General features: G+C 67.6%; 135 protein-coding genes, 1 tRNA gene and 3 other RNA genes (1 of these 139 running past the window's edge). 121 read left to right on the forward strand and 18 right to left on the reverse strand.

The window, feature by feature from the left end:
• The 25 genes from ACFZAM_RS31435 to ACFZAM_RS31555 all read left to right on the forward strand — a co-directional run.
• A protein-coding gene (locus tag ACFZAM_RS31435; protein WP_391050859.1) for a DnaB-like helicase C-terminal domain-containing protein crosses the window boundary here: on the forward strand, positions 1 to 921 show its 3' portion. It extends 384 nt beyond the left edge of the window; 921 of the gene's 1,305 nt are visible here — the last part of the coding sequence; its start codon lies off the left edge, out of view; the stop codon is at positions 919 to 921.
• Complete coding sequence (locus tag ACFZAM_RS31440; protein ID WP_391050861.1) at positions 918 to 1,496, forward strand: WhiB family transcriptional regulator; 579 nt, start codon at positions 918 to 920, stop codon at positions 1,494 to 1,496. The genes ACFZAM_RS31435 and ACFZAM_RS31440 overlap by 4 nt, the downstream gene beginning before the upstream one ends.
• Positions 1,493 to 1,783 (forward strand): hypothetical protein, encoded by a 291-nt coding sequence (locus ACFZAM_RS31445; protein ID WP_391050863.1) that lies wholly within the window; start codon positions 1,493 to 1,495, stop codon positions 1,781 to 1,783. The genes ACFZAM_RS31440 and ACFZAM_RS31445 overlap by 4 nt, the downstream gene beginning before the upstream one ends.
• Positions 1,770 to 2,933 (forward strand): hypothetical protein, encoded by a 1,164-nt coding sequence (locus tag ACFZAM_RS31450; RefSeq protein WP_391050865.1) that lies wholly within the window; start codon positions 1,770 to 1,772, stop codon positions 2,931 to 2,933. Before ACFZAM_RS31445 ends, ACFZAM_RS31450 begins: the two co-directional genes overlap by 14 nt.
• A 74-nt stretch (positions 2,934 to 3,007) precedes the next feature.
• A complete protein-coding gene (locus tag ACFZAM_RS31455) occupies positions 3,008 to 3,157 on the forward strand; it encodes a hypothetical protein (protein ID WP_391050867.1) in 150 nt (49 codons plus the stop codon).
• Positions 3,158 to 3,160: 3 nt separating this feature from the next.
• Positions 3,161 to 3,925: a hypothetical protein gene (locus tag ACFZAM_RS31460; RefSeq protein WP_391050869.1), complete on the forward strand. Its 765-nt coding sequence runs from the start codon at positions 3,161 to 3,163 to the stop codon at positions 3,923 to 3,925.
• A gap of 32 nt (positions 3,926 to 3,957) precedes the next feature.
• Positions 3,958 to 4,917: a hypothetical protein gene (locus ACFZAM_RS31465; protein ID WP_391050871.1), complete on the forward strand. Its 960-nt coding sequence runs from the start codon at positions 3,958 to 3,960 to the stop codon at positions 4,915 to 4,917.
• Between the two features lie 110 nt (positions 4,918 to 5,027).
• Positions 5,028 to 8,768 carry a DNA polymerase III subunit alpha gene (dnaE, locus tag ACFZAM_RS31470; protein WP_391050873.1) on the forward strand — a complete coding sequence of 1,247 codons (3,741 nt, stop codon included), beginning with the start codon at positions 5,028 to 5,030 and terminating at the stop codon, positions 8,766 to 8,768.
• A 9-nt stretch (positions 8,769 to 8,777) separates the two neighbouring features.
• Positions 8,778 to 9,227, forward strand: a complete 450-nt coding sequence (locus tag ACFZAM_RS31475; RefSeq protein ID WP_391050875.1) for a hypothetical protein — start codon at positions 8,778 to 8,780, stop codon at positions 9,225 to 9,227.
• Positions 9,228 to 9,240: 13 nt separating this feature from the next.
• Positions 9,241 to 9,939 (forward strand): helix-turn-helix domain-containing protein, encoded by a 699-nt coding sequence (locus ACFZAM_RS31480; RefSeq protein WP_391050877.1) that lies wholly within the window; start codon positions 9,241 to 9,243, stop codon positions 9,937 to 9,939.
• A 55-nt stretch (positions 9,940 to 9,994) separates the two neighbouring features.
• Entirely contained in the window at positions 9,995 to 11,110 is a 1,116-nt protein-coding gene (locus ACFZAM_RS31485; RefSeq protein ID WP_391050879.1) for a hypothetical protein, read from the forward strand.
• A 7-nt stretch (positions 11,111 to 11,117) separates the two neighbouring features.
• Entirely contained in the window at positions 11,118 to 11,492 is a 375-nt protein-coding gene (locus ACFZAM_RS31490; RefSeq protein WP_391050881.1) for a hypothetical protein, read from the forward strand.
• A 77-nt stretch (positions 11,493 to 11,569) separates the two neighbouring features.
• Positions 11,570 to 11,740, forward strand: a complete 171-nt coding sequence (locus ACFZAM_RS31495; protein ID WP_391050883.1) for a hypothetical protein — start codon at positions 11,570 to 11,572, stop codon at positions 11,738 to 11,740.
• Positions 11,737 to 12,195: a hypothetical protein gene (locus tag ACFZAM_RS31500; RefSeq protein ID WP_391050885.1), complete on the forward strand. Its 459-nt coding sequence runs from the start codon at positions 11,737 to 11,739 to the stop codon at positions 12,193 to 12,195. Before ACFZAM_RS31495 ends, ACFZAM_RS31500 begins: the two co-directional genes overlap by 4 nt.
• Entirely contained in the window at positions 12,192 to 13,034 is an 843-nt protein-coding gene (locus ACFZAM_RS31505) for a hypothetical protein (RefSeq protein ID WP_391050887.1), read from the forward strand. The genes ACFZAM_RS31500 and ACFZAM_RS31505 overlap by 4 nt, the downstream gene beginning before the upstream one ends.
• Positions 13,031 to 13,429: a hypothetical protein gene (locus ACFZAM_RS31510; protein ID WP_391050888.1), complete on the forward strand. Its 399-nt coding sequence runs from the start codon at positions 13,031 to 13,033 to the stop codon at positions 13,427 to 13,429. Before ACFZAM_RS31505 ends, ACFZAM_RS31510 begins: the two co-directional genes overlap by 4 nt.
• The gene (locus ACFZAM_RS31515; protein ID WP_391050890.1) at positions 13,426 to 14,073 is read left to right on the forward strand and encodes a hypothetical protein; all 648 of its coding nucleotides are present in this window, start codon (positions 13,426 to 13,428) and stop codon (positions 14,071 to 14,073) included. The genes ACFZAM_RS31510 and ACFZAM_RS31515 overlap by 4 nt, the downstream gene beginning before the upstream one ends.
• Positions 14,070 to 14,762: a hypothetical protein gene (locus ACFZAM_RS31520; RefSeq protein WP_391050891.1), complete on the forward strand. Its 693-nt coding sequence runs from the start codon at positions 14,070 to 14,072 to the stop codon at positions 14,760 to 14,762. Before ACFZAM_RS31515 ends, ACFZAM_RS31520 begins: the two co-directional genes overlap by 4 nt.
• Before the next feature lie 136 nt (positions 14,763 to 14,898).
• On the forward strand, positions 14,899 to 15,258 hold the full coding sequence (locus ACFZAM_RS31525) for a sigma factor-like helix-turn-helix DNA-binding protein (RefSeq protein ID WP_391050893.1): 360 nt from the start codon (positions 14,899 to 14,901) through the stop codon (positions 15,256 to 15,258).
• A complete protein-coding gene (locus tag ACFZAM_RS31530; protein WP_391050895.1) occupies positions 15,255 to 15,554 on the forward strand; it encodes a hypothetical protein in 300 nt (99 codons plus the stop codon). The genes ACFZAM_RS31525 and ACFZAM_RS31530 overlap by 4 nt, the downstream gene beginning before the upstream one ends.
• Positions 15,551 to 16,186 carry a hypothetical protein gene (locus tag ACFZAM_RS31535; protein WP_391050897.1) on the forward strand — a complete coding sequence of 212 codons (636 nt, stop codon included), beginning with the start codon at positions 15,551 to 15,553 and terminating at the stop codon, positions 16,184 to 16,186. Before ACFZAM_RS31530 ends, ACFZAM_RS31535 begins: the two co-directional genes overlap by 4 nt.
• A 52-nt stretch (positions 16,187 to 16,238) precedes the next feature.
• The gene (locus ACFZAM_RS31540) at positions 16,239 to 17,222 is read left to right on the forward strand and encodes a hypothetical protein (protein ID WP_391050899.1); all 984 of its coding nucleotides are present in this window, start codon (positions 16,239 to 16,241) and stop codon (positions 17,220 to 17,222) included.
• Between the two features lie 16 nt (positions 17,223 to 17,238).
• Positions 17,239 to 17,673, forward strand: a complete 435-nt coding sequence (locus ACFZAM_RS31545) for a hypothetical protein (RefSeq protein ID WP_391050901.1) — start codon at positions 17,239 to 17,241, stop codon at positions 17,671 to 17,673.
• A complete protein-coding gene (locus tag ACFZAM_RS31550) occupies positions 17,673 to 18,092 on the forward strand; it encodes a hypothetical protein (RefSeq protein WP_391050902.1) in 420 nt (139 codons plus the stop codon). The genes ACFZAM_RS31545 and ACFZAM_RS31550 overlap by 1 nt, the downstream gene beginning before the upstream one ends.
• A 12-nt stretch (positions 18,093 to 18,104) precedes the next feature.
• Positions 18,105 to 18,581, forward strand: coding sequence for a hypothetical protein (locus tag ACFZAM_RS31555; RefSeq protein ID WP_391050904.1), 477 nt, complete (start codon positions 18,105 to 18,107; stop codon positions 18,579 to 18,581).
• A 173-nt stretch (positions 18,582 to 18,754) separates the two neighbouring features.
• Here ACFZAM_RS31555 and ACFZAM_RS31560 read toward each other — a convergent pair whose 3' ends face one another.
• Positions 18,755 to 18,961 carry a hypothetical protein gene (locus ACFZAM_RS31560; RefSeq protein WP_391050906.1) on the reverse strand — a complete coding sequence of 69 codons (207 nt, stop codon included), beginning with the start codon at positions 18,959 to 18,961 and terminating at the stop codon, positions 18,755 to 18,757.
• 311 nt (positions 18,962 to 19,272) lie between these two features.
• Between ACFZAM_RS31560 and ACFZAM_RS31565 the strand changes: the two genes are divergently transcribed.
• The 9 genes from ACFZAM_RS31565 to ACFZAM_RS31605 all read left to right on the forward strand — a co-directional run bounded on the left by ACFZAM_RS31565 (position 19,273) and on the right by ACFZAM_RS31605 (position 32,275).
• Entirely contained in the window at positions 19,273 to 21,402 is a 2,130-nt protein-coding gene (locus tag ACFZAM_RS31565; RefSeq protein WP_391050908.1) for a hypothetical protein, read from the forward strand.
• 279 nt (positions 21,403 to 21,681) lie between these two features.
• Positions 21,682 to 24,780 carry a GNAT family N-acetyltransferase gene (locus tag ACFZAM_RS31570; protein WP_391050909.1) on the forward strand — a complete coding sequence of 1,033 codons (3,099 nt, stop codon included), beginning with the start codon at positions 21,682 to 21,684 and terminating at the stop codon, positions 24,778 to 24,780.
• Positions 24,777 to 26,945, forward strand: coding sequence for an NAD(+)--rifampin ADP-ribosyltransferase (locus ACFZAM_RS31575; RefSeq protein ID WP_391050911.1), 2,169 nt, complete (start codon positions 24,777 to 24,779; stop codon positions 26,943 to 26,945). Before ACFZAM_RS31570 ends, ACFZAM_RS31575 begins: the two co-directional genes overlap by 4 nt.
• 72 nt (positions 26,946 to 27,017) lie before the next feature.
• The gene (locus tag ACFZAM_RS31580; RefSeq protein ID WP_391050912.1) at positions 27,018 to 27,773 is read left to right on the forward strand and encodes a hypothetical protein; all 756 of its coding nucleotides are present in this window, start codon (positions 27,018 to 27,020) and stop codon (positions 27,771 to 27,773) included.
• 92 nt (positions 27,774 to 27,865) lie between these two features.
• Positions 27,866 to 28,648: a hypothetical protein gene (locus tag ACFZAM_RS31585; protein WP_391050914.1), complete on the forward strand. Its 783-nt coding sequence runs from the start codon at positions 27,866 to 27,868 to the stop codon at positions 28,646 to 28,648.
• A gap of 99 nt (positions 28,649 to 28,747) precedes the next feature.
• Positions 28,748 to 29,716, forward strand: coding sequence for a DUF2637 domain-containing protein (locus tag ACFZAM_RS31590; RefSeq protein WP_391050916.1), 969 nt, complete (start codon positions 28,748 to 28,750; stop codon positions 29,714 to 29,716).
• 45 nt (positions 29,717 to 29,761) lie between these two features.
• The gene (locus ACFZAM_RS31595) at positions 29,762 to 30,349 is read left to right on the forward strand and encodes a hypothetical protein (protein ID WP_391050918.1); all 588 of its coding nucleotides are present in this window, start codon (positions 29,762 to 29,764) and stop codon (positions 30,347 to 30,349) included.
• Between the two features lie 319 nt (positions 30,350 to 30,668).
• Positions 30,669 to 30,845, forward strand: a complete 177-nt coding sequence (locus ACFZAM_RS31600) for a hypothetical protein (RefSeq protein ID WP_391050920.1) — start codon at positions 30,669 to 30,671, stop codon at positions 30,843 to 30,845.
• Positions 30,842 to 32,275, forward strand: coding sequence for a glycosyltransferase (locus ACFZAM_RS31605; protein WP_391050922.1), 1,434 nt, complete (start codon positions 30,842 to 30,844; stop codon positions 32,273 to 32,275). Before ACFZAM_RS31600 ends, ACFZAM_RS31605 begins: the two co-directional genes overlap by 4 nt.
• A gap of 86 nt (positions 32,276 to 32,361) precedes the next feature.
• Here the strand turns inward: ACFZAM_RS31605 and ACFZAM_RS31610 are convergent, their stop codons facing one another.
• From ACFZAM_RS31610 to ACFZAM_RS31630, 5 genes are all read right to left on the reverse strand, one after another.
• On the reverse strand, positions 32,362 to 32,697 hold the full coding sequence (locus ACFZAM_RS31610; protein WP_391050924.1) for a hypothetical protein: 336 nt from the start codon (positions 32,695 to 32,697) through the stop codon (positions 32,362 to 32,364).
• The gene (locus ACFZAM_RS31615; RefSeq protein WP_391050926.1) at positions 32,694 to 32,987 is read right to left on the reverse strand and encodes a hypothetical protein; all 294 of its coding nucleotides are present in this window, start codon (positions 32,985 to 32,987) and stop codon (positions 32,694 to 32,696) included. The genes ACFZAM_RS31610 and ACFZAM_RS31615 overlap by 4 nt, the downstream gene beginning before the upstream one ends.
• A gap of 75 nt (positions 32,988 to 33,062) precedes the next feature.
• The gene (locus tag ACFZAM_RS31620) at positions 33,063 to 33,866 is read right to left on the reverse strand and encodes a site-specific integrase (RefSeq protein ID WP_391050927.1); all 804 of its coding nucleotides are present in this window, start codon (positions 33,864 to 33,866) and stop codon (positions 33,063 to 33,065) included.
• Positions 33,867 to 34,032: 166 nt separating this feature from the next.
• Positions 34,033 to 34,308, reverse strand: a complete 276-nt coding sequence (locus tag ACFZAM_RS31625; protein ID WP_391050929.1) for a hypothetical protein — start codon at positions 34,306 to 34,308, stop codon at positions 34,033 to 34,035.
• Positions 34,308 to 34,538, reverse strand: coding sequence for a hypothetical protein (locus tag ACFZAM_RS31630; protein ID WP_391050931.1), 231 nt, complete (start codon positions 34,536 to 34,538; stop codon positions 34,308 to 34,310). The genes ACFZAM_RS31625 and ACFZAM_RS31630 overlap by 1 nt, the downstream gene beginning before the upstream one ends.
• 370 nt (positions 34,539 to 34,908) lie before the next feature.
• On the opposite strand from ACFZAM_RS31630, the gene ACFZAM_RS31635 reads away from it, so the two are divergent.
• From ACFZAM_RS31635 to ACFZAM_RS31665, 7 genes are all read left to right on the forward strand, one after another.
• The gene (locus tag ACFZAM_RS31635; protein ID WP_391050933.1) at positions 34,909 to 35,127 is read left to right on the forward strand and encodes a hypothetical protein; all 219 of its coding nucleotides are present in this window, start codon (positions 34,909 to 34,911) and stop codon (positions 35,125 to 35,127) included.
• 382 nt (positions 35,128 to 35,509) lie between these two features.
• Positions 35,510 to 35,809 (forward strand): hypothetical protein, encoded by a 300-nt coding sequence (locus tag ACFZAM_RS31640; protein WP_391050935.1) that lies wholly within the window; start codon positions 35,510 to 35,512, stop codon positions 35,807 to 35,809.
• Entirely contained in the window at positions 35,806 to 36,024 is a 219-nt protein-coding gene (locus ACFZAM_RS31645) for a hypothetical protein (RefSeq protein WP_391050937.1), read from the forward strand. Before ACFZAM_RS31640 ends, ACFZAM_RS31645 begins: the two co-directional genes overlap by 4 nt.
• A gap of 103 nt (positions 36,025 to 36,127) precedes the next feature.
• Positions 36,128 to 36,637: a glycine-rich domain-containing protein gene (locus ACFZAM_RS31650; RefSeq protein WP_391050939.1), complete on the forward strand. Its 510-nt coding sequence runs from the start codon at positions 36,128 to 36,130 to the stop codon at positions 36,635 to 36,637.
• A 12-nt stretch (positions 36,638 to 36,649) separates the two neighbouring features.
• Complete coding sequence (locus ACFZAM_RS31655) at positions 36,650 to 37,159, forward strand: glycine-rich domain-containing protein (protein ID WP_391050941.1); 510 nt, start codon at positions 36,650 to 36,652, stop codon at positions 37,157 to 37,159.
• Between the two features lie 495 nt (positions 37,160 to 37,654).
• A tRNA-OTHER gene (locus ACFZAM_RS31660) sits at positions 37,655 to 37,739 on the forward strand.
• A gap of 176 nt (positions 37,740 to 37,915) precedes the next feature.
• Positions 37,916 to 38,113: a hypothetical protein gene (locus ACFZAM_RS31665; protein WP_391050943.1), complete on the forward strand. Its 198-nt coding sequence runs from the start codon at positions 37,916 to 37,918 to the stop codon at positions 38,111 to 38,113.
• A 145-nt stretch (positions 38,114 to 38,258) separates the two neighbouring features.
• Here ACFZAM_RS31665 and ACFZAM_RS31670 read toward each other — a convergent pair whose 3' ends face one another.
• The 9 genes from ACFZAM_RS31670 to ACFZAM_RS31710 all read right to left on the reverse strand — a co-directional run bounded on the left by ACFZAM_RS31670 (position 38,259) and on the right by ACFZAM_RS31710 (position 43,781).
• A complete protein-coding gene (locus ACFZAM_RS31670; RefSeq protein ID WP_391050945.1) occupies positions 38,259 to 38,678 on the reverse strand; it encodes a hypothetical protein in 420 nt (139 codons plus the stop codon).
• A gap of 144 nt (positions 38,679 to 38,822) precedes the next feature.
• Positions 38,823 to 39,479: a hypothetical protein gene (locus tag ACFZAM_RS31675; protein WP_391050947.1), complete on the reverse strand. Its 657-nt coding sequence runs from the start codon at positions 39,477 to 39,479 to the stop codon at positions 38,823 to 38,825.
• Between the two features lie 76 nt (positions 39,480 to 39,555).
• Positions 39,556 to 40,398, reverse strand: a complete 843-nt coding sequence (locus ACFZAM_RS31680) for a tyrosine-type recombinase/integrase (RefSeq protein WP_391050948.1) — start codon at positions 40,396 to 40,398, stop codon at positions 39,556 to 39,558.
• Between the two features lie 50 nt (positions 40,399 to 40,448).
• The gene (locus ACFZAM_RS31685) at positions 40,449 to 40,880 is read right to left on the reverse strand and encodes a hypothetical protein (protein ID WP_391050950.1); all 432 of its coding nucleotides are present in this window, start codon (positions 40,878 to 40,880) and stop codon (positions 40,449 to 40,451) included.
• Positions 40,881 to 41,165 carry a DUF6247 family protein gene (locus ACFZAM_RS31690; protein WP_391050952.1) on the reverse strand — a complete coding sequence of 95 codons (285 nt, stop codon included), beginning with the start codon at positions 41,163 to 41,165 and terminating at the stop codon, positions 40,881 to 40,883.
• Between the two features lie 104 nt (positions 41,166 to 41,269).
• A complete protein-coding gene (locus ACFZAM_RS31695) occupies positions 41,270 to 41,605 on the reverse strand; it encodes a hypothetical protein (RefSeq protein ID WP_391050954.1) in 336 nt (111 codons plus the stop codon).
• Between the two features lie 41 nt (positions 41,606 to 41,646).
• A complete protein-coding gene (locus ACFZAM_RS31700; protein WP_391050956.1) occupies positions 41,647 to 42,033 on the reverse strand; it encodes a hypothetical protein in 387 nt (128 codons plus the stop codon).
• A gap of 47 nt (positions 42,034 to 42,080) precedes the next feature.
• On the reverse strand, positions 42,081 to 43,064 hold the full coding sequence (locus ACFZAM_RS31705) for a hypothetical protein (RefSeq protein WP_391050958.1): 984 nt from the start codon (positions 43,062 to 43,064) through the stop codon (positions 42,081 to 42,083).
• Positions 43,065 to 43,304: 240 nt separating this feature from the next.
• Positions 43,305 to 43,781: a hypothetical protein gene (locus ACFZAM_RS31710; RefSeq protein WP_391050960.1), complete on the reverse strand. Its 477-nt coding sequence runs from the start codon at positions 43,779 to 43,781 to the stop codon at positions 43,305 to 43,307.
• Positions 43,782 to 43,988: 207 nt separating this feature from the next.
• On the opposite strand from ACFZAM_RS31710, the gene ACFZAM_RS31715 reads away from it, so the two are divergent.
• The 3 genes from ACFZAM_RS31715 (at position 43,989) to ACFZAM_RS31725 (ending at position 46,059) form a co-directional block, all read left to right on the forward strand.
• Positions 43,989 to 44,492, forward strand: a complete 504-nt coding sequence (locus ACFZAM_RS31715; RefSeq protein ID WP_391050961.1) for a hypothetical protein — start codon at positions 43,989 to 43,991, stop codon at positions 44,490 to 44,492.
• 266 nt (positions 44,493 to 44,758) lie between these two features.
• On the forward strand, positions 44,759 to 45,196 hold the full coding sequence (locus ACFZAM_RS31720; RefSeq protein ID WP_391050963.1) for a hypothetical protein: 438 nt from the start codon (positions 44,759 to 44,761) through the stop codon (positions 45,194 to 45,196).
• 338 nt (positions 45,197 to 45,534) lie between these two features.
• A complete protein-coding gene (locus ACFZAM_RS31725; protein ID WP_391050965.1) occupies positions 45,535 to 46,059 on the forward strand; it encodes a hypothetical protein in 525 nt (174 codons plus the stop codon).
• 99 nt (positions 46,060 to 46,158) lie between these two features.
• On the opposite strand, the gene ACFZAM_RS31730 is transcribed toward ACFZAM_RS31725, so the two are convergent.
• A complete protein-coding gene (locus tag ACFZAM_RS31730; RefSeq protein ID WP_391050967.1) occupies positions 46,159 to 46,380 on the reverse strand; it encodes a DUF397 domain-containing protein in 222 nt (73 codons plus the stop codon).
• A 22-nt stretch (positions 46,381 to 46,402) separates the two neighbouring features.
• Positions 46,403 to 47,284 carry a Scr1 family TA system antitoxin-like transcriptional regulator gene (locus tag ACFZAM_RS31735; RefSeq protein WP_391050969.1) on the reverse strand — a complete coding sequence of 294 codons (882 nt, stop codon included), beginning with the start codon at positions 47,282 to 47,284 and terminating at the stop codon, positions 46,403 to 46,405.
• A 211-nt stretch (positions 47,285 to 47,495) separates the two neighbouring features.
• On the opposite strand from ACFZAM_RS31735, the gene ACFZAM_RS31740 reads away from it, so the two are divergent.
• The 73 genes from ACFZAM_RS31740 to ACFZAM_RS32100 all read left to right on the forward strand — a co-directional run bounded on the left by ACFZAM_RS31740 (position 47,496) and on the right by ACFZAM_RS32100 (position 88,793).
• Complete coding sequence (locus tag ACFZAM_RS31740) at positions 47,496 to 47,978, forward strand: ATP-binding protein (RefSeq protein WP_391050971.1); 483 nt, start codon at positions 47,496 to 47,498, stop codon at positions 47,976 to 47,978.
• A 138-nt stretch (positions 47,979 to 48,116) separates the two neighbouring features.
• Positions 48,117 to 49,127 (forward strand): hypothetical protein, encoded by a 1,011-nt coding sequence (locus ACFZAM_RS31745; protein ID WP_391050973.1) that lies wholly within the window; start codon positions 48,117 to 48,119, stop codon positions 49,125 to 49,127.
• A 132-nt stretch (positions 49,128 to 49,259) separates the two neighbouring features.
• Complete coding sequence (locus tag ACFZAM_RS31750) at positions 49,260 to 49,712, forward strand: DUF6283 family protein (RefSeq protein ID WP_391050975.1); 453 nt, start codon at positions 49,260 to 49,262, stop codon at positions 49,710 to 49,712.
• Entirely contained in the window at positions 49,713 to 50,006 is a 294-nt protein-coding gene (locus ACFZAM_RS31755; RefSeq protein WP_391050977.1) for a hypothetical protein, read from the forward strand. It abuts the gene before it with no gap.
• 291 nt (positions 50,007 to 50,297) lie between these two features.
• A complete protein-coding gene (locus ACFZAM_RS31760) occupies positions 50,298 to 50,849 on the forward strand; it encodes a hypothetical protein (protein WP_391050979.1) in 552 nt (183 codons plus the stop codon).
• Positions 50,846 to 51,064, forward strand: a complete 219-nt coding sequence (locus tag ACFZAM_RS31765; protein WP_391050981.1) for a hypothetical protein — start codon at positions 50,846 to 50,848, stop codon at positions 51,062 to 51,064. The genes ACFZAM_RS31760 and ACFZAM_RS31765 overlap by 4 nt, the downstream gene beginning before the upstream one ends.
• 130 nt (positions 51,065 to 51,194) lie before the next feature.
• On the forward strand, positions 51,195 to 52,682 hold the full coding sequence (locus tag ACFZAM_RS31770; RefSeq protein ID WP_391050983.1) for a hypothetical protein: 1,488 nt from the start codon (positions 51,195 to 51,197) through the stop codon (positions 52,680 to 52,682).
• 116 nt (positions 52,683 to 52,798) lie between these two features.
• Complete coding sequence (locus tag ACFZAM_RS31775) at positions 52,799 to 53,572, forward strand: hypothetical protein (protein WP_391050985.1); 774 nt, start codon at positions 52,799 to 52,801, stop codon at positions 53,570 to 53,572.
• Positions 53,569 to 53,886 (forward strand): hypothetical protein, encoded by a 318-nt coding sequence (locus ACFZAM_RS31780; protein WP_391050987.1) that lies wholly within the window; start codon positions 53,569 to 53,571, stop codon positions 53,884 to 53,886. Before ACFZAM_RS31775 ends, ACFZAM_RS31780 begins: the two co-directional genes overlap by 4 nt.
• A gap of 5 nt (positions 53,887 to 53,891) precedes the next feature.
• Positions 53,892 to 54,398: a hypothetical protein gene (locus ACFZAM_RS31785; protein ID WP_391050988.1), complete on the forward strand. Its 507-nt coding sequence runs from the start codon at positions 53,892 to 53,894 to the stop codon at positions 54,396 to 54,398.
• Positions 54,399 to 54,480: 82 nt separating this feature from the next.
• Positions 54,481 to 54,822 (forward strand): hypothetical protein, encoded by a 342-nt coding sequence (locus ACFZAM_RS31790; protein ID WP_391050990.1) that lies wholly within the window; start codon positions 54,481 to 54,483, stop codon positions 54,820 to 54,822.
• 97 nt (positions 54,823 to 54,919) lie between these two features.
• Positions 54,920 to 55,237 carry a hypothetical protein gene (locus ACFZAM_RS31795; protein ID WP_391050991.1) on the forward strand — a complete coding sequence of 106 codons (318 nt, stop codon included), beginning with the start codon at positions 54,920 to 54,922 and terminating at the stop codon, positions 55,235 to 55,237.
• An 82-nt stretch (positions 55,238 to 55,319) separates the two neighbouring features.
• Entirely contained in the window at positions 55,320 to 55,652 is a 333-nt protein-coding gene (locus ACFZAM_RS31800) for a hypothetical protein (protein ID WP_391050993.1), read from the forward strand.
• A 92-nt stretch (positions 55,653 to 55,744) separates the two neighbouring features.
• Positions 55,745 to 56,032: a hypothetical protein gene (locus ACFZAM_RS31805; protein WP_391050995.1), complete on the forward strand. Its 288-nt coding sequence runs from the start codon at positions 55,745 to 55,747 to the stop codon at positions 56,030 to 56,032.
• 13 nt (positions 56,033 to 56,045) lie between these two features.
• Complete coding sequence (locus tag ACFZAM_RS31810) at positions 56,046 to 56,306, forward strand: hypothetical protein (RefSeq protein ID WP_391050997.1); 261 nt, start codon at positions 56,046 to 56,048, stop codon at positions 56,304 to 56,306.
• Positions 56,307 to 56,308: 2 nt separating this feature from the next.
• Complete coding sequence (locus ACFZAM_RS31815) at positions 56,309 to 56,887, forward strand: hypothetical protein (RefSeq protein ID WP_391050999.1); 579 nt, start codon at positions 56,309 to 56,311, stop codon at positions 56,885 to 56,887.
• A 48-nt stretch (positions 56,888 to 56,935) separates the two neighbouring features.
• Positions 56,936 to 57,304 carry a hypothetical protein gene (locus ACFZAM_RS31820; RefSeq protein ID WP_391051000.1) on the forward strand — a complete coding sequence of 123 codons (369 nt, stop codon included), beginning with the start codon at positions 56,936 to 56,938 and terminating at the stop codon, positions 57,302 to 57,304.
• 14 nt (positions 57,305 to 57,318) lie between these two features.
• Positions 57,319 to 57,633, forward strand: coding sequence for a hypothetical protein (locus ACFZAM_RS31825; protein ID WP_391051002.1), 315 nt, complete (start codon positions 57,319 to 57,321; stop codon positions 57,631 to 57,633).
• 159 nt (positions 57,634 to 57,792) lie between these two features.
• Positions 57,793 to 58,062, forward strand: coding sequence for a hypothetical protein (locus ACFZAM_RS31830; RefSeq protein ID WP_391051003.1), 270 nt, complete (start codon positions 57,793 to 57,795; stop codon positions 58,060 to 58,062).
• An RNA gene (locus ACFZAM_RS31835) (hammerhead ribozyme type II) lies at positions 58,061 to 58,126 on the forward strand. The genes ACFZAM_RS31830 and ACFZAM_RS31835 overlap by 2 nt, the downstream gene beginning before the upstream one ends.
• A gap of 14 nt (positions 58,127 to 58,140) precedes the next feature.
• On the forward strand, positions 58,141 to 58,680 hold the full coding sequence (locus ACFZAM_RS31840; protein WP_391051004.1) for a hypothetical protein: 540 nt from the start codon (positions 58,141 to 58,143) through the stop codon (positions 58,678 to 58,680).
• Positions 58,681 to 58,794: 114 nt separating this feature from the next.
• On the forward strand, positions 58,795 to 59,109 hold the full coding sequence (locus ACFZAM_RS31845; RefSeq protein WP_391051006.1) for a hypothetical protein: 315 nt from the start codon (positions 58,795 to 58,797) through the stop codon (positions 59,107 to 59,109).
• A 1-nt stretch (position 59,110) separates the two neighbouring features.
• Positions 59,111 to 59,174, forward strand: an RNA gene (locus ACFZAM_RS31850) — hammerhead ribozyme type II.
• Between the two features lie 10 nt (positions 59,175 to 59,184).
• Positions 59,185 to 59,520: a hypothetical protein gene (locus ACFZAM_RS31855; RefSeq protein WP_391051008.1), complete on the forward strand. Its 336-nt coding sequence runs from the start codon at positions 59,185 to 59,187 to the stop codon at positions 59,518 to 59,520.
• A 64-nt stretch (positions 59,521 to 59,584) separates the two neighbouring features.
• Positions 59,585 to 59,869, forward strand: a complete 285-nt coding sequence (locus ACFZAM_RS31860) for a hypothetical protein (protein WP_391051010.1) — start codon at positions 59,585 to 59,587, stop codon at positions 59,867 to 59,869.
• Positions 59,870 to 59,880: 11 nt separating this feature from the next.
• An RNA gene (locus tag ACFZAM_RS31865) (hammerhead ribozyme type II) lies at positions 59,881 to 59,944 on the forward strand.
• Positions 59,945 to 59,954: 10 nt separating this feature from the next.
• Positions 59,955 to 60,287: a hypothetical protein gene (locus ACFZAM_RS31870; RefSeq protein WP_391051012.1), complete on the forward strand. Its 333-nt coding sequence runs from the start codon at positions 59,955 to 59,957 to the stop codon at positions 60,285 to 60,287.
• A 309-nt stretch (positions 60,288 to 60,596) separates the two neighbouring features.
• Positions 60,597 to 62,024, forward strand: a complete 1,428-nt coding sequence (locus ACFZAM_RS31875; protein WP_391051014.1) for a hypothetical protein — start codon at positions 60,597 to 60,599, stop codon at positions 62,022 to 62,024.
• 159 nt (positions 62,025 to 62,183) lie between these two features.
• A complete protein-coding gene (locus ACFZAM_RS31880) occupies positions 62,184 to 63,614 on the forward strand; it encodes a hypothetical protein (RefSeq protein WP_391051016.1) in 1,431 nt (476 codons plus the stop codon).
• Between the two features lie 317 nt (positions 63,615 to 63,931).
• Positions 63,932 to 64,447 (forward strand): hypothetical protein, encoded by a 516-nt coding sequence (locus ACFZAM_RS31885; protein WP_391051017.1) that lies wholly within the window; start codon positions 63,932 to 63,934, stop codon positions 64,445 to 64,447.
• Positions 64,448 to 64,570: 123 nt separating this feature from the next.
• Positions 64,571 to 65,047, forward strand: a complete 477-nt coding sequence (locus tag ACFZAM_RS31890) for a hypothetical protein (RefSeq protein WP_391051019.1) — start codon at positions 64,571 to 64,573, stop codon at positions 65,045 to 65,047.
• A gap of 17 nt (positions 65,048 to 65,064) precedes the next feature.
• Entirely contained in the window at positions 65,065 to 65,229 is a 165-nt protein-coding gene (locus tag ACFZAM_RS31895) for a hypothetical protein (protein ID WP_391051021.1), read from the forward strand.
• A gap of 14 nt (positions 65,230 to 65,243) precedes the next feature.
• On the forward strand, positions 65,244 to 65,501 hold the full coding sequence (locus ACFZAM_RS31900) for a hypothetical protein (protein WP_391051023.1): 258 nt from the start codon (positions 65,244 to 65,246) through the stop codon (positions 65,499 to 65,501).
• Positions 65,502 to 65,596: 95 nt separating this feature from the next.
• Entirely contained in the window at positions 65,597 to 66,070 is a 474-nt protein-coding gene (locus ACFZAM_RS31905; protein ID WP_391051024.1) for a hypothetical protein, read from the forward strand.
• A 42-nt stretch (positions 66,071 to 66,112) separates the two neighbouring features.
• A complete protein-coding gene (locus ACFZAM_RS31910; protein ID WP_391051026.1) occupies positions 66,113 to 66,448 on the forward strand; it encodes a hypothetical protein in 336 nt (111 codons plus the stop codon).
• Positions 66,445 to 66,828: a hypothetical protein gene (locus ACFZAM_RS31915; protein WP_391051028.1), complete on the forward strand. Its 384-nt coding sequence runs from the start codon at positions 66,445 to 66,447 to the stop codon at positions 66,826 to 66,828. Before ACFZAM_RS31910 ends, ACFZAM_RS31915 begins: the two co-directional genes overlap by 4 nt.
• A 3-nt stretch (positions 66,829 to 66,831) precedes the next feature.
• Positions 66,832 to 67,410 (forward strand): hypothetical protein, encoded by a 579-nt coding sequence (locus ACFZAM_RS31920; protein WP_391051030.1) that lies wholly within the window; start codon positions 66,832 to 66,834, stop codon positions 67,408 to 67,410.
• Between the two features lie 158 nt (positions 67,411 to 67,568).
• Complete coding sequence (locus ACFZAM_RS31925) at positions 67,569 to 68,264, forward strand: hypothetical protein (protein ID WP_391051031.1); 696 nt, start codon at positions 67,569 to 67,571, stop codon at positions 68,262 to 68,264.
• Complete coding sequence (locus ACFZAM_RS31930; RefSeq protein WP_391051033.1) at positions 68,261 to 68,545, forward strand: hypothetical protein; 285 nt, start codon at positions 68,261 to 68,263, stop codon at positions 68,543 to 68,545. The genes ACFZAM_RS31925 and ACFZAM_RS31930 overlap by 4 nt, the downstream gene beginning before the upstream one ends.
• Positions 68,546 to 68,592: 47 nt before the next feature.
• Positions 68,593 to 69,006, forward strand: a complete 414-nt coding sequence (locus ACFZAM_RS31935; RefSeq protein WP_391051035.1) for a hypothetical protein — start codon at positions 68,593 to 68,595, stop codon at positions 69,004 to 69,006.
• Positions 69,007 to 69,138: 132 nt separating this feature from the next.
• Complete coding sequence (locus ACFZAM_RS31940; protein WP_391051037.1) at positions 69,139 to 69,486, forward strand: hypothetical protein; 348 nt, start codon at positions 69,139 to 69,141, stop codon at positions 69,484 to 69,486.
• An 11-nt stretch (positions 69,487 to 69,497) separates the two neighbouring features.
• Positions 69,498 to 69,797, forward strand: coding sequence for a hypothetical protein (locus ACFZAM_RS31945; RefSeq protein ID WP_391051039.1), 300 nt, complete (start codon positions 69,498 to 69,500; stop codon positions 69,795 to 69,797).
• An 83-nt stretch (positions 69,798 to 69,880) separates the two neighbouring features.
• Entirely contained in the window at positions 69,881 to 70,558 is a 678-nt protein-coding gene (locus ACFZAM_RS31950) for a hypothetical protein (RefSeq protein WP_391051041.1), read from the forward strand.
• Between the two features lie 18 nt (positions 70,559 to 70,576).
• Complete coding sequence (locus ACFZAM_RS31955) at positions 70,577 to 71,257, forward strand: hypothetical protein (RefSeq protein WP_391051042.1); 681 nt, start codon at positions 70,577 to 70,579, stop codon at positions 71,255 to 71,257.
• A gap of 22 nt (positions 71,258 to 71,279) precedes the next feature.
• Positions 71,280 to 72,017, forward strand: a complete 738-nt coding sequence (locus ACFZAM_RS31960; protein ID WP_391051043.1) for a hypothetical protein — start codon at positions 71,280 to 71,282, stop codon at positions 72,015 to 72,017.
• 2 nt (positions 72,018 to 72,019) lie between these two features.
• Complete coding sequence (locus ACFZAM_RS31965; protein WP_391051045.1) at positions 72,020 to 72,619, forward strand: hypothetical protein; 600 nt, start codon at positions 72,020 to 72,022, stop codon at positions 72,617 to 72,619.
• Between the two features lie 2 nt (positions 72,620 to 72,621).
• Positions 72,622 to 73,134 carry a hypothetical protein gene (locus ACFZAM_RS31970; protein WP_391051047.1) on the forward strand — a complete coding sequence of 171 codons (513 nt, stop codon included), beginning with the start codon at positions 72,622 to 72,624 and terminating at the stop codon, positions 73,132 to 73,134.
• On the forward strand, positions 73,131 to 73,475 hold the full coding sequence (locus tag ACFZAM_RS31975; RefSeq protein ID WP_391051049.1) for a hypothetical protein: 345 nt from the start codon (positions 73,131 to 73,133) through the stop codon (positions 73,473 to 73,475). The genes ACFZAM_RS31970 and ACFZAM_RS31975 overlap by 4 nt, the downstream gene beginning before the upstream one ends.
• Positions 73,472 to 73,699 carry a hypothetical protein gene (locus ACFZAM_RS31980; protein ID WP_391051051.1) on the forward strand — a complete coding sequence of 76 codons (228 nt, stop codon included), beginning with the start codon at positions 73,472 to 73,474 and terminating at the stop codon, positions 73,697 to 73,699. The genes ACFZAM_RS31975 and ACFZAM_RS31980 overlap by 4 nt, the downstream gene beginning before the upstream one ends.
• A gap of 78 nt (positions 73,700 to 73,777) precedes the next feature.
• Positions 73,778 to 74,974 carry a hypothetical protein gene (locus tag ACFZAM_RS31985; RefSeq protein WP_391051053.1) on the forward strand — a complete coding sequence of 399 codons (1,197 nt, stop codon included), beginning with the start codon at positions 73,778 to 73,780 and terminating at the stop codon, positions 74,972 to 74,974.
• Between the two features lie 3 nt (positions 74,975 to 74,977).
• Positions 74,978 to 75,427 (forward strand): hypothetical protein, encoded by a 450-nt coding sequence (locus ACFZAM_RS31990; RefSeq protein ID WP_391051054.1) that lies wholly within the window; start codon positions 74,978 to 74,980, stop codon positions 75,425 to 75,427.
• Positions 75,424 to 75,954 (forward strand): hypothetical protein, encoded by a 531-nt coding sequence (locus ACFZAM_RS31995; protein ID WP_391051056.1) that lies wholly within the window; start codon positions 75,424 to 75,426, stop codon positions 75,952 to 75,954. The genes ACFZAM_RS31990 and ACFZAM_RS31995 overlap by 4 nt, the downstream gene beginning before the upstream one ends.
• A gap of 1 nt (position 75,955) precedes the next feature.
• The gene (locus ACFZAM_RS32000) at positions 75,956 to 76,405 is read left to right on the forward strand and encodes a hypothetical protein (protein ID WP_391051058.1); all 450 of its coding nucleotides are present in this window, start codon (positions 75,956 to 75,958) and stop codon (positions 76,403 to 76,405) included.
• A 32-nt stretch (positions 76,406 to 76,437) separates the two neighbouring features.
• Positions 76,438 to 76,830, forward strand: coding sequence for a hypothetical protein (locus ACFZAM_RS32005; RefSeq protein WP_391051060.1), 393 nt, complete (start codon positions 76,438 to 76,440; stop codon positions 76,828 to 76,830).
• Positions 76,827 to 77,201, forward strand: a complete 375-nt coding sequence (locus ACFZAM_RS32010) for a hypothetical protein (RefSeq protein ID WP_391051062.1) — start codon at positions 76,827 to 76,829, stop codon at positions 77,199 to 77,201. Before ACFZAM_RS32005 ends, ACFZAM_RS32010 begins: the two co-directional genes overlap by 4 nt.
• A 103-nt stretch (positions 77,202 to 77,304) precedes the next feature.
• Positions 77,305 to 77,682 carry a DUF6283 family protein gene (locus ACFZAM_RS32015; RefSeq protein ID WP_391051063.1) on the forward strand — a complete coding sequence of 126 codons (378 nt, stop codon included), beginning with the start codon at positions 77,305 to 77,307 and terminating at the stop codon, positions 77,680 to 77,682.
• A 147-nt stretch (positions 77,683 to 77,829) separates the two neighbouring features.
• Positions 77,830 to 78,075 carry a hypothetical protein gene (locus ACFZAM_RS32020; protein ID WP_391051065.1) on the forward strand — a complete coding sequence of 82 codons (246 nt, stop codon included), beginning with the start codon at positions 77,830 to 77,832 and terminating at the stop codon, positions 78,073 to 78,075.
• A 219-nt stretch (positions 78,076 to 78,294) separates the two neighbouring features.
• A complete protein-coding gene (locus ACFZAM_RS32025) occupies positions 78,295 to 78,735 on the forward strand; it encodes a hypothetical protein (protein WP_391051067.1) in 441 nt (146 codons plus the stop codon).
• A complete protein-coding gene (locus tag ACFZAM_RS32030) occupies positions 78,732 to 78,983 on the forward strand; it encodes a hypothetical protein (protein WP_391051069.1) in 252 nt (83 codons plus the stop codon). The genes ACFZAM_RS32025 and ACFZAM_RS32030 overlap by 4 nt, the downstream gene beginning before the upstream one ends.
• A 38-nt stretch (positions 78,984 to 79,021) precedes the next feature.
• Positions 79,022 to 79,411, forward strand: coding sequence for a hypothetical protein (locus ACFZAM_RS32035; RefSeq protein WP_391051071.1), 390 nt, complete (start codon positions 79,022 to 79,024; stop codon positions 79,409 to 79,411).
• The gene (locus ACFZAM_RS32040; protein WP_391051073.1) at positions 79,408 to 80,052 is read left to right on the forward strand and encodes a hypothetical protein; all 645 of its coding nucleotides are present in this window, start codon (positions 79,408 to 79,410) and stop codon (positions 80,050 to 80,052) included. The genes ACFZAM_RS32035 and ACFZAM_RS32040 overlap by 4 nt, the downstream gene beginning before the upstream one ends.
• A gap of 119 nt (positions 80,053 to 80,171) precedes the next feature.
• The gene (locus ACFZAM_RS32045) at positions 80,172 to 80,582 is read left to right on the forward strand and encodes a hypothetical protein (RefSeq protein WP_391051075.1); all 411 of its coding nucleotides are present in this window, start codon (positions 80,172 to 80,174) and stop codon (positions 80,580 to 80,582) included.
• Positions 80,575 to 81,015, forward strand: a complete 441-nt coding sequence (locus tag ACFZAM_RS32050) for a hypothetical protein (protein WP_391051077.1) — start codon at positions 80,575 to 80,577, stop codon at positions 81,013 to 81,015. The genes ACFZAM_RS32045 and ACFZAM_RS32050 overlap by 8 nt, the downstream gene beginning before the upstream one ends.
• Positions 81,012 to 81,497 carry a hypothetical protein gene (locus tag ACFZAM_RS32055; protein ID WP_391051079.1) on the forward strand — a complete coding sequence of 162 codons (486 nt, stop codon included), beginning with the start codon at positions 81,012 to 81,014 and terminating at the stop codon, positions 81,495 to 81,497. The genes ACFZAM_RS32050 and ACFZAM_RS32055 overlap by 4 nt, the downstream gene beginning before the upstream one ends.
• Positions 81,497 to 81,727: a hypothetical protein gene (locus tag ACFZAM_RS32060; protein WP_391051081.1), complete on the forward strand. Its 231-nt coding sequence runs from the start codon at positions 81,497 to 81,499 to the stop codon at positions 81,725 to 81,727. The genes ACFZAM_RS32055 and ACFZAM_RS32060 overlap by 1 nt, the downstream gene beginning before the upstream one ends.
• A 266-nt stretch (positions 81,728 to 81,993) precedes the next feature.
• Positions 81,994 to 82,410: a hypothetical protein gene (locus tag ACFZAM_RS32065; RefSeq protein ID WP_391051083.1), complete on the forward strand. Its 417-nt coding sequence runs from the start codon at positions 81,994 to 81,996 to the stop codon at positions 82,408 to 82,410.
• Positions 82,407 to 82,871 (forward strand): hypothetical protein, encoded by a 465-nt coding sequence (locus ACFZAM_RS32070; RefSeq protein WP_391051084.1) that lies wholly within the window; start codon positions 82,407 to 82,409, stop codon positions 82,869 to 82,871. The genes ACFZAM_RS32065 and ACFZAM_RS32070 overlap by 4 nt, the downstream gene beginning before the upstream one ends.
• A 31-nt stretch (positions 82,872 to 82,902) precedes the next feature.
• Positions 82,903 to 83,445, forward strand: coding sequence for a dCTP deaminase (gene dcd / locus ACFZAM_RS32075; RefSeq protein WP_391051086.1), 543 nt, complete (start codon positions 82,903 to 82,905; stop codon positions 83,443 to 83,445).
• Positions 83,446 to 83,478: 33 nt separating this feature from the next.
• Entirely contained in the window at positions 83,479 to 85,215 is a 1,737-nt protein-coding gene (locus ACFZAM_RS32080) for a hypothetical protein (protein ID WP_391051088.1), read from the forward strand.
• A 118-nt stretch (positions 85,216 to 85,333) separates the two neighbouring features.
• Complete coding sequence (locus ACFZAM_RS32085) at positions 85,334 to 87,382, forward strand: hypothetical protein (protein WP_391051089.1); 2,049 nt, start codon at positions 85,334 to 85,336, stop codon at positions 87,380 to 87,382.
• A 5-nt stretch (positions 87,383 to 87,387) separates the two neighbouring features.
• Entirely contained in the window at positions 87,388 to 88,137 is a 750-nt protein-coding gene (locus ACFZAM_RS32090) for a hypothetical protein (RefSeq protein ID WP_391051091.1), read from the forward strand.
• Between the two features lie 6 nt (positions 88,138 to 88,143).
• Positions 88,144 to 88,614, forward strand: a complete 471-nt coding sequence (locus ACFZAM_RS32095; RefSeq protein WP_391051093.1) for a hypothetical protein — start codon at positions 88,144 to 88,146, stop codon at positions 88,612 to 88,614.
• A complete protein-coding gene (locus ACFZAM_RS32100) occupies positions 88,611 to 88,793 on the forward strand; it encodes a hypothetical protein (protein WP_391051095.1) in 183 nt (60 codons plus the stop codon). Before ACFZAM_RS32095 ends, ACFZAM_RS32100 begins: the two co-directional genes overlap by 4 nt.
• Here the strand turns inward: ACFZAM_RS32100 and ACFZAM_RS32105 are convergent.
• Positions 88,790 to 89,380, reverse strand: coding sequence for a hypothetical protein (locus ACFZAM_RS32105; protein WP_391051097.1), 591 nt, complete (start codon positions 89,378 to 89,380; stop codon positions 88,790 to 88,792). The two genes, ACFZAM_RS32100 and ACFZAM_RS32105, sit on opposite strands and share 4 nt — an antisense overlap.
• 85 nt (positions 89,381 to 89,465) lie before the next feature.
• Here ACFZAM_RS32105 and ACFZAM_RS32110 point away from each other — a divergent pair, with 85 nt between their 5' ends.
• From ACFZAM_RS32110 to ACFZAM_RS32125, 4 genes are all read left to right on the forward strand, one after another.
• Positions 89,466 to 91,595 (forward strand): hypothetical protein, encoded by a 2,130-nt coding sequence (locus ACFZAM_RS32110; RefSeq protein WP_391051099.1) that lies wholly within the window; start codon positions 89,466 to 89,468, stop codon positions 91,593 to 91,595.
• Between the two features lie 66 nt (positions 91,596 to 91,661).
• Positions 91,662 to 92,972, forward strand: coding sequence for a hypothetical protein (locus ACFZAM_RS32115; RefSeq protein WP_391051101.1), 1,311 nt, complete (start codon positions 91,662 to 91,664; stop codon positions 92,970 to 92,972).
• Positions 92,973 to 93,036: 64 nt separating this feature from the next.
• Complete coding sequence (locus tag ACFZAM_RS32120; RefSeq protein ID WP_391051102.1) at positions 93,037 to 94,452, forward strand: hypothetical protein; 1,416 nt, start codon at positions 93,037 to 93,039, stop codon at positions 94,450 to 94,452.
• A 72-nt stretch (positions 94,453 to 94,524) separates the two neighbouring features.
• Positions 94,525 to 95,008, forward strand: a 484-nt coding sequence (locus tag ACFZAM_RS32125; protein WP_391051104.1) for a hypothetical protein, incomplete at its 3' end; no start/stop codon positions are given.

The following is a 95,008-nucleotide window of genomic DNA, read 5'->3' on the forward strand; positions in this document are numbered from 1 at the left end:
GCCGCTGACGCCTTCTCGGCTCTCTCTCTGCGCGTACGCGACCGCACCAGCGAAGTAGAGGGCATACAGGGGATTCAGGACTCCCTGCACCGGTATGACCAGCGCGCCGCCGCACCCAGGATCGTTACCGGCATGTCGGTGGGCATTCCCGCTGTTGACGGTCACACGCTCGGCGTCCACGGGGGCGAGATTGCGGTGTGGGCGGCACCGCCCAAGGGCGCCAAGTCCTGGTCTGCCACTCACGTCGCACACACCGAGTGGACACGGGGCCGCGAGGTGGTCCTCAACAGCTTGGAAAACTCGGTCCCGATGTCGTACGACCGGCTCGCCTGCCAGATCTGCAGCGTCGACTACCGCCTCTACCAGAAGGGCGACGCCACCGAGGAGGACACCCAGCGCGTCCGTGACTGGCTCACGACGAACCGCGCCGACCTCAAGGACGGATTCCACCTGGTCTCTCCGGAACAAGGCCGCCGAACCCCGGCCGCCATCATCCGTCACGCTCAGGCGCTCGGCGCGAAAACGATCATCATCGACCAGCTCAGCCATATCGAGCACCCCAACCCGTCGCAGCGGCGCCCCCGCAACGAAGTGGTCCGCGACATCATGATGGAACTCGCCGTCCTGATCTCCACCGGCCGTGAGACCGTGCCCCTGCTCCTCACCGCGCAGATCAACCGTGAGGGAGTCGCCGCAGCTCACAGGGCGGGCAAGCTCGAACTCCAGCATCTCGCCGAGTCCGCCGAGATCGAACGTTCCGCATCCTGGGTCTTCGGCCTTATGCGGTCCGAAGCCGAGGTCACAGCGGGGATGGCGACCCTGCAGATGCTCGCCTCCCGCCGGATGGATCTGAAAAACTGGCGGCTGGCCTTCGAACCCTGGTACGGCATTCAGCAGGCCCTCGGCGAGGCGAGTCTGTGATCAGCGACATCCTCGCTGCCGCCAACGCCCTGCGCGTGTCAAACGATGGTGCCTTGTTCCCGTGCAGCAGCGACCCCGAACTTTTCCACGACGTCGAAGGTGAGAGCAGTAAAGAAAAACGGGCGCGCGAGACCGAGGCAAAGAACTTGTGCCTCGACTGCCCGGTAATGATCGCCTGTGCTGCCATCGGCCGGAAACTCTACGAGTCGGGCATTTGGGGAGGTGAGACCGACTCCGAACGTCGTGCGGGAGGATACAAACCGAAACCTCGGTCATGGCGCACGAATAAACCCGCCGTCTGCGGCACAGATGGCGGATACCAGAAGCACCTCAAGAAGAAAACCAAGATCTGTGACGAATGCCGGGCAGCGCGCAATGCCAAGAGGAGAGAAGATCGCCGCCGCAAGGGCGCGAAGCCGAGGAAACCGGCCGATTGCGGCACGAGATCCGGAGCTGTGAGGCATGACCGCCTCAAGGAAGAGCGGTGCGAGCGCTGTATCGCCGCGATGAAAGCATACGAGGCAGCGCGTACCATCAAAAGGCGTGAACTGAGGATGAAGGCAGCAGCCGGATGAGCGTTGAGACCGAGACAGAAAAAGTCGCCGCCTATTCGTGGCTCCGGCCATTCCAGGAAGCCCGCGACGGAATCGAAGTGAAGTGCCCGAAGTGCAAGTCGATAGACCTGCACTGGGACTGGCACGACACCATCCTGATCGGCGGTCACTGCCAGAACGTTTTCGAGAACGCCAAACTCGTAGCACCCGAGGGCGTGGACCTGAACCCGGAGACCGAACATCTGTGCCGGGGATGCATCGCCTGCGGATACGCCTGGTGTGAGAAAACCGCTGATGCCTCGCGATGACCTCGGAGAGCTGACGGCCCTTGCCGACGGCCACAAGGAGCAGGTCGCCCGCGACGTCCTGACAAGCCTTGGGATCGACGTCCTTCAGCAGCAGGGCGACGAACTCATCATCGCCTGCCCCGTGTCCGCATACCACAAGGACCAGCAGCGCAACCCCACCGCTGCACTCAACTACTCCAAACTCCTCTTCAACTGCCTGGGCTGCGGTACCGGCGGCACCATCCTGTGGCTCATTGCCACCCTCCAGGACACCACGGTCGAGCACGCCCGCGACTGGCTCAACGGCGAAGCCGGGCTCAGCCGGGCCATGGATCTGCCCGATCTCCTCGCCATGTTCGACAGCCTCTACACCGAGACCAGACGCACCCCGCTGCCCTACTACAGCGACAAGATGCTCAGCTTGTGGTTCTGGGATCACATTCCCACCTACATCACCGGGACGCGCCGCATCCCCGAGGAGACCGCCCGCCGCATGGGTGTCGCCACCGATGTGGAAGGACTGATCGCGAAAGTCCCCAGGGGCCCGCGAGCGGTCATCCCGCACCGGTGGCAGGGCAAGCTCGTCGGCTGGCAGTCCCGACGCCTTCCCGACGCCGATCCGGGCTCCCCGAAGTATTACTCCACACCCGGCTTCCCGCGCGAGGAGACGCTCTACAACTTCCCCGAAACTTCCGGACTCCGGAGGTACCACCGAGGGCACGGCGTCGAGTCTCCCATGAGCAGCCTGCGCCACATGCACCACGTCGAGCACCTCGTGGCCTCGTTCGGGGATGTCATCACCGACCGTCAGATCCAGCTTATCGGCGACACCTTCGACGAATTCGTCTGGTGGCCCGACCCCGACGAAGGAGGCTGGCGTACTGTCGAGGGCCGCGACGTCAAGGGGCGCCACTTCCCCGGCATGCCGGAGAAACTCTCCGCCCGCTGCCGGGTCTACGTCGTGGAGAGCCCGTACGACGGCGACATCGCCGACCTCGAAGAGGACGTCGTCGAAACGCTCTTCGGGCGCGCTGTGCCTTGGCAGATCTGGCAGCGCCCGCTCGAACTGCGGTGCCACCGATGCCTGCGCCCCAGCCACCCAGGAGAGCGCTGCGCAGGTGCGCAACCGGCGTCCCGGCGCATCGTGCTGTATCCCCCGTCGTCGCATTGAGCTGCACCCCAGCTCGGAGGTACCCCTGTCAGGGCAGCCGTGCCCTGCTGTAAGAGGTGACCGAGGAGGGTCGTATGCTCATCAAGCACGGCACCGGACAGATCACCACCCCGGACGACACCGGCCAGCAGCCCGTCACCCGCACCGCCTCACGCGCGTTCACCGAGGAAGAGCGGGCCGCACTCCTGGCCGAAGGCGAGCCGGAGGACCCCGAAGCGGAGTAGGGCATGGCGGGACAGGCGGCGCCACGCCTGGAACTCGTCGGACGGCCGGACGCCGCCATCATCTCCACCAGCACCGCCCTGGTTCCGCGTGTCGGGGTTCCCGTGGTGATCTGCGACGTCAACAACTACTACGCCGCGCTGGGAGTTCCGCCAACCGCTTCCCGCCGCGAACTGATGCGCGCCTACACCGCACGCGGCGGCCAGGCCAGCCCGTACCTCACGTACGTCTTCAAGCTGCTCCTCAACCGGCGGTTCCGCGACTTCTACGACGCCCGGCCGCCCGGCCGCGCCGTTCTCGATGTCGACGGCGTCGCCGAAATCAGGCGTCTCGCGCATCTCAGGGCACGCCAGCAGACGGCCGCGTCGGGACGTCTTGTCACCGCAGCAGAGATTCTTTTTTCTTTGAATCTGGCGCCGCACGAAGACAGACCTCATTTTCTTGACACCGCTACACCGGCAGGATTTGATGAAGTCGAGCCGGGGCACCGCCAAGACCCCGGCAGTTCCTCGACCCCACCTCAGTACTCCTACCTGCTGTACGGCTCCACCTGCGAAGACACCGCACGGCTGGACCGCTGGCGAGAAGGGGTCGCCCACGCCCTGGCTGACCGTGTTGACGTTCCGCAATTTGCGGTCGGATATCACGGAATACCAGGACGGGAATTCTTCGTCGCAGATATCGGCGGTACGCCCGTTGTATTTCTGCATGAGAATTCCGAGGTGACAGAGGAGCTGATTGCGGCAGCCGCCAATGCCGCAACCTCCTGAGCTTTCACCCCAGAGCCTCATCAGGAGCCTTCGTGACCGCCAACACGACGACCACCGACACCTTCACCTTCCGCAAGGGCGGCAGCGCCGCCGAAGAGGCCGACCAGGCCGCCCGAGACGCCAACCGGGGGCACAACGGCCCCGACTACTTCGGCATCAAGGACGACCAGGGCACCATCGCCATCCGGGTCCTCACCGATCACGACGACTGGATCTTTGCCGAGCAGCACAGCTTCGTGCCGACCAAGGCCGCACCCAAGGACGCCGGGGACAACTGGCCGAAGTCCATGACGGCCGTCTGCCGCCACGACGAAGCGTTCGAAGGGCACTACTCGGACTGCTACATCTGCGACAACAAGCTGAAGAACAACTTCGGCAAGACCGCCGTCCCCCAGGTCCGTGTCTGGGCGCTGGCCATCGAGCGCGAACTGGTACGCGGGGACGGCAGTGACGCCCTCGGCGGCCCGTCCAAGAAAGACATGCTCATCGGCGTCCGCGACAAGATCGAAGAGATCGACGAGCTGAACGCCGACGGCAAGCCGACGGGCACCACCCTGCGCTACCCGAAGGTCCTGATCATCAACCAGCCGATGAAGTCCTTCTTCGGCCCGCTGCGCGCTCTCAACGGCCTCTACGGCACCGTCTGCGACCGCGACATGATCGTCACCCGAGACGGCACCGGCACCGACACGACCTACCGCTTCTCCTCACTCGATCCGATGCCCGACATCAAGCCCGGCACCCCCGAGTGGCAGAAGTACGAACAGGTCCTGGCCGAGCGCGAGATCAACCTGAGCGCCATCGTCGCCGACAAGGCGTCCGACGCCTACTACGCGAGGTTCTTCAACCCCGCCTTCGACGTAGACAAGGACGGCAACGTCCTGACTGCCGGATCCCCGCGTTCCAGTCTCGCCACCGCCGAGAGCAGCGGCAGCTACGACCCCGCGCTCAAGGAGCGCATCCGCGCCCTCAGCCAGCCCACGAACGGCTGACCCGGCCAGCACCCGAACCGCCCCGTCCGGCCTGTCCCGCGCCGGACACACCTCCAGCCACGCACACGCCGGACGGGGCGCACCACCTCTCACGCGCGAGGACCACCACCGTGCTGCGCCTGATCAGCTCCTACGCCCCACCCCGTACCCCGGAAACCACCGTGGACGGCCTGACCGCCGCGCTGCCCGCCGTCGTCGAGCAAGACACAGACGGCAGCCGCTGGCTGCTGACCGGCACCACCGTCCCCGAGTCCGCGCTGAGACGAGCCGTCAAGGACGGCGCCGTCGGCGTCCTTGTCCTTGTTGACGACGGCCTCCGAGCCGCGCCCCCACGGCAGTTCGACGGCAACTGGGGCTCCCTCGGCTCCCTCCCGCTGTTTCCCCACGCAAACGGCGCCCCCACCTACGGGGACGTCCTCTCCAATTTCAGGGCCACACCGTCGAGACCTCCGGCGGGCACGTTCGCCCACCTCCACACCCACAGCGAGTTCTCCGCCCTCGATGGCCTGTCCCGCATGGACGAAGTCGTCCGCGAGGTCGTGCGCCACGGCCAGACGGCTGTCGCGGTCACCGACCACGGCACCTGCGCCGGACACCCCGCGCTGCAACGAGCAGCTGACAGCGCCGGGATCAACCCGGTCTTCGGGATCGAGGCGAACCTCACCGACGACCGTCTCATGCGCGGCGACACCATCCCGGAAGGCGACCCGCGCTTCCACGGCCACACCAAGACCACCATCGACAACGAGGGCGTTGAGAAGGAAGCCCCGATCCCTCCGGCGCGGATGCTGCAAAACCACTACTGGCACCTGTGCCTGTTCGCCGAGAACGACACCGGCCTGCGCAACATCTGGGCGGCCAGCACCGAGTCCCACCGCGACGGCTTCTACGGCCGCGCCCGCATGGACTGGGACACCCTGGCCCGGCACAACGAAGGCGTCATCGCCTCCACCGGCTGCCTGCGCGGCCCCGTCGCCGTGGCCCTCGCCGCCAATGACCTCGATCTCGCCATGAACCGCCTCACCAGGCTCATGGACCTCTTCCCCGGCCGCCTCTATGTCGAACTGCAGCCCAACGGCATGCACGCCCAGATCCGCCTCAACTCGATCCTCGTTGAACTCGCCCGGCAGTTCGACCTGCCGCTGCTCGCCACCGTCGATTCTCACTTCCCGGCGAAGGACGACGCTGACGCCCACCACACGTGGATCTCCTGCCAGACCACCGCCGACGTCGAGGACCAGGGCGACCTGTTCTCCCAGGATCTCAGCCTGTATGTCATGGGCGAGGCCGAGGTCCGCGCCGGGCTCGCCTACCTCGGCCAGGATGTCGTGGACGAGGCCGTCGCCAACACAGTGGCGCTCGCCGACCGCTGCACCGCCCGCATCAACGAGGGGTCCTCCACCCCGTCATTCAGCGGAGACCAGGACGAGGACGAGCGGCTCCTGCGGCAGATGTGCCTCGGCAACTGGAACCGCCTTCCTGCCAGCGCCCAGGATCAGGCCGCCGGTCCTCACCGGATCTACCGTGAGCGGTTCGAGCGGGAGATGGAACTCCTGGTCGACAAGGGGTTCTGCGGCTACTACCTGATGGTCGCTGACTACTGCGGCTGGGCGAAGGACAACGGAATCCTCGTCGGCCCCGGCCGGGGATCCGGCGGCGGCTCCCTCGTCGCCTACCTTGCCCGCATCACCTCCCTGGATCCGGTCCGCCATGACCTGATGTTCGAACGGTTCCTCACTAAGGGCCGCTCTGGTCTGCCCGATTTCGATGTTGATTTTCCGGCGAGCAAGAAGGCCGAGATCCTCGGCTACCTCCGCTCCCGCTGGGGTGAGAAGTACGTCGTCAGCATCGGCACCGAGCTGCGCCTGAAGAACAAGGCCGTCATCAACGAGCTGAGCCGCGCCCTGAAGTCCCGGCTTCCCGACACCGCCTTCACTGATCTCCGCAAGGTCTGCCAGCTCATTGACGATGCCGAGGCCGGAAGCGCCGGGCTCGGCATGTCCTGGGAAGACCTCTGGCTCCAGCACGGTGACGAACTCCAGCCGTACGCCGACCGTTACCCGTACGTCTTCCAGATGGCCGAACGGCTCGTCGGCCGCCTCAAGTCCTACGGCCGCCACGCCGCAGGCGTCGTCATCAGCACTGACCGTCCCCTCACTGACTGGCTGCCCCTGCGCCGCGCGGGCGAAGAGGAGCAGATGGTCACCCAGTTTCCGATGGGTGACGTCGAGGCCCTTGGCCTGGTGAAATTCGACATCCTGACACTTCGCACTCTGGACACCGTCCAGCAGACCCTCGACCTCGTACACCGCGACCGGGGCATCCGGATCGACCCCGAGCAGTGGGAGCACGAGTTCGAGGACCCGCAGGTCTGGGAGGAACTGCGAGCGGCCCACACCGCCGGGATCTTCCAGATCGACACTCCCTCCGGCACCAGGCTGTGCGAACGCATGCACCCCCGCAACCTCGACGAACTCGCCGACATGATCACCATCGTCCGGCCTGGACCCATGAGGTCCGGCCTGACCGACGTCTACCTGCGCCGCCGCGCGGGTGAACAGGCCGTCAGCTTCCCCGACGAGCGACTGCGCCGCGTCCTGGAGCCCACCTGGGGCGCCATGATCTACCAGGAACAGGTCATGGCAGTGACCCGCGTCCTGGCCGGATACGACGAGAACGAGTCCGACGCCGTCCGGAAGATCCTCGGGAAAAAGAAGGTCGCGGCTGTTCACGCCGCCGGGCAGGAGTTCGTCCGCCGGGCCGACATCCCAGCCGAGGACGCCGAGCATCTGTGGGCTCAGATGGCCGAATTCGCGAAATACGGCTTCGGCAAGGCGCACGCCTACGGCTACGCGGTGCTCGCCTACTGGACTGCGTTCCTCAAGGTCAACTACCCCCTCGAATTCCTCGCCGCGCTCATGTCGACGGTCGAGAACGACAAGATACCGGGCTTCGTGAAGGAGTCCCGCCGTGTCGGCGTGGCCGTCCTCCCGCCGGACATCAACATCTCCGGTTCGGGATTCGCCGTCGACCGCCAGGCGTACGCAGTCCGGTACGGCCTCGACTCGGTCAAGGGCATCGGGTCATCCGCAGTCGCTGACCTGCAAGCCGGTCAGCCGTACAAGAGCTGGCAGGACTTTGAGACCCGTAAGGGTCCGAAGGTGAACTCCGGGGTCGTCGCTCTCCTGTCACGTGTGGGTGCACTCGATTCCCTGGTCACCAACCGCCGAGCCCTCGACATCATCCTCCTGGCCCGGAAAACCGGCACGGACAGCGCCTGTGTCCACAAGACGGCCGCACAGTACCCCCGGTGGCATCCTCCGCTCACGCTGCCCCCTGCACACTGCGATTTCGACTGGAAGACCGAGCCCGCACCGGTCAACCCGCGCACAGGCAAGAAGAAGAAGCGTAAACCGCTGCCGGTCCGATGCACCAAGGCGTGCCGCCAGTACACGCCACCGCCGCCGATCAACACCGTTGCCGTGGAGCCCTACACCGAGGCGGACATCCGGGAGATCGAGCAGGAAATGCTCGGTACCTACCTCACCAGCACCCCCTTCGACCTCATCGACCCGGCAGACCGCGCCGCGTGCCGGGACGCCGCCGAGCGCCTGACGGACGGCCCCAACGGCTACTACATCCTCGCCGCGATCATCACATCCGTACGTCCGCACCCCGCGAAGGACATGGGTTTCCTCGGCCTGGAAACCGAAGTCTCCACTGTGTCGGCCGCTGTGTTCAGCGACTCCTGGGCCGCCGAACGCCCCCGCCTGAAGGCCGGACAGCTCTGCTTCGTCGAGGTCCGCAAAACCGACCGGGGGCTGAACCTCAGCGCCTACCTGCCCCAGTGAAGGATGACCATGAACAGTGATGAGACCTTCACCGACGAAGACGAACCGAGCACCGACCTCGCCGGTGAACTCTGGTCCAGCGTCGCTGTCCTCACGCCGGGATCCGAGCGCCGCTACCCCCAGGACTGGGAACGTCTCGGGCGGCTCATCGGCGCCGCCCGTACTCAACAGGGCATGAGCCGCCAGGCGTTCGCCTACGCCATCGGCTCGTCCTCCAAGAGCGTCGGCCGCATCGAGGCGGGCTGGATCTTCACCGATCCGGCGACCGCCCCGGCGGGCGACTACAACAGCGAGAAGTACGTCATGCGCCGGGCAGCCTTCATCGAAATGGCCCTGGAATGGGCGCCCGGCACCGTCAAGGGAATCCTCGACAGCCCCGGCCGCCCCTGCGCACCTGATGCCACCGCGTCCGTGCGCACCCACGAAGACATCCTCCGCCGTACCGCCCGCCGACTCTGATGGGGGACCACTGATGGACCAGGAAAACATCGACCTGAAGCAGATCGAAATGCTCGCAGACGAGTTGGTCCAGGGAGACCGGTACTTCACCTACCCTCCCTACACCACGCAGGCAACTCGTACAGCAGCACAGAAAGCCGCCCTGAGCATGAAAGTCGCACACCAAGCGGCGGTCTACCGGGCCGGATCCGGCTGGCAGGCATTCACGAACTCGGAATACATCCGCCTCGGCAGGGCGATCCGAAGCGCACGGAAGGCCAAGGGGATCGACCGTGGTGAATTCGCGACCCAAAGCGCTGTCCCTTTGGAGATCCTCAGCGCCCTCGAAGAGGGACGCATCGACGGACAGCCCGTTGAGGGTCTGCCGGACACGACACCACCCCGCGAGATCATTCCGTTTCTCACCTGGATCGAGAAGGCCCTGGACTGGGAACCCCGAACCTGCGTCGAACTCCTATGCGGAGCCAACGACAGCGACGCAGGACTGTGGTTCTCCATTCCGGCGCCTGTCGAACCGGCGGTGTCCATCGAAGATGCACAGGCTGACCTGAATGCCCTGCGCGCGGAAAAGATCCAGCGTCTCATCGGTGAGTACCAGCAGTCCTACGGATTTCTCAAGCAGATCGACGACACCTACGGCGGCGTGGAAGACACCGTGGCCGCCGTGAACGCCCTCAACACCGTGTTCTGCGCCGCCATCCGCAGGATCTGACACACCCGGCTGACCGCCACAGCCAGCTCCGCCGCTCCTACCGCCAGGGAGATTTATGGCCGCCGCCAAGGGCCTCGCCAAGCTCAACGCCGAACTCACCAAGACCTATGGGGAACGCCACACCCGCCGCGACCTCATGGTCCCGCCGAAGTTCATCTCCACCGGCAGCATCACCCTCGACTACGCCCTGGGCGGCGGCTGGGCACTCGGCCGCACCCACGAGATCGTCGGCCCCGAGGGGCAGTGCAAGACGTCCCTGACGATCCTCACGATGGCCGCCGCGCAGCGCATGTACCCCGACCGGGGCGTCGCCGTCATCGACATGGAGCAGAGTTTTGACTTCGGGTGGGCCGCATCTCTCGGCCTGGATCTGGACCCCGACCGTTTCGTCCACCTGTACCCCGACCACTCCGAAGACGTCGCCGATCAGGTGAAGATGCTCCTGCGCGGAGGGGACATCTCCGTGGTGACCGTCGACTCCATCGGCGGCATGGAGTCCAAAGCAGCGTTCGACAAGAAGGCCGACGAGAGCGCCATGGGCAAGAACGCCCAGGTCATCTCCCGCATGGTCAAGCAGGTCGCCAAGCTGACCCGTGAGACCCAGTCCGTGGTGCTGATGGTCAACCAGTACCGGGCCGACATCGGCAACCCGCGAGGCGGCCAGAAGTCCGCCGGGCCCAGCGCCCTGAAGTACAGCACCACGACGAAGGTCGCGATGCGCCGTACGGGCGAGCCCTCCCGCAAGGTCATACTCGGTGACTCCGTGTCAGAGACCGTCAAAGAGCTGGAGGTCGGGCGCCAGATACGCGCCAAGGTCGAGCGGAACAAACTCGCCCCGCAGGGCCGCGCCGCCGATTTCTGGTTCTACAACGTCGCACAGCCCGACCAGGGGCTCGGCATCGACTGGGCCGACGAAGCCGTGAACCTCGGCATCGCCACCGGCGCGATCCGTCGCCTCAACGCTGCCAGCTACGAACTCCCCGACGGCGCCAAAGTTGTGGGCCGCGCCAAGGTCAAGGCCGCCTGTCTCGCCAACCCCGACCTGGCCGCGATGGTCCGCCAGCGCGCACTGGACTCCATCGCGGGCGACGTCATGGACCAGCGGGTCGTCTCGTATGACGACATCCCCGACGGAGTCGACCCCGTCACCGGACTGATCACCGAGGACTGACATGGACATGTATGACCTCTTTATGGTCCTCGCCGGAATCGGCCTGTTTCTCCTCGTCGAGGACATCCTGGCCCGGCTGCGCCGCGCCCACCGCAGCCGGGCCCTCAAGAAGTCGGTCAGGAAGTCCCTGTCGGGGAACTGGTGCGCAGGCGTTCTGGAGCCGCCTGCCGTCGTGACGCCACGCAAGGTGTCCGCCGACCGGCCGCCGTACTTCGTCACCCATGTCCGGGCCGCTGATGACCCGCCTACGGTCTGCACCTGCCACGGCAGACAGCTCACCGAGGGAGAGAAGGTTCTCTACTGGCCGACCAGTGACGCCTCCCGGCCGGACGGTGACGAACTGCTGTGCAGGGACAGCTACGAGAGGTGGGGACACCTGTGAGCCCGCGCCGCGTTCACCGGCCCATGGTCCGCCACGGGCGGATCGCCGAACAGTGCAGGGCAGCGGCGGGGGAGTGGATGACAGTGAAGGTCTACGCCGCCAACTACAGTGCCGGAACGCTCGCCGCCAACATCCGTGCGGGCCGGTTGGCCTACGCCCCCCGAGGATTCTTCGAGGCCCGCACGAGAACCGTGGAGGACGGCACCGAAGTGCAGGTCCGCTATGTCGGGACGGCGGTCGCCTCATGAGTCTCAACAAGGACATGGGTGACGCCCATGAGAAGGCTGTCGCCGAGAAGCTCGGCATGCGCCAGAGCCGGGGCAGCGGCAACCAGTGGCGCGACCCGATCGACGCCCGCCATAACCGCCTCGACACTGAGTACGCGTTCGCCGTCGACGGTAAGTCGACGCTCGCCAAGTCGATATCCGTCACCAGGGCGATATGGGAGAAGGCCGTCGAACAAGCCGGGGGAGAGCGCCCCATGCTCGCTCTGCGCTTTTACGACGACGCTTCCCTCTCGCGCGTTGGTCACGATCTAGCGGTGTGTGGTCTGGACGACTTCGCTGAGATGCGTGTTGCCGCTGACGCCTGGTCCCGGATCAGGCCGCACCTCGCTGATATGTACTATGGCCGCCCCGTCAGCGTTGCCGATGGCGTACAGGCCATGAAGGACATCTACCGGCGTGCGGAGAGCCTCAGGTGACGGCGTTCACCCCGGCGTTCCGCCGGACTGTCGACCAGATCTCCAGCGCCAGGCTGCACCTGGTGCCGCTCATACAGCACGCCGTACGCGAATGCGCGTTCCCCGACCCGTTCACCGTGACGTTCGAGGGTTATACCGCCCAGCGGGCGCCTGACGGCTGGTTCCACCCCTCCAGCCATCCCACCCTCGACGAGAGGAAGCTGTACTACTACCTCACCGAGTCGGACTCGTGGGCGGACGACCTGTTCGACTACGGCCCCCGCATGTCCGTCCTCATGGGCTCCGCGACGCACGACATCTTCCAGCACACCATGATCAACATCGGACTGCTCTTGAAACCCAAGGGCATCTGCCGGTGCTGCCTGCGGCCCCACGGCGTCGGGCCGGGGGAGTGCAACGAATGGGGCGTCAGTGACGCCGCCCTGCGCCGCCGGGGTCATATAGACGGCCTCCTCACCCTGCCGGGCTGGGGAGTCGGCGAAGGCGTCTTCGACCTCAAGACCTGCTCCCCGCCCGTGATACGGGGAATCCAGGACCACGACCTCGGCGCATTCAAAAAGAAATGGCCGAAATACTACGGGCAGGCCCAGGAATACCTGGCTCTCACCGGGAAACTCCAAGCCATGGTGCTGTTCCTGGCAATGTCCGAAGGCTGGGAAATGCGCGAGTTCACCATCCCCCGCGACGACGTCTACATCGCCGCCCTGGAACGCAAATACCGCTCCGTCCTCAACCATGTCGAAGCCGGTGTCGCGCCGCCCGTCGCCTGCTGCTCCGGCGGTGCCGCCGCCCGCCGCTGCCCCGCCACCACATGCCCCGTCAAGATCGGAATGCCATGAACGCTATCTTCGTATTTCTGACCATTTTCATCGTCACCGAATACATAGCAGGAGCCGCACAGGAGATCTGGCTCAATTCTAGTTACCTCAAGGGACGGAACGGCTTCCGCAAATTTGTCACCGGCTGGACATTCGTCCTCATCTGGCCGTGGATCGAACCGGTCAACGTCATCAGAGGGAAGAGCCACCACTCGGCCGCTCAGTACACGCGGCTGCACAGGGCGATGACCGACGCCCTGCGCACCATCAGCCCGAAGTACAGCACCGACCGGATCTGGGGCCGCCTTCCGGGAGTCTCCGACGACGTCGGGCAACCGGGCAACGTCTGGGCTGCCGACCCAGAGGACATCGCCGACATCATGATCCGGGTCCTGAAGGACGACAGCCGGTCATGAGCAACGAGCAACTCGCCATCGACCTCGGCCGGTTCAACGCTCTGGCCACCGGCGCCCCCCAGCGGAAGTCCGCCTCCTGGACTCCGCCCGCCCTCACGGCCTTCCGGCCCGGCACCGTCCTCGCCTTCGACCAGACCCTCGCCAACACCGGCTGGGCCCTCCTCCAGCACCTGGGCGAGGACGGCATCCGCCTCCTCGACGCGGGCATGATCCGACCCCCCGTCAACGGCTTGACCTCGCACGAGGACAGCTACGCCAGGGCCAAATTCATCGGCGACTGCGCGCTCAGGGTGATCGACGCCTACTTCCTCCCCGCCGGACCGCGCGAGGTCGTCTACGAGCGGCCGTCAATGGAAGGCCGCCGGACGGAGTCCGCGCTCCTGGCGGGCCTGGAGATCTACCGCGCGTCTAACGCCACCGCCACCGCCGTCTCGAACCGGCACGCCAAAGCCGTCATCGTCGGCCGCGCCGGAACGAACGCCGATCCCGTCACCAAGGCCCACGTCAAGGCGGCAGTCGAGCACTACGTCTCGCCGTCACGGTTCATGGGCCCCGGTGACTTCCCCTGGAACGAACACGTCCGTGACGCCGTGATGCTCGGTCTCACCCGCATGTACGACCAGATGAAGGCGGCGACCTCGTGAGCGACCAGACCCTCGACTCCGTCCAGGCCGTCACCCAGGCCGCGCGCGCCGTCAGCGAACTGGCAGCCGAGGCCGACGAGCCGGTGGCCGTCGACATCGACCCCGACCGCACCCGCGAGACCGCCCAGACAGGGTTCTCCCGGATGCGGACCGACTGGCGGCCCGGCGACGCCCCGGAAGTTCTCGGCATCGTCCAGGCCGCCAGGGGCGTCATCCACCGCGAATTCCCCAACATCTACCTGATCCTCAACGAACTGTGGGGAATCGCCCGCGATCCCGTGTTCGTCCCCGGCACCGGCGAGATCGTCACCGACGTCTTCGGCTGGCCGGAATGGGTCAAGCTCCCCTCCGGCGCCTACAAGGAGGACTACTCCCGCCTCACCGCCCGCGAGAAGGACGACTTCCTCCTGCGCATCACCACCGGCCTCCTGGAATGGCACCAGACAGCCACCGAGAAATGGCTGGAGGCCATGCTCGCCAAGGTGATCTGGGAGGAAGTCATGGCAGAGGGCTTCATCGCCCCGACCGGCCGACTCACCGTGGAGGAACGCACGCAGCGCGGGCGCTCCCACGCCGCCCAGGACCGTTACCGCGCCGTCTTCCGCGCCGCCCTGTCCCGGTCCGCAGAACAGCTCGTCCGCTCCATGGAACTCATCGGCCAGCGGCTGAAGGACTCCCTGACAGCATGACGCCGAAATTTCACGCCGGGAAAAATAGCAATCCACTATCGAACATGCATACGATTCGATAGAGATCACGATCCTGACCGCCACAGGACCGTGCCAAGTGCGCCCGCCAACGCACTGATCGAAGGATCACCGCCAAATGACCATTCCCGTACGCACGTTGCGGGAGCTGCTCCGCCACCTCCAAGCCTGGCAGTCGCTGTACGAGACCGAAGGCAAGGACGTCATCACCGGCCCGGACGGCACCCAGTACTGCATCCACGACATCTGGACTCTCGTACGCGAAGGTGTGCCCCACCTGTCGCCCCGCCAGCGGCAGGCCATCTCGCTCTTCCTGCTCCACAACCTGCCCGAACGGAAAGTTGCCCAGATCATGGGCGTCAGTGAGGACAACCCCGTCGCGTCGTACGCCACCCAGGGCATCGTCCGGCTCAACCAGATGATCTCCCTCGGTCAGATCCCCGGCTACAGCCGTGCCCGCGAACCGGTCGACGCATGAACGCCCGCATCCGCTACGGCGTCGCCGCCGACCTCGAAGCCGAAGCCGACCGGATCCTGCGCGATTCCTTCCTGGAGCACCCCGACCCGGTCGCGAAAGCGCTGATCCTCACCCCGTGGATGCAGATCACCCGCGCCCGCCGCGAGGTCTACACATCCGACGGGGCACCCGACTCCGCCGTCAGGCGCGGCCTGTTCCACCGCGTCCTCAACCCCGTCCACCGCCATCTCAACGGAGTGGAAGGCGTCGCAGCCCGTCCTTCCCGTCTCCAGCACCAGAACGGCCCCGACCAGTGAGCGCCCTCCCCGCCGTGCTCCCCCCCGACGAGGGCCCCGCGAGCATGGTCCTCGTCCGCGTCGGGGGGCAGACGGTCTCCGCCAAGACCAGCGAGAACTGCCGGACCTGCCAGTCACCCGCACGCGCCAAGATCGACGGCTGGATCCTGACCGGCTTCACCCGGCCCACCATCCTGGGCTACCTCGCCGACATGGAACCCGGCCCCCTCGGCCACCCCTCCGAGAAGTCGCTGCGCCACCACACCCAGCATCACCTGCCGCTCGCCGACCGCTCCCGCGCCGCCATCCTCGAACGCCGCGCCGAACAGCTCGGCGATGACGTCGACAAGTTCGGCGGCCGGGTTGCCGACCACCTCACCGCACTCGACATCCTCGTCAGCAAGGGCTTCGACGCCCTCACCAACGGCGAGATCTTCGTCGACGGCCCCACCCTCCTCAAGGCAATCGACCTCAAGCTGAAAGTCGACGCCACCCTCGTCGGCGGCATCGACGCGAACGTCTGGCGCGACGCCCTCATGGAGTACATGCGCATCGCTGTCGACTTCGTCCCCACCGGCCTCCGCGCCGACTTCGCCCGCGCGCTCAGCAAGAGCCCCATCCTCGCAGCTCTGTCCAAGAACGACCCCCAGTAGCCGGTCCCGCCACCCGGCCCACTCCTTACCGCCAAGGGGAGACCCCACCGCCATGCACCGCCGAACCTTCGACACGACCGACCTCGCCGACCTCGCCGAGCGCTGGAACAGCGTCTACCGCACCTGGAACTCCGACGCCTGCGTTCCCACCGTGGACCTCACCACGGACCCCGAAAACCCCAAGCTCATGCTCGGCGACCTCCCCGTCAAGCTCACCGAGGACACCACGGCGCGGCTGTGCGCCTTCTACGGCATCCCCACGGCCTTCTTCAAGCGCCTCCTGCGCGAGGAGCGGCAGTACATCCTCAGCAGCCGCATCCAGTACGCCAGCGGCGACGTCACCGTGGCGTACAACCAGTGGGGGCTGGTCGACATCCGCAGGCCCAGCCAGCCCCGCCTGGACGCAGAGCACTTCCTCACGGCCGCCGAGCAGGTCATGCCCGCCGACGCCCTCGTCACCGACGCGTGGTGGACCCCCGAGGACATGTGTCTCGACGTCTTCCACCCCGGCATCCGCAACAACCTGAGGACCGGCCTGCGCTTCGCCCAGAAGCGTAAGTCCAACCTCTCACCGACCGTGCAGCCCCTGCTGCTGCACGTGCCCACCACCAGCCTCCTGCAGATCCCCGACCCCTCCTGCCGAATCGACGCACGAGGACAGTCGATCGACCGGATCGCCAGCCTCCTCACAGGTGAAGCCCTCCGCGCCAACGCCAGGCTCGACCATGACGCCGAGGCATTTGCCGCGCTCTCTCACGAATCCGTCGAGGGCGACCGCATCACCCGTCTCAACCGGATCGCCGACGAGCACGGACTGCCGGTACGCCCCATGGCAGACATCACGGCCGCCATCTCCCGCGAGGAGTCCCCCACCTTGCAGGACCTCACCCTGGCCATCTCCAACGCCGCGAACGCACCCGCCCTCGCCGACCACAGCAAACGCGGCTCCCGCGCCCGCCTCCAGGCCATCGCAGGAGCCATCGTCAACGACCACTCCAAGCGCTGCGCTTCCTGCTACGCCCTCGTTGCCGCCTGAACCCCGGAAGGACACCATGAACACCCCGATCATCGGCGAAGGCACGCCGCCCATGCCCGACCGGCTGGACCGCGAGTACGGCGGCGTCCACCACCGCTCCGGCATGGCCCAGGGTGAAATCCACGACACCGAGATGGCCTACGCCGACGCCATCCTCAACGCGATGATCCAGCGGTACTCCACGCGCTCCTTCGAACTCACCGAGTTCGAGAAAGAAGCCAAGGACCGCATCCACGATCTCGGACTCGCCATCGAGATCTACTGGAAACCCAACGTCGTCCGGGGCCGCACCGTCGAAGGCAGCCTCTGTCCCGTCATCACCTTCGTCGGCCGCGTGGAGAAGACCCCCTTCGACCACGACCGCCAGGTCCACGAGGTCACCCGCAACGTCATCGGCCTCAAGGGCGTCGGCGAAGGAGTCATCAACACCAAGGGCGGTACAGCCCTCTGATGGTCTGGGTTCTCGGGTACGACGCCGACGGCATCGAAGCACGCATCATCCCCCGCCCCTGCGGAGGCTGCGCCGCGCCGCTGAAATCCGTCTACCTCCACCTGAGCCCCGTCCTCACCGACGACGGCGCACTCAGCGGCATCGAGTCCGTCGCACGGTCCTTCGCCTGCTGCGGCCACGAGATCACCGCCCGCTTCAGCGCCGAGGTCCTCGCCGCCGCCATCGAGCACGTCAACACCTGCCCCCGCCATGGCGACCCCGCCACCACCTACCAGACCTGGATCTGCCACCACCCCCAGGCCACCACCGAACGCCATCTCGACCACTGGATCGCGAGCTGCCCGGACTGCGGGGGCTACGCCCTGTCCTACTTCGCGCCGCCCGTCATCTCACCGCGCCTGGTCAACAGGCGCCCGTAACAGGAGGACACCATGAACATCGACGTCTGCAACGTGGCGGAGACCGAACGTTGGATCGAAGAACGCGTCCAGCAGGGTATCCACCGCTCCTGGACGCGTGACGACCAAGGCTACCTGGTCACCGTCTCCGCGAAGGTGAACATCGACAAGGGCGCGTTCGAGGTGCGCCTGAAAGTCATAGCGGTGCCGCGTGATGCCGGTGCACCCGTTGGCACTCACACCATCTCCACGCTGCACACCCTCGGCGACATCCTCACCGTCGGCGACGGAATGGCCGGTGCTCTTCAGGAGTCCTTCGCCTCCCTGCTGGACCACCCGGACACCCCGGACGGCGACGCAAGGGAAACGGTGGCCGCCGACGAGGCCAACCCGGCTGACACCTCCGACACGGACGACGACGGGGAACTGTACCTGCGCGACCACCACGGTATCCCCGTGCTCAAGGTCACCCTGGGACGCACCGCCCTCAACGCGCTGAACTGCCTCTGACCTCACAGGAGCAAGCGAAAACCCCCTCAGGCGGAACAAACTGAGGGGGTTTTCGACGCTCTGCCTCGGCCTGTATGCCACGAAGGGCGGTGACAGGTGGTCCAGGGCCTACGGGAAGAAACTAGCACACTTGGCACCCTGTGCCCTACCGCTTCCCGCAAAGGATGGGGAGGTCAGTCGGTGGTGGTGACCTCGGCAGACCTGACGTACAGGTGGACGGATGTCTCGTCCTCCTCGTCGGGGGCCTGGAAGTACACCTCGTGCCCCTCCCACTCCTGGGCGAGGTGCGTCGCCAACGGCTCGTAGGACGTGAGGTTCGGGCCGTCGCTGTGCTCCACGACGAAGGTCACCGTCAGGACTGTTTCCTTCTTGCTTTTCACGTCGGGCTCCTCAGCTCGCTTTTCTGCAAGGAGGGTTGGCCAACCCGGTGAGACCACCATAGGGCAGCGAATGGCCAGGTCAAAGGGTGCTCCGGAGGGGCCTGAAACGGCTCCGGTGACACTATCCGGAGACTGTGCGTGCCGCCGCTCTCCGGAACCGGGGCCCGGATCCCATCGGAGACGAATGCGTTCCGGAAAATGAGTGCTGCGCGGAGAAACGGCCGCCCGCAGTTTTTTATAACAGTAAGGTAACGGTTCGTAGTGCTGTGTGGTGCCGCCCTGCGCCCCTCAAGGGGCGAGGAGGCACCACCATGGCAACAGCAGCACACCCGCCGGAGGACCGGTCCCCGCTCGCCGGATTCGACCCTGCGGAGATCGCAGCCCTTTTCCTGGGGCTCGATGTGCCCGATCCGATCACGTTCGTGGTGTCCCCGGAGTACCTGAACCGGCCGGTCCTCTATCCCCGGCAGGCCACCCTCCTCAAGGTCTTCTTCCTGCGCGAGGACCTTTTCACCGACTACGACTACGCCGTCGTCGAGGAGTGGGACACCCAGTACTTCACCGCGAAGACCGTCAACGAGCAGCGCGCCGCCGCGCAGCCGGACGGCGCCGAGCTGCTGGAGGTCAACGAGGACGCCCCGAAGATGCCCATCGGCGGCTCCCCGGACCTGCTGGGCCGGATGCGGGCCGCGAAGGCCCTGGGCTACCCCTGGTTCCGGGAGATCCTCCTGGTGATGGGGCGCCGTGCGGGCAAGGGCCACATCTCCGCGCTGGCCATGGCCTACGTCCTGTGGTGCTACATGGCCAAGGGTGACCCGCAGGAGCACTACGGCGTCGACCGCGACAAGAAGCTCGCCTGCCTGATCTTCGCGGGCAAAAAGGACCAGGCCAAGGCCAACCTGTGGCGCGACCTCGTCAACGTCGTCATCGGCGGCCCCTGCTTCACGAAGTACATCGGGAACAGCCTCGGCGAGCGCCTGACCGTCTACGCCCCCCACGACCTGATCCGCATCGACTCGATGATGAGACGCGGCATCAAAACCGTCATGGACATGGCCACCTTCGAGATCCTCCCCAAGGAGAGCACCCTCATGGCGGGCCGCGGACCCGCCAGCTTCGCCATGGGCTTCGACGAGATGGCCCACGTCGTCGCCTCCGGCGCCAACCGCTCAGCCGAGGACGTCTACAAGTCCGCCACACCGTCCCTGGACCAGTTCCGGCAGGACGGCTTCCTCATCGAGCCCTCCAGCCCCTGGCAGATGACCGGCCAGTACTACGAGAACTACGAGCGCGCCGTCGCCCTCGAACCCGACGGCACCCCCACCTACCCGACGATCATGATGATCCAGCTCGCCTCCTGGGACATCTACATCGACTGGCAGATCGCCCACACCCTCCCGCTGTTCCCCGAGGGCTTCACAGGCGACAACGACGAATACACCGAAGACCCCGCGCCCGGCTTCCGCACCCTCAAGAGCGCCCCCCAGCTCTACGACGAGGGCATGCGCAAACTGGAACAGGCCGACCCCGACACGTTCTCGGTCGAACGCCGCGCCCAGTGGGCCACCGTCATGGACGCCTACCTCGACCCCGCAATGGTCGAACGCGTATTCGCCCAGTGGAACGACCGCCCCGAGCACTACGGCCCCCGCCTGATCGTCCCCCAGGCCCAGGGCATCCTCAGCTACACCTACAAGGGCCACGCCGACCCCTCCAGCGTGAACTGCCGCTTCGGCATCGCCTGCGCCCACGTCGAATACGACGAGCAGGACCGTCCCCACGTCGTCTTTGACAAGATCCACCACTTCGACCCCGCCGACTTCCCCCACCACACCATCGACTACGAAGAAGTCGAGGACTGGATCTTCGACGAGATCATCAGACCGTTCCAGCCCGAGACATTCACCTTCGACCAGTACAACTCCGTCGGAAGCACCCAAACCCTCACAAAGAAGGTCACCAAGGCCCGCTTTCCCAAACGCGTCACCGTCTACATCGAACCAGCCACGGCGACCAGCAACTGGAACGTCGCCGAGTGCTTCAAGGCCGCCATCAACATGGGCCTCGTCCACGCACCCGCCTACCCCGAAGGCATGCTGGAACTGCAGTTCCTCCAGAAAGCCCCGAAATCCAACAGAGTAGACCACCCCACCATCGGCCCCGTCCAGACCAAAGACATCGCCGACGCCATCATGATCACGACTTTCGCCCTCATCGGCGACTGGATCGCCGGATACAAGGAACTCCTGAGCGCCGCACCCACCGCCGCCCTCCAGGGCGGCTTCCACGGCCACTCCATGCGGTCACCCGACCACACCAACGCCGACTTCTCCAGCCAGCAGACCTTCGACGCCCTGCGCAGCTTCGCCCGCACCCGGACCGGTCGCGACGGCTGGGACAACGGCCTGGGCCGCACCCGAACCGGTTATCGGCGCCGCTGACCACCACGACAATCTTGCTGGAGGACGCATCACATGGCACCATGGGCCACGTCTGCCGGTCCCTATTGCATGATCAGTTCCTTTCGCAAGGCTGTTCACACCAGTCATGGTGCGTCTGACTGAAAAGTCGGCTCCAGGCTGGCGGGTGGTTATCTTGGCGGGTTTCCCCCGAGGCGCCGCGTAGACATAGAAGAGGGCCCCTGGACTGCAGCCGGGGGTCCTCTTCACGTTCTCCTGTCACCACCTCAGCCCCTGACTCCAAGGGCTGGAGGTGCAGGGATGACGGACATCACCGCTACAGGGTTTTTCCGCCGGACGGCCGCAAGCGCGGCCCCGCGATTCGAACACGAAGAGACCGAAACCGGCGGCACGAAGCGCCCGACCCGCGTACGACTCCAGGCCCTCCACCCCGAAACCGGCGAGGAGATGGGCCACCTCACCTACGACGTACCGCGCCGCAAGGCCGACAAGATCTACATCAACAAGCTGGAGACTCACCCCGAACACCGGCACAAGGGCGTCGGCTCGGCGCTGATGGACGAAATGCAGCACCGCCACCCCGGCACCCCCATCGAACACGGCGACCGCACCCCCGACGGCGCCGCCTGGTGGAAGAGGTACACCGACGGCAAAAGCGTCTCCAGGGGCCGCACGATCGCCTCCCTCAGCGACTTCTTCCGGTCAGCGACCGCCCACCCCGGCCCCCCGGCGGAATCCTTCGCCCAGCAGGACGGAGAAGACCACTACGACTGGCAGAACAGGGTCCGCCGGGGACTGTCGCTCGGCCACCTCACCCACGAGCAGGCCGAGGCCCACAAGTACTACGGGAAGGGACACGAGAGCAACGGCTGGCAACCCCTCCCGCATACCCTCTACCACACGACCACCGACGTAGCGGGAGTCCAGCAGCACGGCCTCAAGTCAGGAAGCGAACTAGGCCAGAAGAACGGCCACGGTCTCGGCGGCACCCCGGACTACCTGTCCATGACGGACTCCGCCGAACACGCCCACACCATGCTCCACGCCCTTCACGAGTACCACGACGTCCTCAACGGCAAGACCACCATGCACGATCTGAAAGACGCCGCCGACCGGGGAGAAGGCGCCAAGCACCCCTTCGGCAAGGAATACACGGGAATCTTCGGACACGACCCCGATCACGCCCAGGCCACCATGAACGAACACGTCATCGAGCCGGGCTTCCGTACCCACGACGAGGCCGCAGAGCAGGGCCTGACACCACACCCCACCCGCCACATGGACTTCGGCGAAACCAAGGACGGCCGTCGCGCTGGCAGCGGCTGGATCCGTCCCATGACCGACAGGGAGAAGCTCAACAAGCGCCACGAGGCGTACTCCGCTTTCTCCCAGGCCCGTCACTGGGCGGGCGAAGGCAAGCCAGGAGTTCTCTTCCTCGCCAACGACCGCGCCGCCTTTGCCGCAAAGGACCCGTCCAACTTCGGCGTGATCAAGGTCCGGCCCAAACCCGGCGCCCAGGGCCACTACCTTCCCGGAGAGCACGAGTGGCGCACCGGCACCGGCGACGCCGTCGAGACCCACGGCGAGCCCCTGCGCCGCACCAGCGCCCGCATCGGTGCGGCCAAGCACCACAAGACCTGCCCCTGCTGCAACGGCACCGGCGAGCACTACGACACCGGCTTCGAGTGCTACCACTGCGACACCGCAGGCGACGTCCCGGCCGACTCACCCGACGACGCCTCATGCGACGGCGCCCAGGCCGACGGAGGCTCCAGCCACACCGCGACCTTGGATCAGGCGATGCCCCCTTTCCCGGTGACGGCCGCCGAACTGGGCGTGTACGGGCCACCTGACCGCTGGTACCACGCCTCACCCCACAACCTCGAAGAGAGCGGCTTCGAGGAGGGCCACACCAGGAGGGGGCACGACGAGGAAGCCGGGAAGCACTGGAACAGCCACCTCGGCATCCACTTCACCTCCGACCACGGCACCGCCCGCGACCTCGCCGAAGAGATGCACGGCACCGTCCACCACGTCTCCCTGTCGATGGAGAACCCCAAGCACTACCACTCGGAGAACGACCTCACCGACGAAGCCCACGCCTGGACAGCCGCCCACCCCGAATTCAGCCGCGACCTGCCGAAAACCCACGACCCCGACGTCCCGGCAGGAGCGCTCCGCGAAGGCGACCTGCGCCACCACCCCCGTATCGCCGAGGTCGGCCGCGCCTTCCGCGACCACCTCCGTGAGCACGGCCACGACGGCATCACCTACGGCAACGAGTACGAAGGCCCACGGGGCCACCTGTCAGCCATCGCCTTCAGCCCGCACGAAGCGACCATCGACGGCGCTCACTCCTGGGACGAGGACGATGACAAAGACCTCGACGAGCGCCCCGTGAAGTACGCCGCACGCCGACAGATGGCCGCCAGTCCTCCGCAAAAACCGTACTATCCGGGGCACGACCACGGCGAGTCAGACGGCCCCATGTCGTACGGCGGGTGGACGCTCAACGGACGCCCTTGGGATGAGGCGACCCAGCAGCACATCGCCTCTGCCAGCACCCCTGTTCCCGACAACAACGAGCCTTACGAACATAAGCATGACTGGCTGCCCCACGGTCACTTCTTCGCGCCCGCTCACAAGGATCTCGACCCGCGCCTCTTCGACGGTGATCACCTGCGCCCCGAGGTACGCCGCGAGATTCTCGGCCTGATCAACTCGTTCTGGGCACCGAAGTACGGCGACACCTGGCAGTCCTGGGCCCGCGTCTACCTCGCCGGATCCGAGGCCAGCCACTTCTACGGCAACAACGACCTCGACGTCCTCATCGGCATCGACTACGACGCCGCTCGTCACTACGTGGACGCCTTCACCGGCGAGCCCAACGGCGAACTCGACACCAAGCTCACCGACGAACTGCGCGAGCACCTCAACGACGGCCACCGGATGCTCCCCGGTCCCGCAGGCCAGACGGGCCCCTGGGACTCAACGTTCTACTGCAACCCCGGCTCGTACGACATCCGCGCAATCAAGCCGTACGCCGCGTACGACATCACCCGTGACGAATGGGCCGTACGCCCCGTCCAGGTCCCCGACGACTTCGGCCCGACCAAGCTCCCCGAATCCACCTGGGACGTCCTCGACGCCCTCCGTGCACTCGTCAAAGCCGTCGCCGAGCTGCCCCCCGGAACCCGCGAACGCGAAGGCGCCGCTCTGTACGATTACCTCCACAGCGACCGCCACGCTGCATTCGGACCCGAGGGTGACGGCCTCTACGACCCCGCCAACGCGGACTGGAAAGCCCTCGACGCAGCCCCAGGCCACCCACTCCAGCAGCTCATAGACTGGAAGCACTCCCACGACGGTGCCACCACAGACCAGGAGAACGCAGCATGACCGACACCAGCACCACCGCGTTCTTCCGGCAGTCTGAGACCATGGGCCACGCCGACCTGTACCACGGGACATCGTCAGACGCTGCTGACTCGATCGAGCAGGACGGCTTGTACCCGGCAGCACAGGGTCACCCCACCTTGACGACCTCATGGGCCGAAGCGGAGACGCATGCGCGTAACACCTCCTCGCCGACGATCCTGCATTTCCGCGTGCCGCACTACATCACCGAGATGGGGCTGAAGTCTTCTCCCGGTGATGAGCCCGGTGAAACGAAGTACGCCATCGACGGGAAGAGGCTGCACCCGTCCTTCCTGCATAAGCGTCATGACCTGGACACCTCCCACACTGCGACCGCCTTCTTCCGGCGCGCCGTAGACGAGCCCGGCCCCAAGGTCTGGAAGCACAAGCACCTGACCTACGGCCCCGACGGCGGCTATGTCGAGAAGGAGTCCGAGGTCTACGGACCGCTCTACCACGGTGGTGGCAAGCGCCTGCGCGAAGGCGACCAGATCAAGCCCGGCCGCAAGACCAACTCCTGGGGCGACGAGGGTGCGAAATCCACCCACGTGTACTTCACTACCCACAAGGACACCGCCGCCTCGTACGCCCAGCAGTCCGGCGGCCACGTCTACGAGGTCGAACCGACCGGCGACTTCAAGGGCGACTACAACGGCGGCGACTACAAAACGCAGCACCCGCTGAACGTCGTCCGCAAGCTCGACCGGTCCGAATGGGATACCGGCAAAACGGCGGCCGTCACCGCCACCGCGTTCTTCCGACAGTCGAGTGAGCATCCGGGTCCGTTCTTCCACGGTACGAGGTACCCCTTCAAGCCGGGTGACCTCATCGAGCCGGGTCACAAATCGAACCAGGGGTACGGACAGCCCAATCCTCATGTTTTCTTCACTCATCGTCCCGAGATCGCCAAAATCTTCGCCGATTCAGCCGACGACCCTGAGGGGCATGAAGGGGCACGCCCCCGTGTGTACGAGGTAGAGCCCACCGGCCCGCACGAGATGGACACCGACGAGCTGCCCAGGGATGCCAAAGCCGCTGGCTCAAGACAAAGCCGCCACCCCCTCCGCGTGGTCCAGGAGCATCACTCAACCTATGAACCCGGAGATGACGACCCTGACTACGGGGAGTTCGAACATGAGGGCTGTGAGGAATGTGGTGAATCCATGGAGGATGAGCCGCACTGTAAGCACTGCGGCTACGGCCACCACGCCTCCTGCTGCGAGGAAGGTGGCAGTGGAGGACACCACTACGCTTCGACTGCCACGGAGTTCTTCCAGCAGACTGGCGCAGTGAGCCACCTCGATCTGTACCACCGCACGACACCGGAAGCTGCTGACGCGATCTACCGGGAGAAGCGCATGCTCTCCCGCGAGAACGGTCCGGTGTACTTCTCCACGCACCGGGGGCACGAGCCGGACAGCCAGGCCATCGGCTACGGCGAAGGTGTCGTCCACGTCCGAGTCCCCGAGCACCTCGCGCAGATCGACGACGAATTCCCCAGCGGCGAACAGCACTACCAGATCCATCAGCGCGACCTGCGCCCGGAGCACTTCATCGACGACCGGGCCCAGCACACCGCCGCCGCTGACCATCCGGTGCAGGAGATCCGTCTGCTGGGTGCGCTCATCGCGCGGCAGGCCGCTACTGACAGCGAGACCGGCATAATGGTGGCGATCGTGCCGCCGCGTGAGATTGCGGAGCAGCTCGCGCGGGAGGGCGGCGAGCCGGTCGGGGAACTCCACATCACTCTGGCGTATCTGGGGAAGATCAGCGATTACACCCCCGAACTGGTGAAGTGGCTTCCGGAACTCGTCGGGTCGTGGGCGGCGAGGCAGAAAGCTATCCGTGTGCGTATCGGGGGAGTGCTGAAGTTCTCCAATGAGGCGGAGAACCAGCACGTGCTGGCGGCGACTGCTGACATCCCTGGCGGCGCCCAGCTCCATTCCGATCTCGCGGCGTTCCTCACAGGTCACGGATACCGGCTGCCGTCGGAGCACGGGTGGCTGCCGCATCTGACGCTGGCGTACGTCGACCGGCATTTCCGGTTCCTGCCGAAGATGCCCGAGCACGAGTGGATCGCCGACCGCGTGTGGACGTCGGTGGGGCCCACATGGACAGCAGTCATGCTGGACGGTATTCCTCACTGACGCGAAGGCGCCTAGGGTGGCTGGAAGCCGCTACTTCAGTGCATACAGCACCCGCCACTCTGGAGTCCGTTCATGAGCACCTCCGTCAGGCCCGTTCCCGCTCCCGTAGAACACGTCCGGCAGCTCGCCCTGTTGGTGGGCTGGAGAATCGAGGACCGCCCCCGCAGCGTGGTGCTGTTCCCGCCCGTCGGCAGGCCGGTGTCACTCCCCACGCGGGGCACTCCCGACGAGCGGAACATCAACGCGATGGCCGAGGCGGCCGGGCTGTTCAGGGCTGTTGAGGCGCACGAGAAAGCCGAGGTGGACAAGAACGTCAGCATCGGTCTGGAGCAGTACCCCGGCGCCCCGGCCGCCGCCGAGCCCGAGCAGGCGAAGTTCGCGTGCCCAGATGATCCGGCCTGCACGTTCAGCAGCGACAGCGCGCCCGGACTCGGCGCGCACCGTTTCCGCGCCCACGGCGTGAGGAGCGCCAAGCACAAGAGCGCCAGGCGCCCGACCGTCCAGAGTGAGACTCCGGCCGAGGTGTCGGCCGCGTTCGGGCTGCTGGAGCAGGAGGTGATCCGCGCACTGAGGGGTGTCTCCGACCTGGAGGCGAAATGCGAACGGCAGGAGGCCCAGGTCCGCGAACTGCAGGACCGCATGTCGATGATGGTCCCGAAGGCGTCGTTCGACACGGTGGTGCAGACGAACGCGGCCCTGCGGGCGCAGATCAGAGAACTGGAGCGCTTCAAGAGGGGCGTGAAGAAGGTGATCCTGACCAAGCCGTTCCCGCAGATTCCGGTCGCGATTGCCGCTCTGGGCGGGTCGGGGTTCGTCACAGGAAAGTAAAATGCACCCACGTGTGCACGCACCATGTTGTGCGTGCACCATGTTGTGCGTGCACCATGTTGTGCGTTACGGTGGTGTCGTCCGCACAACTTATGGAGGAGATCATGGCCTCGTCGTCACGTACCGCACCTGACAGGCACTCTCGGCACGACGCGACCACCCCGGCGGCCGAGAACCTGGCTATTGTCGGCGAGGTGGTCACGTCGATGGAGCAGGCTCTGGCCTACCTCCAGGGATTCCGGGACGACCTGCTCGCCGCCACCTGGGAAGAGGGGTACAAGGCCGGGACCATCGTCACCCTCGCGGGCAAGCCGCTGAACCAGACGAGCTGGCTCTACAACATCCTCCGGGCGCGCGGCTACGACACCTCCAACGGCCGCCTGCGCCTGCGCCGGAGCCCCGTCCCCATCGAGCTGCCCAAGTCGTTGGAGGACCTCCCCGCTGGCACCGAACAGGTCGGGAGGATCGCCGTCCGGTTCAACAAGGCCCACCCCGACAAATACGTGCAGGGGTTCTTCTCCGGCAAAGAGGGGCTGACGCCCTCCGACCGGGCCCGGATCGTGCTTCTCCACGAAGACGAGAAGGGCGGCACGATGGAGGAAATCGCCCGCAAGGCATCCACTGCCTACGGCATCAACGTCACTCCGGACGGGGTCCGCCGGGTACTGGAGCAGGCAGGCGTCACGCCGAAACGGTCCGGCCAGAGGAAGGTCCAGGTTCCCGTTGAAAACGTCGACGCGCTCCTGGAGCGCCACGAGACCGACAACGTGCCGCTGAGGACACTGGCGCGCGAAGCGGGCGTGAGCGAGTTCGTACTCAAGCGCCGCTTCACCGAGGAGAAGGAGCGCCGCGCCCAGGAGACCGACGGCACCTGAAACAAACGCCAAAGCCCCCCGCGACTAGGAATCGCAAGGGGCCCCTGACGGCACCTATCCCGTTCCCCGCCCGCCAAGGCATAAGGAAGAGAGTTCACGGTGACTACCGCCCATGCTACCGCCACCCGCCGCTTCACGTCTGCATTCACCGAAGAGAAGATCACCGACGCGGCGATCTACCTCCTCGCGCTCGGCGGCTTCTACATCACGTACCAGACCCTGTACCAGGTCGCGCTGACCAACGGGTTCCCCCCGGACCAGGCCGTCGTCGTCGGCGCCCTCGCCGACCTCGCGATCCTCGCGTACTCCCGCAAGGCCGTCCAGGAAGTCCAGCAGGGCCGCTCCGCCTGGGGCATCCGCCTCATCGTGGCAGCCCTGTCCATGGCCACCGTCGCCCTGCAACTGCGCGCGGCATGGCCCCACCCCACCGCGCTCGGCCAGCACGCACTGCCCGCCGTCGTGTGGATCACCGGCCTGGAGATGATGCTGCGCGGCAAGCTCCGAGCCGCGAAGGCCGCCCGCCGCCAGGCCCTCATCGACGCCGGACTGCGCCCGGCGCCGCTGGCCAAGCTCCGCCTCAGCGAGTGGATCCTCTCCCCGTGGCCGACGTTCCTCGTCTGGCGCATCATGAACCTGCGCAGCGCGACCGCCGACACTGCGAAGGCCCACCTGGCCCGCACCTGGACCAAGACCGCGCCGATGCCCGCATCATGGACGGTCACGGTGCCCGCCGTCCTCGCGACCGTCCCGCCCTTCAAGACCCTCGAACGGCCCCGTTTCGCTCTCCCCGCCGCCACGGCCGCCGCCGCGCCCGCGCCCGTGGCGCCGCTGCCGACCATCAAGCACACCGACGGCACCGAGGCCACCCCCCAGGAAGTCACCGCGTTCCTCGGCGCCCTCCCGGCCGCCCCCGGCAAGGGACGCAGCAAGGCCGAGGCCCGCGTCTACCAGGACGCCGTCCAGCAGATCGCCGACGAACACACCATCATGTGCACCGGCACCCTGATCGCACGCCTCCTGGACGTCTCGCCCGGCTACGTCTCCCAGCTCAAGCACGTCACCATCTGACGAACCGTCTGTCCCCCGCCGACCCATGGAGCTACCGTGGACGCCATGACCACCAACGGGGGACACGGACACGACCTCAGCGACATACCGCCCAACTCCTGGGTACGCACCGGCGGCACCTACTACCACTACAAGGGCTACGCACCCGACGGCACGCCCCGCCTCGCGAAGCTCTCCCGCCGCCCCTACGGCCGCACCTACACAGACCTGGACACCATGACCGTCCACCAGGCCCCCGGCGGTGTGCACCCCTCCACGGCGCTGTTCCTGACCGCGACCCTCATCGCGGCCGTGACACTGCCCCTGGCCCTCCACGGCCAGAGCGCCCCCCTGATCTTCGCCGGAACCGCCGTACCCAGCGGCGCGTTCCTGCTCACCGCCGTGATCTGCCACTGGGCGCCGATGAAGCCGCAGGACGCCATCGAGTTCGCCGAAGGACAAGCCGCGCTCGACCAGGCCGCGTGGGAAAGCACCCTCCACGCCGCCGAACGCCGCGTCCAGCACGCCCTCGACGCCCAGGAGGAGGGCATGCGCTGGCAGCGCGCCACCTGGGCCCAGCAGGCTGCGATTAACGCCGCGCTCCACCCCGACGAGGACACCTACCGCCCGTACGGGCAGTCCCCGCCGCTGTAGAACCGCGAGACGCAGACGTACGGCCCCGGCCAAGGGGAACTGCCCGTACGTCCACGCCCCGCCACCCCGCTTCACAGGAGCGACCCCACCCTACGAGGCCGCTGACACCCCGTCACCCCTCAGCCCGGAACCCGGACACCCCCGGACACCGGAGCCTCAACCCCCTGTGCCACAAAGCACATTGAAAAATGTTTGAACGGTCCATAAAGACCGCGTAAGACCGCTACCGTGTTCCACGACTCGCCCGCCTGAGTCACCCAACACAACCGCGCACCGCGCGAAACCCGCCAACGCAGTATCTGTCCCAGGGGGGACCACCATGTCTGACCACTCACAACTCGCCAAGACCGGCGCCGGACTCGGCGGCGTCGTCGTCATCGGCGGCCTCTCGATCCAGGGCTACATACTCCTCGCCATCACCTTCGTCATCGTCGGCATCGGCGCCGTCGCCGCCCGCTTCGCGTTCCGCCCGCACCGCGACCACAGCCAGCGATGAGACGCCACAGCGCGCCCGACGCCTTCCTGCACCGCTCCGTCACCGCACTGGCAGCCGCCCTCACCCTCACCGTCCTCAGCGGCTGGACCGCCGAACACGTCATGCACACCCTTCACACCGACGGCCTCGGCCTCGTCTGGCTCACCACATTCGTCCTGCTGGTCACCCAGACACTCCTCTACCACTTCGAACTCCCCTACAAGATCACCCCCCGCATCCAGAAACAACTCGACGCACTCCACGTATCGATCATCCTGCCCGCCTACAACGAAGACCCCGGCTACCTCCGCATGGGCCTGCAAAGCTTCCTGCGCCAGACCCGCCCGCCCGACAGCGTCCACGTCGTCGACGACGGCTCAAAAACCACCGACTACGCCGACGTCCGCACCTGGTGGCTCGAACAAGCCGCCAAGGCAGGCATCCACACCACCTGGAGCCGCACCCCCAACCAGGGCAAACGCCACGCCCAGGTCCACGGCGTACGCCAGGCCAACGGCGCCGCCGACATCTTCATCACCGTCGACTCCGACTCCTGCCTCGCCCCCGACGCCGTACGCCAGGTACTCATCCCCTTCTCACGCCCCAAAGTCCAGTCCGTCGCCGGAATCGTCATCGCCACCAACCACCGCGTCAACCTCATCACCCGCATCACCGACCTGTGGTTCGTCACCGGCCAGCTCGTCGACCGCTCCGCGATGTCCGCCATGGGATCCGTCCTCGTCAACTCGGGACCCCTGGCCGCCTACCGCGCCGCCGTCATCCAGGACAACCTCGACAGCTACCTCAACGAAACTTTCTTCGGCCGCCCCGTGATGTTCTCCGACGACTCCCTCCTCACCCTCTACGCCCTCCTGCGCGGCCGGACCGTCCAGCAGCCCTCCGCCATCGTCTTCAGCGCGATGCCCGAGAAGACCGGCCACCTCCTGCGCATGTACCTGCGCTGGATGCGCGGCAGCACCATCCGCTCCATCTGGCGACTCCGCTACCTTCCCGTCACCTCCTTCGCCTACTGGGCCCACCTGATGCGGTGGGCCCAGATGATCCTGTCCACCGTCGTCCTCGTCTGGCTCCTGGCCGTCGCCCCCGCCACCACCCACCAGTCCCCGCCGCTGCTGATCCTTGTCATCCCCTTCGTCATCGGATGGGCCCAAGGACTGCGCTACCTCAGCATCTTCCGCAGCGACGAACGCATGCGATCCCGCACCGCGACCTGGTTCATGATGCCCCTGGCCGTCCTGTGGGCCTGGACCGTCCTGCGCGCCATGCGCTGGTACGGCATGGCCACCTGCGCCAGAACCGGCTGGGGAACCCGGCAGAACGGCGCCGAGGTCTCCCTGGACACCGCCGAGCCCCACAAACTCCTCGACCCGCATGCCGAGAACACCCTCACCCTGGAAACGCCGCTGCCCGTCGGCGGCCGGGCGGCCTGACGAACCGGCCCACGCAGACAGCGGAGAACCCCCGGAGGACTAATCCGGGGGTTCTCCGCTGTCTCGCCCGTCGGAGCGCGAGCGGCTCAACTTAGCGCACCAGCACCCGCCGCACCGTCAGACACGGCCGCGCGCTTCAGCACGGCCGCCAGGCGCAGAGCCTCCTCGTCGCTGAGATACAACGTCGCCGCTCCGCCGATCGCACTGCCGCCGTGCGGACGGACACCGATCTCCTGGACAGCCAGCAGCAGCGGGCGCAGGGGCGGAAGACCGAGGATGCCGACGACACCCCTGCACTCCTCGGGCGGGAACCAGACCCGGACGTCACCGGTCTCGAAGCGCTCGGCAGTCGAGACGGTGAGACCGAGCCTGCCGAGCGCACCGGTCAGGGCGACGACCGGTGCGTCCTCCTCGCCGGTCATGCCGGGGGTGCGAGGCGGTAGACCTCGCCGGTGTAGAGGCGGTCCTCCTCGACCTCGGTCCAGGAGGCGACGGCGTCCTTGATGAGATACCGCTCGGGGTTGGGCATGTAACCGTGCTCAATGAGCCGGTGTCCGGCGCTCGCGGGCCGGAAGTCGGTCCAGTGCTCGTACGTCTGCTGCAAGAGCTGCCTGCCGTCGTTGCCGCAGACGGTGACGGTCCAGTGTTCACCCCGGCCGTCCCAGGTGACGGGGAGCATCTCTACGGTCTCGGGTGCGGGAGTGTCGGCCATGTCTCTCCTCTGATGGCGAGTCCGGTGTTCCAGCGTAGTGACCGGGGCCCGCAGGACGCGGCCGTTCAGCGGGAGTCACCCCGCCAGCGGGCTGGGGGAGTGGGCGAGTGCGTCGGGCTTGAGATCGCGAGGCACACGGGCGGCGGTACAGGCGGGGCTGGCGATGACGGCGGCGCGCAGCACGGTGCGGGGGGTGATGTTGGGGTCGAGGGCGTTGCCCCGGTACGTCGTCAGCACCGGGCCGCTCGCCTCGTGGGAGTGCGGCGGCCGGAAGACCCGGTGCGGCAGGTAGACGGTGAGGACGCGGGTGACGGCGGCCGGGAGTTCGGTCAGGCGGGTGCCGCCGCCTTTCTGCCAGACGTCGGCGGTGAGCCGGTGCTGCTCGAAGTGGAGGTCGGAGAGGCCGAGTTCGGTGATCTGGCGGGGGCGGAGCTGGGCGAGCATGAGGTAGATCATGAGGCGGTCTCGGGCTGCCGTGGGGGTGGTGAGGGCGTCGGCGGCGGCGCGTACGGCAGCGGTCTGGGCGGCGGTGAGGAGGTCCAGGCCGGGTTCGTCCTGGGGGCGTCCGCGCAGGGCCGCGTAGGCGGGGGAGTGGCCGCAGTATCCGAAGTGCTGGGCGTAGGCGTAGAACGCGGACAGCGCGGAGACGTGGCGGGCGCGGGAGCGCACGGCGTGGCCGGTGGAGTCGAGCCAGGTCTTGACGTGGGAGCCGTCGGCTTCCCAGGCGTTGATGCGGACGAGGTCGAGGAAGTCCAGCCAGGAGGTGACGTCGTTCTCGTAGCCGTCGGTGCTCTTGTCGGCCAGGACACGGCCGGTCGCGCCCCGGCGGTCGGGGTTGCCGTCGGCGAGCCACTGTTCCAGTGCGGTGCGCGGGTCCATGGGCTCATGGTGCCAGCCGGTGCCGACAACGGGCGAAGTCCCCCGTCTCAACCACATCGACAGGGGACTTCGTGGGCCGGGATCTCTCAGGAGACCACTGTCCGTCGCAGGGACACGCGACCGGCCACCGCGTGGCCGTTTCCGGCTGGGGTCGAGCGTACAGGGGTCAGGCGTCGTCGGCTTGGAGTCCTGAGGATCGCTGTTCGCCGCCGGGGCACATGCTGTCGGTGGGTTTGTCCTGGCGTGATCGGCGCCGGTGGGCGCGCAGGGTGTTGTCCTGGCGGAGCTGGGGATACGCGCCGCATGTGCCGCAGTAGCCGCGCGGTGTGTGTCCGGCGGCTTTCTGCTGGGCGTAGGGCATCACCGTGTAGGAGGGGCCTTCTCCCCAGGGCTTGGTTTCGACGGGTCCCCGTGTGACGCCGGGCGGCAGGTCTCCCGCCATCAGGCGTCGTTGACGGGGAGGATGAAAGCGGTGCCGTCGATGAGTTCGACGGCGATGCCGGGTCGTCCGTTCTCTCCCGCGTCGGGGATGACGGTGACGGAGTCGACGGCGTCCTCTTTGCGGAGGGCTTCGTGGACGATTTTGGCGAGGCTGTTGGCGAGTTCGTCGGTGCGGGCGGCTTCGCGCTGCCTGGCCTGGGCGATCTCTTCGGTGCTGAATCCGAGCGGCATCAGTTCTCCTGCAGGATCTGGCGGGTTGCCCCACTCTACCGGCTGACTTTAGATAACCGCCACTACCTCGGCCTAAGAGCCCGCCTCGGCTGAGGTACGGTGCGAATGTGCGGGACGGCGCCGCGCCCGCGCAGGTAAGTGGGTGGTGCGTGGCGGTTATCTAAAGTCATCACGTGGTTCCCCGATTCGGGACGGCCCGACCCTGTCTTCTCCTCCATCCGGCGCGCCACGGAAGCCCCCTCGACCAGATGCGCACGCGCACACCGCAGGGCCTCCTCCGCGTCGCGGAGACTCAACTGCGCCGTCACGCCTGCTCCAGACTTGGCCTGTAAGCACCGGCCGCCGACACGCCTCGGCAACGATCACCGCCATGGGAATCTTCAGGAAAGCCGCCGAAAAGGCAGGCGACGCAGCCGAGAAGCACCGCCTGCGCAGCAACTCCAGGGACCTGGCCGCAGGCTCGTCCATGGGAGACGACGGACTCGCGCAGTGCGGGAACTGCAACTCGACCATGATGCGCACAGCGATGGGCTACTCCTGCGGCTGCACGCCGGGCACGTTCGTACCGGAGGGCAACATCGGCAAATAGAGGAAGCACAGAGGACCCCTGGCGAAGAGTCTGGGTGCCGCTGCGACGGCGGTGAAACGCAGCGGAGTGGCGGCGCCCCGAGTCTGCCACAGTCGGCCTCATCAGCCGTAGTACGGCACGCCCCGAGTGCACTTTGTCCGGGGACGACGAAGCCGGGCGGTCATCACCCGCCCGGCCCGTCAACCAGCGGGTTGCACCCCGCCAGTCGATGAGTCCCAACCACTACGAAAGGACTTCGCTATGGAGTCTACGGCCCTCGGCATGCCCGCATTACCACCGGCACACAGCACGTCACCTGACGAGGGGTTCAGCCCCCGCGTCAACGGGGTCGCTGTCTTCGCGGCCCGGCGGGCACCCAGGGGGTGAGGACAAGGAGACCCTCATGAGCCGCCGTCACAAGAACCGCCCCGCCGTCCCCCCGCAGGCCGCCGAACCCGGCCCCGCACCCGTTTCTTCTCCGGCGCCAGTGGCGTTCCGGCTGCCGCAGTGGCCGGAGCGGGCCTGCCGCCTGCTGGTCGCGGGCGAGTTCGCGAACCACTCCTGCGAGGTCCCCGAGGCCCACCAGGGTCCCCACGCGAGCATGTCGGTGCCGCAGTCCGTCTCGATCCGGGCGGCGTGGGAGAAGCAGCACCCCGAGCTGGTGGAGATCCGCATCGAGCCCGAGTACTTCTTCAGCGCGTGAGCAGCACGACCGGGGCGTTCCCGCCCCCGCCGACGACCGATCCGGGCGCCGCGCTCCATGACGCGGCGGTACGGCGATTGCAGGTGCTCCACAACCACCTGGCGGTGAACCGGCCGCGTGCGCTGGCCGCCGCCGGGCCCGGTGAGGACGCGGTCGACGTCACGATACGGCTGCTGGACTCTCTGCCCGGCGAAATCCCGCCAGAATTGACATGAGCCGAATTTTGAAAAAATGTCACCTGGAAGACTGAGGGCGAGGAGACTGTCCGTACCGGGCCCACTACGGGCCGGACAGACGTCGACATGGAGGAGTACCGCCATGACCGCTCCCGCTCTCGAACGTACGGCCGTGCGAGATCCGCTGAGCCTGCTGCCCGCCAGTGAGTTCTCGGCTGTCGTCAGCACGGTCGTCGGCAACAATCCCGGCATGGACCGGGCCGTCGCCGAGAGGGTCACCGCCGAGGCCCTGAAGTTCGTGGCGACGGCCGCCAGGTCGCACGGCCAGAAGCTCGTCCCGTCCAGGCTCGTGGACGAGGGCTGGCATGCCCTGATCCTGCACACGCGGGTCTACCGGGAACTGGGGGTGCGGGTCGGGGTCTTCGTCGACCATGTGCCCACCGCGCCCGGCGCTCCCCGTCATGGGGACGGCAGGCGTACGGCAACGGTCGAGGCGATCCGCAGTGCGGGGTTCGAGCCGGATCTGGACCTGTGGGAAGGCGCTGCGGCCAATTGCTGCGAGCACGAGGACTGCCCCGGTGACTGCGGGGCGGTCATCGTGCCCATCCCGGACGAGGACCGCCTGTCCGTCAGTTCACGCGAACGCGACTGAGGAGTAACTGCCATGGCAGTGCACGCACCTGAGAAAGTGGCCGTCCGCGATCCGCGTGAGCTGATCTCTGCCGAGGAGTTCACGGCGGTTTCGCAGACGGTGCAGCGCAATTCCGGTCTGACCGTGGAGGTCGCGGACCGGATCACCGCTGAGGCGTTGAAGTTCGTGGCGGCGGCGGCGCAGTTCCCCGGACAGGGGATGCGGCCGTCACGTGTGGTGGATGAGGGCTGGCACGCGCTGATCCTGCACACGTACACGTACCACCTTCTGTGCCAGAGGCTCGGGGTTTTCGTCCACCACTGCCCCGAGGCTCCTGACCCCACCCGCTACGACAAGGACGCGCTCGCGCGGACGACCGGCGCGGTCCTGGCGGCCGGGTTCGAGGTCGACCAGGAGCTGTGGAGGGGGCCGGAGGACCGCTCGTTCCAGGTGGCTGCCGACTGCCAGCACGGGCCCGGAGGTCCGGAGGGAACCTGTAATACGCCGTGCACCGACAAGGTTCCTTCTCCGAACCCCAACTAGGCCGTAACCGCTGTGTGGTGCGTTCGTTGACTCTACGCTGGCATCCAGGAGGTGGCGCATGAGGGCAAAGTGGGTCAACCCGAAGTACGCGGCCGTGGTGGATGCGGTGATGGACGCACGCGCTTCCAGTGATGCGAGTCCGGACTGTGAGTGCCGTGGAGTCGGCGCCTTCGTGGTGGTCGATTACAAGACCATGACTGTCTACTCCACGCCGTGCCTGCCCTGCACCGCACCCGGCTCGTAACGATCCCGTACTGCGCAACCGGCCCCGGCCGCTCCTCGCCCCCGTCGAGGAGCGGCCGGGGCCAACTGCTGCCCGGCACGCACCAATTGACATATTCCAATTTCTGAAAAAATGTCACTTCAGCTTGGGGGCGGGTGCATACTGGACCTGTCGCTGTCACGTGGCCCGCCCGCACCGTGCGGCGATGTCTCACCCCCGAAAGTCGCGGCGGGGCCGGTACGCACTGTGTGCTGCCGACCTCGCCGCGCGCCTCCCTCGTAGCTCAGTGGTAGAGCGCCCCACCTAGGGCCCGCAAGGGTGCACGGGAGGTCGCCGGTTCGAATCCGGCCGAGGGAACTGACCGTCCGGCCCTGATCTGTCGCCCCCCGACACCACCGGCCGGACGGTCTTGTGTTTCCGTTCCAGCGTGAACGCCGACACCCCCTGCAAGTGGCAGCAGGGGGTGTCGGCGTTCACGCTGGGGCCGCGTCCGGCTAGCGTGAGTCCTTCCGGTGGAGGAAGGACGCTTTGAGATGCATCAGGTCGGTGCGGTGGGCGCCGTTCTCGTCTGCGCTGCGTGCGGAGCGGGCGGCGAGGTGACGCCGGAGGGCGGCTATGAGGCGCTGTGGGGCGCGGGCTGGCGCTGGCGCGGGGTTCACGCGAAGATCCCGAAATTCGCCAGCTCCGTCTTCGTGTTCTCCTGTCCGGACTGTCCTGCCGTCATCGGCTAGCCGATGACGCTCCGGGCCCAGGACGGGGTCGGATGTCCACCAGTGGCAACGGCCGCAGTAGCCCTGCCTGACGTCCTCTGGATGCCAGCTCACCGAGGTGCAGTCCGGGCAGGTGATGTGAGGGCGGGGGTCGTGCGGCACTGGGTCAGTCCTTGTCTGCCGCTTCAGCGGCCATGGTGTCCAGTTCCTGGTCCAGGAGGGTGTAGACGTGACCGTAGCGGGGGTGCACGGGCAGGCCGGTCCGGCGGTGTTCCGCCAGGGCTGCCTGCTCGGCGGTGTGTGCGTCGCGCAGGAGAATGCGCCACAGGGCGATCGTCGTGTCCTTGAAGGACGTACGGGGGTTGCGGCCCACGAACCCCTTGATGTGGGCGTCCAGGGTGCCCGGTACTACCAGGGACTTGGGCACCCACGGCCGGACAGGGCCGCCCAGGCCGCTGATCAACGGACCGGGGACGGCCTCGAAGTCGATCTCCTCGATCTCCTCGGGCTTCTCGGTGTTCTCGATCTCACCGGCCTGCCGCTGCAAGTGCTTGCGGCGTTCCGCACGGCTGGGGCTCGTCGCCATGACCTGTGTCCTCCACGTGGATGTAGGACTTTCAGTCTACGCGGACACGTGAAAGCGTAGATAAATGTTTGCGCTTCCACGTGTCCGCGTTTCGTCAGCGGGGGCGTTTCGGTGTACGCGGGCGACGCGGGCGCGGCGGCCGGGTCACAGCGCGCCCAGCTTGCTCTGCAGGAGCCTGTACTCGCCGTGGAAGGTGAGGAACGTGTACACGGGCCACATTCCGGTGTCGCGGGAGGCGTCCTCCAGGACCAGGTGCGCGATGCCGTCGGGCACCCTGGCCATGACGTTCTCGCGCCACCGAAGGACGTCGGGGCGGGTCAGGAGGCGCCGCAGCCGGGTGTCGAGGACCGACGTCTCCGGTACGCCGTCGGCCGCCTTGTCGGCCGGGGCGAACACCAGTGACAGCCGGGTGGACGGGACGGTCTTGACGGTGTCCCACGACGTCGTGACGCGGGCGTCCACGCCGGACGCCCGCAGCGCGGAGGCGAACAGATTCTCGATCCGGCCGGAGATGCCGTCCGTGATCTTCTGCTGCGAGTCGCCGTTGCGGTAGGTGAACTCCCACTCACCGGTGTGCAGTTCGACCTCCGTGCGGATCTCGACGTCGAAGTTCACCTCCGTCCCGTACAAGGCGCACGGGCGGGCCCTGAGCAGGGCGCCGACGTCACTCACGAGGGGGTCGTCGTGCAGAGCGGCCAGAAGAATGCTGCGCAGCTCTGCGGGGGTGTCGTCGAGCGGGGTGTTCCAGGTGCTGCGTCTGACGCTGACGTGCGTGCGGAAGGTCATCCAGATCTGCGGCATCGGTTCTCCAGGGTGGCGGGTTTCCGTGACGCCACCCTAGTGCACACCTATGTGTGCGCACAACTGAGTGTATGAATTAGGGTCCTGCCGCACTGCGTTGCGCGAAGAGCTTCTGGACAGCCCTGCTCGTCGGTTTCGAGTAACGGCGGTGCAGGGTGGCCGGGTTGGTGTGTCCTGAGATCGCCTGGAGCATCGGCGTGTCCACGCCGTCCTCCGCGAGATGGGTCAGCCGCGAGTGCCGCAGGATGTGCAGCGTGACGGCCACGGCTTTGGCGCTGAAGGTCTTGATGATCCGCGCTGCCCGGTTGTACGACAGGCGGTAGTGGCGGCCGTCCGGCGACCGGTCGGAAGCGGGCCGGTCCCGCCAGTTGCGCGGACGCCGGTTCGTCAGCCACAGCGGGCCGCTCGTACGGTCCCCGATGTACTCCCGCAGCAGTTCCCCACCGCGCTCCTCGAAATGGACCCACAGCGTGTTGCCGCCCTTGAGAACGGCCTTGGCCCGCCTCCTCCTCAAGTCGACGTTCTCGACATCGAGCGACAGCACGGCCTCCGCACGCGAGGACGACTCGTACAGCACCCGCCACAGGGCGCGCTCCCGCAAGTCCACAGTGGGCGCCCACAGAAACTCCAGGTCCTCGCGCTCCTCGGCCTTCGTTTCGTCGATGTGGATCTTGCGGGCCTTGCAGAGAGCGGGCAACCTGACCGTGCACACTTCGGCGTCGCCGAGCCATTCCAGGAACGTGGCTACGGCCGCCAGGTTGCGGTTCCACGTCGCTGCCGACAGATGCCCCCACAGCTCGATCAGGACGTCCTGCCAGTCCTCCCCCGTGACATCGGCCGCCAGTCGCCCCGAGCCCTGCTGGTCCAGCCGCTCGATGCACCGCCGGAGCGTCAGCCCGTAGTCCCGGCGAGTCGTCACGGCGAAATCACCGTCGCGCAGCCAGATCTCCCGAGCCCGCTGAAGAGTCGTCACAGGGCGGCCTCGTCAGGCCGCTTCGCGTCGGCTCTGTCCTTCTTCATCTGCCGCATACCCCGCTCGCAGAACTGTTCCTTCGAGCACTGGCCGTCCTCGGGGTAGTCGCCGTGGATGCAGCGGAACCGGTTGTGCTGCGGATCCTCCTCGGCGTGCGGCGCTACCCGGACGACGTGCGTCGGCCGCTTCTTCCAGCCGATCGGTTCGCTCTGCGTCTCGGGATCCCACATGTGCACGGCCAGCATCAGTTCCACCGGGCCGTTGTAGCACCACCCCCAATCCCAGCCGGACGGGGCGTCCTTGGGGGTCATCACGAGCCGGTGGTTGAAGACCATGGGGATCATGTCGTACCAGTAGTGTTCGTCCTCACCTACGGTGTAGCCCTGTCGGTCGTTCGGGACCGGCTCGTCGTAAACCCTCAGTGGCATTCAGTCCCCTCTCCCGAACGCCTCGGACGCCGGAATGACGTCCGAGGCGTCTCCCTGGAGCAGGCGCCGCGCCGACTCCGTGGCGGCTGCCGCAGAGGGTGAGTGGTGCGCGCTGGCCACTGCCCACCACGTCAAGACCAGGCCGTCCAGCCGCATCTGCAGGACATCGACGTTCAAGTCCTCAACCGCCGACACCAGCACCCTTCGCAGCTCCGCGCGGAACTCACGGGCGCTCGATGGCGGCAGTGCGTCGTACACCGACGACATCGTCCGGTCGATCTTCATGTCTCCTCGCAATCACGGCAGTTGAAAATCAGCGTCCCAGCGGCCAGCTTCTCCACGAGCAGCCCGCTGGGACGCTGGAACAGCGACAACGCTGGTGACCATGCTCAGTGCTCCGTATCCGGTGTCAGCAGGGCTTCTGCCTCGGTGTCCTGATTCTCGGTCATCAGGCGGGCGTACTCGGCGAAGTCGCGGCGCTCCAGCAGATACCAGGGGCTGTCCTGGCGGGTGCTGGCGGTCATCGAGAGCGGCGGGGACTGCCAGTACCCGCGCCGCCGGTACGAGGAGCTACCGAAACGGTCGGCGCGCTCGAACTCGTCAGGCCGTACGCCCTCTTCGGCCAGTTCCTCCCTGGTTCCGATCACGGTGACGGACTGCACGGTCGTGGAGTAGACCATGTAGAGGTCGGCGTCCGGGGCCGCCCTGATCACGGCTCGTCCCATGCGGTGGGTCCTTACGATGTTGGCGGGTCAGTCCTGGAGGGTCAGGGCTTGGCCAGCATGAGGATGGTCTCAGCCGCGTCGAGCGCGTCGAGGGCGGCGCTCGTCCGGGGCGCTTGCAGGTGGACCTGATGGGACACCCAGCGTTCCGCCCACACCCCCGGATGGCTGTACGTCTCGATCTCTTCCTCATCGAGGTTGTACACGCCTGCTGCGTACATGAGCGAAGCCAGCGTGGCAAGAGGCTCGGCTGGCAGCCACCACACCCCCTCGTCCATCGGCTGGGCGGTCGCGGCGGCGAGAACGCGGGATCCGGCAGCCAGAGCCTCCGGCTGGCACAGGCCAGCGGCCTGGGTGTCGGTGAGCGTCTGACACAGAGCGAGTACGTACTCCGGCTCGATGGCCACCTTTTCTCCGAAGTCGAAGATCAAAGCTCCTCCTTGACAGGTTGGTCCCGGAGCGGGGATCCGGTCATGCTCTACCGGACCGGGTGGACGGTGACGGTGGTGCCGTCGTCGGCGGAGGTGTTGATGAACATCAGGTCGAGGAGTTTCATCTCGATCTCCCGGCGGCCGGGGCCGACACGGTACATGTGCAGGTGCGGGGCACGGGTGTGCGGAACGAGCTTCCTGCCGGTGGCGACGCTGTCCATGGGCGCTTCCTGGTGGCGGCGGAGGGAGTCCGCGATGGCGGTGCCCATGCGGTAGCCGACACGGCGCATACGGGCGGGTTTCGGCGGCCGAGGCTTGCCAGCCTTCCTCTTGGCCGGAGGCTTGCCGTTGCGGGCGTCGGTGACCTCGAACGTACGGGAGCACGCGTACAGCAGATGGGCGACGACGATACGGGTCACGGCGCGCAGGTAGACAAGGCGTGACTGCTCCGACGAACTGGCTTCTGCGTCTTCTGCGGCGATGTCGAAGCCGTCGGCGACGGTCTTCTCGATCAGGCCGTCGATCGTGAAATCCTCCACGATCGGGATCGTGATATGGCACATGTCGTTGTCGATGACCTGGGAACCGTCAGGCGAGAGGACTTCGGAGAAGACGGTCACGCTGTAACCGTTGGCGTGCGGGCTGTGGGAATCAAGCAGCATGGACTGGTTGGCCTGCAAGTCGGCTGTCGCGGACCCCTGTTCGTAGGAACCGCTGAGGGCGCCGTTAACCACTACGGCGAACACCCGTCCTGGTTGGCCGTCGAGGAGGGTGACCGGCGGGGCGGCCGGGAGCGTGAACATCGGATTGGGGTGCCGGAGCCTGCGCAGGACGCTGGCGGGCACCTTGATGTCCGACTTCATGCGGATCAGTGCCCGCGTCATCGCGGGGTGCACCTCGTACACCTCTCGGTGCCTCTCCCAGAGCAGCAGGGGCTTGGCGTCTCTGGCCGTGGACGCCAGGGCGACCTGGTCTCTCAGGCTGAACTGGGACAGACTCGCCCGGACGGCGTGGGCCTCCTCGTCCGTCACGTTGTCCTCCAGAAGTGCACCCAGCCCTCGGGCACGGAGGCGTTCGGCCCAGAACTGCTCCCACGCCCGCAGAGTGTCCACGATCAGGTAAGGAGACGGTTCCCGGAGTGCTGGACACGGGTACTGCCAGGGCTGGGGCATGATCGGCTCTCTTCCTTGGCGGGTTGCTGGGGTCTACCCTGCCAGATTTTTTTATGCCAGTGAATACACTATTCACTGGCATAAGGCTGGGGGAGCGGTTCAGGGAGTTTCGGGGAGGAACCCGTGCTTCACCATGAGGACGTACAGCGCGCCCGCCTCGACGCCGAGGTCGTCGGCAAGACCCTGGAGGTCGCCGTCGGAGGCGTATCGCATGACGATGGCGCTGGCCTCCTTGAAGTTCCGCAGCCTGACGCCGTTGTCCCGCAGCAGTCGGCGGACCGTGTCGTACGAGGTGCCGTATTCTTCCGCGATCTGGACGGTCGACCTGGTCTTGTACGCGGTGACGATCGCGGCGATCTCCTCGTCCGACCAGGTCCTGCGGCCAACGCCCTTGACGCCGTTCCTCACCAGGAGGCGCTTGATCGTGGGGGGCGTCGACCGGTGGCGCGCGGCGATCTTCGACACCTTGGGCTCGGCGGCGTACTCCCCCAGGATCTCGGCGATCTCCTCGGAGGAGAACGGTTCTCTGCGCTGCTTCTTCTGCGGGGCGGCGGCCCCGTCCTCGGCTGAATGCATAGAATAATTTTAGCGTAGGTACCTACGCAATTGTCAACTTCGTACGAGGACGGCCCGTTGGGCGCGCCGGGGCATATGCGCGTTCGGGCGCTGACGGAACTGGCCGTGGGCGTCGCGCCAGTGACCCGCCGTCCGCCTGCGGGGACGACCTCGTCTCGCTATGCTCTCGGCTGTCCCGCCAAGACCACCGCCGTTAAGGAGTGACCCGTGCACGCGTCCCGTCCCACCCGTCTGTGCCCGCACCGCTTGTGCAGGCCCCTTCACAGCCTGGCTTGCGTCTTCACCCTCATCTTCCTCATCCCGGTCCTGTGGCACGGCGGCTTCGTGGTCTGGGGCGCCCTGGCCGTTCTCTTCGTGGCGTCGACTGCCGTCCAGCGGTTGTTCTTCCCCAAGGGGGCGATGAGGGGTCTCGTGGAGGAGGAGATGGCGGCGGCGACCGGTTCTCAGCCGGTCGTGCTGCTGGTCCGCAAGGGATGGGCCCGTACCGCCGTGGTGACCGACTGGTATTTCGTCCTCGGTCTCGCCCTGATGGCCTACACCTCGGTGGCCGCCCCTCACAAGGCGACGCAAATGCCCGTATCGACGGCCACGCACCTGGGCAGCCTGGCCCTCGGTCTCGCCCCGGTCGCGTTCTCGCTCTACGCCCACAAGAAGGCGACCGACCCGGTGAAGGCCAAGCGCGCGCCCGTAGTGGTGCCGTCAGGCACCTGACGGCTCTCTCGCTCTCCGCACGGCCCCAGGGACTGCTCCCTGGGGCCGTGCGTGCGTCGGGGTGGGATGTGCGCCGCAAGCAGCGGACTGACGAACTGTCACCGTTCGTCACGAATCTTCAACTCCCTGTGGGAAATTGCCTGTTGAGGTGTCGTCGCATGCGTGTTTGATGACTCTGCGCTACGGTAGGGCGCGTCCCGCCAAGACCCCGCCCGCGCGTCAGATCAGTCCGTATCCGGCGCCGCTCCGACAGGGAGACCCCTGCCATGGCCCTCACCCCTTCGCGCACGCGGTACTGCCCTCACCTGCTGTGCCGACCGGTTCACGCGGCGGCCGTACTCCTCGCAGGGGGTTCCGTGCTCGCCGCCGTCCTGACGAGCTTCGCGGCGCTGGCCGCCGTGGTCGTTCTCGGCGCGCTGGTCACCGTGGTCCTGCGGCTGGTCACGACAGCCAACCCGTCGGCGGAGGTCTCCACCACCGTGGCGGTACGCGAAGCGTGGGCGTACGCGGCGGTGGGCGCCGACATTGCGCTGGTGGTGTGGGCCGCCGTGGTGAGCCGTACCGCGTTCCACCGGCCGCGCGCTTTCGCCCGGTTCCTGGCGCTCGACTGGAGCATACGCAGCGCGGTGCTGGTGGCGTGCGTGACCGTCGGCGCCCTGCTGTGGCAGACGTTCCACCTGATGGCGCTGCGTTCCGCGAGGTAATCCGTTCGGGTGAATCCCTCTCTGTCCGAACGTGCGTTCGGTACAGTGGGATGCCTCGGCATCGGTCACGCAAAGTCACCGCAGGGAGGCAGTCTGTATGCGCGCGGACGCACTGCCACTTGGACTTCCTATTGCACCGATAAGACTACTGTTTGGGTGTAAGCGTAAAGCATTGCGGTTACCCGTGAGTCAGAGTAGGTTTTTCGCGCCGCCGGGTCGCCATTAACCACCATCCATGAGCAATGCGGAACGCATCTCCGCCCGGTTTCTCATTCCACAACGGAACGATAACGCTTATGCGTTCGATTAATTCCCCGCGCAATGGAAGGTCAGGAGCAATGGGCGGTGAGCCGGACGAGACCGGCCAGGGGCGCCTCCTCAGCAGCCGTCGGCCGGTCTTCCTGCGCCGATGGTTCATCGCCGCCGTCACGCTGGCCCTCGGTCTCGTCCTCGGATTTGCCGTCAGCAGCCACAAGGCGCCTCCCGCTCCTTCGGCCGCGCACAACAGGCCGCCGTCGTCGAGGACGGCGGCCACGGTCGTCGTCCAGGGCGACGGCGAATACTGGGTCGGGCAGGACATCCCGCCCGGAATCTACCTCTCGCAGGACAACTCTCGTACGCGTGGCTGCCGTTGGAGCCGGTCGGTCGACGCCTCGGGACAGGACTCCTCGATCCTGTCGTCGGCCGCACCGGCCGGGAGCAGCTACGTGGAGCTGGAGCCGGGGAACTTCTTCCGCACGAGCCGCTGCCGCCCGTGGGCGCTCCAGCCGCCCCCGCCCGGCGGGCAGCCGCCGTTCCTGACTCCGCCCCCGCCCGGTCAGCCGCCCCCGATGCCCCGTACGCCGGGTCTGCTCGTGCGGTGACGGCCCGTCGGCCGTCTGGCGCAAGTGGCGTCAGCGGGACGACGATAGACAGACGAGACCCCCGGCAATTCCGATGCCGGGGGTCTCGCGTGCTGCGTGTCAGAGAAGGCCGCCCGCCAGGGGGCCGCCTTCCTTGAGGTCCGCGATGAAGGCCGCCCACTCGTCGGGCGCGAACCCCAGCTCGGGGCCCGCGCCCTTGGCCTTGGTGTCGCGGACGAGCACGGCCCTGCCGTCGACACGGCTCTCCACGCACTCGTTCTGCGTCGCCGAGTACGACGACTTGTGCCAGTCGGTGGCAGCCAGGGCAGTTGCTTGTGTCATGTCACGTGTCCTTCACTCATCATCAGCCAACTCGCGCCGCCATCTTGGCAAGCGCTTCTTGCAAGTATGTCCTGCTGGCCGCGTACGGCAACGCCTGGGCCTGCAGAGAGCCGAATCTTGTCGAGTTCAGGCGCACTGTGCTCGGATCATCATCGAAAGTTCCCTTCCCTCCTTCGTGGAACGTCAGGTCCCACGCCGTGGACTCGTCGAAGCTGAGATTGAAGAACGCCCCGTTCAGGCCCACATGGGCCCCGCAGTTGATCGGCAGGATCTGGATGCTGATGTTGCCTCTGCCGCTGAGCCGCAGCAGATGCTCGACCTGTTCTTTCAGGACATCCTCGCCGCCCACCGCGTTCATGATCGCAGCCTCGCCGATCACAGCCCAGATGGCTAGCGCGGGTGTGCGCTTGAGAACCTGCTTGCGGCGCTCGCGGAGCTGGATCATGTCCTCGATGTCGTACGGCGAGTCCTTGAAGTCGATCTCTTCGGCAGCCCGCAGAACAGCGGCGCTGTAGTCGGCGGTCTGGAGGATGCCCGGCACGACGAGCGGCTGATACGTCTGGATCGAGGCCGCGATCTCCTCGGCGTCCGCGATGTCGGCAGCCGTCGGCCCGACCGTGTCCCGGTACTCCGTCCAGGGTCCGCGCTTGCGTCCCTGCCTGCTCCAGTCCTCCAGGCGCGTCCGCATCGGATCGTCTTCGGGGATCTCGTACAGCTTGAAGTAGAACTCCAGGTCAGGCACTGGCGTGGCCGTGTGGCCCGACTCCTGCCTGCGTACGGTGGACTCGCTGACCCCCATGCGTTTGGCGACGTCCGCGATCGGCATGTCGATCGCGTTACGGCGGCGCTCCAACTCCCGTCCAAGCAGTCGTTTTCGGATGGTCGGGACACCTTTGTATGTCATGGTCAGCCCCCAGGCAGCCGGATTGGATGTCTCAGTCTGCCCGTCATGCAGTCCTACACGCCAGTCACCCGAACTGATTTCATGTCACTTCAAGGTCTTGCACAATGCCCGATGTTGCGGAACCGTGGGGGCAGCCTGCTTACGTCGGGTCCCCTGCGGCGTAGAGAGGCTCCAACCGCCAGAGCCTGTACGCCTGTCCGGGGGTTCCACCATGCACATGCCGCTCACCGTCTCGCGGGCTGCGCACCCGCCTCTCGAATTCCGCCAGCGCTACGTCGGCGTGGAGGCGACGATCCACACCGCGCGCCAGGATTTACAGCGCGCCCTCACCCCTCTGTCCGCTGACGGCGACCTCATCGACGCGGCGGTCACCTGCCTGTCGGAGCTGGCGACCAACGCCGTACGGCACGTGACCCGTGGACGCGTCACGGAGTCCTACGTCGTCGCCGCCGCACTCCTTCGCCCCCGCGCACGGCTGCGCATCGAAGTGCACGACGCCGAGCACGCTCCGCTGCCGGTGTGGCCGCCGCGTGCTCTCCTCGACGTCGACAGCGATTCGACGTCAGGGCGCGGTCTGCCGATCGTGAGCGCCCTGTCGGCGGCCGTCGGCTACACGTTCACGCCCGGCGCCGGAAAACTCGTGTGGTGCGAGTTGCCCGTCACCGTTCCGGCCATGTCGTTCCGCTCGCAGTAGAGCCGCGTCCGTAGGGGTTCCGCCGTGAAATTCGTCCGGCGGAATTACTGCGCCGGACTGCTCCCTCCCCAGGTGACACGGGTGTACGGTGACCGCACCGCCAAGTAACCCGCCATTTCACCATGAAGGAAGTCCGCAGTGGACCCCATGGATCTTGAGCAGCTCCTCTACGAGCTGAGCGGCTCGCCCAGCACGGACCTGTCAATACTCGCCGATGAGATGTACGTGGGCCTCGTGCTCGCGGGCGGAACCCACGACCGCCACGTGGTGACCCGCACCCCCACCCGTTCCGCCGCCTCGGTGACGCTGAGTCTCCGTTCGGTGTACGGCGGTCACACCTTCACCGTGCGCCGCAGCCGTTCTACAAGGCTGGCTGTTTACGCACAGCGCCTGCACCGCGCGCACCTGAGCCGTATACCGGCCGTTCCGCGCCCGTACGTCCCGTACGACCCTGCCGCCGGAGACCGGCTCGTCTACGCCGCCCGGCACACCACCCATCTCGGCGTCAGCAGCCGGTGGATCTTCACCCACGACGGCACCGCGTGGACCCGCGAGGGCCGACCGGTGCCCGAGGGCCGTGTGCCGGTCGAACCGCAGCGGTTCCTCAGCCAGGGCACGTTCACCTATCTCCCCGCCCGGCACCGCGCCCATCTGTACGTCGACGGGCACGCGACCCCCGCGCGCACGGCCGCCGAGCTGGAACCCGGCGACGTCCTCCTCGAAGACGGCGCCGGGCGCCACCGTGTCGTCCAGGTCACCGCACGCGGCCGGTACTCCCTCGACGTCCAGGTCGAGGTGCTGGACCTGACCCGCACCCCGCTGCTCACCCAGCTCCCCGCCGCGCACGCGGTGGGCAGCAACGTCGTGTTCACCTCCGGACACGACGCGCTCTACCCCGTCGAGCCGCGCCCCGGAGACCTGCGGGCAGCCTGGGAGTTGGAGCAGGGCGACGTGGTGATCACGTCGTACGGCGCCACGCACAGCGCGGTGGCCACCGTCGATGACGCGTGGCGCACGCCGCTGCGTCCGTCGATGAACGTGGCGCTGACCGCAGTGGACGGGCGCCCCCGGACGATGCTCACCGATCCTGACAACGGGTTCGTGCTCCTGTACCGACCGGCGCTGACGGTGCTCCCGGTCCCCGCATAGCACGCGCAATGCACTCACTTGTGCATGCACACAGAGGTGCGCTAGGGTGGATGCACTGAAGGCGGTTGAACCAGGGCCGCCGGACGTCTGTCACCCCCGGCCCTGTGTTGTGGGGCACATCCAGGAGACCGTATGGCCCTTCTGCCGCCCTCTAGAACCCCGTGCGGTGCTTGTCCTTACCGTCGGGACGTGCCGTCGGGGATTTGGGACGAGACTGATTACGCAAAGCTCCCTCCGTACGACCGGCCGACTCCCGAGCAGCCCGTCCGGCTTTTCCAGTGCCACCTGTACGACGCGGAAGATTCACGCGGTCGGATCTGTGGCGGCTGGGCCGGGTGCCATGACGGCAACGGACTTCTGGCCCTGCGCGTTGCCCTGATCATTAGTCGCGAGATCACCCCGGAGACCGAAAGGGCCATTCGCGAGTACGAGTCTCCTGTGCCGCTTTTCGCTTCGGGCGCAGAGGCCGCCGCACACGGCATGCGTGAGCTAGAAAATCCAGGTCCGCAAGCCCGTCGGGAAATCGAAAAGATCCAACGCATCCGTACTGATCTCGCCTGTGAGATCCCAGAAGGAGAGTTCTGAATGAGCATCATCGTGGGAAAACTCACCGTCGCCACCGGAGAGACGTCCGTCCTCGTCGTGACCGATGACGTCAGAGTGGGTTCCGACCTGCCGACCGTCGTGGCCCGCATCGGCGCCTGGAAGGGCGACATCTTCGCCGTCTGGGAGACCGAGACCGGGCTCGGCCCGAATCAGGTCGGTGAGCACGTCCAGAGCGTCCGGCCGGACGCGCTGCACGTGCTCACCGGCACCGGAGACCTGTTCCAGCTCGATGACCGGCACCTCGACGCCGTGGCGCAGGAATGCCGGGGGTGAGCAACACCCCCGGCGTCAGGGCCGCCCGGCTCGTGTGGGTGGAACCCGAATGGTGGCCCATGCAACCCCTGAGCGGGAGGGTGGGTGACTTCGAAGTCTGCTGGATCAGCGGCGCTCACAACTACCTCACTGTTGGCGGATACACGGGAAGCCTCCTTCCCCCTCCGTTGCAAACCCGCGTTGACAGAACGTACGGATCGCTGGAGGAGGCCAAGCACGCCGCACAGGAACTCTTCAACGACTACGTCACTTTCCTCGTTACAGGCGAAATCACGCAGGGAGCCCCCGAAAATGACCAGCACGTGGACGGAGGAGGCGCAGCAGGTACTGCCGCCTCCGATCAAACCCCGCCGTCTGCTCCGTGACCTCCTCAACGGCGGATACACCACGAGCGACGACCGCTATCACCTGACTCCGTATTACGACCCCAATGAAGTCATCAGGGGGCGCGGTCCCCGTCGCTGGGACGTCGTGGACACGCTGAGTGTTGAAGCACCGTGGGTCGGAACCCTTGACGAGTTCCGTACGGCTCGCTGCGCGCCCGACGGGGTGCCGTGGCTCGTGCTGGACATGGACCAGGGGGTGGTGCGGGCCGAACCGACGCGGCAGGCCGCCGTCAGGTGGGCCTGCCACCACCATGACGGCCGTGTGATCAGCCGAGAGCGGCGCGGGGAGGGCTGGTACGACTACAGCATCGGCTACTCCTCCTCGGACTGCTCGCTGGTCTGGATCGCGCGTGCCGACATCGCCCACCGGCATGGTGCCGACGCCGAGCAGCAGCCTTGGTACCCGTACCCGGACTCTCCGCACGAGGAGGGCCCCCGTGCCCTGGGAGCCTCGTGAGCGAGCTGTGCGGCGCGCCGCATCCGGAGAAGAGCGTGGTGTGCGACCGCCTGGAGCACCGGGGCGCCGGTTTCCACCGCAGCAGGCCGACCGGCGACGTGTGGGAAGGAAGCGTGCTTCCCGACCTGCGCCGCCAGGGGAAGTGGGGACTGGCCGGGATGGCGTCCCGTACCCGGCGGCCGGACCGTACGCCGCCGATCCGTCCGGATCTCTGAAAGCGCCGGTCGCACAGGCGATGCTGGTCTGTCGGTTCAGACCAGCATCGCCTATTTAACACACTAGGTTGTGCGTGCACTGAGTTGTGCACTAGGGTGGTCTCATCACCACCCGCCAAGGAGGCCCACTGTGACCAGCACCCCCGCGAAGACCCCCAACGCCGCGCAGATCAGCAGGCTGCTCAAGGCCGCCGGACTCACCAAGTCCGGCGGCCTTGAGCCCGGCTTCATCGTGACGCAGGAACGCGGCGGCCGTATCGACTACAACCTCAACCGCAGCATGGGCGCCCGCTTCCCCCTGGTCCTGGTCCGCCTCCCCGCCGCCGACATCGCCCGCGCCGTCGAGATCCTCACCACCGCCGGATACCACGCCGAGGCCCGCGACTTCTCCGGTCTCGACTCCGTCCGCGCTCAGCACACCCACCGCGCCGTGGTGGTCCTCTCCCAGGACGAACTCGACTGGAACGCCGGGCGCGCCGCCCGCACGGAGAACGCCGACGCCGAGGCGGAAAAGCTCGTGCCCGCCACGGCCACCGTCCGCGTACGCCTTACCACCTATCCCGACCACTCGCGCCGCACCTCCACCACCTCCCGCGCCCAGGTCCTCGCCATGACCGCCGAGGCGCTCCGCATGCCCGAGACGGAGATCCTCACCGCCGACGACATCAGCCGCGAGTGCGCCGCCGACTGGGACCTGTTCCCGTACAAGAACGTCATGACCGGCCTGCGGACTACCGTCAAGGGCCACCACGCCACAATCCTGCTCATCCCCGTCGAGAGCGCGCCCGCACCGATCACGGCACAGCAGCCCAGCGACGACGGCACGCACCTTGTCAGCCCCGAGTCCGGCGAGCGGGTGGAGATCCCTGAAGGCGCCACCGCGTCCTCCGCCCAGGGGGCGGACCCGGCTCTGCCGCCCTACACGCTGCCCGAGGTCGAGGGCGCGACGTTCACGGTCACCAGGGAGGGTTCCCGGTACGCCGTGGTGCTCCGGGAGGACGGGAGCGACTGGCGGGCCGAGGAGTGGACGTACCACGCTCCGGCCGGAGTCGAGGCCACCGCCGCGCACCTGGTGCGCCACCTCGGCGAATGGCAGGCCAAGAGGGCGGCGCTGGACGCGTTCGAGGACACGACGGTCTACCGGGTCGAGAGCGGCGGCGACCACCTCACCCTCACGGGCAGGGAAACGCGCGAGCACCTTGCCACGCTCAGGGGAATCCACGGCCCGATGGGGGTGAAGCACTCCGGCGCGTTCTGGGTCATCCACTTCCCTGAGGTGATCGGACAGGACACGCGGATCGCCGCGCTCCGCCTCATCGTGCAGCCGGTCGTGACGGCCCGCGCGACACGGGACCTCCTGCGCGGCGGCTACCCGGTGCTGGGCCCCACAGCGACGCCGTCGTCGCGGGAGTTCGGCCCGTGGGTGCGGCCGGTGCCCGGCCACCGTGACCGTGTGCTGGTCACCTGCCTGACCGCAGGGGCCGTGCGGCGGGACGCCGAGCCGCTGGCCGGATACCGTGACGTCCTGACCGGCGCCGGATGGGTGTGGATCGAGCGTACCGACGACGGTGACGTGTACCGGGCCGTGAAGACCCGCGCTCTGGAGGGACCGGCCTAGGTCCGCCGGACGAGGGGGCCGGAAACACTCCGGCCCCCTCAGTGCACTGTATTGTGCACACACTATCCTGTGCGTTACGGTGGCCTTACCGCCACCGCCAAGCTCCGGAGGACACCGTGACCGCCCCCGTTCCCGACCTCGCCGAGGTGCTCGCCCTCACCCCGGCGGCGCTCACCCCCCTGACCCCCCGCCAAATCGACGCATTCAACGCCGTCCTCGACTCGGAATACGGTCGCATCGACCGACGCAAGACCGCCGCGTGGGACGCCCTGTACGGCGCGCTGCACCTCAGGAAGATCCCTCGGGGCCGCACCCTGGAGTGGCCCGTCCCGCGCGACAAGGCCGAGGAGCAGGCCCGTGCCGTGCTTACCTCGGAGGAGGCCCCGGACCGGCGGGGTGCCATTTCCACCGCGCTGGAGCGGCTGGACACCCTGAGGGAACAGACACGCTTCCTGGACGAGGGGGCCCGGACGATCCTCGACCGCGAGTGGACCGTCCGGGGCGGCTGGCCGAGGTTCTTCCTCGTCCAGGACGGCCACATCCACATCGGCCGCCAGTGCCACACCCTGCGCATGACGACGCAGCTCTTCTGGCGCCCGGAGCTGTCCGGCCTCACCGAGGAGGACGCCGTCAAGCAGGAAGGGCCGTTCCTGTGCACCTTCTGCTACCCCAGCGCCCCCACCGACTGGAAACTCGATCCGGCCGACGCCAGACGCAAGCCCGAGTGCTCCGGATCCCGCACGAACGCCGAGCCGCTGATGACGCCCACGCAGAAGCAGCGCGGACACGGTTACGTCACCTGCCCCGAGTGCGGCAAGACCGACGTGCGCATCACCTCCACGTGGAGGCTGCGCTCCCACCCCCCGATGAAGGAGAGCCGCCTCCCGTGAATGAGTCCGCCCCCACCAAGCTCCACGTCTCCAGATTCCTGGGAGCGGCCGGTTTCCAGCGCTCCGTCACCACCTCGAACACGATCACCGCCGGATTCAAGGTCTCCTCCCTCCGCGCCCGGAACGGCATTGGCGTGCACTGGGTGGAGAGCCTGGACGAAGCGGACCGGCGCCGCCGGGAGGCAGGCACCGCCCAAGGCCCGCAGTTGGCCGCGACATACGTCAACTTCCGCCACGCCTACATAGAGGAGCACTCCGCCCCGGACCGCCGACGGACCGCCGACGGCATGCCCCTCGACTCCTGGGACTGGTGACACCTATGCGCAGGACCATTCACGCGAAGTGTCTCGCCGTCAGCCAGAAGAACGGCCGCACCCTCGTGTGCGGCAAGTCCAAGGGCCACGACGCCCCCGACGTGGCCGACGAGAAGCGCCGCGAGCACTTCGATCCGGAATTCGATGAACGGTGGCCCGCCAAACCCGTCGCCGTCAGCGCCACCCACGTCAGCCGCTTCCTGGCGTACAGGGGGATGAAACGCAGCACCACCAAGACGCCCGCACCGCCCGTCACCAGCACCGGGTTCACCGTCGTCAGCACCGGGTTCACCGTCGTCAGGTCCCGCACCGGCGCGTACGCGAATTTCGTCATCGGCAACGACCTCCGCAGCGCCCCCAGGGAAACCGTGCTGGCCGCCCTGCACGAGGGCCTCAGGACGATGCGCGCCCTGCTGGAGGAGCGCTACGCCGTCGAGGACCACCCCGACGGCGGATACACCGTCACCTTCAAGCCCTCTCCCTCCCCGGACGGCCGACCGGATTCAATTTAGTGCACAAGGTTGTGTGCGCACTGATGTGTGTACTAGAGTGGGTGTCACACCGCAGGAAGCCCCGGCAGGAAGGTTCCACACCATGCGTATCAGCCAGGCCGTCGTCCAGAAGATCGCCAACTACGCCAAAGAGGTCAGCGACGGCGAATTCCGCCTGGCCGGTATCGGCGGCGACCTCGGCCACGGCGTCCGGTACATCGACGGCAGGAGCCACATCATCTGGCTCGGCAAGAGCGGCAATGTCCAGGCTGCCAGCTACTACCACGGCATCGTCGAGGCATACGACAAGGGACCCGTCAGCGACCGGCCCGCATGGGTGCAAGAGCTGGGATGGGCACTCCGGAACCGCAACGGCTTCGAGAAGTGGCACAACAAGGGCATGGACGAAGCGTTCTCGTTCCTGAACCGACACCCCGGCGTCTGAGCCTGTGCGTCACATCGGCGGTACTCACCCTCCCGTGAGTGTGAGTACCGCCGTGACCGTACAGACCCGCCGTCCAACCAGACCGAGAGGCATCCTCATGAACATCCGCTGCACCAACTACAGCGAGCACGCCGCGCACGAGTGGAAGTCCGTCGTTGCTGGCGACGTTCACTGCCAGGGGCGCGGCCCGTCCCGAACGATCGAGCTGCCGCGCAGCATGCACGTCCGCACGAGCGGCAAGACCGCGTGCATCCGTACGGCCGCCGACTCTCTGGAGACGCTGTGCGGCAAGACGGGAACCGGCGCGGCGGAGTTCGTCATCAAGAGTGACCCGCAGTACGTCAACCAGCACTGCCTCGATTGCAGGAGCGAATTTTGCCGGACCCACGACGGATACACCCCCGTCACCTACTGAGCCTGTGCGCCATCGGTGAAGTTCGCCCTGCGGGGCGAACGGCGCCGTATCCGTACAGACCAGCCGCCACCAGGAGGCCCTCATGACCATCACCGCCGAACACGTCAGGGAACTCGCCACCTTGTACGGCGAGACCGTCCTCGTACGGATGCCGGATTCCCGGTGGTTCTGGGTAATCGGCACCGGCAACAAGCATTACGAGGGCGCCGGGACCGTCTACGCGACGTCGGAGCAGGTCGCAGAGATCATCGACGCCAGCGACTACGACGCCGACGGACAACTCACCGATGCAGGCGCGTGGCGCATCGCCGACATTCTCAGTACCCGTGACCGCAGCGATGCCGTCAAGTCGGCCTGCATGATGAAGAACCCCACCGGGTTCAGTGCCGCAGCCCTTACCGAACTGGACGACTGAGCCTGTGCGTCACATCGGCGGCGCTCAACCTCACGTGGGGGTGAGCGCACGCCGTGACCGTACAGTCCCATTCGCTTCCCAGGGGGCAGAGCATGAGCACGACATACCGCGTGACGATCTGGCGTAACGATGGCGTTCCGGGCATCGTGACGGGACTGTCCGAGAGGGCTGCTGACAGGCTGGAGGCAGCCATCAACGCCGCGCCTGGTTACGACCACGACTTCGAGGCGGAGTACGACGGCATAGCGCCGACTGCAACGCCTCCGGGTGCCGTCCTCGGGCTTCCTGTGGAGGCAATGGACGATCTTTTCCCCGGCGCCTACCGGCCGAGCGTGACGGCGGTCTTCCCGACCCTCTTCCCCGGCGCCATCACCCGCTGAGAAAGGCAACACCATGGACAAGCTCAACCCCGAGGCGCTCGCCGAGTGCGGTGACATGGAGCTGGACGACCGCGCCGAGGTCCAGCCGGTCACCGAGATGATGATCCTTGAGTACGTCCTCGACAACGAGTTGCTGCCCCGCTACAGCGCCCGCCCTTTCGCCGCGTGGATGCACGTCGAGGGCTGGCCGGACCGCAACGAAGAGGGCACCCTCACCAACGGCGAGATGATCGAGGCCGGTCTCATCGACTGGTGCGGCGGAAGGACCCAGTAGCCATGGAGCAGACCATGAATATCACCGACACCCAGCGGTACAGCGTTCCCGCTCGCTGGTCACCGGTCCTCCACGCCCTGCACAGCACCGCATGGGAGGCCCAGGACATCGCTGCGGCCGACCCCGGCGAGATCGGCCGGGCGCTCAAGTACGCATACGACCGGATCGGCCACGGTGAGGACGGCGTGCGCGCCGCGATGGAGGCCGTCGTCCAGAACACCACTTTCGTCAGCCCGGTCGAACTGGCCACTGTCGCCGACACCTTCCAGGTCCTTTACGACGACTGGAACACCCCCGTCCAGGACTACCTGGACGAGCACCACGGCGGCATCCAGGTCCAGTGGCTCAACGACGAGGGGCGGCGCGAAATTGAGAGAGGCGTTTGCAAGGACTCGGAGACCTGGATCGAGCTGGAGAACGGCGTCTACGTGTTCATCCGTCCCGGTTACGCCGTCCCCACGCACACGCAGAAGGAGGAACCGGCGCCGGACGACACGTGCATCGACGGCTACCCCGAACACGACTTCCCGCCGGAGAGCGACGGTGGCGAGTGCCACCGCTGCGGTGCCGAGGCGGAGTAAACCCGCTGTCAGTGCCGACTGATTCAATCCCACCCACCAGGAGAAGAAATGACCGGGGACGCTGAAGAGATAGTTGCCGTTCGCTTCAAGCTCAGCGACACCACGCGCATGCTGCGCCACGCGCGTGAGTGGAATTTCTACAACGGCACGGCATTGGCGTACTTTGCCCTTCAGCCCATCCTGTGGTGGCCGGAAGGCGCACAGGCGGGTCTCCCCATGGACCAGCCTCAAGGCTGGAAGGTCGAGTTCCATGGGCTGAACAGTCCCTCGCCCACGCCCGTCATGGTCACCATGCATCTGCCGCGTTCCGTACTCGCCAGAGAGCAGCACGTGCCGTACGCGATCGTCGCTGTCGAGCCGGACGATCAATCCTGCATCGACACACCGCGTATGAACCCCGACGGGAGGAAACGATGATGGACTGGAACAGAATGACCCGAGCAAACAAGGCTGACGCGCAGAGGATCCTGGAGGCGCTCCGCAAGGAAGGCGTGTCCGTCTCGGTGGACCAGGTCGCCAAGGAGTTCGATGACGCCCGCGACTGGCGCCGGGGTGCCATCTCCCTCGCCGCTCTGTGTGACCGGACCGGCTGGGGCATGCCGGATCCCACTCAGGTGAAGGAGAGCCTCCACACCGCGAGTCTGCCGACCGGCGTCCTGCGGCACATCAGGGAGGTTCTGGCCGCCGACGGCACGGACGCTTCCAGGGAGGCCCTGGAGCTGCTCCCGGCGGCCGAGGCGAAGTAGCCGACAGGGTATCCCGTCATCAGCCCTTGAGGGCTTCATGCGCACCAGCCCCCGGACTCCAGCCGGGGGCTTTTTGCCGACCCGCTTCAGTGCACTTACTTGTGCGTGCACTCATGTGTGCACTAGGGTGTAAGCACATCGCCCGCCAAGGAGGCCCACATGACCACCGCCACGCTCCCCGTTCTCGACCTCGGCACCCTCGACCGCGACCTCACCACCGGCCGGTACGTCACCACCTACACGCTGCGGTACACCACCGTCCGGTACGGCATCGAGACCGTCATCGAGCGCACCCTCCCTGCCGCCAGCGTCGAGCGCATCGGCGTCGTCGCCGCCCGCTGCGCCGAGCGGGGTGTGGTCTGGGACATCGAGGTCATCGACAAGGACGGCGCCGACGTCACGTTCGACTTCGCGTGCTTCCAGGACTAGCCGAAACGGCCTCCGGGCCGTCCGCGTGAGAACTGGCCTACACGCGCTGATGAGGCAGGCCGCAGGAGGAGGAGAGTGATGGGTACAACGACAGGATGGCGCCAGATCACGGCCGGGTGGTACGGCTACACCAACACCGCTGGCAAGACTCTCGCCTACGTGATGCGGGAGGGACGCGCGTGGGCGGTGACCGTCCTGCCCATGGCCGACGCCGAGCAACGCGTCAAGCTCTCGGAGCGTGCCCGCACCATCAAGGACGCCCAGCAGGTGGCCGAGAGTGCGTATCGCTCCCTCACGAAGTCGGCTCTCGCCCGTCAGGACAAGGCGCTGTCAGTGCACGAGAACGAAGGAGAAACGATGGACGCTTCCAGCGCCGCAGAGCAGATGGCGGACCTGATCAACAAGATCGAGAAGGCGGGCCTACAGATCACCCTGTCGCGGGGATTGGTCCTCGTCGAGGACGTCCGCGTCGCTGTCGGCCGGTACGTGGGTGACCCCTGGGCCGTCGAGACGCGGAGCATGGAGGTTCCGGCGGCGGGGCCGGAGATCAGCAAGAGCCCCGAGCCCGAGGCTCCACGGGTCCCCGGCCTGGCGCCCTCAACGCCGCGAACCGTCTGATCGCCAGCTTCGCCCAACAGAAAATCTAGTGCACTCACTTGTGCACGCACTTGATAGTGCACTATGGTCGTCTCACGCCAGGGATCCACGAAGGGTCCGGCAGGGGAGGAAGACATGAACGCGGTCGTCGTCAAGCTTGAGAACTGTGGCTTCTGCGGAGCGAGTGGCGACAACTCGTGCCGGGAGTTCCTCCAGGACGTGCCCGACCACAGCGAGCGCAGCATGGAACTGCCGGAACTGTTCATCTACGAACTGGACGGCCTCACCGCCGAGACCGCCGAGCAGGCGTACGAGTGGGAGCAGGAGCGCCAGCAGTACGAGCAGGAGGCGTACGCCGAGTCCGGATGGCTGCGCGCCGCCGAGAACAACCCCGTGTACGCCTGGGAGTCCGAGCAGGACGAGCTGCGCGCCGCCGGTCTCTACTTCTGACAGCCGAAACGCCCCTTGGGGCGTCGGGCGGGAATGGCCTACCGCCCCTGACGAGGCAGGCCGTAGGAGGCAGAGATGGCACGTTCGGTGGTCCGCACGTGGAAGAACCGCGAGACCGGCAAGGAGACCAACCGGATCACGATCCGCGTTGAGCACCGTCTGAAGCTTGGCGAGCTGGTCGACGGCCTGTGCTCCTCCTACGCCCGCAACGCGGTCAGCGGAGAGCTGGAACTCCCTCCGAGTCTGTCGCCCGGCCGGATCCTGGAGGCTGTCCGGGAGGAGTACGAGGAGCACGGCTTCGTCAACGTGTGGACGTGGAGCGAGAGCACCGGCGTGGATGAGGAGGAGTGCCGCCAGTGGGCACTGGGCCTCATCCTCGCCACGTTCCCGGAGATGGCGGAGAACCAGTGATCATGCAGCATGAGGCGGACCGAGTGGCCCGGCTCGTTGGATTCGACGAGGCGTGGAGCAACTGATGACCGAGTACGGACTGTTCAACGAGCTGGACCGCACAGAAGGGTGCTTCGAGGCTGGGATGTACACCCGCGAGGAAGCCGACGCCCGGCGCCTGGAATACATCGCCGAAGGTGAAGACCCCGAGGACATCGTCGTTGCGGAGCTGTGCCCCGAGCATGAGGGTCAGGCCAAGAACGGCTGCGAGGGTTGTGACACCGAACACCCGGAGCCGACGTTAGAGGACTACTCCACGGCTGCGCGGCATATCGAGAACCTGATGCCCGGTCGGTGGCGCCGCTCTTGACGTGGCCAACTAGCCGAAACGCCCTCCGGGGCGTCCGTGGGGTCTGGCCTACCCACGCTGACGAGGCAGGCCGTAGGAGGCAGAGATGGCTAAGAAGATCGTGGTTCACCTGGCAACCGGCGAACGGTTTCAGCTCTGGGGGCAGCGGATCATCAAGGTCACGCTGATCGGACGGGAGGCTGCCGTTTTCTCGTGGCGCGGCTTCGTCGGAACCGTCAACCCGACCAACGTTCCCGAAATCGCCAACGCGCTGGAGGCCCGCAAGAGCCACATCCGCTACGACGACTCCGAGGGCTTCGTACGTTCGGCGCCAGGCGCGGACGACACGGCGGAGCTACGCCGCCTGGCTGCCGGGGTCGCAGAGGACTGGACCGCCAAGACCACGAGTGCGCGGACGGACGGCACCCGTTCGTGCTGAGGCTCGGCTTCGAGATGCTGAGCAAGTGAGAGAGGAAGTCCGAGAAGCCCCACCTGTTGCTCCGGGTGGGGCTTCTTCGTGCGCCGGGGCACGTACGTGCCGGACAGGGGCAGAGAGGCGAACCCCTGCCCCTGGTGATTGGTGTGGGTATATGGGGGGTTGTGTACCTGCGCGTACCCCGAATCCCGCGCGCGCTCCGGGCCCTCCTCCCCAGCAAGAGACAGCGCACTGGGTTGTGCGCGCACTGAGTAGTGCACTAAGGTCGTCTTGTTCACCCGCCAAGATGAACCCGCCAAGCAGGAGCAGCAGATGTCCAAGATCAGCATCAGCATGAGAAGCAAGCTCGTCGCCGCGTACGCCGACAGCAATCACGAGGTGATCGCGCCCTACAACTCGACCATGGCCCTGATCAACCGGGGCCTGGCCGCAAGCGGGCGGCTGAAGAACCGCGTGCTGGACGAGAAGGGGCACACGGTGCGTACTCACGGTGTCGTCCTCACGGAAGCCGGTGTCGCCGAGGCGCAGCGGTCGTTGCCGCCGTTGCCGAAGAGGGTTCCGGGTGAGTTCGTGCCGGTGGTGCAGGAGTTCGTGGAGCCGGTTCGGGAGCGTGACGCGGTTCTGGTGGCTGAGGGTCTGGCGTTGCTGGGTGAGGTCGCGGAGTGGGACATGCGGGTGGGGGTGCTGCGTGAGGATGCGCGGCTGGTGGGGCGTATCGGCCTGGCGAATGTGCGTCAGGCGGTGGTGTCGGGGGTGCAGCGGGGACAGCGTGCTGAGCGTCTGGCGTCGGGGGAGGTGCGGGTGGGGTACTCGTTCTTCGCTCCGGTGGTGGAGCAGCGGGGGCTGAGTGACCGGTGGGCGGTGTGCACGGAGGGGGGTGTGCAGATCGCGGTGGTCGAGGGTGGGGATCACTCTGCGGCGGTGGCTGCGGCGCGGGCGTTCGCGTGGGTGCGTGCGGTGGAGGAGCGGGACGGGGCGTTGTCGTTGCGGCGGTGGTCGGTGGAGGAGGCTGCTGCGCCGCGCCGGGTGGGGGTGCTGGTTGACATCGTGGATGAGGGGAGTCTGCGGGTGGGGGATGTGGTGGCGCCGATGAATCCGGCGGATGAGGTGCGTACGGGTACGTGGCGGGTGAAGGGGTTCTGGGAGTTGGGTGAGGTGGGGCTGTTCCGGGTGGAGACCGACCGGGGTATGCCGATGGATGTGCGGGAGGGGGAGACGCTGCTGGTGCGCAGGGCCGCTGTGCTGGCCGGTGAGGGGTCCGGGGGTGGGGTTCCGGGTGCGGAGGTCCAGGGGGGCGCTGCGGGGGCCGTGGAGGGGCGTGTGGGGGTTTCCGGGGGTGTGTGGCGGGTGCATGCGTACGGGTCGTTGTCGGTGTTGCCGTCGGAGGCGGAGGCGGTTGCGGCGTTCGTGGTGGATTCCACGGCTGCTGGGTATGAGCGTGTGCTGTCGTTGGGGGGTGCTGCGGAGCAGGGTTCTCCGGGGGCGGTGGGGGTGGATACGGAGGAGGTTCTGGCGGGTGTGCGGAAGGCGGTGCAGCAGCCGGGATGGTGTGTGGAGCATGACGGGGACGGGTGTGTGCGGCTGTCGCGTGAGGGGGTTGTTGTGGAGTTGCGGCCGGTGCGTGAGGGGGGTTCGGGTGTGCCGGAGTCGGTTCTGGAGCGGCTGGTGGATGAGGCTCCGGTGAGCCGGGTGGGGGCGTTGCTGGTGGACAGTGGCTGCTCCCCGCGTGTGGTCCGTTGATTCTCAGGTGAGTCTCCTGGGGGAAAACGTGGATTCCATGGTTGCCTGGTTGGGTGGCCATGGAATCTCATGTTGGTGATTTCAGCGCACTGGCTTGTGCGTGCACTCTTGTGTGCGCTACGGTGGTGTTCTACCCGCCGATGAGCCAGGGAGCACCCGATGACCGAGCAGACCCCCGCCGCCGCAGACCTCCGCCGCAGGGCCGTCGAGCACGACCTCAAGGCCGTCGAGTCCTTTGAGCGCTGCGACACCGACGGCGCCCTGTCACAGTGGGCGCACGGCCTCAACGCCGCCAAGGACCGCCTTGAGGCCGACATCGCCGACAACGGCGGCATGTGGAAGTTCCCCGCCCTGTTCGACCTCGACGGCAACCTCGTGGCCGCCAAGGACGTACAGACCAAATTCGGCTGGTCCTGGATGCTCCTGGACGCCGACGGACGCCCCAGCGGCTGGTTCAACCCCTCCAAGGCGGAGAACCCGGACACCGCCCGCCGCAACAACGCCAAGAAGGGTTACTACGTCGGCGCGGTCCTCGCCCCCGCCTACGCCGACCTCCAGGGCGGCAGCATCACCAGCGTCACCCCCGTGGTCATCCGCAAGGACGGCGGTTACTCCGCCGATGTGACCGTGGTCGACAACGGCCTCGGCTCCCCCGCAGCCGAGGAGCAGCAGGAGCCGCCCGCCGCCCCGGCGCTGACTGTCACCCGCGAAGTGCGCGGTACCGCCCGCTGGGTCCACATCACCGGCCCCGCCGCCCTGGAGTCCAAGGCGCCCGCCAAGGCCGGTGCCGAGGCGCGCAAGTGGGCCAGGGAGCTGGGCGCCACCCGCGCCTACCGCGTCTCCGGCGGGGGCGACTACCGCGACGGAGAGTTCCGCTACAGCGTCTGCTACGGCTTCGAGGGCGCCCCCGACCCCCAGGACACCCCGCAGCGGCTCCCCCAGGGGCCCGCCGCGCCCGTGGAGGAGCAGCAGGCCCCCGACGCCCCCCACGGCCTGGAGACGGCCCCTGACGGCAACGGGCTGCGCTGCTCCTGCGGATACGCCGACGCCGACGGCATGGCCGACCACCTCCGCGCCGCCGGAGTGCTCCCCGAGCCGGTGCCCATGTCGGACCTGTGGGAGATCGCGGGGCGCGGTGAACGCGTCCTCCTGGTGGCCGCCGACAGCCAGGCCCAGGCGTGGGAGCTGGCCGCCGCCCAGGGCGTCGGCCGGGACTACCACCACTCCGCGACCCGGCTCACCGCCGAGCAGGCCGAGAAGGTGCGTGAGGAGCAGCAGGAGGGGGCTCCCCTGACCACCGAGATTGCCAGCATCAACTACGGCCGCGCCGTCCACCCGTACGACCTCCTGGACGACGTCATGGACGACACCGGCCTGAACCGCGCCGACGCCCACGCTGCGATCCACGCCATGCTCGACGACATCATCGGCATCGACGGGGAGGATGCCGTGATCCTCGGCCGCCGCACGATCCGACCCGAGTCGCTGATCTCCAACCCGCGCGACCTCGACGTCTATTACTGGCTGACGATCAGCGACGAGACCGCACAGATGATCCGTGAGACCGTCGCCGCGACCAACCCCCGCTGACCCCGGACACGACGAAGCCCCCGAGCGTTAACCGGGGGCTTCGTAACCCCGCTGATGCGAGGAGCACTACCTGAGGTTCGCCATGATCGGCCTGAACCTGCGCGTCAGCCCCGCGTGGGCGGGGAGCAGTGCCGTCATTGCTGGCGACGAGACGATTGTGCCACGGCCCGCTGGCAGTCCGCAGCGGAATGCGCGACCGCCCGTGACCCGTGCTGCGCCCCACCACACGGGTGAACACTTTAGTGCACAGGGTTGTGCGTGCACTGTGCAGTGCACTAGACTGGTGTTCCACCCACCGAGCAACCAGGGAGCACCTGATGAGCGTGACCACCGACAGCACCGGCCAGGAGATCACCGACGCCCCCCCGCTCCCCGAGCAGGAGGTACAGAGCTGCCGCTCGGAGGAGGGCAAGACCGTCGGCCTGGTCGACGCCATCATCGGAATCATGCGGTTCCTGTGCGAGCGCGACATGACCCCGGCCCCCGTGCAGGACGCACTGTCCGACCTTTTCCAGGACAAGGACTTCAAGGCCGTCCAGGACGCATGGCAGGGCGGACACCCGGCCCCCGGCACCCCCTTGACCACCGAGCAGGCGCGCGCCTACGACGCCTCCGCGTACTTCGAGGCCCCCGAGGTCCACGCGGACGGCACCTACGCCCCGCCCGCGCTCGTGAACGCCGGGATCGCCGTCGCCCTCTACCTCACCCCTGAAGGCTTCGTGCGGGTGTCGGCGTCCACCGACACCGGTGACGTCCCCGAGGAGCTGGAGCGCACGGACAGCACCGTCCCGATGGAGATCACCGTCAACGGCGACACCGTCGCGCGCCTCTGACCGGCCGCCCCCCACCCCGCCCTCCTCAGAGGCGGGGTGGGGCATCTTGGTGCACAGGGTTGTGCGTGCACTGCATAGTGCACTAGACTGGCATTCCGCCCGCCACACACCCAGGAGCACCCCTTGACCGCTCTCTCCGACGGCACCCACTACCCGAACGTGCCCGGCGCCACAACGCTCGCCGACGCACGTCCCCTGCGGATCGGCGGAGAACGCGTCACCGTCACCGTCCGCGACCAAGGGAACTCCCTCACGCTTCTCGTGGGCACCCGCATCGAGTACCAGGGGTTCACACCCGCCGACGTCCGCACGTTCGCCGACATCGGCAAGTGGGCCGCCAGCTACGTCCCTGCCGCGCCCCGCGTCCCCAACAGCGGCAGCGGAGAGGGCCAGGGACTGTCCTCACGAGAGCGCGTCCCGCTGCACACAGCCTTCGGCGCGCAGCGCACACTGCGCCGCTGGGCCGCCCACCTCACATTCACCGTCGGCTACACCATCAGCGCCACCGGGCTGCGCCACGGCATCCGGAAATACGGCAGCCTGGAGGCGTACTTCACCCGCCACGGCCTCACCGCCGACGACATCAACCGCACCAACTGACCTCAGGAGCGCCCGTCATGGAGTACGCCCTCAACGTCACCACCGGCACCGTCGCGGACAATGACCCCGAGCGCTACCCCACCGGCACCGGCACCGCCACCCTGCACGCCGCTCCCTGCGCCTACTGCGACTCTGACGGCCACGCCGCCTGTCAGCACCCCCACCCCGCCCAGAACGACTGACAGGAGTATCCGCCATGAGCAGCAAGCAGAGCCGGAACGCGGAGATCGTCGGCATCCGCCGCACCACCGAACCCGTCTACACCGGCTACACCATGACCGGCACGCGGATCTGGACGACCGTCACCGCCCGCATCACCAGCGACGGCCCCGACGACGGCCGCCTCGTCCACATCAACCTGGACCCCGAACAGGCCATGATCTACGCACAGCAGATGATCACCGCCGCCGGAGCCACTCACCAGATGCGCACCGACGTCGGCCACACGGACTGACCCCGCGAAACCTCTCAGCGCCCCCTGCGCCCCCTCCCGGCACCCCGGAGGGGGCGCAGAGGGCGCCCCCTCCGACAGCCCCAGCAGGAGCCGCCGTGAACGAGCCCGCCGCCTACGCCCCCTCGTACGTCTACGCCTTCGAGGGCGACCTCATCCGTTACATCACCGCCGCCGAAGCCGCCGAAGCCGTCGGCCGTGTCCTTGCCGACTCCGGCGAAGTCACGACCGACGGCTTCGGCGCGATCACCCTGCACCTGGGCGAAGACCGCACCGAACACCACACCCTGACCCCGTCCGCCCCGGCGCAGCTCGCCGAGCACCGCAAGGATCTCGCCCGCAGCGTCGCCCACTGGACGAAGCAGGCGGACGACGCGCAGAACCGCGCCAACGGCTTCCGCGCAGCACCCCGCCCTGCGCACCCGGACCACGCTTACCAGCGCGAGAGCAGGATCACCAGCGCCCAGCGCGCCGCCGACCGCGCCCGAGCCAAGGCCGACGAGGTCCAGGCCGCCCTCGACACCCTCACCGCTCCCGCCGACTCCCTGCGTGACCCGGCTCCGCCCCGCTAGCCTGAACGTCCGCCACCTGACCCGCCACAGGAGAACACCACCATGCCGAAGCCGTTCGGACTCGACGTGTCCGTCCTCATACCGCAGGGCTTCATCACGCGGTTCCCCGACGACGACACCGAACTCCACGACCGCCTCAACCTGGCGCACCCCAACTACGGGACGCCCCGCCACCTGCTGCGCCAGGCCGACACGGTGCGGCTCGTCCGTCTCGCCCAGGCCGACGCCGTGCGCCTCCTGGGCGCAGCCCGGACCCTGGGCATGCAGTGGCACCAGGGCGGAGACCCCGACGGTGTCCGCCACGCCATGAAGACGATCGCCGCTCTCGGCGCCGCACTGGCCGCCCTGCGCGTCCTCACGCCCAGGAACGCCGCATGATCGAGAACACCGGCAGCAACCTCTCCAGGGTGCGTCTCTTCCTCGACGCCCTGGTTCTGGGCGGCAGCGAAGGACTGATCGAGTCCCAGGAAGCCGTGGGACAGCACCAGTTCGTCAACAGTGACCGCATGCCCGCCGACCTCAGGGGACAGCGGGCCGGGTTCGAGGCGCTCGGGTTCACTTTCGGTGAGCCCGACGCGGACGACCCGCTGTTCATGCCCGCGACGCTGCCGGAGGGCTGGACCAGGCAGAAAAGCGATCACGACATGTGGTCGCACATCCTCGACGGGGACGGCCGCCGCCGCGCCGACGTGTTCTACAAGGCCGCGTTCTTCGACCGCCGGGCCTTCGCGCGCCTCGCCGACACTCCCGAGGACTGACCCGTGGAGAACAAACGCGTCACCGCTCCCGTCACGGCGCAGGACGTCACCGACGAGATGATCGAGTTGACCGTCGCGGTCACGAAGGAGAGATACGCCAACGGCCTGGACAACTGGCAGGACGTCTGGGACCTCGTCAGCGGTGCGCAGCTCGCCGACGGCAGCATCCTCGTTCTCGGCGGTGACCCGCTGTCCCCGGCTCTGGTCAGGATCAAGGAGGCCGTGCGCGCCGCCGACAACGAGGCCCACACGGTCGTCTACGACAAGCACGCCGACCGGTGGATCGTCCTGAACTCCAGGGGGCTGAGGGTCGCGGACGCCGCCACCGAGTCCATCGCGAAAGGCATCCGCACGCGGCGGGAGCGCGTCCCTGCCGGGCTCGCGCGCAGTGACGGGCCCATGCTTCAGACCGCCCGCGACAACGTGCGGTTCTACAGTGCCTTCGGGCAGTCCCGTACCTTGCGCGCGTGGTCGCGGGCGACCGGTATCGGCATGCCCACCCTGCGCAGCGGTGCACAGCGGCGCGGCGGCATGGAGGAGTACCTGCGTGCCAAGGGCCTGGGCCCGGACGACCTCAGATGATGCCCCCTACTGACGAACAGCAGAACTGAGCCACGAGCGGTGACCAGCTCGCCAACGGGGTCCCGCTCTGACCGGTCCTGCGGCAGACTGACCCCCGGATTACTGCGCCCGCCCGCCAGGGCGCAGTCTTCGACCCGCCACGAAGAAAGATGATCACCATGTCGTATTCGCCGCGCCGGACGGTGCAGCTTCCCGTCCCCGGAGCGTTCATCACGTCCCTGCCGCGCTTCCCCCACCCGCTGCGCGCCGCCGTGCGGTACGACGAGCTGCGGCCGTTGCTGCTCGGTGCGCCCCGTACCCCGTCGGGAGACGACTACCGGGCGACGGTGACGCTGCCCCTGGACCTCCTGGAGCCGCTCGGCGTTCTCGCGCACCGCACGGCGCAGGAATGGGCCGCCGAGCCCGTCATCGCGCAGGCCGCGCTGGCGCTCACCCGGACCATCACCACGCTCACGGAGTCCGCCGATACCGGCGTGCAGGCAGGCTGGGCCGTCGTCGTCACCCGGCCGGGGCACCCCCCTGTGCGGATCGGCCCGGTGCTGTACGAGCACACCGCGAAGTCGATGGCCGCGCACATGAGGACCGCGCACGGCACCGCGCGACCGGCGGCCACGCTCATCGACGCGGCCCCGTACCACCCGGACGGGGAGCACCTGCCGCTGCTCCCCGCCGACGCGTACGCGCTCGCGGACATGATCAGGGACATGCCCGGTGACGACGGGGAGGGGAGCAGCTTCCCCGACCTGTGGACGCGGCTGTCCGCGCAGTACCCGTACGACGAGGCGCTGCGGATCTGGGAGAGAGCGTGTGCGGTCGCGGAGCTGTCCGGGCGGGACGAGGAGGCTCTGGCGTGAACGCTCTCCCTCCGAGGTCGGTGCTTCTCGACACGCACGATCTGGTGTCGGAGCCGCCTGAGGTCCTGTCGGGTGTTCTGCGGTGGCGGTGCACGGGATGCGGTCACGCGGTGCTGGCGCACCGCAGAGGGGGCCTCATGGACTTCGTCTACGGGGCGGCGACGAGAATCGTCTGCGTGGCGCGCCCTGATCCGCCCGCGCCCGTCGCGGACTTCGTGCGGAAGTGCTTCGAGGGTGTCTGGCACGGTGTCATCCCGCCGGACGACCGCCCGGCCTCCTGACCGTCAGCGCCGCCCGCTGTCAGCCCGCCACAGAATGAAGTCCCCTGGTGAGTGAGCCCGCGCAGACCGTGGTGCTGCGTATCGACTGCTTCATGATGACGTCCCTGTCGTCGTTGCCCGTGCTGTTCCTAGACGACCTTCCGTACGACCGGATCATCGAGGCGTTCAGCGCGGGTGAACGCCAGGAGCCGGAATCCGCGTACAGCCCCCCGCCGTACGCGCTGGTGGAGATGCCCGTGGAGCTGCTCCCCGGCCTGGTCGAGCTGGCGGGGGTCGCGCACGAGCTGTGGCTGCACGACCAGGAGCTGCCGGAGCGTGCCCGGAGCGCGTACATGGTGAGTCTGGGGGCGTGGGGAGCGCTGAGGTCCGTGAGGCCGGATCTGGCGGCGCGGATCCGGCGTCCGCGCCGCCGGAGGCCAGCGCTGGTGTGGGATCCGGAGAAGAACGAGGACATCATTTAGCGCACAACGCAGTGCACGCCCTGAGTTGTGCGCTAGGGTGTGTGTGGGCGTTGCGGTGCCGGACCGCCAACCGGACACCAGTGGCCGCCCCGGCTTTCACCTCTTGACCCGCCACGAGAGGAACCACCTGTCATGACCTTGCCCGTTCTCGCCCCGCTGCCGCCGCCGCTGACGACGGAACTGTTCGGCGCGACACTCCGTCTGACTTTCCCCGCCCCCCACGGCGGCAGCAACGTCCTGACCGTCACCGTCGGCGCCGACCGCATCCGCCTCCTGTACGCCCGCATGCGCCGTGACGGCGCGCTGCGCGGGATGACGGCGCGGTCGTGGCCGCTGGACGCACGGCCGCCGCTGCTCGCCGACGAGTTCGCCGTGCAGGTCGCCGCGTTCGTCGCCAGCGGCCGGGGGGCGCCCCCAGGGACCGGGGGGTTGGCCCTAGGGGCGCCAACTTCCGACAGTAGTACGCACATTCCGAGCTGAAAGAGACACCCGTGAACATGTACACGTTCGGGGGAAAACCCGGCAGGCACGTTGACGAAATACTGCCCGCCCTGGTTCACCCGGTCCCCGGCGGCGGCACCGTCCCGTGCGGCGACCCCGCGAACTGCGCGGACTGCGCACCGAAGTTCGCCCGCCGCCGCGCGTTCTACGCCGCAGGCGGCGCCGAACGGCGCCGCCTGCGCGCCGAGCTGAAGCACGCACAGGCCCTTGACGCCGAAGAAGCCGCGCAGCGCCTCGCCGTCGTCCCCGGCTTCGTCACCGACGACGAGGCCGACGAGTACCTGTTCTGAAATTCCCGCACACCCCCGCTGCGCACCGGGCGCAGTGGGATACGTTGACCGTCCGCCACCGCACCGCCAGGAGACCGCCACTCATGGCCGCCACCCGTTCCACGATCCGCGTCAAAGGGCTTTCCCGCGCCGTCATACAGGCACTGACCGCCGCGTCGCCGTCCGACGGATACCGCGTAGCCGTCACCCGCAACGAGAGCACCTACGAGATCCTCACCGCCAAGGGATTCATCTCACCGCCGCCCGCCAGCACCGTCAGGTCCGTGTCCCTCACCGCCAAGGGCTGCACGTACCGCCTCATGCTCCTGGACATCGCCGCCCGCTACCGGAACGGGAACTCCGCGAGCAGCATCAGCAGGATCTACGGCGTCTCCGACAAGACCGTCCAGCGGTACCTGATCTGCATGGACGTGCCCATCCGCAAACGCGCCTCGACCCTCGGCAGCGACGTCGTCGAGGACATCGTCACGCGGTTCACCAGCGAACCCCGCGTCACCAAGGCGGCGCTGGCCAACGAGATCGGAGTCGGTGTCCACACCATCGACACCGTCCTCACCCGGCACGGCGCACGGCGCCCCCGGCAGCGGGGCTACCGCGACCTCGGGCCCGAGGAGCGCGACGGCATCGCCGAGGGCTACGCCCGGACCGACATGGTGCGCCTCGCCCAGCAGTACGGCACGACGCCGTACGCCGTGCGGGCCGTCCTGCGCGACAAGAAGATCCCGATCCGGCCGTCCGGCCGCCAGCCCGCCACCCGATAGCCGAGGAAGGCCGCCACCATGGCTCACACCACGCGCCTCAGCCGCGCCCAGCAGCTCGCCGTTCTCACCTCGAATCCTCACAGCGGGATCCTCACGGGGCCGATCGTGACCCTGAGGTCGCTGGCCGAACGGGGTATCGCGGACTCCTCGACGGCGTACGGCCCGTACCGGCTCACCGACTCCGGGACAGTCCTGAAGACGCAACTGAGCTGCCCCGTCCCCGACATGCCCGTGGCTTACGGCAACGGGTCCGGCCAGGAACCGGACCCGGCCCGTGCCCGGTTCGTCGAATCGGCCTGGAAGGCGATGCTCGACCACCGCACCGCGTACGCGCCGAAGGGCGAACCGTCCGTGTGGGAGCGGCTCCAGCCGGTCCGTGCCGCCGCGATCATCCTGGAGGCAGCCGGGGCGGTGCCGTCGGCGACTGACGAGTACGGGCGCCGCTGCCGTCCCGGCTACAACCTCGCCGTCGCGTCGATGATGCCGTGGGCGGCCCGCGTCGCGTACCTCCTGCCGTCCGTGTGGACCGAGGTCGGCCACCCGCAGCGCCGTGAAAGCACCGAGATCGGCCGTGTCCTGGCCACCGCGTACGAGAAGTACGCAGATGCCTTCCGTGATGCCGGATGGCACACCTCCCCGCGCCGCAGCGGCTTCAGCGGCAACACCTGGCTGATCGCCCGCCCCGCCCCCGCCGTCTGACCCCCGAAGGAGAATCCCGCACATGACCGACAGCCCGTTGAAGTTCCGTTCACAGCCAGTCGAGAGAATCCTCGGCGTCTCCCTCGCCCCCGGCGAGGACCCCGTGTTCATGACCGACCTGACGACCCGTGAGGTCTCCGTCGCGGTGCTGCTGCGCGGTGAGGACGCGCGGTCCTTGACGCTGGTGCTGTCCGACGACGAGCGCACCGAACTCGGCACGAAACTCCTGGAGTTCCCCCGCTGCGGCAGCAGTACGCCCACGGGCGACGGGGACGACCTGGCGTACTGGTGCGTGATGCCCGACAGCCACGGCGGCTGGTACCACCAGGACGACAAGGGGCACCTGTGGACCGACGCCGACGCACGAGCCCGCACGCCCGGCCGTGACCTGGAACAGGTCCGCAGCAGTGCAATCGCCGACGGCGCCGCGTACCTCCACGACCACTCCGCGACGATCGCCTCGCTGGCCGTCAAGGAGTACGGAACGGGCATCGACACGGCGGCCACCGGGATCACGCTCGCCGCTGAGGCCCTGGGCACGATGGTTCCCGGAGCGCCGGTCCGCGCGTGGCTCAACGCCCCCACCGCGCAGGAGGCCGACATCAAGCCCCTCGGGCGCAGGCGTGTCTGCGACAGCATGAACCACAACAGTGTCGGCAGCGAGACGTTCTGCCAGAAGGAGCCCGGTCACCACACCTGGCCGGGTGACGAGGACTGCGACGACAACAACGGAACTATCTGGAGAGCCGAGGAAGGCTGATCATGACCATGACTGAAATCGCAGCCCTTGCCGTGCAGGCGCCCGAGTGGCAGGACCGCGCCGGGCGCACCCCGATCCCCCTGGCCGACTGGGGCCGGGACCACTGGTCGCTCCTGGCGGTCGTGGAGGACTGCGCCGTCAACGGCCACGGGCGCCTGCAATGGGAGCGCCTGACGCTGTCGTACCGGCACTGGCCGACGCTGTACGCCGCGCGCGGGCACATCAGCATGGACGGGTCGTACGACGCGAAGGACCGTTTCCCGCTGCGCCTGAAGCGTCTGCGGGGCAACGCCAGGGAGATGCCCGGACACTGCGAGGGCGACGCGCTGATGGACCTGCGCGACCACCGGCTGATCACGGTCACGATGCCGCCGGTCGACGGCAGCGGGCGGTACTATCTGCGCCCTGACGGCCGTCCCCTCGACGGCGAGGACGACCCGCACCCCGGCTGCATCAACGCGTTCACCAGCCTGGAACTCATGCCCTACGCCCGGTTCGCTCTCACCCGGCTCGGCCGCCACTACAGCAACGCCCTGCGCGCCCACAAAGCAACCGACGGGGCAACCTGGTCGAACTTCATCCCGCCCGCCGAGGAGAACTGACTGTGCCCGACGTCCGAATCCCCGCCGCTGCCACCGGTTGCGAGCACTGGCGCCGCGAACACCGCAGCGATTTGTGCGAGACAGCCCGCTGCGCACGCTGCCAGTACCTGCGGAACACCGTCATCGACCCCACCGCCTCCGTATCGCCCCTCGTGGACACCGCAGCAGCGCAGGACGCCTTACGGGCGGAAACAGCTGCCGACATCGTGGGGTTCCTCCAGGAGGTCGGCACACCCATCACCGGGAGCCGCACCGACTTCGATAAGGGCGTCATGAGCGCCGCGCTGGCAGTCGCGAAGCGGTACGGCATCCAGGCGCCGCCCCCGCCGGTCAGCGCCCCCGGCGGCATCCGCTGCGCCAGCGCCGCCACGGGCTGCACCCGCAGCGTGCGGGAGTCCTTGGCGGCGGACGAAGGATGGGAGGAGACTGAGCCGGGGGTGTGGCTGGATCCGCAGTGCGCCGCCAACGCCGCCGACCGCCGTGACTTCCTCGCCAGGCTGGAGAACCCGTCATGATGTTCCAGGGACCGCACCGCGCACCGCTGCGCATCGCCGTCGCCGACGGCGACGAGGAGGCCCTTGCCGCGTTCCGGGCGCAGACCCTCTTCGATGCGGAGTGGACGCGCTGCTCCGACGGGTGGCTGGAGGAGCACCCCGGCGAGTGCGGTACGGCGTTCCGGGTGCGTGACGCCCTCAATCCGAACGTGCACTGGCATCCGCGCCAGACGAGGAAGCAGATCCTGCGGGAGGCCGCGCGGGCCCAGCGGGCGTGGATCGAGGACCCCGCGAACCGGGCGGTCATCGAGGAGCGGGGGCTTCAGGCGCTTCCGGATGTGATCGACCCGGATTCCGCGTGACGGGTGCGGTGGGGGTGCTGTTCGTCGGAGGTCCAACCGGCGGGCAGCACCTCGTCGTTCCCGCCGGGCCCGACGGCGGGCCGCCGCAGACGTACACCGTGAAGACCACGAGTGTCGTCCAGGGCGCGCAGGGGCCCATGTACGCGGATGCGGAGCACCAGTACCGCAGACACGTGAGTCCGCTCGATGACGGCCCGCTGTGGCTGTATCTGTACGAGAACTGACCAACTTTAGCGCACCGCATTGTGCGCACACTCATCTGTGCACTAGTGTGGGTTTACCGCCAAGGTCAGGAGACGTCGATGAGTGACAGCCCCCCGCAGGAACAACAACCCGAGTACACCACGGTCTTCGACGACGTCGATACCTTCGACATCTTCGACGACGGTGCCGCCCCGGACGAGGTGGTCTTCTACGTCCGGGGCGGCACCGTACGGGACATCCTCAGTTCCCAGGCGCGTCCCGACCGCTGGGCGGAGGTCGTTCCGTACGCCCGCGTCAGCACCGATGAGCACACCCAGTGGCAGAAGGACTACGACGCCGCGCGCAAGGCGGTGAGCGGAATCCAGGAGGCCCTGGAGACCGCCCGCCTGGCATGGGAGACCGCCCGCCGCGCCGCCGCCGAGCAACTCGCTGGGGTCTGGGAGGAATACCGCCCTACGCACGGGACGATCGCGGAACGCGTCAAGGAGGCCACGGCACTCGTCGAAGCCGAGGACGCGCGTCTCCACGAACTGCGTGCGCGGAAAGCGGACGAGGCAAAGGCGGCCGAGGACGCCGTCCTCGGCCCGCAGACCTGGTCCGCATACCTGCCGGTCGGTCAGGCGTCCAAGGTCGCTCCCGACATGTTCGTCCCGGTCCTGCACCTCACCGGATGTCAGGTACTCCGGGGCCGCGACGACCAGGAGTACCGCGCCTACAGGCGCCTGCGGGCCGGGGAGGCTCGGGACGTCCTGCTCGGAGGGGGCCCGGAGACGGCGAGGGGCCACATGACCGGCCGCACCCTTCCGACGAGACTGTGCGGACGCTGCAAGCCCGCCGCGTCGCTCCGGGATGCCCTCGGTGACGTCTTCGACACCTGGCAGGCCGAGGTCGACTCCCTCCAGCCGCCACTGCCACAGAAGCTGAAGATCGTGGGGAACCAACTCCGGAAGATTCTCCCGGACTACATCCCGGAGCACACGCTCGCGAAGTCCGGCTACACCCTCAGCCCCACCACCCACACCTACCGCGACGTCAAGACCATCGAGCCCTACGAGGCACTCATCGGCTGGTACGACGCAGCCAAGAAGTACATCACACGGGAGGAACCGGAGCGGCTGCGGGCCCTGTTCGACACGCTTCCCGACCACGGCTGGTCCGTCCGCAGCATCACGGGCGAAGCCACCGGCAAGGGCTCCCCCCTCGTCGCCATCCGCAAGATGACCCCCGCCGAGATCAAGGAACACGCCGCCCGGAAGCAGGCCGCCCGGACGGCCACCATCACCCCGGAGAACTGACACATGACCAAATCCGACGACCCCCAGCAGCTCGCCGACCTGATCCGGCGCGACTTGACGGCCGCGTACAACGACCGGGTCAGGGCGCGGAAACTCCTCTCGGAGGCCCTCGCCGACCCGGCGGTCTCCCTCCAGTACGACGACGGCTCGCGCATGAGCGTGTTCTTCCGGTCGGAGGCCAAGTGGGACCGGTGGGCGTGGATCATCAAGACAGCCACGGGATACACCGGCTCCACCGCGACAACCGACCCCGACCTGACCGGCCTCAGCGACACGGACCTCCTCAATGCCGTCCGAATCGCCCGGTCCGAGGCGGACGCCCTGCTGGCCAACGAAGAGACACGCAGCGTCGGCCTGAAGGCCGAACGGTGCCTCGCGGACCGGCACGCCGCCCGCGCGTTCCTCTACGCCACCACCCCCGTCAGCGACTACCTCAAGCGCAGGGCAGCATGAGCGCCCGCGACGAGGTGCTGCGCGATACCCGCCGCGCCATCATCGCCGCCTCGCTGAGTGGTCCCGCCGACGCGGCCTCGGCCGCCAACGAGGTGTGGACGAGCGGCTACCGAGCAGGGCTGTCCGTCGCCGCAGACATCACCATCCCGCCCGGCCCCGCCGCCGGACGGGACGACACCAGCACGGGCGAGGCCGGGCTTTGCCGCGCCGACATTGAGACCGCACTGGGCACCTACCCGTGCCGCCTTCCGCTGGGGCACGGCGGCGACTGCGACGAGCTGACCGACGACAGCACGCCCGCCCCGGTCTTCTTCCAGCCCGGCCGCACCTACCAGCGCGGACGGTGGTCGTTCCACTGCCGCAACGTCTCCCCGGCTCCAACGCCCGACGCACCGATCTGCGCCATCGGATTCCTCACCCGCACGGATGGCACCTGTACTGTGCACGCCCTGGGACAGGAGCACTGGGCGGACGCGGGCTGGACCGACGTCACCCGGCCGCCGACCACGGTACCCGAGGAGGTGTGACATGTCCGGAGGCTCACACGGCTACCTGGGGCACTGCTGGACCTGGGAGGACGTTCTGGAGAAGTCCGGGTACCTGCCCGAGGTTGCGGACCGCCTGGACGAACTGGGCTACCAGGCGGCAGCCCAGCACACCCGCACACTCCACAACCGGATCACCGTCAAGCCGGAGCGCCTAGCCGAACTCATCGCGGTGTGGGGCGCGGTGGACTACCTCGACTCGTTCGACTGGGGACCCGATCAGGTCCGAAAGGCCGTCGACCTGTGGTACGGGGCTGTCCGGGCCGCCGCCGTGGAGTGGGAAGGGACTCAGGAGGTCATGCGCCGGGCCGGGCTCTACTCGGCGACGCTCCACACCGCCGAGGAGTCCGACCTGGCCGAACCGTACGTGTCAGTGTCGCTCTCCGAGTTCATGAAGCTCTTCGCCGCTTATCATGGTCAGGCCGTCCGGTGACGCGCCCAGTAGGGACCGCCAAGATCATCACCTTGCCGATCGGGCGCCCCGATTCCCACGACCGCGCCGTCGACCGGGAGGCGCGGGCGCTGGTGAACGCTCTCCGGTACCGGATCGCGGCGCACGTCTACGAGCCGTTCCCCGAGGCCCGTACGGTACGGACGACGTTCAACGAGTACTCGGGGCGGCACACGATCTGGGAGGTCTGCGGCGACCACGGGAAGGTGCTGTTCCGCCAGGAGTCCGACGGCCAGATTCCCCCGTCCAGCTTCGGCAGGAACGCTGAGGACGACGTCGACCTGCTCCTGCGGGTGCTTCCCGCGCAAGGCGGACGCTATGTCAGGTCGCTGAGCGACGCGGGCATGTGGTCGATCCACCTCCCCGGCTCGATCAACCCTCAGGCTGTCGTGAAAGGCAAACGATGAACCCGATCAACGTCGCTCTCATTTCTCTCGCTTTCTTCACTGGGTTTTTCTATTTCCTCGCCAAGGTCTTGAACATCCGATCCGGTGGGTTCGGGACCAGGGTCTCGAACGTCAAAAGGCCGGACGCCGAACTGTGCCAGTGCGAGCACGGCGCCGCGTTCCACGATGCGGAGGGCTGCCGGGAGAGGAATCAGATTCTGATCAAGGAGACCGTCTACAGAGTCGATGCCTATGGCGTCCCGACGTACAACCGGGAATGGACCACGGAGCCTTGCCGCTGCGTCGGGTACGTCGGACCGAATACCGTGGTGGAACTCGACCTTCAGTATCGGCTGCGCCCCGAACTGACCAAAGAGCGTGACACCGCGTGAAGGTTCTCACGGCGGCCGAGATCCAGGGGCTGCATGTGCCGCCGCCCGGCTCGGACCGGGACAAGCGAGGCGCCCTGCCCCCCGCAGGAGAGGACACCGAATAGTGAGTGTCAAAAGGCAGATGCCGCGTTGCCTGAAGCCGTGCGGCCGGTGTCCGTGGCGCAAGGACGTCTCACCGGGCGAGTTCTCCCTGGAGCGCTTCAAGTCGCTGTGGAATACATCCCACCAGCCGGATCCGAACGCGATCAGGAGCGGCGAGGATGTACTCGGGCAGCCGATGTTCGCGTGCCACAAGACCCCGGAAGGGAATGAGAAGTCCTGTGCCGGGTGGCTGGCCGTGGCGGGGTACAACAACCTTGCCGTCCGTTACGCCGTGGCGGTGGGCACGCTGCCAGAGAGCGCGCTGACGCCGGGCGACGGCTGGCCGGAATTGTTCTCCTCGTTCGAGGAGATGGTCGAGAGACAGGCGCGCCGGACATGAGCGGGAAGGACATGACAGCCGAGGAACTCGCCGAGACCTGCAAGAGCCGGTTCCCGCCGACGGCGGAGATCCCGGCTTTCGTCATCCGCGCCATCGCGTACGGCCGGGAGGTCTGATGTGCTCGGGAACGGTGTGATAACCGTCCTGGTGGTGATCTTCAGTCTGTGGTGCGTCGGCATCACCACAGGTCACGCGATCATCCACCTTCAGCACAAGAGGAAGATCCGCCTCATCCGCAGGGACGGTGACGAGAAGATCAGGGTCGCCCGCCAGGAGTATCAGGAGGCGATGAGGGAGACCTGTTCCCGCCACCGGGAAGCGACCACGGAGGTCGACGCCAGTCGCGGAATGAAGAGGGCCGAACTGCTGGCCCGGAACAAGGGGGACCTGTGAACGCACCGCTGGAGGATTCGCCTGTGTGACTGCCGCTGCCGTGACAGCCGTGTCTGAAGACCTTGTCGTCCACCAGTCCAATCTGAAACTTTTCCCGTCACGCCCTCACCCTGAGGGGTAAGGTGCATGCCAGCAGGACGCGTTCCGGACCCGCCAACTACGGCCGCGCACCCGCTGAGACTTCACGTTCGTTCCTCGACCCGCCACGAAGGAACCGTCATGCCAGCCCTTAAACCGGCCTACCCTCTTGCTGCCGACGCCTATCTGCGTATCGGCCTGACCAGCGGAATCGCCGACCTCGTCTGCGGGGCTCAGCTCTCCGCCGTGCTCGATGACCTCCGTACGCCCGACGACGGCGTCGTACTCGGCGCGGGCGGTATGTTCACCGTCCGTGAGGCCGACGGCTGCCACGTCCAGTACGAGCCCCTGCACCGCTCCGGATGGCGCCGCGCCTGCACCGCGCGGCGCTTCCTGTTCACCCTCTACGTCGGCGCCGTCGCGAAGCCCCAGGGCATCGTCACCCACCAGCAGATGACTGAGCGTGCCATGCGGATGGGCGGATCCCTCCACGGGCTGACCGACGGATCGGCCGTGAACACCTTCCACGGTGTGATCGCGGCCCGGTGGACGCCTGCGGCGAACAAGGAGGCCGTCCGGTGACTACCGCCCCCGCGCCGTGCTTCGAGTTCCCCGCGCTGGTGTACCTGTCGACGTCTCCCGGACAGCCCGACAGGGAACTCACCGGCCAGTCCACGCAATGGATCGTCGAGGGTGCGCAGAAGTACCCCGGTGCCATGGTGGTGACCGAGCCCGGCGGTGTGTTCGTCGTGACGCTGCCCACCGGCCGGACCAACCGCTACACGCCGAAGCGGCTGCCGTCGGGCCGTCACCTGCGGGTGGTCCGGTGACCGCGTGCGCCGCTGTGCCGCAGCCCGTGCGGTACCTGATGAGTGATCCGTTCGGCGTGTGCGACGTCGTGAGCCGCGAGTACGTCCGCACGCTGGTGGACGGGCGTGCCGACGTGCGGTCCGCGCTCGATGAGGGCGCGGCGTTCGAGGTGCGCATGTTCCAGGAAGGGGTGGTGTGGAGTTTCGAGCCGGTGACGCCGTTCGGGCAGACCCTGGCGGGCCACATGTACCTGCGCCGCCGCACGGACGGCGATGAACGCCCTGCCGACCGGCTTCAGGTGGCTGCGGCCGTGGCCCGCTCGAAGTGGCAGGCCGGTGGCGAGGCGTGGGTTCTGGGCGACGGCACGATCGTGGTCATCGCCGACCGCCAGCAGACTGAACGTTTCACTCCCTATCTCGCTGTACCCGTGGAAGGTGTTTCGTCATGACCGAGCAGCTCAAGGACCGTCCGGGCGACCAGCCCCTTCCCTGCACAGGTCAGCAGGCCGTCATGGACCAGGTGATCGCGAAGGTCCGGGCGCGCGGCCTGGTGGGCATGGAGAGGTACGGGTCTGCGCTGATGACATTCAACGGGCGGAACTCGCTGCGCGACGCGATCGAGGAGGCCGTCGATCTCACGGCGTATCTCACGCAGATGGAAATGGAGGGGGTGCGCGGCCGACGTGCGGTCTTCACGCAGGTCTCCGCGTATCTGCGCCGCTACGCCTTCGGGACGCAGAAGGTGCGGGACGAGATGGACGCCGGTGGGTTCCCGGTCGTCACGGTGGAGGACGCCTCGCGGATCGCGGACCTCGTCGACCGGATGGCCGAGAAGGAAGAGGGCCCGCAGGACCCCGACGACTTCTTCGTCATGGGATGCACCTACGTTCACCCGGCCGAAGGTGTCTTCCTGGTGAAGTACGTCGGCCGCCCCCCGGCGGGCTTCGAGTACCCCTCGGAGGTCCTCGGGGTGGCGTTCGGCTGGCGCCGTGACGCCTGTGAGAGCGCCGTCGGCGCAACGCACGGCTGGCTCCCGCCGAACGGGGAGTACACCACGTCCGACTTCGCTGGATGGGAGCTGCAACGGTGATCGCCACGACTACGATCATCAGCGGGGAGACGGTCGGAGTGTGTCCGGAAGGAGGTCACCTCGCGCCGGTCGGACACATCATCGTGGCCGAGTCCGGGCGGATGAGGACTCACCCGACCATGCCGATGCTCAGAGACGTCTGCTCCGGCACGGACCGGCTGTCCCGGCACCTGGGGGATCTGCCCGGCTACCTGATCAAGGAGAACGCGCCCGGCAGCGGATTCGTGATCTGGGATCCGCACCGCGCGCTGCCCGCCGGGTACTTCACCAACAAGCAGGACACCCTGGACTTCGGGTACTCCATGCGGCAGATCGACACCGCGAACCTCACCGGGAACAGTGTCCGCAGCGGAGGACGGGCCGTCGGAGGGCGGTGGAAGCAGCCGTACCTGCAAGTCGCGGACCTGGGCCGCCTGCCGCGCCGCGACCTTGTGCCGTTCACGAAACTGCTCATCGAGCGGAACTTCGACGCGGCGAACAAGCTGCTGCTGCCCAGCATTCCGACGAGGAAGGACGCAGCGCGTGGTTGACGGCTGGCTCCCGAAGAAGAACAACTGGCTCCTCCTGCACGACGGCGACAAGGTGCTCGGATCGGTGACGTTCATGGGGACCGACGACCGTGGCCTCAACCGGTACCGGCCTGTCAGCGCCGAGGGCACCCTCCTGCTCGACGGCGCCCCTCAGCCAGGGCTGAGAGCAGTGCAGAAGATCGTCGAACAGCATGCGGGCGTGGACAACGCCATCCCGGATCTGCGGACCGTCGGCGTCGTGAACACCTTCAAGATCCGCTGCGCGGGCGGCTGCGGCCTGTACCTCAACGGCGCCCAGGAGTGGCTCGATGTTCGGGAGGCGTTGCGGGCGGCCCGCAGTGCGGGATGGCTGCAGGCGCGCCCGGATGCGCCCCGCAATGGCAGGTACACCGTCTGTCCGCTGTGCAGGAAACTGAGCCAGGAGACGCTGTGACACACCACCAGAACCGTACGGCCACGGCCCTGCTGCTCCTCAATGAGGCGTGGCGCAGCCAGGACAGCCTCCTGGAAGGGGCTTCTCCGGCACAGGTCGCCGAGTTCCGTGACCTGTGTGTGCTGATGGCCGTGAAAGCGGGGGGCCGTGTCGGTGACGCCGGGTTCAACTCGGGCTGGCCGGAGTACCTGATGCAGCGTGAGGTCTACAGAGGTCCCGCCGGACAGGTGCACATCGTCGCCGACCTGCACCTGTCCGAGCGCGTCGACGCGGCGGCGTTCCTGCGGTCTCACGCGGACTGGATCGCCACGCAGGTCCAGCTCGCCTCGCTCCTGACGGACCTTGCGCCGGAGATCGTCTGTGACGGCCTCCTCATGCGGGACGCAGACGCGTGGCTGCAGGTGACCCCGTTGTACGAAGCCCTGATGGACATATCACCGGCGGCCGAGAAGGTCTCGGCCGCCACGGAAGGAAACCGCTGATGAAGGACCGATACCGGGTGCTGGGCGCCGCGCTGATCACCGTGGCGGTGCTCGGGGCGGCGGGGTGCTCGAAGAAGCACCCGGCGCCGTCGCAGTCGACACCGCCGACGACGGTGAGCGTGCCGCCGACCCGGCCGCCGACGACCCCGCCGCCGAGTACGCCGCCGAGTACGCCGACGTTCACGACGACCCCTGTGCCTACCGACTCCGAGGATCCGTCCTCGACCTGAGCCAACCGACACGCCGATGCCGCCCTGCCTCCCCCTTCAGGGCGGCATCGGCGTGTCGGGGCAGCCGGGACTTGCCGTGCCGCAGGGCCGTGAAGTGTAGAGTGGCGGCACAGATACCCGCCAAATCTGTTGTGTTTCACTGTTCGTCACCGCCATGGATCTCCACCCGCCAGGAGACAGGTATGCCGAAAATCCCGACACACGATGTGCGCCTCGCTCTGAAATTGACCACGGCCAATGCGAATTGCCTGGTCGTACTGACCGCGATGGCCGACCTTTCCCAGCGTCGCCGTCAGCGTCATCAGTGGCACCACCCCGCTCTCGCCGAACTCCTGGGAATCGACCCGGTGCTGCTGCGTCTGGTCCAGATGTATCTGGAGTACCGGTGCACCGCGCGGGACCCGCGCCAGACCGTCCGCCTCACGCAGGACGGGCGCCGCGCCCGCCTGTACGACACGGGGTCGGCCGCCCCCCGCGATCTGATCGCGCTGCCGTCCGGCGACGAGAAGGAGCGCCTCACGACGCTCCTCGGGCTCGCCGTCGACCGGCAGATCACCGTCGAGCACGGCATCGCCCAGCAGGCCGAGATGATCATCGGCCACAACTGCGGGCGCAAGTGGGAGACCATCGCCGATCTCCTCGCTGACCACCGCACCGCCACCGCCAAGGAGACCGCCGCATGAGCATGAGTACGCCCCTGGACAGCCCGACCACCAGCAGAACCATGTCCGTTTCGGTGACCTACAGCGCCTACAACGGACTGCCGGTGGAGAAGGTCTTCGAAGGACTGACTATGGATGACATCATCCACGTGTTCACCTCCCTTCAGACGCGGCAGCGCGTCAACGGAGGGCAGGGACGCCTGAGTACCACCAGCGTCCTGAACGACATGCGCATCGCACACTACGAGACCAACGAACAGATCGTCCGTGAAGCCGTCGAGAGCAACCTCGGCGTGTTCAAGCGGTTTTTCCCCGCCGCGACGGGCCGCATCGTGGACACCATCATGGAGCGTGTCGGCAGCATCCGCCCCGACTGGGCCATCGAACTCCACGACACCATGCTGCGGCTGCACCGTCTCGGCAACCGGCTCCGGGACCTCCAGGCTGCCCCCGCGCCGGAGAAAGCCGTCACGCAGGCGTAACCGCTGCGCCCACCACCCGCAGAGGAGCGCCATGCTCAACGACCGCCAGATCGCCGACCGGCTCGCCGACGGCAGCCTGATCATCAAACCGTTCCATCCGGACCGCATACAGCCCGCGAGCGTCGACCTGACGCTGCATCACCTGGTGCGGGTGCCCCGGTCCGACATCGAATGGATCGACGTCGCCGCCGTGCCGCCCAATCACACGGACGTGGAGATCATCGAGGGCATGGGCTGGGAGATGGAGCCCTTCACCTTCATCCTCGCCTCAACGCGCGAACGGATCGCGCTGCCCGCCGACCTGGTCGGACGCGTGGAAGGGAAATCGTCGCTCGGAAGGCTAGGGCTGGCCGTTCATATCACAGCCGGGTTCATAGACCCTGGTTTCCACGGCCAGATCACCCTGGAGATCGCGAATCTCTCCCCCTGGACGCTGGTGCTACACCGCGAAATGCCCGTCGCGCAACTCGCGCTGATTCCGATGTCCGAGCCGTCGGTGAAACCGTACGGTGAAGCGGGCAACCACTACCAGGGGCAGGGCGGGGGGCCGGTCGAGTCCCGTTACCGCCTGTGACTGCCTCCGTTCCCACCACGCCACGAGGCCACCATGACCCAGACCACAGTTGACCTCGCCCCCGTTCCGCGCCATCTGCCGGACACGCACTGGTACGCCGAAGGGGCAATCACCTCGATCAGCCAGTTCGAGACCATCTGCGAGCACGCCTCGTCGATGGTCGCCAACGGGACATTCCGCACAGCAACTCCCGTCCGTGACATCGAAAGCGGCGACTGGTGGCTGGACCTCACCTGGATGACCCACGACGAAGCGCTCGTCGAGGCGCGGCTGACCCTGTGTGAGGACCGGTACAGCCAGATCAGCCAGATCAAACTCTTCGATGTGCCGGGCGTCGCATGGACAATCCTGGCCCGCGCCGACCGCCCCTGGCGGGACACCTGGCCGTCGCCCGCGCACCTGATCCTGCCCAAGGCCGTACGGCCGTTGAAGGACCTGGTGTTCCGTACGTTCGATCCGCTGGGCGTGAACCCCATCTCCGCGCGGGAGACGACCTCGGAGCAGTGGGCGGCGCTGATCAGCGCCTTCCGGGACGAACCATGGGCGACCATGCTCTTGGTCAGCGGTTCCGCTCACACCGTAGTCGGCGCTCCCGGTGATCCGGGGCACCGCTGTCCGCCGCTGGCCCGGATACTGCCGATGGCCACCCAGGGCCGGGTTTTCCAGTTCACGTTCACCGACGCGGCGCTCCCTTCGGTCAATGAGGCGCTGAGGGCATTGCGGCTTCCCGTGATGCAGTGGCACAGCGTGCTGGTGCTCTCCACTGCGGCTCTCCCCGGATCGCGGAGCAGCGAGATCTCCGAGACGAAGATCTTGACGTCTTTCGACGCGATCAGGGACGGGGTCATGAAGCGGTGGCGCCAGTCCGTACCGACGACGCCGCTGATGAAGGTGCGGCTGGCGTCACTCCGTCAGAGACCTGTCGCCCGCGATGAGTCTCAGGCTGTCGTCCCGGCGCCGTCGCGACCGGCTGACGAGCCGCCAGTGCAATCCCCGGAGCCCGTTGGGGCGGACGAGGAGCTGCGTCGCCTCCTGGAGGAGGCGACCGCCGCACGGCTGAAGGCAGAAGACGAGGCGAAACGGCTGAGGCATGAAGCCGACCAGGACCGGCTGCGGTACGCGCTGGCCCGCGCGGTCCAGGACCGGGACGACGCGCAGCGCAGACTGGAGGAGGCGGACGCGCTCCTGGAGGAGCAGGCCCGTCGTATCACGTGGCTGCAGCAGCAGCGCGCCGCGACCGGGCTGCCGTTCACGGAACACGTTCCGGCTCCTTCGGGGCCGTCCTCCTGGGGCGACCTGGTGAGCCGGGCCGCCGGGCTGGAGTTCGTCGTCCTCAGCCCCGGCATCATGGAGCCCCTGAAAGCCCTCAGCAACGCCAAGCGCACGGCTGTGTGGATTCAGCGGTCCTGGGACGCGCTGATGCTGTTCGAGGCGTACGGGAGGGCCCGCCGCGATCACGGCGAGGAGGTCATGAACCTCCATGCGTACCTGCAGTGGCCGCACGCCACGGCGGTCATCAGCAAAAATCAGATCGCGCTGAGTGAGTCCGAGGAAGTCGTCGCGAACCAGAAGTACTTCACCGCGCGGGTCTTCCCCGTGCCGGTCGAGATCAACGCGGACGGGAAGGCGTACATGGGAGCCCACATCCGCATCGGGGGAGGCGGGCGTCCGGCGCCGCGCCTGCACTTCCTGGACCTCACCGGGCCGCACGGCACGGGGAGGATCTACGTGGGCTACATCGGGCCCCACCTCCCCACCAGAGCTTCGTGACATCAACGCACGTTGACATTCCCGGACCCGATTTCAACGTTCGGCTCTGAACGTTGAGATCGGGTTCTGTGCTGTCTGTGCCGCTGGCCGGTCGTCCAAGGGGCGGAGGGAGGCAGCCGTGCACGACGGACACCAGGACCGCCAGGACGCAGTCGACGATGTCGACTGGCGGGACCGCCATGCCTTGGCGGAGCCGATGCGGGGCCAGGGCTCAGGCCCGCGCCGCCAGCCTTCCACCGATGACAAGCGGATTCGCCGCCGGATGCGCCGTGGCGGCGCCGTGGCGCAGGAGGAGAACGCGATGCCCCAGACCCGAGAAGAACTGCTGAAGGCGATCAGTGCGGCCCCCACGCTCCACGAGCAGGCCCGGCTCATCGGGCACCTCGACACCCTCGACCAGGGGGAGCGCCGTCAGGCGGCGCTGGACGCCGAGGTCGATCTGTCCCGAGCCCGTATCGCGGAGGCCATGACGCCCGTGGCGTCCAGGACGTCGCGGGCGACCACGGCCAGCGACTGGATCGTCGACCTTCCCGAGGCCGAGCCGATCGACCACAACGGGCTCGTCGCGCAGGCCGCGCTGTGGTTCGGGAGCGTGCACCCGATGGTTCTCGCCGACGCCGGGGAATTCGAGGAGCAGGTGCGCGGCGCGGCGCGGCAGGCCACATCCAGTGCGGACGGTGTGGCGGTGTTCACGAACTACGCGCACTTCCTGCGGGAGCGGACGGCGGCGTCGGGGCTGGACCAGATCCAGCAGACCACAGCGCCGGACGGTGTCACGCAGCGGCCGACGCCGCTGGACCCTACGGTGTTCGACAACTTCGCGCCGCCCGTCGCGGACATCAACACAGGTGTCGTGGGCACTGAGACCTCCGACCGGGCCCCCGCGATCCAGCAGGCTGTCAACGGTGGAGGCAACAGCACTCCGGAGGTTCCTGGCGGCCATCAGGAGAGCGGCCAGATGACCGGCCCCGGCCCGGAGCCGTCCCTGGGCGGAGGGGGCAGCAGTGCGCCCGAGGAGCCCGGCGGGCACCAGGACGCCGGGGCGGAGCCCGCGCAGGGCGACCCGACGCGCCGTCAGGCCGCTTCCGGGCTCCCGATGATCCAGCAGACCACCGATCCTCATGACGCCCCGGCGGCGACGCTGCTGCCCACCGACGTCGCCTATCCCTGGACGATGGGGGGTTCCGAGGACGGTATCGGCGGTGAGGCGCACTACGACACCGGCGGTGAAGTTCCCTCCCAGCACCAGTCGACGGTCGCGCACCGCCGTACCGCCGACCAGTGGACGCAGCCGTCGCCGGTCATCCACCCGCAGATCGCGAACTCCCCGGCCACGACGCCGCCGCGTACCCCGGCCGACGCCGGATCGGGTGCAGCGGACGCCCGCGATCCGCAGGCCGCACCGTCGTTCGGTGACGCGCACGCCGCCGGGGGGTACACCGACTCCTACACCGGCGCCGCCCCGGCGGCGCACGCGCAGGACGTTCCCGTCAGCATCGGCGGCGACAACGGGCAGTCCCAGCAGCACCCGGCGTACGCGTCGAGGAAGATCGCCACCCGTGACGAGATGCGGCACCCCGATTTCCAGCGCGGTTACAAGTACGCCGCGAAGTGGCGGCCGGGTGTGCCGCTGGTGAGGACGGGCACACCGGAGCTGGAAGCGGGTATCTACGCCGGGTTCACCGACCGTTCCGGGCACCGGGCCGACTGGCTGTCCGCACATGCGTCTCTCGCCCAGGGGGCGCCTGAGCTGGGGCACCGAATCCTGGCGCACCGTCAGCTCACCCACCAGGTCGCCGCCGCGCAGGGGCTGCCGACCGACGGCACATACCTCCAGGCCGAAGCCGCCACCGGCGTCGATCTCGATGCGGTCGCGCCCGGCACGTCGCCGTCGCCCAACGGCGACACCCCGATCAACGGGCCCGGCCGCCCAGGGCCTCTCGCGGGCGGCATGGACGCCAGTGCGCCCGGCGGCCCGTCCCCGTACAACGGGGCCGAGCCGGTGGGCAGCCCCGTCGTACCGCAGACGCCCACCGCGCCGTCCGGTACCCCGCAGACCGTTCCGGACTCCGGTATGACCGCCGCGATCCCCGGCAGCATCAACTCGGCGACGGCTGCGTTCCGGCGCCGGGTTCAGGCCGGTCTCCTCAACGACAAGAAGGGCTGACCCGCATGGACGACTTCTCGGCGGATCTGATGTGGGACGGCGCGGGCCGTGACCTCGATGCCGAACGCCTCCTGATTGCCCGTACCGCCTCCCTCGCCGACGTCGAGGCCACCGTGTGGCCGCTGGTCGCCGCCGCCCGTGAAGAGCGCGACCTGAACCACTGCCTGGCACTGGCCTCCTCTGCTCTGCAGGCCATCGCCGACCGGCGTCAGTACCCCGTCGCCGACCTGTGGACCGATCTGGTCGGCCGGTGGCGGATCCTGGCTGAGGCCCGCGCCGCGAGTGAGGACCCCTCGCGGGAGGAAGTCATGGACGTGGCCGCTGCCCGGCAGGTCATCGCCGCGCAGGAACATGCGATGGACACCACGGTGTCCGCGCTTGCGGTGCAGGCCGCCCGTGACAACCCGCACGTGCCGATGGGCGAGTGCCTGCGTCTGGCCGCCGAGGCCGTGGAGAAGGTCGCTGACGCGCATCCCCTGGCGTGGGAGTCGTGGGGTCACGTCGCTGACGGGCCGTTCACGGACCGTCTGAAGAACTGGCAGCCCCCCGGCCTGCCCAAGTCCCCTGGCACCGGTGTCCAGGGGCCAAAGTCCCCGGCGGGGCCGGTCTCCGACGAACCGGACCCCACCCCTTCCGGTACCGGCGGAGGGTCCCCGGCTGCCGCCCCGGCCGCCGCTGAGAACCCCCTGAAGGCGGAGAACCCCCTGAAGGCCACTGACCTCGCCCTCGCCGCGTCCCTCACCGACCAGGAGTGATCCCCGATGCGTACGGTGATTGCGCACGAGTCCGGGGACGGCATCAGTATCGCCCACTGCCCGTTCTGCGGCAGCGGGCAAGTTGTCGGACGCTCCGACGGCAACGCGGAGTGCCAGTTCTGCAACCAGGCGTTCCTGGTGCGCGTCCAGCCGATGTACAGCGCCTTCCCGCAGTCTGTTGACGGCATGCCCGTGCAGATTCCGGGCATGCCGCCTCCGGCCCCGGCCGGGATGGATCCCGGCATGGGCGCACCCGGTGAGGACGGTGCGGTGCCGCCCGGAGACGACGGGGGCAATCCTTTCGCCGGAGGCGGCGACGAGGAGGAGGCGCCCGACGGCGACAAGGACGACGACAGCGGCGATTCCGGCAAGCCGCCGCCGTTCGCGAAGAAGACGTACCGCACGGGCGCCGGACGGTTCCTCACCCGCGCCGCGTACGTCGACTACCTCGCCTCCACTCTGCGAGGTGCCCCGTGAGGCTCCGCGTAATGGTCGAGCTGAGCGCCACGGGCGAGCGGTACGCCGTCGGCGACATCCTGGTGCTGCCGCCGGAGCGTGACTGGTTCGGGCTGGAACTGGTGCGGTACGGCATCGCCGAGGTGTTCCCCGCGTCTGAGGTGCCGCCGGTCAAAGCCCGGCGTCGCAGGGCTTCCTAGTCGTGGATCCGGTAGCTGGCTGTCCATCGCTCGATGGCGGTATTTCCCCTCAGCCACTGGTCGGTGATCAGGTCCCAGCCGCCAGCTTTTTCCGCGACCTGCCAGAGGGAGAACGGCAGCCCTTCGGCGAGTTCCACCTGCGTCGGCCCCTGGGTCCACTCCTTCAGCAGGGTCTTCACCGTGAGGAGCGCCGCGTCGTCCACTCGTGACGGAGCGATGTCCTCGCCGAGCCACACGATGTGGCTGCGCAGCAGGTTCGCCTCCCATGAGCCGGGGCGCCCTGCGGTGAGGGCGCGGACCGACCCGTGGAGTCTCGCGAGTTCCTCCCCGGTGTGGTGGAGCGCGACGAGGAACGTGGCCATGGCCTTCTTCCCGGCGTGGGTGAGAGCGGCGTTGAACTGCGCGCTGTCCTCGGGATCCGCGTTAACGACCGGCCGGAGCGGGCCGCGTTCGTCGTCGAGCTGGTCGTACGTCAGCTCGCCCAGGTTCGTGAGCGGATACGTGGTGTACGTGCCGTCGGGGCCGTTGCGCAGCCAGCCCTCTCCGTGCTTGTCAGCTACGCGGTACGGGCGCTCTTCCTCAGTCATATTCCCATCCTTCCAGTGTCCCTTCGCTGTCGTGACCGTGTCGGCGAAGCCCAAGGGGTGAACCACCACAGGGAGAGGGACACCCATGGCGAGCAGGAACCGGACGCGGGCCCGGACATCGGTGACGGCCGCGCCTGCGGAGCGGGCGGACAGCCAGGAGGCCGCGCTGCGGCGGATGAGCCGTATCTTCCGGCGGGCGTCGCACGGTGACGACGGTCCGTCGAGTGAAGCGGCGGAGATGCGGGCGAACCGGCGGTTCCGCAAGCGGGGTGCCGGTCCTGACGGAGGCGGCCCCACGCTGGGTTTCGCGTCCGGGCGGCCTCGTGATCCGCTGTGGTACTGGCAGCAGAACAATCTCCCCTTCGAGTTCGACGACCCGGCTCAGATGGAGAAGCTGCGGCTGTACTGCCGTCTGGTCTACGCCGCGCACCCGATCGTCGGGTCGTGCGTGGACATCTACAGCAAGTACCCCGTGCTGGGCAGCAAGCTGTCCTGCAAGGACGAGCGGCTCACCGATTTCTACACCGAGCTGTTCTTCAATGAAGAGAGCGGCCTGAACTACGACAAGTTCCTTGTCGATATGGGCCGTGAGTACTGGACCGTCGGTGAGGCGTGGCCGCTGGGCACTTTCTCCGAACCGCTCGGGGTGTGGACGAACGAGGAACTCATCAACCCCGACTCCGTTGATGTCAGGCAGTCGCCGTTCCACACCGACCCCCGGTTCCTGATCCGGCTGCCGAAGGCCATGCGGGAATTGATCCGCACCCGCCAGCCTCAGTGGGAGTACGAGAAACTGATCCGGGCCTACCCGGAACTGCTGTACTACGCCGATGACAACATGCGGATGCCGGTCTCCAACATTTTGCTTCGGCAGCTAAAATTTGAGGCCGATACCTTCAACGACCGGGGCGTTCCGCTGCTGTACCGGGCAATGCGGCCCCTGATGCAGGAGGAGCAGCTCAACGCGGCTGTCGATGCCATCGCTGACCGTCTCTACACTCCGCTGCTCCTCGCGAAGCTCGGCGCGAGCGCCACCGACCTGGGCACGCCAGTGCCCTGGATTCCCACCATGGACGACCTCGCGGACTTCGAGGAGGCCGTCGACTCCGCGCTCGCGGCGGATTTCCGCATCATCATGACGCACTTCGGCGTCGACATGGAGGCGGTCCTCGGCAAGGAGGACATGCCGGACTTCGCGCCGGAGTTCGACCGTCTCGAAGGCCGGATCTTGCAGACGTTCGGCCTGTCCAAGACGATGCTCGCCGGGGCCAGCTCCGGTGAGACGTACGCGGCCGATGCGCTGAACAGAGACCTGGTCACGCAGATGCTGACGAGCTACCAGCAGATGCTCAAGCGCCACTACCGCAAGCGGGCCCTGGTGGTCGCGGAGGCCCAGGAGCATTTCGACTACGACGAGCGCAGCGGCAAGCGGTTCGTCAAGATGGAGGAGATCTTCGAGGTCGACGAGGAGACCGGCGAGGAACGCATCGTTGAGCAGCCGAAGTTGCTCATCCCCAACCTCGAATTCAAGACGATGAATTTGCAGGATGAGGCCGCGCAGACCGAGTTCTTCGAGGCGCTGCGCGAAGCCGGAGTGCCGGTCTCGATGCGGACGCGCCTGCACAACGTGCCCATCGAACTTGACGACGAGGTCGAGAAGTCCCGCGACGAGGCGGTGCAGCTCGCGGTCGCCGAGCAGGAGACTCGGCGGGCCATCTACCTGGAGCTGCGGAACCGGGGGCTGCCCATCCCTGCGGATCTGCGCGCTGATTTCGAACCGCGCGCGCTTCCGGAGGGGCAGGATCCCGCAATGGACATGCTGCGGACGCCGGAGCTGGGCCTGGATCCGACGGGGGCTCAGCCGACGCTGTCGCCGACAATGCAGGATCTCGCGGTGCCGCCCGCCGGTGGTGTGCCGCAGCCCGGTGTTCCGGCCGACCCGGTCGACGCCGGGCAGGGTGCTGGTGATGCCGACCCGGTCGGCGCCCGGCCCCAGGAGAGCGACGAGCAGCGCGGCGGAATGCCCAAGCCCGCTGCGCTCGCGGCGGGGACGCGCCGCATGCGGACGCTGGCCAGGCTCCACGCGCCGGAGCCGCTGGAGCACCCCGAGGGGTCCACGCCCGACCAGTGGGAGCCGCCGCAGCCGTACGGGGACCCGGTGCATGTCGGGATGCGTCGTTACCACCCGGAATCCAAGGTGATCGTCCTGGAGTAACGGGGCCCTGTCGGCGACCGGTCCAGTCCCTCTCAAGGGGTGAGCAGAACCCTTGGAGGGACTGGCATGAGCTTCACACTGGTGCCGGTGACCGGCACGTACACCGGCACCGGAGGCCCGCGAACCGGCCAGGTCCGCCTGGAGCTGGTGGCACCGATGGTCAACAACGGCGAGGTCAAGGACTGCCGCCCTTACGTGGGGCAGCTCGATGTCAGCGGCACCTTCGGGCAGACCGTCCCGGCCACCGATGACCTCGGTACGCTGCCCGCCGCAGGATCGGCCTACCGCGTGACCGAGGAGATCGTCGGACTGCCGACGGCCGTGTATTACATCGTCGTGCCACATGACGCCGTCGGTATCAATCTGGGCACTGTGCAGCGTCTGACGGGTGTTCCGAAGGCCGCCTTGATGCTGCAGTCCCTGAACCAGCGGGGGCTGCCCGGCGGGTATCCGTCGCTCGGCAGTGACGGCCGAGTCCCGAAGGAGCAACTGCCTGACTCGATCGGTTTCACCATCGGTACCGGTCCGGGGCAGGTCGCGGCGGGCAACGACGGCCGGATCGTCGGCGCCGCCCAGAAGGCCGCGAACCTGTCCGACCTCCAGTCGGCGTCCCAGGCCCGCACCAATCTCGGTCTCGGAACGTCCGCCGTGCGTGATGTCGGCACATCTTCCGGGCAGGTCGCGGCGGGCAACGACACGCGGATCGTCGGCGCAGTCCAGGCCAGCGCCGTCGGCTTGGCGGCCGATATCACCCGTGTCGGGCTGGCCAGCTCCGCCGGGGCCACCGGCCGCTGGGCAGACGCGGGGCACACGCACGACATCAGCATGTGGACCGAGGCTGACAACGGACTTCTCGCCTGGACGTACGACCCCACGATCGCGGGAGACGCCACCGCGCAGGCTGCGGGCAGCGTGGCGGGCAGAGTGACTTTGTCCAAGGTCGTTCTGCGCCGTCAGATCACCTGGTCACGGATCTGGTTCGGACTATCCGGGCTTGACGCGACAGCGACCTTGTCGAACTGCTACTTCGGCGTCTACGACTCCAACGGCACACTGAAGGCCACCAGTGCTGACATCTCGTCTCTCCTGATGTCCAACCCGGTCGCGAAGCCCATCTCGATGACCGCGCCGTTCGTCGCGCCTCCTGGCGAGTACTTCATCGCGTGCCTCCTCAACGGCACCTGGGTCACGAACACGCTGGCGTTCAAGTGCTCCCACGGCGGGATCAGCGTGAACGCGAACCTCGCGCCGCCGCACCTGCGCTACTCCCACGTCCTGACGGGGCAGACGTCTCTGCCGTCCTCGATCGCCCTGTCGGGCCAGAACGTTTCGCAGATCGGCTCCGGCTGGGCTTCTCAGTGGTACGGGATCGACTGACTTCCGCTGTCGCGGGCCTCGCGTGTCGGGCCAAGAGGTGAGCACTACACGCGAGGAGCAGGCGATGACGTTCACTCCGGTGCGGATCACCCGCACGTACACCAGCGGCGGCAGGCCGAGCACTGGGTGGGTGCAGTTCCGTCTGATCTCCCCGATGATCAACAACGGGCAGATCGCGGACTGTCAGCCCCAGCGCGTGGACCTCGATGACACAGGTTCGGTGTCCATCGGCGTCTATGCCACCAACGATCCCGGCACACTGCCGGTCGACGGGACCGCGTACGAGATCACCGAGGTCATCAACGGTCTCCAGCCGCTGGTGTCCTACATCGTGGTGCCCTACACCGCCGACAGCATCGACCTGGAGATCACTGAGCGGCTCACCGGCCTCCCGGCCGCAACGACACTGCTGCAGCCTCTCAATCAGCGCGGGCTGCCCGGCGGTTACGCCTCCCTCGACCCAAACGGGGCCGTGCCTCCCGAGCAGCTCCCCATCGGCCTGGGTAACTCCTCTCTCCAGCTCGACGTCAACGGCGTCGGCATCCAGGTCCTCGGAGAGAACCTGCTCCTGGCCATCGACGGGCTCGGCGTTCAGCTCCTCAAGGGCGGCGAAGCCGTGCGGATCTCCGGCGCGGCGACTGACATCGCACCACTCGCCTCGATCCGCGCTGCCGGAGGCGTCGGCAAGGCGGCTGACGCCGGACACGTCCACCCGCTGCCGACCGTCACCCAGCTCCAGGCGGCCGACGGCGACCTCGACATGGGCGCGCACAAGATCCTCCGCCTGAAAAACGGTACGGCGGCCGACGACGCCGCCGCGTTCGGGCAGATCCCCATACCCGGAAACGCCGGAGACCTCCAGCCCGGCGGCGCCACGGCCGCCGGATCCACCGGCCGCTGGGCGGACGCGGGGCACGTCCACCCCGCGAACTCCTGGAGCCCCAGCGACAACAACCTCCTGACCGCCACCTGCGATCCAGCCATAGCCGGAGGGTCCGTCAGTTTCACCTCCGCCGCCCACGCGGGCAGGATCATCCTCACGAAGCTGACGCTGCGCCGCACCATCACCTGGGGCAGCATCTGGATCAGCACCACGGCCGTCGCCGCCGCCGGGACCGTCAACAGCTCCTACCTCGGTGTCTACGACTCCTCCGGGGTGCTCCGGGCGGTGTCCGCAGACATGTCGGCCCAGTGGATGAACACCACCGTCGGCCCCCACCGAGTCCCGCTCGCCTCGGCGTTCACCGCCGACCCCGACGACTACTACATCGCGATGGTCGCCAACGGCACCTGGACGACCTTCACACTCCGGGGCACCGGCACCGGCTCGTCGACGAACACCAACCTGTCGGCGCCGCGTCTGCGGTACTCCAACATGCTCACCGGTCAGTCGTCGTTGCCGTTGACCCTCGACCTCACCGCGCAGGCCGTCAACCTGATCACCGGCGGCGTCGGTTCCCAGTGGTACGGCGTGACCTGATCCCTGTCCCGACCCCTGTGCGGCACCACAGGGGATGAGAAGTAACGCCGGAGACGAAGCGAGGAGCGCAGGATGACCACCCCTGTATCTGACTGGCGCCGTCTGGTCGACCGCGTCATGGCCGTCCCGGAGCGGATCTACGAGCACTGGAACAGCCGCGACGGCTGGGACAACTACACCGACTTCGGGAAGCAGTTCGGCGAGGACGGCGTCTCGTGGTGCGTGATCTTCGACTGGGACATGTACGCCGACGTGAACCTGAAGGCGATCGTGCCGAAGGTCGACAACGTCGGCGTCTTCACCAACTGGGCGAAGACGCACGGCCAGTGGTCGGAGTACCCCAGCGTCGGCGCCTGGGTGAACTTCGGCAGCGGTGCGCACACGGAGATCGTCGTCGGGTTCGACGAGGTCTACGTGTACACCAAGGGCGGCAACTCGGTGCAGGCCGGGGCCACCGACGCGGGCCAGGGCAACGGCGTGTGGTCGCACCGTGAACTGCGTCACGCCCAGCGCGTCACCGGCTACTTCGCGCCGCGCTTCCCCGACGGGATCTGCC

This window comes from Streptomyces sp. NPDC008079 (genome assembly GCF_042957385.1).
Classification (GTDB): Bacteria; Actinomycetota; Actinomycetes; order Streptomycetales; family Streptomycetaceae; genus Actinacidiphila.

What these genes read in the sequence shown, in the direction of transcription:
- ACFZAM_RS31445 (WP_391050863.1), top strand. Translation starts at nt 1,493, where the DNA reads ATGAGCGTTGAGACCGAGACAGAAAAAGTCGCCGCCTATTCGTGGCTC.
- ACFZAM_RS31450 (WP_391050865.1), top strand. Translation starts at nt 1,770, where the DNA reads ATGCCTCGCGATGACCTCGGAGAGCTGACGGCCCTTGCCGACGGCCAC.
- ACFZAM_RS31455 (WP_391050867.1), top strand. Translation starts at nt 3,008, where the DNA reads ATGCTCATCAAGCACGGCACCGGACAGATCACCACCCCGGACGACACC.
- ACFZAM_RS31460 (WP_391050869.1), top strand. Translation starts at nt 3,161, where the DNA reads ATGGCGGGACAGGCGGCGCCACGCCTGGAACTCGTCGGACGGCCGGAC.
- ACFZAM_RS31475 (WP_391050875.1), top strand. Translation starts at nt 8,778, where the DNA reads ATGAACAGTGATGAGACCTTCACCGACGAAGACGAACCGAGCACCGAC.
- ACFZAM_RS31480 (WP_391050877.1), top strand. Translation starts at nt 9,241, where the DNA reads ATGGACCAGGAAAACATCGACCTGAAGCAGATCGAAATGCTCGCAGAC.
- ACFZAM_RS31485 (WP_391050879.1), top strand. Translation starts at nt 9,995, where the DNA reads ATGGCCGCCGCCAAGGGCCTCGCCAAGCTCAACGCCGAACTCACCAAG.
- ACFZAM_RS31490 (WP_391050881.1), top strand. Translation starts at nt 11,118, where the DNA reads ATGTATGACCTCTTTATGGTCCTCGCCGGAATCGGCCTGTTTCTCCTC.
- ACFZAM_RS31495 (WP_391050883.1), top strand. Translation starts at nt 11,570, where the DNA reads ATGACAGTGAAGGTCTACGCCGCCAACTACAGTGCCGGAACGCTCGCC.
- ACFZAM_RS31500 (WP_391050885.1), top strand. Translation starts at nt 11,737, where the DNA reads ATGAGTCTCAACAAGGACATGGGTGACGCCCATGAGAAGGCTGTCGCC.
- ACFZAM_RS31510 (WP_391050888.1), top strand. Translation starts at nt 13,031, where the DNA reads ATGAACGCTATCTTCGTATTTCTGACCATTTTCATCGTCACCGAATAC.
- ACFZAM_RS31515 (WP_391050890.1), top strand. Translation starts at nt 13,426, where the DNA reads ATGAGCAACGAGCAACTCGCCATCGACCTCGGCCGGTTCAACGCTCTG.
- ACFZAM_RS31525 (WP_391050893.1), top strand. Translation starts at nt 14,899, where the DNA reads ATGACCATTCCCGTACGCACGTTGCGGGAGCTGCTCCGCCACCTCCAA.
- ACFZAM_RS31530 (WP_391050895.1), top strand. Translation starts at nt 15,255, where the DNA reads ATGAACGCCCGCATCCGCTACGGCGTCGCCGCCGACCTCGAAGCCGAA.
- ACFZAM_RS31540 (WP_391050899.1), top strand. Translation starts at nt 16,239, where the DNA reads ATGCACCGCCGAACCTTCGACACGACCGACCTCGCCGACCTCGCCGAG.
- ACFZAM_RS31545 (WP_391050901.1), top strand. Translation starts at nt 17,239, where the DNA reads ATGAACACCCCGATCATCGGCGAAGGCACGCCGCCCATGCCCGACCGG.
- ACFZAM_RS31550 (WP_391050902.1), top strand. Translation starts at nt 17,673, where the DNA reads ATGGTCTGGGTTCTCGGGTACGACGCCGACGGCATCGAAGCACGCATC.
- ACFZAM_RS31555 (WP_391050904.1), top strand. Translation starts at nt 18,105, where the DNA reads ATGAACATCGACGTCTGCAACGTGGCGGAGACCGAACGTTGGATCGAA.
- ACFZAM_RS31565 (WP_391050908.1), top strand. Translation starts at nt 19,273, where the DNA reads ATGGCAACAGCAGCACACCCGCCGGAGGACCGGTCCCCGCTCGCCGGA.
- ACFZAM_RS31570 (WP_391050909.1), top strand. Translation starts at nt 21,682, where the DNA reads ATGACGGACATCACCGCTACAGGGTTTTTCCGCCGGACGGCCGCAAGC.
- ACFZAM_RS31575 (WP_391050911.1), top strand. Translation starts at nt 24,777, where the DNA reads ATGACCGACACCAGCACCACCGCGTTCTTCCGGCAGTCTGAGACCATG.
- ACFZAM_RS31580 (WP_391050912.1), top strand. Translation starts at nt 27,018, where the DNA reads ATGAGCACCTCCGTCAGGCCCGTTCCCGCTCCCGTAGAACACGTCCGG.
- ACFZAM_RS31585 (WP_391050914.1), top strand. Translation starts at nt 27,866, where the DNA reads ATGGAGGAGATCATGGCCTCGTCGTCACGTACCGCACCTGACAGGCAC.
- ACFZAM_RS31595 (WP_391050918.1), top strand. Translation starts at nt 29,762, where the DNA reads ATGACCACCAACGGGGGACACGGACACGACCTCAGCGACATACCGCCC.
- ACFZAM_RS31600 (WP_391050920.1), top strand. Translation starts at nt 30,669, where the DNA reads ATGTCTGACCACTCACAACTCGCCAAGACCGGCGCCGGACTCGGCGGC.
- ACFZAM_RS31605 (WP_391050922.1), top strand. Translation starts at nt 30,842, where the DNA reads ATGAGACGCCACAGCGCGCCCGACGCCTTCCTGCACCGCTCCGTCACC.
- ACFZAM_RS31610 (WP_391050924.1), bottom strand. Translation starts at nt 32,697, where the DNA reads ATGACCGGCGAGGAGGACGCACCGGTCGTCGCCCTGACCGGTGCGCTC.
- ACFZAM_RS31615 (WP_391050926.1), bottom strand. Translation starts at nt 32,987, where the DNA reads ATGGCCGACACTCCCGCACCCGAGACCGTAGAGATGCTCCCCGTCACC.
- ACFZAM_RS31620 (WP_391050927.1), bottom strand. Translation starts at nt 33,866, where the DNA reads ATGGACCCGCGCACCGCACTGGAACAGTGGCTCGCCGACGGCAACCCC.
- ACFZAM_RS31625 (WP_391050929.1), bottom strand. Translation starts at nt 34,308, where the DNA reads ATGGCGGGAGACCTGCCGCCCGGCGTCACACGGGGACCCGTCGAAACC.
- ACFZAM_RS31630 (WP_391050931.1), bottom strand. Translation starts at nt 34,538, where the DNA reads ATGCCGCTCGGATTCAGCACCGAAGAGATCGCCCAGGCCAGGCAGCGC.
- ACFZAM_RS31635 (WP_391050933.1), top strand. Translation starts at nt 34,909, where the DNA reads ATGGGAATCTTCAGGAAAGCCGCCGAAAAGGCAGGCGACGCAGCCGAG.
- ACFZAM_RS31640 (WP_391050935.1), top strand. Translation starts at nt 35,510, where the DNA reads ATGAGCCGCCGTCACAAGAACCGCCCCGCCGTCCCCCCGCAGGCCGCC.
- ACFZAM_RS31650 (WP_391050939.1), top strand. Translation starts at nt 36,128, where the DNA reads ATGACCGCTCCCGCTCTCGAACGTACGGCCGTGCGAGATCCGCTGAGC.
- ACFZAM_RS31655 (WP_391050941.1), top strand. Translation starts at nt 36,650, where the DNA reads ATGGCAGTGCACGCACCTGAGAAAGTGGCCGTCCGCGATCCGCGTGAG.
- ACFZAM_RS31665 (WP_391050943.1), top strand. Translation starts at nt 37,916, where the DNA reads ATGCATCAGGTCGGTGCGGTGGGCGCCGTTCTCGTCTGCGCTGCGTGC.
- ACFZAM_RS31670 (WP_391050945.1), bottom strand. Translation starts at nt 38,678, where the DNA reads ATGGCGACGAGCCCCAGCCGTGCGGAACGCCGCAAGCACTTGCAGCGG.
- ACFZAM_RS31675 (WP_391050947.1), bottom strand. Translation starts at nt 39,479, where the DNA reads ATGCCGCAGATCTGGATGACCTTCCGCACGCACGTCAGCGTCAGACGC.
- ACFZAM_RS31685 (WP_391050950.1), bottom strand. Translation starts at nt 40,880, where the DNA reads ATGCCACTGAGGGTTTACGACGAGCCGGTCCCGAACGACCGACAGGGC.
- ACFZAM_RS31690 (WP_391050952.1), bottom strand. Translation starts at nt 41,165, where the DNA reads ATGAAGATCGACCGGACGATGTCGTCGGTGTACGACGCACTGCCGCCA.
- ACFZAM_RS31695 (WP_391050954.1), bottom strand. Translation starts at nt 41,605, where the DNA reads ATGGGACGAGCCGTGATCAGGGCGGCCCCGGACGCCGACCTCTACATG.
- ACFZAM_RS31710 (WP_391050960.1), bottom strand. Translation starts at nt 43,781, where the DNA reads ATGCATTCAGCCGAGGACGGGGCCGCCGCCCCGCAGAAGAAGCAGCGC.
- ACFZAM_RS31720 (WP_391050963.1), top strand. Translation starts at nt 44,759, where the DNA reads ATGGCCCTCACCCCTTCGCGCACGCGGTACTGCCCTCACCTGCTGTGC.
- ACFZAM_RS31725 (WP_391050965.1), top strand. Translation starts at nt 45,535, where the DNA reads ATGGGCGGTGAGCCGGACGAGACCGGCCAGGGGCGCCTCCTCAGCAGC.
- ACFZAM_RS31730 (WP_391050967.1), bottom strand. Translation starts at nt 46,380, where the DNA reads ATGACACAAGCAACTGCCCTGGCTGCCACCGACTGGCACAAGTCGTCG.
- ACFZAM_RS31735 (WP_391050969.1), bottom strand. Translation starts at nt 47,284, where the DNA reads ATGACATACAAAGGTGTCCCGACCATCCGAAAACGACTGCTTGGACGG.
- ACFZAM_RS31740 (WP_391050971.1), top strand. Translation starts at nt 47,496, where the DNA reads ATGCACATGCCGCTCACCGTCTCGCGGGCTGCGCACCCGCCTCTCGAA.
- ACFZAM_RS31750 (WP_391050975.1), top strand. Translation starts at nt 49,260, where the DNA reads ATGGCCCTTCTGCCGCCCTCTAGAACCCCGTGCGGTGCTTGTCCTTAC.
- ACFZAM_RS31755 (WP_391050977.1), top strand. Translation starts at nt 49,713, where the DNA reads ATGAGCATCATCGTGGGAAAACTCACCGTCGCCACCGGAGAGACGTCC.
- ACFZAM_RS31760 (WP_391050979.1), top strand. Translation starts at nt 50,298, where the DNA reads ATGACCAGCACGTGGACGGAGGAGGCGCAGCAGGTACTGCCGCCTCCG.
- ACFZAM_RS31785 (WP_391050988.1), top strand. Translation starts at nt 53,892, where the DNA reads ATGCGCAGGACCATTCACGCGAAGTGTCTCGCCGTCAGCCAGAAGAAC.
- ACFZAM_RS31790 (WP_391050990.1), top strand. Translation starts at nt 54,481, where the DNA reads ATGCGTATCAGCCAGGCCGTCGTCCAGAAGATCGCCAACTACGCCAAA.
- ACFZAM_RS31795 (WP_391050991.1), top strand. Translation starts at nt 54,920, where the DNA reads ATGAACATCCGCTGCACCAACTACAGCGAGCACGCCGCGCACGAGTGG.
- ACFZAM_RS31800 (WP_391050993.1), top strand. Translation starts at nt 55,320, where the DNA reads ATGACCATCACCGCCGAACACGTCAGGGAACTCGCCACCTTGTACGGC.
- ACFZAM_RS31805 (WP_391050995.1), top strand. Translation starts at nt 55,745, where the DNA reads ATGAGCACGACATACCGCGTGACGATCTGGCGTAACGATGGCGTTCCG.
- ACFZAM_RS31810 (WP_391050997.1), top strand. Translation starts at nt 56,046, where the DNA reads ATGGACAAGCTCAACCCCGAGGCGCTCGCCGAGTGCGGTGACATGGAG.
- ACFZAM_RS31815 (WP_391050999.1), top strand. Translation starts at nt 56,309, where the DNA reads ATGGAGCAGACCATGAATATCACCGACACCCAGCGGTACAGCGTTCCC.
- ACFZAM_RS31820 (WP_391051000.1), top strand. Translation starts at nt 56,936, where the DNA reads ATGACCGGGGACGCTGAAGAGATAGTTGCCGTTCGCTTCAAGCTCAGC.
- ACFZAM_RS31825 (WP_391051002.1), top strand. Translation starts at nt 57,319, where the DNA reads ATGACCCGAGCAAACAAGGCTGACGCGCAGAGGATCCTGGAGGCGCTC.
- ACFZAM_RS31830 (WP_391051003.1), top strand. Translation starts at nt 57,793, where the DNA reads ATGACCACCGCCACGCTCCCCGTTCTCGACCTCGGCACCCTCGACCGC.
- ACFZAM_RS31840 (WP_391051004.1), top strand. Translation starts at nt 58,141, where the DNA reads ATGGGTACAACGACAGGATGGCGCCAGATCACGGCCGGGTGGTACGGC.
- ACFZAM_RS31845 (WP_391051006.1), top strand. Translation starts at nt 58,795, where the DNA reads ATGAACGCGGTCGTCGTCAAGCTTGAGAACTGTGGCTTCTGCGGAGCG.
- ACFZAM_RS31855 (WP_391051008.1), top strand. Translation starts at nt 59,185, where the DNA reads ATGGCACGTTCGGTGGTCCGCACGTGGAAGAACCGCGAGACCGGCAAG.
- ACFZAM_RS31860 (WP_391051010.1), top strand. Translation starts at nt 59,585, where the DNA reads ATGACCGAGTACGGACTGTTCAACGAGCTGGACCGCACAGAAGGGTGC.
- ACFZAM_RS31870 (WP_391051012.1), top strand. Translation starts at nt 59,955, where the DNA reads ATGGCTAAGAAGATCGTGGTTCACCTGGCAACCGGCGAACGGTTTCAG.
- ACFZAM_RS31875 (WP_391051014.1), top strand. Translation starts at nt 60,597, where the DNA reads ATGTCCAAGATCAGCATCAGCATGAGAAGCAAGCTCGTCGCCGCGTAC.
- ACFZAM_RS31880 (WP_391051016.1), top strand. Translation starts at nt 62,184, where the DNA reads ATGACCGAGCAGACCCCCGCCGCCGCAGACCTCCGCCGCAGGGCCGTC.
- ACFZAM_RS31885 (WP_391051017.1), top strand. Translation starts at nt 63,932, where the DNA reads ATGAGCGTGACCACCGACAGCACCGGCCAGGAGATCACCGACGCCCCC.
- ACFZAM_RS31895 (WP_391051021.1), top strand. Translation starts at nt 65,065, where the DNA reads ATGGAGTACGCCCTCAACGTCACCACCGGCACCGTCGCGGACAATGAC.
- ACFZAM_RS31900 (WP_391051023.1), top strand. Translation starts at nt 65,244, where the DNA reads ATGAGCAGCAAGCAGAGCCGGAACGCGGAGATCGTCGGCATCCGCCGC.
- ACFZAM_RS31910 (WP_391051026.1), top strand. Translation starts at nt 66,113, where the DNA reads ATGCCGAAGCCGTTCGGACTCGACGTGTCCGTCCTCATACCGCAGGGC.
- ACFZAM_RS31915 (WP_391051028.1), top strand. Translation starts at nt 66,445, where the DNA reads ATGATCGAGAACACCGGCAGCAACCTCTCCAGGGTGCGTCTCTTCCTC.
- ACFZAM_RS31925 (WP_391051031.1), top strand. Translation starts at nt 67,569, where the DNA reads ATGTCGTATTCGCCGCGCCGGACGGTGCAGCTTCCCGTCCCCGGAGCG.
- ACFZAM_RS31940 (WP_391051037.1), top strand. Translation starts at nt 69,139, where the DNA reads ATGACCTTGCCCGTTCTCGCCCCGCTGCCGCCGCCGCTGACGACGGAA.
- ACFZAM_RS31950 (WP_391051041.1), top strand. Translation starts at nt 69,881, where the DNA reads ATGGCCGCCACCCGTTCCACGATCCGCGTCAAAGGGCTTTCCCGCGCC.
- ACFZAM_RS31955 (WP_391051042.1), top strand. Translation starts at nt 70,577, where the DNA reads ATGGCTCACACCACGCGCCTCAGCCGCGCCCAGCAGCTCGCCGTTCTC.
- ACFZAM_RS31960 (WP_391051043.1), top strand. Translation starts at nt 71,280, where the DNA reads ATGACCGACAGCCCGTTGAAGTTCCGTTCACAGCCAGTCGAGAGAATC.
- ACFZAM_RS31965 (WP_391051045.1), top strand. Translation starts at nt 72,020, where the DNA reads ATGACCATGACTGAAATCGCAGCCCTTGCCGTGCAGGCGCCCGAGTGG.
- ACFZAM_RS31975 (WP_391051049.1), top strand. Translation starts at nt 73,131, where the DNA reads ATGATGTTCCAGGGACCGCACCGCGCACCGCTGCGCATCGCCGTCGCC.
- ACFZAM_RS31985 (WP_391051053.1), top strand. Translation starts at nt 73,778, where the DNA reads ATGAGTGACAGCCCCCCGCAGGAACAACAACCCGAGTACACCACGGTC.
- ACFZAM_RS31990 (WP_391051054.1), top strand. Translation starts at nt 74,978, where the DNA reads ATGACCAAATCCGACGACCCCCAGCAGCTCGCCGACCTGATCCGGCGC.
- ACFZAM_RS31995 (WP_391051056.1), top strand. Translation starts at nt 75,424, where the DNA reads ATGAGCGCCCGCGACGAGGTGCTGCGCGATACCCGCCGCGCCATCATC.
- ACFZAM_RS32000 (WP_391051058.1), top strand. Translation starts at nt 75,956, where the DNA reads ATGTCCGGAGGCTCACACGGCTACCTGGGGCACTGCTGGACCTGGGAG.
- ACFZAM_RS32010 (WP_391051062.1), top strand. Translation starts at nt 76,827, where the DNA reads ATGAACCCGATCAACGTCGCTCTCATTTCTCTCGCTTTCTTCACTGGG.
- ACFZAM_RS32025 (WP_391051067.1), top strand. Translation starts at nt 78,295, where the DNA reads ATGCCAGCCCTTAAACCGGCCTACCCTCTTGCTGCCGACGCCTATCTG.
- ACFZAM_RS32035 (WP_391051071.1), top strand. Translation starts at nt 79,022, where the DNA reads ATGAGTGATCCGTTCGGCGTGTGCGACGTCGTGAGCCGCGAGTACGTC.
- ACFZAM_RS32040 (WP_391051073.1), top strand. Translation starts at nt 79,408, where the DNA reads ATGACCGAGCAGCTCAAGGACCGTCCGGGCGACCAGCCCCTTCCCTGC.
- ACFZAM_RS32045 (WP_391051075.1), top strand. Translation starts at nt 80,172, where the DNA reads ATGCCGATGCTCAGAGACGTCTGCTCCGGCACGGACCGGCTGTCCCGG.
- ACFZAM_RS32060 (WP_391051081.1), top strand. Translation starts at nt 81,497, where the DNA reads ATGAAGGACCGATACCGGGTGCTGGGCGCCGCGCTGATCACCGTGGCG.
- ACFZAM_RS32065 (WP_391051083.1), top strand. Translation starts at nt 81,994, where the DNA reads ATGGCCGACCTTTCCCAGCGTCGCCGTCAGCGTCATCAGTGGCACCAC.
- ACFZAM_RS32070 (WP_391051084.1), top strand. Translation starts at nt 82,407, where the DNA reads ATGAGCATGAGTACGCCCCTGGACAGCCCGACCACCAGCAGAACCATG.
- dcd (WP_391051086.1), top strand. Translation starts at nt 82,903, where the DNA reads ATGCTCAACGACCGCCAGATCGCCGACCGGCTCGCCGACGGCAGCCTG.
- ACFZAM_RS32080 (WP_391051088.1), top strand. Translation starts at nt 83,479, where the DNA reads ATGACCCAGACCACAGTTGACCTCGCCCCCGTTCCGCGCCATCTGCCG.
- ACFZAM_RS32090 (WP_391051091.1), top strand. Translation starts at nt 87,388, where the DNA reads ATGGACGACTTCTCGGCGGATCTGATGTGGGACGGCGCGGGCCGTGAC.
- ACFZAM_RS32095 (WP_391051093.1), top strand. Translation starts at nt 88,144, where the DNA reads ATGCGTACGGTGATTGCGCACGAGTCCGGGGACGGCATCAGTATCGCC.
- ACFZAM_RS32105 (WP_391051097.1), bottom strand. Translation starts at nt 89,380, where the DNA reads ATGACTGAGGAAGAGCGCCCGTACCGCGTAGCTGACAAGCACGGAGAG.
- ACFZAM_RS32110 (WP_391051099.1), top strand. Translation starts at nt 89,466, where the DNA reads ATGGCGAGCAGGAACCGGACGCGGGCCCGGACATCGGTGACGGCCGCG.
- ACFZAM_RS32115 (WP_391051101.1), top strand. Translation starts at nt 91,662, where the DNA reads ATGAGCTTCACACTGGTGCCGGTGACCGGCACGTACACCGGCACCGGA.
- ACFZAM_RS32120 (WP_391051102.1), top strand. Translation starts at nt 93,037, where the DNA reads ATGACGTTCACTCCGGTGCGGATCACCCGCACGTACACCAGCGGCGGC.